86 protein-coding genes, 3 tRNA genes and 1 riboswitch (1 of these 90 only partly in view) are annotated in these 115343 nt (G+C 45.4%); of the genes, 46 read left to right on the top strand and 43 right to left on the bottom strand.

Translation table 11 applies throughout. The features are described from left to right. The first annotated feature begins 99 nt into the window (after positions 1-99). Both ABDW33_RS08835 and dinD read left to right on the top strand, forming a co-directional pair. Positions 100-173, top strand: a tRNA-Ile gene (locus ABDW33_RS08835). Positions 174-818: 645 nt separating this feature from the next. Beyond that, a complete protein-coding gene (gene dinD / locus ABDW33_RS08840) occupies positions 819-1508 on the top strand; it encodes a DNA damage-inducible protein D (protein WP_343689696.1) in 690 nt (229 codons plus the stop codon). A gap of 91 nt (positions 1509-1599) precedes the next feature. Here dinD and ABDW33_RS08845 read toward each other — a convergent pair whose 3' ends face one another. Further along, positions 1600-1896: a helix-turn-helix domain-containing protein gene (locus ABDW33_RS08845; protein ID WP_343689859.1), complete on the bottom strand. Its 297-nt coding sequence runs from the start codon at positions 1894-1896 to the stop codon at positions 1600-1602. Positions 1897-2041: 145 nt separating this feature from the next. On the opposite strand from ABDW33_RS08845, the gene ABDW33_RS08850 reads away from it, so the two are divergent. Further along, on the top strand, positions 2042-3382 hold the full coding sequence (locus ABDW33_RS08850; protein ID WP_343689697.1) for an MFS transporter: 1341 nt from the start codon (positions 2042-2044) through the stop codon (positions 3380-3382). 24 nt (positions 3383-3406) lie between these two features. Continuing rightward, positions 3407-3856: a phosphohydrolase gene (locus ABDW33_RS08855; protein WP_343689698.1), complete on the top strand. Its 450-nt coding sequence runs from the start codon at positions 3407-3409 to the stop codon at positions 3854-3856. Here ABDW33_RS08855 and ABDW33_RS08860 read toward each other — a convergent pair. Then, on the bottom strand, positions 3841-5058 hold the full coding sequence (locus ABDW33_RS08860) for a hypothetical protein (RefSeq protein WP_343689699.1): 1218 nt from the start codon (positions 5056-5058) through the stop codon (positions 3841-3843). The genes ABDW33_RS08855 and ABDW33_RS08860 overlap by 16 nt on opposite strands. Positions 5059-5344: 286 nt before the next feature. Here ABDW33_RS08860 and tmk point away from each other — a divergent pair, with 286 nt between their 5' ends. Together tmk and map are read left to right on the top strand one after the other, a co-directional pair. Then, positions 5345-6037, top strand: coding sequence for a dTMP kinase (gene tmk / locus ABDW33_RS08865; RefSeq protein ID WP_343689700.1), 693 nt, complete (start codon positions 5345-5347; stop codon positions 6035-6037). Positions 6038-6274: 237 nt separating this feature from the next. Further along, on the top strand, positions 6275-7033 hold the full coding sequence (gene map / locus ABDW33_RS08870; protein ID WP_343689701.1) for a type I methionyl aminopeptidase: 759 nt from the start codon (positions 6275-6277) through the stop codon (positions 7031-7033). 134 nt (positions 7034-7167) lie between these two features. On the opposite strand, the gene ABDW33_RS08875 is transcribed toward map, so the two are convergent. The 4 genes from ABDW33_RS08875 to ABDW33_RS08890 form a co-directional block, all read right to left on the bottom strand. Further along, positions 7168-8277 (bottom strand): esterase-like activity of phytase family protein, encoded by a 1110-nt coding sequence (locus ABDW33_RS08875; protein ID WP_343689702.1) that lies wholly within the window; start codon positions 8275-8277, stop codon positions 7168-7170. 93 nt (positions 8278-8370) lie between these two features. Further along, positions 8371-9183: a ferritin-like domain-containing protein gene (locus ABDW33_RS08880; protein WP_343689703.1), complete on the bottom strand. Its 813-nt coding sequence runs from the start codon at positions 9181-9183 to the stop codon at positions 8371-8373. Between the two features lie 16 nt (positions 9184-9199). Next, positions 9200-9907, bottom strand: a complete 708-nt coding sequence (locus tag ABDW33_RS08885; protein ID WP_343689704.1) for a ferritin-like domain-containing protein — start codon at positions 9905-9907, stop codon at positions 9200-9202. 214 nt (positions 9908-10121) lie between these two features. Beyond that, entirely contained in the window at positions 10122-10274 is a 153-nt protein-coding gene (locus ABDW33_RS08890) for a lmo0937 family membrane protein (RefSeq protein ID WP_143708779.1), read from the bottom strand. A 324-nt stretch (positions 10275-10598) separates the two neighbouring features. Between ABDW33_RS08890 and ABDW33_RS08895 the strand changes: the two genes are divergently transcribed. Beyond that, complete coding sequence (locus ABDW33_RS08895; RefSeq protein WP_343689705.1) at positions 10599-11060, top strand: PA2169 family four-helix-bundle protein; 462 nt, start codon at positions 10599-10601, stop codon at positions 11058-11060. A gap of 191 nt (positions 11061-11251) precedes the next feature. On the opposite strand, the gene thiH is transcribed toward ABDW33_RS08895, so the two are convergent. The 6 genes from thiH to thiS all read right to left on the bottom strand — a co-directional run bounded on the left by thiH (position 11252) and on the right by thiS (position 16310). Continuing rightward, a complete protein-coding gene (gene thiH / locus ABDW33_RS08900) occupies positions 11252-12361 on the bottom strand; it encodes a 2-iminoacetate synthase ThiH (RefSeq protein ID WP_343689706.1) in 1110 nt (369 codons plus the stop codon). A 1-nt stretch (position 12362) separates the two neighbouring features. Then, positions 12363-13130 (bottom strand): thiazole synthase, encoded by a 768-nt coding sequence (locus tag ABDW33_RS08905; protein WP_343689707.1) that lies wholly within the window; start codon positions 13128-13130, stop codon positions 12363-12365. Further along, on the bottom strand, positions 13108-13740 hold the full coding sequence (locus ABDW33_RS08910; RefSeq protein WP_343689708.1) for a thiamine phosphate synthase: 633 nt from the start codon (positions 13738-13740) through the stop codon (positions 13108-13110). Before ABDW33_RS08910 ends, ABDW33_RS08905 begins: the two co-directional genes overlap by 23 nt. Beyond that, positions 13737-14354: a thiamine phosphate synthase gene (locus ABDW33_RS08915; RefSeq protein ID WP_343689709.1), complete on the bottom strand. Its 618-nt coding sequence runs from the start codon at positions 14352-14354 to the stop codon at positions 13737-13739. Before ABDW33_RS08915 ends, ABDW33_RS08910 begins: the two co-directional genes overlap by 4 nt. A 59-nt stretch (positions 14355-14413) precedes the next feature. Next, positions 14414-16018 (bottom strand): phosphomethylpyrimidine synthase ThiC, encoded by a 1605-nt coding sequence (gene thiC, locus ABDW33_RS08920; protein WP_343689710.1) that lies wholly within the window; start codon positions 16016-16018, stop codon positions 14414-14416. A gap of 88 nt (positions 16019-16106) precedes the next feature. Next, the gene (gene thiS / locus ABDW33_RS08925) at positions 16107-16310 is read right to left on the bottom strand and encodes a sulfur carrier protein ThiS (protein ID WP_343689711.1); all 204 of its coding nucleotides are present in this window, start codon (positions 16308-16310) and stop codon (positions 16107-16109) included. A gap of 84 nt (positions 16311-16394) precedes the next feature. Then, positions 16395-16502, bottom strand: a riboswitch (TPP riboswitch). A gap of 36 nt (positions 16503-16538) precedes the next feature. On the opposite strand from thiS, the gene ABDW33_RS08930 reads away from it, so the two are divergent. Beyond that, positions 16539-17054, top strand: coding sequence for a lipocalin family protein (locus ABDW33_RS08930; protein WP_343689712.1), 516 nt, complete (start codon positions 16539-16541; stop codon positions 17052-17054). 26 nt (positions 17055-17080) lie between these two features. Here the strand turns inward: ABDW33_RS08930 and ABDW33_RS08935 are convergent, their stop codons facing one another. The 3 genes from ABDW33_RS08935 to dnaN form a co-directional block, all read right to left on the bottom strand. Continuing rightward, positions 17081-17341 (bottom strand): hypothetical protein, encoded by a 261-nt coding sequence (locus tag ABDW33_RS08935; RefSeq protein WP_343689713.1) that lies wholly within the window; start codon positions 17339-17341, stop codon positions 17081-17083. A gap of 4 nt (positions 17342-17345) precedes the next feature. Continuing rightward, complete coding sequence (locus ABDW33_RS08940) at positions 17346-18152, bottom strand: sterol desaturase family protein (protein ID WP_343689714.1); 807 nt, start codon at positions 18150-18152, stop codon at positions 17346-17348. Between the two features lie 224 nt (positions 18153-18376). Then, positions 18377-19495 (bottom strand): DNA polymerase III subunit beta, encoded by a 1119-nt coding sequence (gene dnaN / locus ABDW33_RS08945; protein WP_343689715.1) that lies wholly within the window; start codon positions 19493-19495, stop codon positions 18377-18379. A 388-nt stretch (positions 19496-19883) separates the two neighbouring features. Here dnaN and ABDW33_RS08950 point away from each other — a divergent pair, with 388 nt between their 5' ends. Next, complete coding sequence (locus ABDW33_RS08950; RefSeq protein ID WP_343689716.1) at positions 19884-21143, top strand: pyridoxal phosphate-dependent aminotransferase; 1260 nt, start codon at positions 19884-19886, stop codon at positions 21141-21143. Positions 21144-21261: 118 nt separating this feature from the next. Here ABDW33_RS08950 and ABDW33_RS08955 read toward each other — a convergent pair whose 3' ends face one another. Beyond that, positions 21262-21771, bottom strand: coding sequence for a hypothetical protein (locus ABDW33_RS08955; RefSeq protein ID WP_343689717.1), 510 nt, complete (start codon positions 21769-21771; stop codon positions 21262-21264). A 301-nt stretch (positions 21772-22072) separates the two neighbouring features. On the opposite strand from ABDW33_RS08955, the gene ABDW33_RS08960 reads away from it, so the two are divergent. The 5 genes from ABDW33_RS08960 to ABDW33_RS08980 are packed head-to-tail and all read left to right on the top strand — an operon-like array spanning position 22073 to position 29037. Further along, positions 22073-22675, top strand: a complete 603-nt coding sequence (locus ABDW33_RS08960) for a TetR/AcrR family transcriptional regulator (RefSeq protein ID WP_343689718.1) — start codon at positions 22073-22075, stop codon at positions 22673-22675. 10 nt (positions 22676-22685) lie between these two features. After that, positions 22686-23315: a TetR/AcrR family transcriptional regulator gene (locus ABDW33_RS08965; protein ID WP_343689719.1), complete on the top strand. Its 630-nt coding sequence runs from the start codon at positions 22686-22688 to the stop codon at positions 23313-23315. 44 nt (positions 23316-23359) lie between these two features. Continuing rightward, positions 23360-24715 carry a TolC family protein gene (locus ABDW33_RS08970; protein ID WP_343689720.1) on the top strand — a complete coding sequence of 452 codons (1356 nt, stop codon included), beginning with the start codon at positions 23360-23362 and terminating at the stop codon, positions 24713-24715. Between the two features lie 38 nt (positions 24716-24753). Then, on the top strand, positions 24754-25827 hold the full coding sequence (locus ABDW33_RS08975; protein WP_343689721.1) for an efflux RND transporter periplasmic adaptor subunit: 1074 nt from the start codon (positions 24754-24756) through the stop codon (positions 25825-25827). A 30-nt stretch (positions 25828-25857) separates the two neighbouring features. After that, positions 25858-29037 (top strand): efflux RND transporter permease subunit, encoded by a 3180-nt coding sequence (locus ABDW33_RS08980; RefSeq protein WP_343689722.1) that lies wholly within the window; start codon positions 25858-25860, stop codon positions 29035-29037. Between the two features lie 165 nt (positions 29038-29202). Here ABDW33_RS08980 and ABDW33_RS08985 read toward each other — a convergent pair whose 3' ends face one another. The 6 genes from ABDW33_RS08985 to ABDW33_RS09010 form a co-directional block, all read right to left on the bottom strand. Continuing rightward, entirely contained in the window at positions 29203-30786 is a 1584-nt protein-coding gene (locus tag ABDW33_RS08985; protein ID WP_343689723.1) for a transferase, read from the bottom strand. Positions 30787-31102: 316 nt separating this feature from the next. Then, positions 31103-32518 (bottom strand): nicotinate phosphoribosyltransferase, encoded by a 1416-nt coding sequence (locus tag ABDW33_RS08990; RefSeq protein ID WP_343689724.1) that lies wholly within the window; start codon positions 32516-32518, stop codon positions 31103-31105. Between the two features lie 11 nt (positions 32519-32529). Continuing rightward, the gene (locus tag ABDW33_RS08995; RefSeq protein ID WP_343689725.1) at positions 32530-33441 is read right to left on the bottom strand and encodes an NUDIX domain-containing protein; all 912 of its coding nucleotides are present in this window, start codon (positions 33439-33441) and stop codon (positions 32530-32532) included. Between the two features lie 229 nt (positions 33442-33670). Then, positions 33671-34357, bottom strand: coding sequence for an NUDIX domain-containing protein (locus tag ABDW33_RS09000; protein WP_343689726.1), 687 nt, complete (start codon positions 34355-34357; stop codon positions 33671-33673). A gap of 14 nt (positions 34358-34371) precedes the next feature. Continuing rightward, on the bottom strand, positions 34372-34773 hold the full coding sequence (locus tag ABDW33_RS09005) for a hypothetical protein (protein ID WP_343689727.1): 402 nt from the start codon (positions 34771-34773) through the stop codon (positions 34372-34374). Between the two features lie 113 nt (positions 34774-34886). Further along, entirely contained in the window at positions 34887-36500 is a 1614-nt protein-coding gene (locus ABDW33_RS09010) for a M20/M25/M40 family metallo-hydrolase (protein ID WP_343689728.1), read from the bottom strand. A 294-nt stretch (positions 36501-36794) separates the two neighbouring features. On the opposite strand from ABDW33_RS09010, the gene gcvT reads away from it, so the two are divergent. The 4 genes from gcvT (at position 36795) to ABDW33_RS09030 (ending at position 43091) form a co-directional block, all read left to right on the top strand. Continuing rightward, positions 36795-37883 (top strand): glycine cleavage system aminomethyltransferase GcvT, encoded by a 1089-nt coding sequence (gene gcvT / locus ABDW33_RS09015; RefSeq protein ID WP_343689729.1) that lies wholly within the window; start codon positions 36795-36797, stop codon positions 37881-37883. Between the two features lie 25 nt (positions 37884-37908). Continuing rightward, positions 37909-38382, top strand: coding sequence for an SRPBCC family protein (locus ABDW33_RS09020; protein WP_343689730.1), 474 nt, complete (start codon positions 37909-37911; stop codon positions 38380-38382). Positions 38383-38384: 2 nt separating this feature from the next. Next, complete coding sequence (locus ABDW33_RS09025; protein WP_343689731.1) at positions 38385-39116, top strand: 2-phosphosulfolactate phosphatase; 732 nt, start codon at positions 38385-38387, stop codon at positions 39114-39116. A gap of 231 nt (positions 39117-39347) precedes the next feature. Beyond that, positions 39348-43091 carry an SNF2-related protein gene (locus ABDW33_RS09030; protein WP_343689732.1) on the top strand — a complete coding sequence of 1248 codons (3744 nt, stop codon included), beginning with the start codon at positions 39348-39350 and terminating at the stop codon, positions 43089-43091. Here the strand turns inward: ABDW33_RS09030 and ABDW33_RS09035 are convergent. Further along, positions 43088-43633: a metalloprotease family protein gene (locus ABDW33_RS09035; RefSeq protein WP_343689733.1), complete on the bottom strand. Its 546-nt coding sequence runs from the start codon at positions 43631-43633 to the stop codon at positions 43088-43090. The two genes, ABDW33_RS09030 and ABDW33_RS09035, sit on opposite strands and share 4 nt — an antisense overlap. Beyond that, on the bottom strand, positions 43630-44586 hold the full coding sequence (locus ABDW33_RS09040; protein ID WP_343689734.1) for a tetratricopeptide repeat protein: 957 nt from the start codon (positions 44584-44586) through the stop codon (positions 43630-43632). The genes ABDW33_RS09035 and ABDW33_RS09040 overlap by 4 nt, the downstream gene beginning before the upstream one ends. A 171-nt stretch (positions 44587-44757) precedes the next feature. Between ABDW33_RS09040 and ABDW33_RS09045 the strand changes: the two genes are divergently transcribed. Further along, complete coding sequence (locus tag ABDW33_RS09045; RefSeq protein ID WP_343689735.1) at positions 44758-45459, top strand: porin family protein; 702 nt, start codon at positions 44758-44760, stop codon at positions 45457-45459. A gap of 58 nt (positions 45460-45517) precedes the next feature. Here ABDW33_RS09045 and ABDW33_RS09050 read toward each other — a convergent pair whose 3' ends face one another. Together ABDW33_RS09050 and ABDW33_RS09055 are read right to left on the bottom strand one after the other, a co-directional pair. Continuing rightward, a complete protein-coding gene (locus ABDW33_RS09050) occupies positions 45518-46294 on the bottom strand; it encodes an enoyl-CoA hydratase-related protein (RefSeq protein WP_343689736.1) in 777 nt (258 codons plus the stop codon). 53 nt (positions 46295-46347) lie between these two features. Further along, entirely contained in the window at positions 46348-48354 is a 2007-nt protein-coding gene (locus tag ABDW33_RS09055) for a S9 family peptidase (protein WP_343689737.1), read from the bottom strand. A 63-nt stretch (positions 48355-48417) separates the two neighbouring features. On the opposite strand from ABDW33_RS09055, the gene hflX reads away from it, so the two are divergent. The 4 genes from hflX (at position 48418) to ABDW33_RS09075 (ending at position 51753) form a co-directional block, all read left to right on the top strand. After that, a complete protein-coding gene (gene hflX, locus ABDW33_RS09060) occupies positions 48418-49632 on the top strand; it encodes a GTPase HflX (RefSeq protein ID WP_343689738.1) in 1215 nt (404 codons plus the stop codon). Positions 49633-49636: 4 nt separating this feature from the next. Then, entirely contained in the window at positions 49637-49975 is a 339-nt protein-coding gene (locus ABDW33_RS09065) for a Rieske 2Fe-2S domain-containing protein (protein WP_343689739.1), read from the top strand. Between the two features lie 59 nt (positions 49976-50034). Continuing rightward, entirely contained in the window at positions 50035-51612 is a 1578-nt protein-coding gene (locus ABDW33_RS09070) for a glycosyltransferase family 39 protein (protein WP_343689740.1), read from the top strand. Positions 51613-51679: 67 nt separating this feature from the next. Further along, a tRNA-Asn gene (locus ABDW33_RS09075) sits at positions 51680-51753 on the top strand. A 244-nt stretch (positions 51754-51997) separates the two neighbouring features. Here ABDW33_RS09075 and ABDW33_RS09080 read toward each other — a convergent pair. Further along, positions 51998-52714 carry a hypothetical protein gene (locus ABDW33_RS09080; protein ID WP_343689741.1) on the bottom strand — a complete coding sequence of 239 codons (717 nt, stop codon included), beginning with the start codon at positions 52712-52714 and terminating at the stop codon, positions 51998-52000. 303 nt (positions 52715-53017) lie between these two features. On the opposite strand from ABDW33_RS09080, the gene ABDW33_RS09085 reads away from it, so the two are divergent. The 3 genes from ABDW33_RS09085 to ABDW33_RS09095 all read left to right on the top strand — a co-directional run bounded on the left by ABDW33_RS09085 (position 53018) and on the right by ABDW33_RS09095 (position 55789). Then, positions 53018-53689 carry a dihydrofolate reductase family protein gene (locus ABDW33_RS09085; protein ID WP_343689742.1) on the top strand — a complete coding sequence of 224 codons (672 nt, stop codon included), beginning with the start codon at positions 53018-53020 and terminating at the stop codon, positions 53687-53689. 279 nt (positions 53690-53968) lie between these two features. After that, positions 53969-54793, top strand: coding sequence for an alpha/beta hydrolase (locus ABDW33_RS09090; protein WP_343689743.1), 825 nt, complete (start codon positions 53969-53971; stop codon positions 54791-54793). Between the two features lie 333 nt (positions 54794-55126). Continuing rightward, positions 55127-55789, top strand: a complete 663-nt coding sequence (locus ABDW33_RS09095; protein WP_343689744.1) for a hypothetical protein — start codon at positions 55127-55129, stop codon at positions 55787-55789. Positions 55790-55797: 8 nt separating this feature from the next. Here the strand turns inward: ABDW33_RS09095 and ABDW33_RS09100 are convergent, their stop codons facing one another. From ABDW33_RS09100 to ABDW33_RS09115, 4 genes are all read right to left on the bottom strand, one after another. After that, the gene (locus ABDW33_RS09100) at positions 55798-56547 is read right to left on the bottom strand and encodes a hypothetical protein (RefSeq protein WP_343689745.1); all 750 of its coding nucleotides are present in this window, start codon (positions 56545-56547) and stop codon (positions 55798-55800) included. 124 nt (positions 56548-56671) lie between these two features. Continuing rightward, positions 56672-58306, bottom strand: coding sequence for a carboxylesterase family protein (locus ABDW33_RS09105; protein ID WP_343689746.1), 1635 nt, complete (start codon positions 58304-58306; stop codon positions 56672-56674). A gap of 516 nt (positions 58307-58822) precedes the next feature. Continuing rightward, a complete protein-coding gene (locus tag ABDW33_RS09110; RefSeq protein WP_343689747.1) occupies positions 58823-59308 on the bottom strand; it encodes a ribonuclease H-like YkuK family protein in 486 nt (161 codons plus the stop codon). A 50-nt stretch (positions 59309-59358) separates the two neighbouring features. Next, positions 59359-59431 (bottom strand) — tRNA-Ile (locus tag ABDW33_RS09115). Between the two features lie 600 nt (positions 59432-60031). Between ABDW33_RS09115 and ABDW33_RS09120 the strand changes: the two genes are divergently transcribed. Genes ABDW33_RS09120 through ABDW33_RS09130 form a run of 3 tightly spaced genes read left to right on the top strand, consistent with a single transcriptional unit; the run spans position 60032 to position 62554 of the window. Then, positions 60032-60796, top strand: coding sequence for a nucleotidyltransferase domain-containing protein (locus ABDW33_RS09120; RefSeq protein ID WP_343689748.1), 765 nt, complete (start codon positions 60032-60034; stop codon positions 60794-60796). Continuing rightward, positions 60786-61841, top strand: coding sequence for a nucleotidyltransferase domain-containing protein (locus ABDW33_RS09125; protein WP_343689749.1), 1056 nt, complete (start codon positions 60786-60788; stop codon positions 61839-61841). The genes ABDW33_RS09120 and ABDW33_RS09125 overlap by 11 nt, the downstream gene beginning before the upstream one ends. Next, complete coding sequence (locus ABDW33_RS09130; RefSeq protein ID WP_343689750.1) at positions 61841-62554, top strand: phytanoyl-CoA dioxygenase family protein; 714 nt, start codon at positions 61841-61843, stop codon at positions 62552-62554. Before ABDW33_RS09125 ends, ABDW33_RS09130 begins: the two co-directional genes overlap by 1 nt. A gap of 131 nt (positions 62555-62685) precedes the next feature. Here the strand turns inward: ABDW33_RS09130 and ABDW33_RS09135 are convergent, their stop codons facing one another. Continuing rightward, positions 62686-63204 (bottom strand): hypothetical protein, encoded by a 519-nt coding sequence (locus ABDW33_RS09135; RefSeq protein WP_343689751.1) that lies wholly within the window; start codon positions 63202-63204, stop codon positions 62686-62688. A gap of 326 nt (positions 63205-63530) precedes the next feature. On the opposite strand from ABDW33_RS09135, the gene ABDW33_RS09140 reads away from it, so the two are divergent. The 5 genes from ABDW33_RS09140 to ABDW33_RS09160 all read left to right on the top strand — a co-directional run bounded on the left by ABDW33_RS09140 (position 63531) and on the right by ABDW33_RS09160 (position 73654). Further along, positions 63531-64571 carry a WYL domain-containing protein gene (locus ABDW33_RS09140; RefSeq protein ID WP_343689752.1) on the top strand — a complete coding sequence of 347 codons (1041 nt, stop codon included), beginning with the start codon at positions 63531-63533 and terminating at the stop codon, positions 64569-64571. Positions 64572-64626: 55 nt separating this feature from the next. Then, the gene (locus tag ABDW33_RS09145) at positions 64627-66231 is read left to right on the top strand and encodes a DUF6377 domain-containing protein (RefSeq protein WP_343689753.1); all 1605 of its coding nucleotides are present in this window, start codon (positions 64627-64629) and stop codon (positions 66229-66231) included. A gap of 383 nt (positions 66232-66614) precedes the next feature. After that, complete coding sequence (locus tag ABDW33_RS09150) at positions 66615-69572, top strand: SusC/RagA family TonB-linked outer membrane protein (protein ID WP_343689754.1); 2958 nt, start codon at positions 66615-66617, stop codon at positions 69570-69572. A 23-nt stretch (positions 69573-69595) separates the two neighbouring features. Continuing rightward, positions 69596-71146 carry a RagB/SusD family nutrient uptake outer membrane protein gene (locus ABDW33_RS09155; RefSeq protein ID WP_343689755.1) on the top strand — a complete coding sequence of 517 codons (1551 nt, stop codon included), beginning with the start codon at positions 69596-69598 and terminating at the stop codon, positions 71144-71146. Positions 71147-71203: 57 nt separating this feature from the next. Further along, positions 71204-73654 carry a TIM-barrel domain-containing protein gene (locus tag ABDW33_RS09160; RefSeq protein ID WP_343689756.1) on the top strand — a complete coding sequence of 817 codons (2451 nt, stop codon included), beginning with the start codon at positions 71204-71206 and terminating at the stop codon, positions 73652-73654. A gap of 1665 nt (positions 73655-75319) precedes the next feature. Here ABDW33_RS09160 and ABDW33_RS09165 read toward each other — a convergent pair. The 3 genes from ABDW33_RS09165 to ABDW33_RS09175 form a co-directional block, all read right to left on the bottom strand. Then, positions 75320-76408, bottom strand: coding sequence for a family 10 glycosylhydrolase (locus ABDW33_RS09165; RefSeq protein WP_343689757.1), 1089 nt, complete (start codon positions 76406-76408; stop codon positions 75320-75322). Between the two features lie 24 nt (positions 76409-76432). After that, positions 76433-77536 (bottom strand): carbohydrate-binding family 9-like protein, encoded by a 1104-nt coding sequence (locus tag ABDW33_RS09170; protein WP_343689758.1) that lies wholly within the window; start codon positions 77534-77536, stop codon positions 76433-76435. Positions 77537-77784: 248 nt separating this feature from the next. Beyond that, the gene (locus ABDW33_RS09175) at positions 77785-78672 is read right to left on the bottom strand and encodes a carbohydrate kinase (protein ID WP_343689759.1); all 888 of its coding nucleotides are present in this window, start codon (positions 78670-78672) and stop codon (positions 77785-77787) included. Between the two features lie 453 nt (positions 78673-79125). Here ABDW33_RS09175 and ABDW33_RS09180 point away from each other — a divergent pair, with 453 nt between their 5' ends. The 6 genes from ABDW33_RS09180 (at position 79126) to ABDW33_RS09205 (ending at position 84896) form a co-directional block, all read left to right on the top strand. Next, the gene (locus tag ABDW33_RS09180; protein ID WP_343689760.1) at positions 79126-79752 is read left to right on the top strand and encodes a TetR family transcriptional regulator; all 627 of its coding nucleotides are present in this window, start codon (positions 79126-79128) and stop codon (positions 79750-79752) included. Next, a complete protein-coding gene (locus tag ABDW33_RS09185; RefSeq protein ID WP_343689761.1) occupies positions 79742-81139 on the top strand; it encodes a TolC family protein in 1398 nt (465 codons plus the stop codon). Before ABDW33_RS09180 ends, ABDW33_RS09185 begins: the two co-directional genes overlap by 11 nt. A 43-nt stretch (positions 81140-81182) precedes the next feature. Beyond that, positions 81183-82280 (top strand): HlyD family secretion protein, encoded by a 1098-nt coding sequence (locus ABDW33_RS09190; protein ID WP_343689762.1) that lies wholly within the window; start codon positions 81183-81185, stop codon positions 82278-82280. A 137-nt stretch (positions 82281-82417) separates the two neighbouring features. Beyond that, positions 82418-83995 (top strand): DHA2 family efflux MFS transporter permease subunit, encoded by a 1578-nt coding sequence (locus ABDW33_RS09195; protein ID WP_343689763.1) that lies wholly within the window; start codon positions 82418-82420, stop codon positions 83993-83995. 169 nt (positions 83996-84164) lie between these two features. After that, a complete protein-coding gene (locus ABDW33_RS09200; RefSeq protein ID WP_343689764.1) occupies positions 84165-84584 on the top strand; it encodes a hypothetical protein in 420 nt (139 codons plus the stop codon). A 15-nt stretch (positions 84585-84599) separates the two neighbouring features. Continuing rightward, positions 84600-84896 (top strand): hypothetical protein, encoded by a 297-nt coding sequence (locus ABDW33_RS09205; protein ID WP_343689765.1) that lies wholly within the window; start codon positions 84600-84602, stop codon positions 84894-84896. On the opposite strand, the gene ABDW33_RS09210 is transcribed toward ABDW33_RS09205, so the two are convergent. The 5 genes from ABDW33_RS09210 to ABDW33_RS09230 form a co-directional block, all read right to left on the bottom strand. Further along, entirely contained in the window at positions 84897-86747 is a 1851-nt protein-coding gene (locus ABDW33_RS09210; protein ID WP_343689766.1) for a monovalent cation:proton antiporter-2 (CPA2) family protein, read from the bottom strand. It abuts the gene before it with no gap. 29 nt (positions 86748-86776) lie between these two features. Then, the gene (locus ABDW33_RS09215; RefSeq protein WP_343689767.1) at positions 86777-87310 is read right to left on the bottom strand and encodes an NAD(P)H-dependent oxidoreductase; all 534 of its coding nucleotides are present in this window, start codon (positions 87308-87310) and stop codon (positions 86777-86779) included. A gap of 73 nt (positions 87311-87383) precedes the next feature. After that, positions 87384-89117 (bottom strand): chloride channel protein, encoded by a 1734-nt coding sequence (locus ABDW33_RS09220; protein ID WP_343689768.1) that lies wholly within the window; start codon positions 89115-89117, stop codon positions 87384-87386. A 133-nt stretch (positions 89118-89250) separates the two neighbouring features. Continuing rightward, positions 89251-90159 carry a transglutaminase-like domain-containing protein gene (locus ABDW33_RS09225; RefSeq protein WP_343689769.1) on the bottom strand — a complete coding sequence of 303 codons (909 nt, stop codon included), beginning with the start codon at positions 90157-90159 and terminating at the stop codon, positions 89251-89253. A gap of 78 nt (positions 90160-90237) precedes the next feature. Then, a complete protein-coding gene (locus ABDW33_RS09230) occupies positions 90238-92802 on the bottom strand; it encodes a hypothetical protein (protein WP_343689770.1) in 2565 nt (854 codons plus the stop codon). Between the two features lie 742 nt (positions 92803-93544). On the opposite strand from ABDW33_RS09230, the gene ABDW33_RS09235 reads away from it, so the two are divergent. From ABDW33_RS09235 to ABDW33_RS09245, 3 genes are all read left to right on the top strand, one after another. Further along, the gene (locus tag ABDW33_RS09235) at positions 93545-106027 is read left to right on the top strand and encodes a gliding motility-associated C-terminal domain-containing protein (RefSeq protein ID WP_343689771.1); all 12483 of its coding nucleotides are present in this window, start codon (positions 93545-93547) and stop codon (positions 106025-106027) included. Between the two features lie 69 nt (positions 106028-106096). Beyond that, the gene (locus tag ABDW33_RS09240; protein ID WP_343689772.1) at positions 106097-107107 is read left to right on the top strand and encodes a PorP/SprF family type IX secretion system membrane protein; all 1011 of its coding nucleotides are present in this window, start codon (positions 106097-106099) and stop codon (positions 107105-107107) included. A gap of 16 nt (positions 107108-107123) precedes the next feature. Next, positions 107124-109133 (top strand): OmpA family protein, encoded by a 2010-nt coding sequence (locus ABDW33_RS09245; protein ID WP_343689773.1) that lies wholly within the window; start codon positions 107124-107126, stop codon positions 109131-109133. A gap of 310 nt (positions 109134-109443) precedes the next feature. Here ABDW33_RS09245 and ABDW33_RS09250 read toward each other — a convergent pair whose 3' ends face one another. Further along, on the bottom strand, positions 109444-109821 hold the full coding sequence (locus ABDW33_RS09250) for a hypothetical protein (RefSeq protein ID WP_343689774.1): 378 nt from the start codon (positions 109819-109821) through the stop codon (positions 109444-109446). Positions 109822-110023: 202 nt separating this feature from the next. Here ABDW33_RS09250 and ABDW33_RS09255 point away from each other — a divergent pair, with 202 nt between their 5' ends. Together ABDW33_RS09255 and ABDW33_RS09260 are read left to right on the top strand one after the other, a co-directional pair. After that, positions 110024-111433, top strand: a complete 1410-nt coding sequence (locus tag ABDW33_RS09255; RefSeq protein ID WP_343689775.1) for an MATE family efflux transporter — start codon at positions 110024-110026, stop codon at positions 111431-111433. Positions 111434-111488: 55 nt separating this feature from the next. Next, entirely contained in the window at positions 111489-112412 is a 924-nt protein-coding gene (locus tag ABDW33_RS09260; protein ID WP_343689776.1) for a PfkB family carbohydrate kinase, read from the top strand. A gap of 84 nt (positions 112413-112496) precedes the next feature. Here the strand turns inward: ABDW33_RS09260 and ABDW33_RS09265 are convergent, their stop codons facing one another. Then, complete coding sequence (locus ABDW33_RS09265; RefSeq protein WP_343689777.1) at positions 112497-113294, bottom strand: S1/P1 nuclease; 798 nt, start codon at positions 113292-113294, stop codon at positions 112497-112499. A gap of 26 nt (positions 113295-113320) precedes the next feature. Next, positions 113321-113488 carry a hypothetical protein gene (locus ABDW33_RS09270; protein WP_343689778.1) on the bottom strand — a complete coding sequence of 56 codons (168 nt, stop codon included), beginning with the start codon at positions 113486-113488 and terminating at the stop codon, positions 113321-113323. Between the two features lie 18 nt (positions 113489-113506). On the opposite strand from ABDW33_RS09270, the gene uvrB reads away from it, so the two are divergent. Next, positions 113507-115343: the 5' portion of an excinuclease ABC subunit UvrB gene (gene uvrB / locus ABDW33_RS09275; protein ID WP_343689860.1), read on the top strand. 218 nt of this gene lie beyond the right edge of the window; the window shows 1837 of its 2055 coding nt (coding positions 1-1837); it begins with the start codon at positions 113507-113509; the stop codon falls past the right edge of the window.

The following is a 115343-nucleotide window of genomic DNA, read 5'->3' on the forward strand; positions in this document are numbered from 1 at the left end:
GGATTGGTTTGGTTAAATTGAATAAATTTTAAGTAATTTCGCCGTCCCGCAAAGGGACCCGAGAAAGTTTACATATATTATTTCGTTCTGAAAAGAACAGCTCCTATAGCTCAGTTGGTTAGAGCACCTGACTCATAATCAGGGGGTCACAGGATCATGCCCTGTTGGGAGCACGGAGATGAAGCCTTACTAGTTTAATACTGGTAAGGCTTTTTTATATTGGCTTATTCTCATAATAGCGATAATTACAGTACTTTATTTAGAGCAAAAAAATTTAATTAATATTTTATGTATTATTAAATAATTCAATTGTTGAGAGTTTAATTGGTTCTCACTCGATTCTTTGCCTAATCTTTTTATTGTATCAGGGTCAATTTTGTCACCACTTAGGTAATTATTAATCGTTAATAGTGCTATGAACCGCCCATTCGAAAATACCTTTGGAGGAGTTGATGAAAACTATTTTCCAATTTGCTACCAAAGGGGAAATATAAACATTGGAATAGCCAATATTTACATAATTATTAAGGAAGAGGGATATAGTATCGATTTATTAATAAGCAGATTCTATCAACACCTTTTGACTCATAATCAGGTCACAGGATCACGTCCCGTTGGGAGCACGAAGATTACAGGCTTTTAGTATTCAATTGCTAGAAGCCTGTAATTTTTTATAGGACTTGCAATAACTTAGTTGCATTGTGCAATTACAGTGCTTAATCAGATTCTCCACTCAACATACATCTTTGTTCATTAACTCCTTCTTAACCGAATTCAAACAGAAACGATATATACTGCATCCATTAATCCATAGAATTATGAAAAGCGAACAAATAATTGAGCTATTTGAAAAATTTGAGCTCATATGTTATGAACAAGAAGGTGTAGAATGTTGGAGCGCCAGAGAACTACAGCATCTGTTAGGCTATAGTAAATGGGAAAATTTTGAGAAAGTAATTACTAAGGCAAAAGATGCTTGTAATAATGCAGGAGGGAAGATAGAGGATCACTTTCCTGACGTCAGGAAGGTGATCGAGGGTGGGAAAGGTGCTCAACAGCAAATAGCAGATATTATGCTCACGCGTTATGCTTGCTACCTGATAGCACAAAACGGAGATTCCAGGAAGCCGGAAATTGCTTTTGCTCAGACTTATTTTGCTGTACAAACAAGAAGAGCAGAGATAATAGAGCAAAGACTGCTGGAATATGAAAGAGTGAAAGCTAGGGAGAAATTAAGCCAAACAGAACGACAGTTATCAGGAATATTGTATGAAAGAGGGGTGGATGATAAAGGTTTTGCAATAATCCGGTCAAAAGGAGATCAAGCGCTCTTTCGATTAACTACATCGTTGTTAAAGAAAAAAATGGGCATTCCTGAAGCAAGACCCATAGCCGATTTTCTGCCTACTATAAGTATTAAAGCAAAAGATCTGGCTGCAGAAATGACGAGTCTAAATGTTCAGAGTAATGATTTAAAGGACAACTTCCTATTGAAAATAAGCATATAGATAATAGCTCGGCTGTAAGGAACATGCTCCTGGGGCGTGGAATTCAACCAGAGAATTTATCACCGGCAGAGATGTGAAGAAACTGCAGAAATTACCTCCCCTTCCTCCCATACTCCTCCCCCCACATACACAACGCATCCATCACCGGTATCAACTTTTTCCCCAACTCCGTCAACCTATACTCCACCCGCGGCGGCACCTCTGCAAACACCTCCCGCTCCAGGATCCCATCGCGCTCCAACTCCCTCAACTGCGCCGTCAATGTCGAATGCGTAATATACTCCAACTCCTTCCTCAACTCCCCAAACCGCTTCGGACACTCCTTCCTGATACTATCCAACAATAACAACTTCCACTTCCCTCCTATCGCCTGCAACGCATGCATCATTGGATTGTCAAAATCAACATTTTTCGCGAGGATAACCGATTGACGCTGACCAATAGTATCTTTTTTCATACTTAATACCTTCTTCAAAACTACTTGATTTACAATCAGGCCCAGCCCAATTTTGTCATCCTAAATTTAACGCTTTATGTCGTACCGACAGGTCGCCCTCTTCGTCGTCTGCTCCGCCAGTTTCTTGTCAGTACTGGATTTATTTATTGTTAACGTTGCCCTGCCATCCATCAAAGAAGGGATTCATGGCACAAACGGCGATAGCCAGATGATAATGGCACTGTACTTATTAGGCCATGCGATCTTCCTCGTCACCGGTGGACGAATGGGTGATTACTACGGACATAAAAAGATCTTCATCTGGTCCATGTTATTGTTTACACTGGCATCCGGTTGTTGTGCTGCTGCTGCAAATGCAACACAACTAAATATATCAAGATTCTTCCAGGGGGCTTTTGCCGCTTTTATGGTGCCGCAAAGCATCGCGTTTATTCAACTCTTATTCCCGGAACAGAAAGAACGATCAAAAGCATTAAGTACCTACGGCGCCATTGGCGGCATTGCTTCTGTAGCAGGACAGGCACTAGGAGGAATACTACCGGAAATAGCAAACTGGAGATGGCTCTTTATCGTGAATCTGCCAATAGGATTGCTCGCCGCTATTATTGCATATTATTGGTTGAAAGAACCGACACCAACTATCAAAGGTAAACCCGATCACATAGGTATATTATTACTCAGCACTGGACTAATGACATTGATCTATCCGCTTATCAGAGGACGAGAAACAGGGTGGCCGCTGTGGAGTATCCTATCAATTGCTGTATCATTTTTATTGTTGATAATATTCATTTTTAGTCAGCAGAAAAAGGATGGATTAATAGATCTTAACTTATTCCGTAACAAAGAATTTAATATCGGTCTCGCGGCCGTTGTTGCGTATTTCATCGTACAGGATTCTTATTTTTTCATCAACACCATGATGCTGCAATCGGGTATGGGATTGACTACCGGCAGGACAGGTTTTTATTTTGTTGCGCAAGGAATAGGCTTTGTCGTCGCTGCGCTATACGCTATAAAATTAGTTGCAGTGTATGGAAAAAGAGTATTGCAGGCAGGCGTGTTGTTGATGATTGTAATGTTGCTGATGCATATATTGTTCATCAAAGAAAAAAGATATTTACTTACAGGAATTTTATTTTTATATGGCGTAGGATGTGGAGCTGTATTACCTTCTCTATTAACATTGGCATTGTCAAAAATTCCTTTATCACTGGCAGGTACAGCCGCTGGTACATACGTTACTTTTCAGCAAATCTCAATTGCATTAGGAGTATGCATCACTGGGGGTTTGTTCTTACAGCTGTTAGGTGATGTCCCCCTCTGGCAGCAATGGGTACAAGCTTACAGATGTGCTACCGGCGTCAATATTTTCTTTCTCTTACTGGTGTGTTATTTGTTATACAAATTGCCATAACCATTTTATTCATTAACTTGAAGTATGATGACATTAGAAAGAGCTATAGAGATTGCTGTCGCCGCCCATCATGGACAGAAAGATAAATATGGAGCTCCCTACATTGCTCATGTATTGAGGGTGATGAACATGGGAATTACACCGGAAGAAAAAATTGTCGGCGTACTACATGATGTGGTTGAAGATACAGACTGGACTTTTGAACAACTGGCTGCTGAGGGGCTGGCTCCTGCGTTGCTGGAAGCATTAAAGGGGGTGACTAAATTATCTGAAGATGAAGATTATGATCACTTTGTAAACCGGACATTGCAGAACCCGTTGTCATGTGCTGTGAAAATGAATGATCTGACTGATAACATGGACGTGAAACGTATACCAGAGGTTACAGAAAAAGATGTAGCCAGGCTGAATAAATACCTGCGCGCGTACAGGAAAATTGCAGCGAAGAGAATAGGGAATCATTCCAACAATTGATTCAACCCCTCCTTCTCAAAAATAAGCCTCCCAAACTTAAGTTCAGACCACCCTCTATCCAACAGGTAATAATTTACCGGTACCCCATCCTCTATGCCCGCCCGTAACTGGTAAGGTTCATACAACTCCGGTGGTAACTGACTCTTCAACTGGTACAAATGTGTTGAAATAATAAAATGACACTGCCGGAACTGACTCAACCCCTTTATCGTGGTAAAAGTCACCTCCATCGCGTCGTCTATATTGGTCCCCCTGAAAATCTCATCAAATATGGCAAAGCACCGCTGCCCGCTCTTCGCCTGCAATGCGGTGGTTTTAAGGAGCACGATCTCCTGCATAAAGTGACTAAATCCATTCTTTAAATCATCCGTTACATTGATTGCCACAAGTACCTGGTCATAGAACGGGATCCTGCAATTCTCCGCCGGTACCGCCAGCCCCAGATGTGCCAGCGCCACACACAATCCAATCGCCTTCAGTGTAGTCGACTTCCCCGACATATTAGGACCTGTCAGTACAATCATATTCCCCGTCGTTTGCAGGTTGTTTTTAACCGGATTTTCCACCATTGGATGCCAGAATCCCTCTATCACAAAATGATCCGCAGAAAAGGCCGGAATTGAGAATCCGTGCTTCCTGGTTCCCATTGCCAATGACCACCATGCCTCATATTCAAACAAAGCTTCCCAGAACCTACCAGTCATGTTGCGTTCCCTGCACAATACCAGTTTGCGGGCAAATGCGAAAATCTGCTGAAATGTCAACTCCTTTGGTAATTTGTGGATCTCCAATGCCTCATAAAGCGCCTTTGCGGGCCTCGCGAAATCTTCCAGCAAGGGTATGCCAAGCAATGGAACCAGGTACTTGCCGTAGATGTTCCGGAACAGGCGGATCGCCTGCATACACCTTCCCTGCAATTGGTACTTGTCTCTTCCAAAGTATTGAAAAATAGAACTTTCCGGGAGCTCGATATACGTTGTAAACTGGTATACCTCCTGCAAATCCGCTTTATGATATGTAAACCCCTGGATTCGCTCCCACTGAAATAGAAACGCCTGTAATAATTGCTGCCGCTCTAACGTCGCCGATAAGGATAACCGCGGTCCTGAAAAGATCTGGTATAACCGCTCGCTGGATGATGGATGTAAGGTATAGTCAAACAAACGGATGATCTCCTTTTCTATGTGTAAAGTTTCAGGCATACAGTAATCAGGATTATAGACATTAAAAGTAATGTATAAGTCCCTTAAGGGTATGTTAAAGCCAACCCCTGAAAGACCTGTTCCTTCTCTACGCCTTATCCATAGCGCTTCTTCGGAGATATTCCGCAGATAACCCGCAGATAACCCGCCTATAACCCGCATATAAGCCGCATCTATATAGAGGCGGGATATAGGCGGGTTATCTACGGAAAATATGCGTATCATCTCTCTAACCGCGAACTCTTTCCATTAAAGATGTAATATCTTTACCCCCTAAACCAGATCCATGCAGAAAAGCAGATTCATAGCCGTAGAAGGACTCGATGGGGCAGGAAAATCGACCCAGATTGACTTATTAACCAATTATTATCATCAACAGGGGATTGAAACCCGCTTCATTCACTTTCCAAGAAGTTCAAATGGCGGCGTATTTGGAGACCTGGTGGCGAAATTCCTCCGTGGAGAGTTCGGGGATGTAAAGAACGTACACCCGCAGCTGGTCGCCCTCATTTTTGCTGAAGACAGAAAAGACTTTGCCGCCACCATCAATGAATGGCTGGCTAATGGCTATACCGTGCTGGTGGACAGATATGTACTTTCCAATATTGCCTTTCAATGTGCTAAACTGACCACAGATGCCGAAAAGCAGGAACTGCGTGACTGGATCAATATGTTTGAATATCAATACAACCGTATTCCACAGCCTGACCTCTCCATTTACCTGGATGTACCCTTCTCCCACACGGAGCAGGCACTGACCAAAAGAAGGAAAAATGAAGACCGTAGCTACCTGAACGGAAAAGAAGACATCCATGAAAAGGACTTCTCCCTCCAGCGCGCTGTGAAGAAAGAATACGAAATACTGGCAGATACTGACCCTGCCATTACCAAAATTGTATGCTATGATGAAGCTGATGGAATGCTACCAATAGCAGATATCCATGCCAGCATTGTAGCCTGCCTGGAAAAACTGGCATAAAAGGGGATGCGTTAAGTAGCGGGTGAAATCAGATCCGGGAAGAAAAAGATAACTAGACAAAAACGGCCAACGGGAAAACCGAATTCATCAGAAAAGATGAATTCATCACCTGTGAGGTAAGCCTGATTCTATCAGCAAAGAAGAACGTCACCATCGTGACAATACGGCTTATGCCACCAGAGAAAATGAATTTCACCACCATGAGATAAAACTTATTTCAGCAAAAAGAAGTAACAGATGTCCATTACATCCACAGCAGAACTTACCGGCATGCAGGCCATCAGTGAAGTAGTTGGAAAAGTGTTGCAGCTGATGCGTCAATATGCCGCTGTCGGCATGTCCACCAAAGAACTGGATGAGTATGGCGGCGCTTTACTAACCCAAATGGGCGCCAGATCTGCACCAAAACTTACCTACAACTTCCCTGGCTTTACCTGCATCAGCGTGAACAATGAAGTTGCCCATGGCATACCCTCTGCACAAAAAATCCTGCAGCCCGGTGATCTTATCAATATCGACGTATCTGCAGAACTCGCAGGCTATTATGCTGACAACGGCGGCTCTTTTGTACTGGGTGCAGACATTCACCAGCATGCCCGTCTTATCAATGCCTCCATCGAAATCCTGCATAAAGCCATCAGCAATATCAGCGATGGTATCCGCCTGGCCCATATTGGCCAAATTGTGGAAACAGCCGCCAAAGAAAAGGGATACCGCGTGATCAGAAACCTGGTCGGCCACGGCATAGGCAGAAGCCTGCACGAAGCACCCCGGGAGATCCCTAATTTCTACGACCGGTTCAACAGAACCCGTTTTCGCAGCAATTCTGTAGTAGCCATCGAAACATTTATTTCTACCGGAGCAAATTATGCTGATACATCAGGGGATGGATGGACACTGGTGACTAAAGATGGAAGTTTGGTGGCTCAGCATGAACATACCGTGCTCGTTACGAGTGGAGAACCTATTATCCTGACTGCATCAAATGGAATATAGGGTTTTCACGGATAGCCTAAAAATTAGCATAGATTATACATTCAAGATCTCGAATGATTCCCGAATATAGTAGACAATGAGTTGATTTCCAACTATTCAGTTAGATGATACCACTCATTGCTAAAATAGTATTGTTATTCGATCCCGAAGATGTAAAATTGTGTTTCCTCTTTGTCTGAGAAATTATTGTCAGCAATACAAATAAGGCTGCTGTGGCCATTTGACAACTTCGGGCCTAAGGTCATCCCCTCTACATTATCCACGTAAGTATGCAAACTTTCAAAATTAAATAAAGGCTTTTTGGCGGCTGGTGTAAAGTGTGTATCTGCCTGCAACGACTGTATGGACGATACGTCAGTAGCATGGGAAAGATCTGCCTTGTACAGCCGGATCGTGCAATTCTTTACGCCCGTAGAAAAAGAACGTTCCATAATTACCAGCTGATTTTCTGATAATACCAGGATGTCAGGAATGCCATTTATGGCAAAGGCATCGGCAGGTACGGGGGCTGCTGCGATCGGTGATAGCCGGTAGGCAAACTGAGCAATGGGTTGCCTGGTTTGCAGGTTGTATTTGATAATGCGGATCCAGGCAGTTGTATCCTGCAAGCCCGCACGCGGACCGTCTTCATAGCGTGGTTCTTCCACACTTACGAACATATATTTGCCATCAGGTGTGAAACCCAATCCTTCAAAAGTGCCGTTCTTACGGGGGCCGTTGTTCGTTGCCCGCATGTGCATCTGGGCCGGTATCGGAAAGGTATCAAGAAAATGCCCCTCACGGGTTATTTCGTATATAGCCGGATCTTTCAGTATCGTGTCTTTGGCATTGACAATCCGCTCTCCTTCACTGCTCCATACGAGGTGATCGGTATGAGGGTTGTAGCGCATGGCTTCCGGATCGGGTGCCAGGTCTTTGGTCGCAGGAAACGGATGGCCATCGGGCATCGGGAGTGAATGAACCGCGGTAAAGGTCACCTTGTCTCCATTGACAGGTACCTGTGCCGTATAATAACGGGCAGCCTCATGCTCTGAGCGGTCATCGCAAATGAGATAATATACATTGCGGGCAGCATCGTAATCAATCCCTGATAGTCCCCCTACCGTGGTGCCATTGAAAGACGTATTGTAAGGAATGACGTGTTTATATAACAGCCGGAGTTGAGATACATCTGAAGTATTCACAGATTGACGGGATGTGCTGCAGGCTGCCAGGAGCAGGCTAAACAAAAGATATTTTCTCATACCCGCTAAGGTACGTCCTTTAAGAAAAAATGCTTCTGCCAGCGGCAAAAGCATTTTGAAAAAATATTTTTTTTGGCCGAAGGCCAAAGTATTTTATTGAACGATAAACAGATTGGCAATTGCCAGCACAGCTTCTTTGCTAAGCGGTTCATCAAATGATTCAGTCGCCGCGTTCTGTGTGACCTGTGTTGCAATACCGGTGATAGTAACATCTGCCTGGATCTCATTTTCTTCACCGTTGTACACAGGTTGGGTGGCAGGAATGTCAGTATATTTCCCGGTGATCCAGGGCTTTATTTTTGTATCGCCGGTAGATGCCCTGCGCATAGAACGGATATGGGCCGCATGCCTTGCTTCGATAGAGTGGATCTGCAGAGCGGCTGTGAGCACCGTCGGGTTTTCCATCAGTACCGCTGCCTGGCCTTTGTAGGCTCTTACACCGGTATCTTCAAATGCCTGTGCTACGGTCAGTAATGTAGCGTAATTGGTAAATACATCGCTGAATGCACCACCAGCCGTGAAATCGAAGGTAGGTTTATCGACCGGTGTACCACCTGAACTGGTAATGGCGCTTTTCAGGAAGGCTACGTGAGCAGTTTCGTGTGTACCAATAGTAGTAAAAGCAGTTAACGCAGCATTGGTCGGAAACAGCGAAGTATGTGTAATCGCCTCTGCATAAAAGGACGCTTCAAGATATTCCAGTGTCAGTGCAAAATTAAGTACTGCCAGTACATCGGCAGGTGTGCGGCCATAAGCTTTTTTAAGCAGGCTACCCAGTGCAAAAGGTACGGCTGACAAGGCAAGTACACGGCCAAACTGCTTCATCACATTTCTACGGGTATCGAGCCTGTCATATATTTCAGGATCTTTTTTTTCTATTTCAGAAAAGATATTTTGCAGGTCCATGATTGTAGGTTTTAAGTTATTTGGGGAGGGTGTTTGTATTGATCCTGGTTTTGATGTACACGCCAGCAGCAGCAAATACGTCTGCCGGTGTTTTAGCGCCATCCAAACCATTACTATCAGCATTCGATGAGAAGGATCCTGCACTCACCAGGTCACGGATATATGCTGCGTGACGTGCTTCTACAGATACAATTTTACCGGCAAGTCCCAGGTACGCAGGCGTGCTAATATACTTACCAGCACCATTATAAGCCGCCACCCCAAGGTCTTCAAATGTCTGTGCTGCTGCAAGCACTTTATCCCTGCTCGTGAAGTCAATGCTGCTAAAGTCAACCGCCAGATCAACAATCGCATTTGTGCTTAATGCTTTGCGGAAGAATTCACGATGTGCAATTTCATGATTGCGGATATCAGTCAGCAAAGACATTTCTTCATCGCTGATACCTGAATAGGGGGTTAAGATCACCTGTGTGTAAAAAGCAGCTTCCAGTTGTTCCAGTGCAAAGGCGTAATTTAATACAGATGTGTCTCCACTACCCAGGCTAACACCTGTACCATCTGTCGTATCATCTTCACCATTACAACTACTCAGTATGGAACCAGTAGAAAGTACTGCTGCACCCATACCTGCATATTTGAGAAATGTACGACGATGTACATTCGGCATGGCAATGCCATCCTCGTTACCATTACTGGTTACGGAGTGGGTTTTCCGTGTGAACATAAGATTGAGGTTTTAAAGATTTAGAGAATTAAAACAAACATTACATGACTATATTTTCTAATAATTGTCAGACGACTTTTCAAACGTGTATATGGATATACGAGCGTATAGAATGATTGGTTTTAGTATAAAAACTAAGACAGCCGACTCAGGGAGTGTAAACCCCTTAAGTCGGCTGCAGTCAGATGAAATTTCTTGATCCTGAGGTAGTCTGTTAAACAGCCCTACCGCGTATTATATTTACAAGGATAGCAATAATAGCCAATACCAGCAGTGTGTGAATCAAACTACCTGCGGAGTAAACAAACACGCCCAAAACCCATCCGATGATCAGAATAATTGCAATTAAATAAAGTAAGCCGTTCATATCAAAAAGATTTGGTTAACTTAAGGAATAGAAAATTTGTGCCAGTTAAACGGCTACTCCCTGAAATGTGTTGCTGATAGCTGTGTAAACCGTTTTAGCACCCCGAAATCCCTATATATACTGAGTTTGCGGCTAAAGCCCATGTAGAACATATTCCCCGTTGGGAGGTAAAATGTACGCTACTGATAAGGGCTTTCTACCGGCAGTATGTATATTCATTGCGGCCCGGCCGGAAAACGCTGGTATCTGAAAAGGCTGGTAAAATTTTTGAATTTCATATTTTAAAGGACACAACATTCTTCATTCATTTTTAAAACTATCATCATGCAATTGAACGAGAAATTGATAGAAGCCCTGAATGACCTGATCAGGATCAATAATGACCGTGTAGCGGGATATCTGAAGGCAATTGATCAGACAGATGATGCTGATCTGAAAGCACTGTTCCAAAGAATGAAAGAAGAAAGTATTACATATATAGATCAACTGAATGGTATATTGGAGGACGGTGGTTCAGAACCTACACACAATACTACTATTTATGGTAAATTATACAGGACCTGGATGGATGTAAAAGCTACTTTTTCAGGGCATGACAGGCATTCGATCCTGTCTGCATGCGAATACGGAGAAGATGCGACACAGCGTACCTACGAAGATGTATTGGGGTCCGATATTTCAATGCCATATAGTATACGTGAACTGGTAGCCAATCAGCGCAGGGCACTCAGAAGCGCACATGATACTGTAAGAACATATCGTGATCTGGAGAAAGTAGTTCACTGAACATCCTGTTCATTATAGACGTGGCTGTTCTTTTTGTTCAAAATGAAACGTAATGCCGTTGTTCATTATGTGCAACTTACATTTGAATACAAAGATTAAGCGGCTACTTATGTTTATAAGTAACAAATTTCAGTAATGGATTTAGGTAAAAAATGACAGTCCCGTCTACTGGCGGGACTGTTTTATGTTTATCAAAAGGCCTTATCCCAATCCTTCCAGACGGCTTCAAAGCCGCTTTGCTGCAACATCGCAGCGATTTCTCCCGGTGCACGTTCATCCGAAATCTCGAACTGCTCCAGTGAGTCATCTCCCATGGTATATCCTCCCGGATTAGTACGCGACCCTGCACTCATTGTAGTAATACCCAGCTGTATCACGTGATCCCTGAAGCGAGGAGATTCTCTTGTAGAAAGACTTAACTCCACTTCTGGCGACAGCAATCTATACGCACAGATCAGCTGTACCAGCTCCCTGTCACTCATCACCGCTTTCGGCATTACTCCACCTGCACATGGGCGTAAACGCGGGAATGAAAGACTGTACCGCGTTTGCCAGTAAGTTCTTTCCAGGTATTGCAGGTGTAATGCGGTAAAGCAACTATCCGTCCGCCAGTCTTCCAATCCAATCAATACACCCAATCCTATTTTATGTATGCCTGCTTTGCCCAGGCGGTCAGGGGTATCAAGGCGATAATTGAAATTAGATTTCCTTCCCCTGGGATGATGCAGTTTATAATCCGCTTCGTGGTATGTTTCCTGGTAAACCAGTACACTATGCAGCCCCAGTTGAATGAGTGCCTCATAATCCGGTTGATCCATGGGTTGTACCTCCATAGATATGTTGGAAAAATAAGGCCTGATCAGCTCCAGCACTTCCTTAAAATAAGCAAGCCCTACTGTCTGTTGCGCCTCACCTGTCACCAGCAACACATGGTCGTATCCCATGTTTTTGATCGCCTTCACTTCTGCCAGCACTTCTTCCCTGTTCAGCGTTTTTCGGGCAATTTTATTGTCAAGACTAAACCCACAATATGTGCAGATGTTCTGGCATTCATTACTCAGGTAAAGCGGGATATACAACTGCATAGTGTTGCCAAACCGTTGCCTGGTAAGCTGCTGGCTCAGGTAGGCCATAGATGGCAAATACGGGGCAGCAGCCGGGGATATCAGCGCTTTGAAATCTTCGATGGTACGCCGCCTGCTATGCAAGGCCTGTTCCACGTCCACAGCAGTTTTTGCATAAATACTTTCTTTTACCTGCTCCCAATCGTATTGGGAAAAGAGTGTTTTAAAGTCTGCCATACTATATTTCGTCTAAGAAACCAATAAGAGGACTGGAAGCAACAGCCTGTTTATACACAGGTGCCAGCCCTGCTTCATACGCCATTCTGCCTGCTGTTACAGCTGTAGCAAATGCCTGTGCCATCGCTACCGGATCGCGGGCCACTGCAATAGCGGTATTAACAAGTACGGCGTCAGCACCCATTTCCATGGCCTTAGCAGCATCTGAAGGGCTACCAATTCCTGCATCCACTACAACAGGGATATTACTCTGCTCAATAATGATTTCCAGGAAATCAGCTGTACGCAGACCTTTGTTGCTACCGATTGGTGAACCCAGTGGCATTACGGCTGCCACACCGGCCTCCTCTAATCGCTTGCACAATACCGGATCTGCATGTACATAAGGTAGTACCACAAACCCCAGTTTTACCAGTTCTTCCGCAGCTTTGAGCGTCTCTATAGGATCAGGCATCAGGTAGCGTGGATCCGGATGGATTTCCAGTTTTACCCAGTTCGTTTCCAGTGCTTCCCTGGCCAGTTGGGCAGCATATACCGCTTCGCTGGCTGTTCTTACACCAGATGTATTGGGCATTAATTGAAAGGATTGCAAATGGCGCAGCATGTTATCTCCGGTATCCTGTATGTCTACCCGCTTGAGTGCTACCGTCACCAGTTGTGTGGCAGACGCCAGGAGCGCCTGTTCCATCAATTGTAGAGAAGCAAACTTTCCTGTGCCGGTAAAGAGCCGGGAAGTAAATGTATGATCAGCTATTTGAAGTGATTGCATGTGGTATGGTTTGATAGAGTCTGGATAAAAGCTGGCGTTTGTCGGCCGCCTGTGTAATGATGCCGCTCACGGCAATGCCCTGGATACCTGTGGTGAACAGATCAGGTACATCATCAGGTGTAATACCGCCAATAGCGATAACAGGGATATTCACCTGTAACTGAGACATAATTTTCCGGATGCCTTCCAGTCCTAAAATGGGACTTAGTTTATCTTTGGTAGTAGTAAACCGGTAAGGCCCCAGGCCAACATAATCAGCACCGTCTGCAACATGTCGCAGAATGTCTTCGAGGGTATTCGCCGTGCCACCCACTATTTTATGTGGTCCGACAATGCTACGCGCCATCGCGACCGTCATGTCTTCCTTGCCCACATGTGTACCATGTGCACCTGCCAATGCTGCAATGTCAGGATGATCATTGATAATAAGCGTAGCGCCGTGCGCATCGCACACAGCCTTTGCAGCTATTGCTGCTGCAGTAATAGCTGCGCGATCCGCATTTTTCATGCGCAGCTGGATCCACTTACAGCCTGCTGCGCAAGCCATTCGGATATTGTCAAGATGTGAGAAGTTGTCAGTCTGCTGTGAAATGTACTGTATAGAAATCATGATGAGCTGAATGAATTGCCTGACCATGCATCGCGAATACTGATGAAAGTCCGTAATGCACGTTCCGGATGTTGCCAGATGGCGCCATGCAGGGCAATGCCATCAAAACGCATCTTCCGGGCTTTATCAGCAGTCTGCTGATTGATACCTCCCAATGCAATGACATTGCCCTTGTAACCATCTTTTTCCAACCGGAAGTTTTTGTCAAACGCGGCCATATATCCAGCTTTGGAAATACTGTCAAACACCGGGCTGAGTAGCAACTGATCCCAGATGTTGCTGACTACCGGCAACGTATGTATGCTATGGATACTTGTGCTGAGCATGTAGCCTGATTGCTGATACCGTTGCAGTTCTTCCTGTGATATAGATCCCCTGATGGCTTCCCCAAAATGTATCCCTAACAGCCCATAACGTTCACACAGAATGGGATGATTGGCAATGATGAGGTGAGGATAACAGGAGGGATTTGTATCGAGCAGCAACATTTCATAATCTGCTTCCTGCCAGCCTGGTTTGCGCACCAGGATACTATCAGCACCTGCCTGCAAAAGTTGGAGCCAGAGAGTTGGTTCGTGGTTGATTTTGCCTGTATGTGTGATGATCTGTATCAAAGTATTGGTGTTTATTTAAAAGTATTCCAAAACTGTACCGCGATTATATAACTGTCAGATTATGAATAAATAGTGCTGCCTTGTTCGCGAAATTCCATTGATTTTTCTGCCATGCCGGCTTCTCTTATTTCCTGCGTGATCTTCATGGAACAGAAGTGTGGTCCGCACATAGAACAGAAGTGAGCGACCTTCGCCCCTTCGGCAGGCAGGGTTTCGTCGTGATAAGAGCGGGCTGTGTCCGGATCCAGTGCCAGGTTAAACTGGTCTTCCCAGCGGAATTCAAAGCGGGCTTTACTAAGTGCGTTGTCCCTGTGTTGAGCACCAGGATGACCTTTGGCCAGGTCAGCAGCATGTGCGGCTATCTTGTACGTGATAACGCCCTGGCGTACATCTTCTTTGTTGGGTAAGCCCAGGTGTTCCTTCGGCGTTACGTAACACAACATAGCGGTACCAAACCAACCGATCATGGCGGCACCGATCGCAGATGTAATATGATCATAACCGGGCGCGATATCGGTAGTCAGCGGTCCAAGGGTATAGAAAGGCGCTTCGTGGCAATGTTGCAGCTGCTTGTCCATGTTTTCTTTGATCAGGTGCATAGGTACGTGGCCGGGGCCTTCGATCATGACCTGTACATCATGTTTCCATGCAATCTTAGTGAGTTCGCCTAATGTTTCCAGTTCTGCAAACTGGGCAGCATCATTGGCATCAGCAATACTACCGGGGCGCAAACCATCACCTAAAGAGAAAGACACATCGTAGGTGCGCATGATTTCGCAGATCTCTTCAAAGTGTGTATACAGGAAGTTTTCTTTGTGGTGTGCCAGGCACCATTTTGCCATGATGGAGCCTCCGCGTGATACGATGCCAGTAACGCGATTGGCGGTAAGTGGAATGTAACGGAGTAAAACCCCCGCGTGTATAGTGAAGTAGTCAACACCCTGTTCTGCCTGTTCGATAATGGTATCCCTGAATATTTCCCAGCTAAGGTCTTCTGCTTTTCCATTTACTTTTTCCAGTGCCTGATAGATAGGTACAGTGCCGATGGGTACGGGGGAGTTGCGGAGGATCCATTCCCGTGTTTCATGAATGTTCTTCCCGGTACTGAGATCCATAATGGTATCGGCGCCCCAGCGGCAGGCCCATACGGCTTTTTCTACCTCTTCTTCAATGCTGGAGGTAACAGCAGAATTACCGATGTTGGCGTTGATCTTTACGAGGAAGTTACGGCCTATGATCATTGGTTCACATTCCGGGTGATTGATATTGGCCGGAATGATAGCACGGCCTGCGGCCACTTCCTGTCTGACGAATTCTGGTGTAATGTGTTGTTGTGTGGCACCCTGGTTTTCGCGGATGGCGATGTATTCCATTTCAGGTGTGATGATACCTTTGCGGGCATAAGATAGCTGTGTTTCATTTTTCTTGTTAGTTGTCCATGCTGCACGCAGTTTGGGCAATCCTTTATGAACGTCTATCTCAATATTGGGATCAGTATAGGGACCGCTGGTATCATATACAATTACAGGATCATTAGGAGTGGTTTCTCCCTTACTGCCATGCAGTCGTGTAGGTGTTAAAGAGATTTCTCTCATGGCAACGCCATTGATGTAGATTTTCCTGGATGCAGGCAGTGGCTTGCGTGAAATGTTTTCAATTTTCATACAACAAATTAGATGGGTGAAGAAATGGGAAGTCCTGCTGCGAAGGGCATGCCTTGCAGTGCAATTATTTTTTTAATGAAGGAAAAAATTAACCTCCCTGGGTAGCGCGGATGATAGTAATACTATCTGCGGTTTGCAGCACGTGTTGTGGCCATGAAGGCCGGGGGATTACTTCCCTGTTGATTGCAACGGCCAGTCCTTTGTCTGATGGGAGCTGAATAAACTGTAAGAGTGCAGCGATGGTTGTCCCCTGCTGCACCGCATAAAGTTTATTGTTTACAGTCACTTCCATGAATACATGAATTAAGGTGAAACAATAAACTTTAAGGATGGTAGAAGATGTGAGGAGTCAGTAAGTTTTCCTTACAGCAAAGTGCGCTGTGAAGGTACTTTTCCCTACGGCAGTATGAGCTGCGTCAGGTCCTGAGGGTCTCATCTCAGCTTTCCGGATATATTATCCTGGAAAACACCCCTAAAGTGAGCGGTAAAGGTAGGGGAAAAAGTCCATATCTTTGAGCATATGAAAAATTGCATTCTGCTGGTGGGTTTTATCACCATCTTTTCATTTGCATGTCATCAGTCGCATACGCCTGCGAAGGAGGAAGCTGTGGTGGATACGCCGGCGGTAGCGCCTGTAGCGGATACAACGCCTGTGATAGTAGAGGACTCAACTGTAATGGTTGTAGCGGATACGATTGTGATAGACACAGCGAAACTGATAGGGAAATGGTTGCAGCCTGTAACGGGGATGGATAATGAGTGGCAGGGAATGGAGTTGCGAAAGAACAGGAAGGCGATAGCAATCAACATGTATTCCCTGGTTTATGAGAAATGGGCGTTACAACACGATACACTTTTGTTATGGAATCATGCAGAAGGTGTAAAATCATCGGATAGTACAAGAACTGTAGATACTGCAATTATCAGGGAACTAACGGATACTTCACTGGTATTGTTCCCTGTGAAAGCCGCTGAGGGGTACCTTGAAAAGTACAGGAAAGAGACAGGAGGGAAAAAAGTGAAGTCACGTAAGTAAGTTCTCTTCTCTCCCTCTGTTGTTAATCAGTTATACATCTGCCATAAGGTAACAGCGAGGGCTACAAAGGCCATGAATACACCGGCGGTAGCGACCTGCATGTCATCAATGTTCTTACGGGCTTTTATATCTGAGAGTCCACCCATGATGATGGCTGCAATAGCAAAGACAAGACCTGTTTCAGGGTTTCTTGCCACGAATGCATATACAGCGGAAGATATGCCTGCGAACAGGGAAATGTAGCAGGCAACTTTAGTGGAGGTGGAAGAAGTGGTGTGCTGTTGCATATGATTATTGATTTAAAGGTTTGTCAAATGGTGCTTTGAGTAATGCCCCTATCTGCTGATACCTTTCATCCTGGTATTCATCCAGGCCATACTTCAGGGAAGTTGTATCATTCACCTTCTTAAACGTGCCGAAGAGGCGGTCCCAAATCGAAAATATATTAGCGTAATTAGTGTCTGTTTCCGGCTGGAAATGGCTATGATGTACCTTGTGCATGTCCGGTGATACGATGATCCAGCTCAGGGCGTTATCCAGCCATTTAGGGAGGTGGATATTGGCGTGGTTGAACTGGGACATGAAGACAGAGATAGTTTGGTACAGGAAGACCATCCAGATGGGGATTCCCATGGTGATGACAGCGACAAAAAGTGCGATGACACGGAAGATGCTTTCTATGGGATGGTGCCGGAGGGCGGTAGTGGCATCTACAGCGGTATCGATGTGGTGGATCTTATGGAAGTGCCACATCCAGGCTATTTTGTGCTGAATGACGTGAATGAGGTAAGCGCCGATCAGGTCCATCATGAGGATGGCGAGAATGGTGTGGAGCCAGTTAGGCAGCGGTACAAGGTACAGCAGGCCAACCTGATTGACGGTGGTGTATGCGCAGGCCTTTACAATGAGGAAGGCAAGTGTAAAGTTTACAATCGCGGTAGTGAGTGTAAAAAAGAGGTTTGTACCGGCGTGGCGGTAGCGGTTAGATTTGAAGTAGAACCTGGGGAATGCGCCTTCGAAGATCCAGAGCAGGATCAAGCCGCCCACAAGGATTGCGGTGCGGTAAGAAGAAGGAATGTTATTGAAGAACGATTCCATAAACGGGAATTTAATGATGGGGTTCAATGGCTGTATTAAATTACGAAAAAATCAGGGAATAAAAAGGGCGAAAGTGGCTGTGGGACAATATTTTAAGCAGACTTATGTGGGTGATGGAATTATGTATAAGAGAAAAATAGTTAGTAAGTAAAAAAGTCACTTTCGCCGGAGCGGAAGTGACTTTTTTTAAGTTTTTTAGCATGGCGGAGGGCCATGCCGGAAAATTAGTTATTCAGCATCAGCGGCATTACCAGCATCAGCAGGTCTTCATTTTCTTCTTTTTCAGAAGGTTTCAGGATACCTGCTTTGGTAGGTGTAGACAGCTCGATAGTGATTTCATCGCCTTCTGCGGCGTTCAGCATTTCAATCAGGAATTTCGCATTGAAAGCGATCTGCATATCATCGCCGGTATAAGAGCAGCTCATGCGCTCGTTACCTTCGAAAGAGAAATCCACATCCTGTGCAGAGAGTTGCAACTCGCTACCAGTGATGCTCAGGGCTACCTGATTGGTACTTTTGTTTGCAAATACGCTCACACGTTTCAGTGCGTTCTGGAAATCGCTTTTCACCAGTGTGAGGCGATAAGGATTATCCTTTGGAATAACCACTTTGTAATCAGGGAAACGGGCATCGATCAGGCGACAGATCATCTGTGCACCGTCGTGTGTTACAAAGAAGTGATTCTGGCTATAAGCAATCTTGATTTCGCTATCGTTATCAGGCAATGCTGATTTCAGCAGGTTCAAAGGCTTCTTAGGCACGATGAAGGTTTCTGCTTTAGGGCATACAACACCGGTTCTAACGTATTTCACCAGGCGGTGTGCATCCGTTGCTACAAATGTGAGGCTGGTTGGTGTCAGTTCGAAGAACACGCCTGTCATAGCAGGGCGCAGGTCATCGTTACTTACGGCAAACAGGGTCTTGTTAATAGCGGTTACCAGTGCGGTAGAGGTCACTGTAAAGGAGGTGGTATCATCTGCAGTCGGCTCTTTCGGGAAGTTTTCCGGATTTTCACCCATTACCTTGTACTTACCATTGTCGGAAGTGATTTCAACCGCGTATGAGTTCAGGTCAATGTGGAAAGTCAGAGGCTGATCCGGCAGATTTTTCAGGGAGTCCATCAGGATTTTGGCCGGAATACAGATGCGGCCTGCTTCCTTGGCTTCTACCTCCAGCTTCACTTTCATAACAGTCTCCAGGTCTGTAGCTACTACTGTCAGTTCGTTCCTGTCAATGATGAAAAGGAAATCTTCCAATATAGGCAATACCGTATTGGAGTTGATAACCCCGCTGATCTGCTGCAATTGTTTTAACAAAGTAGAGGAAGAAACGATAAACTTCATGTTGATATGTTGTTATTATGCTTACTAAGGAATTCCCGCTGTAAAGGCGGTGAGGTTATACAACCTGAGCAAACAAAGATAGAAAGAATTGTCAATCTACGAACAGCGTTAGAATCAGGCATTCTATAGCTTTTTTCCACATGAAACCTGCATGGGTATGTGGAAAAGACCCATATCAATGTGTACTCTCCTTTGAAGCAAGCTACATTATAACAAAATGTTATGTTAGATGAGATGTCAAAAATGAGCGATTTTATTGAATTAAATTAAAAATATCGAATCTAATTTGGAATGTTGTGAAAAAATCCGGCATTTGTTTTAAATGAGTTGCATATCCGTTAGCTTTGCGGGCGCAAAAATCTATTAAACACTAAAAATCTTTTGGGTTATGAAACTGTCTCATTTAGCCGAAACGTTGATCGGGTCTGAAATTATTAAGCTGGCCGGTGAGATAAAGGAGAAGCAGGCCAAGGGTGAGAAAATCTACAATTTTACGATTGGGGATTTTGACCCCAAAGTATTCCCCATTCCGGCTGAGTTTGAGCAAGAAATTGTGACTGCCTACAAGGAAGGATTAACTAATTATCCACCAGCGGATGGTATCCTGGACCTGAGAAAGGCAGTGAGCGAATTCATTGCTGAACATGAGCAGCTGACCTACGATCCTACTAAGGAGATCGTGATTTCCTGTGGAGGTCGTCCTATCATTTATGCCACTTTCAGAACAATCCTGGACCGGGGTGAGAAGGTAGTTTATGCTACTCCGTCCTGGAATAATAATCACTATACTCACTTCCTGGAGGCTGAACACGTTGTACTGGAAACCAAGCCGGAAAACGACTTCATGCCGACTGCAGCTGAACTGAAGCCACTGCTGAAAGGTGCTACCCTGCTGGCGCTCTGCTCTCCGCAGAACCCAACCGGTACTGCCTTTGGCAAGCAACAGCTGGAAGAGATCTGCGACCTGGTAATTGCTGAAAACAAGAGCCGCGGTGCTGACGAAAAACCACTGTATGTACTGTTTGATCAGATGTACTGGGTACTTACCTTCGGTCAGACCGTACACCATACACCTGTAGGGCTGCGTCCTGAACTGAGAGATTACACCATTTTCATCGATGGTATGAGTAAGGCTTTTGCTGCTACCGGTGTGAGAGTAGGTTGGGCACTCGGTCCTGCACACGTAATCGGCAAGATGAAAGCCATCCTGTCTCACGTGGGTGCATGGAGCCCAATGGCAGAACAACATGCTGCCGCCCGCTACCTGCGTCGCAAAGGAGAAGTAAACACTTACCTTCAGCGTTTTAAAGCAGAAGTAGAAGAAAGACTGCAGAAGATCTATGAAGGTTTCGATTCACTGAAGAAAGCCGGTCACCCTGTAGAAGCGATTGCTCCTCAGGCTGCTATCTATCTGACCCTGAAGATCGACCTGAAAGGCAAGAAAACTGCTGATGGTACCGTACTGGAAGACCAGGCAGCTGTTACTTCTTACCTGCTGAACGAAGCAAAACTGGGCCTCGTACCTTTCTATGCTTTTGGTGCAAGCAAACAATCTCCATGGTATCGCCTGAGTGTAGGTACCTGCGTAAAAGAAGAAATCCCGGCTATGCTGGCTACACTGAAAGCAGCACTCGAAAAACTGAGCTAAGTTTTCAGCATCATATTTTGTATGGCAAGCATTACAAATTAGATGGCCGTCCTGCACCTCGCAGGACGGCCTTTCTTTTATAAAAAATTGCTTTCTTTTCAGTGGGTAAGATGCTTACCTAGTGCCGATCAGGACCTGGACGGTCATCTCTGTCGTTGTGTTTATTGTAGCCTTTCCTGCCTCCATTATTTGGATGGTCCTTTACCCACTGTGCATGCTGGGGATGACCCTTACTTTCAAAATACTTCTCTTCCCTGCTGTCACGAATAGGGGTTTGGTCGTGTTTACCCCTGAAACCACCATATTCCTGGCGGTATTTATCTGCATGCTGGTAAGGCCTGTTGTCACCATTGATCACTACCTTATGCACATTGTATAAGTCTACACTGCGATACTTTGCAGGCAATTGTTTAGCTCTTATCCAGCTGTTGCCACTAGGATATACATACACTTTGTTGGGTACATCATAATAACAGTCGATATCCGGCAGATAATAATAATCTACGTGGTCATAACCGGTAGGCCCCCATGCCGGCTGCGCGCCAATATTGATAGAAATATTTACCTGGGCCTGGCCCGCTACTGTGAAACCTATCACTGCTATAAAAAGGAACATTAGCTTTTTCATATAGATTCGATTTGCCGTTATAGAGACAAAAGGAATGCCCCTTCCACACAAATCTGATTTTTTGAGATGTATAGTCGAAATCTGTCGGCTAAACCTGAAATTATCCTGATCAATACCCCCTACCCCACCAATAAGGGTTTATAATAAGTATAATTAGTTGATAGACAATTGTATTATATGCACTCTAACTTTTTGACTTTTTAGTTCGAAAAGTTAATCAATTGTTAAATGACATCTTTTCTTCGCTATTTGCGCAAACTTTTCTACTTTTGACTTCGAAACTAAAAAAGTCAAAAAGTTAATGATCGCAGAAACCAAGGATGAAATGCGGGATAAGATCCTGGATGCAGCGTTAAGGAGATTCTCAATTTACACTGCTTCCAAGACTACCATGAATGAGATTGCGGATGATCTGCATTGTTCAAAGGCTTCGTTATATTATTATTTTTCCGACAAAAAGAGCCTGCACTTTGCCGTGCTCGAAAAGATCGGGGAGTATTTCATATCAGAGCAGGAAGCCGAAGCAGAGAAAGATTTGCCGGCTGCCAGCATTCTGATAAACCTTCTTGAGATAAAACGGCAGTTTGTTCTCAGGTACTGTCGCCTGGAAATGTTCAAGATCCTGAATGATAACAGTGCGGAAACACTCCGTGTCATGGCTATTATGAAGGAGCGGGAACTGAAAATGATGACACGCATCATGGAAAAAGGGGTGGCAGCAGGGGATTTTAAAATAGATAATATCAGTGAGGTTGCGGCCTTATACACACAAGCAATAGAGGGATTGCGCTTTTCAGTATTGGACTGCATCAATCCTAAATTCGAAACGGAACCGGAAGAAATAGAGAAGATCATAGATAAACAGCGGTTACTCACCGAGATTTTTGTAAAGGGCATAAAGTAATGAGTAAAACATGGGCGTAAAAGAAAGGATATTGGAAACTGCGCTAAGGATGTTCAGGTTATATGGAATCAAAAGCGTGACGATGTTTGATATTTCGAAAGAAACAGGCGTATCTAAGAAAACGGTATACGAGCATTTCGAAGACAAAGAAGACCTGGTGCTGGAGGCAATGAAATTTGTTCTCAACAGTCACATCGAGCATTTCCAGGAGTTCCGCCTTACCTCAGGCCATGCCATTGAAGAGCTGATCAGGGAACTGGAATATATGGAGATGATGGGAAAAACAATCAATCCCGTCATGCTATACGAGATACAGAAGTATCACCCGGCTATCTGGCAGCGAATCGAAGATTTTAAGAAGGATTGTGTACTACAGGGCATTACAGAGAATTTACGGCGTGGAATAGAACAGGGTGTGTACAGAAGTGATCTGAATCTGAATATTATCAGCCGTATGCGACAACTACAGCTTGAAACCGTGTTCGATCCTGTACAATACCCCGTCATGCAATTTGATATGCATGAGGTAATGGAGCAGCTGACAAGACATTTTATTCTGGGCATAGCTACCCTGGAAGGAAGAAAACTGGCAGCACAATATTTAAATATAGAAGAAGAATCTACAACCAGCATCACTTAAAAACCGAATCCGCCAACTAAAAAGCAATTCAAAGAAACATACGGATGAAAAAGATCATGTTTACACTTGTCCTCCTGGCGGGGATCAGGGCTTCCTACGCGCAATCCGCACTGACTTTACAGGACTGCCTGAAATATGCCCTCGCCAACAATCAGGCCCTGGCCCGCACCAGGCTTGAAGAAGATATGGGGAGGTTCAAGACCAGTGAAGTAAGAGGTCAGGCATTACCACAAGTCAATGCCAACGGAAGTTATACCAACAATATTAAGAAACAGGTATTGCCTGTTCCCGGAGAATTCATTGGTGAACCAGGCAAAACAGTACTGCTCACGGCAGGTGTAACACATAACCTGACGGCTTCCGGCTCCGTAACCCAGGAAGTATACAACCAGTCTGTTTTTACCGGCCTCAAAGCCGCTAAAGCCGGTGAAGAATATTACCGTATGCAAACAGCGCAGAGTGAAGAAACCGTGATCTATAATGTGACCAGTCTTTACTATGCAGCACTGGTAAGCCGTGAGAAAACGACGGTGCTGGATGCAAATATTGATAAGCTACAACAACTGGTCAACACGACCGCTACACAGGTTGAAAACGGCCTTGCCCGCAAAATAGACCTGGACAGAATGCGTGTGAACCTTACTAACTATAAAACACAGCGCATCAACGCGCAGAACCAATACCTGATACAGGTGAATCAGCTGAGAATGCAGATGGGTATGTCTATGGGCAATTCCCTGGAATTACCGGCAACGTCCTTTAAGGAAATTGAAAGCAAAACAGCGACTGCTGCCGATTTCGGAGGCGTGTCTCTGGATAACAGGATTGAATATAAAATCCTGACCAAACAGGAGGAACTGCAGAACTACCAGAAGAAAGCGTATATCGCACAATACTATCCTACTCTGCAACTGGGAGGTAACTATTCTTACAATGGTATCAGTAATAAGTTCGACTTCCTGAAGTCCAAGTCCGGCGGCTCTACGGCCAACTGGTACGACATGGCTGCTGTAAGTCTCACCCTGAAAGTACCCATCTTTGATGGTTTTGCACGCCGGTCCAGGGTTAGCCAGGCCAATGTGACACTGAAAGAACTGAGCAAGCAGAAAGAAGAAGTAGCGCTGGCCCTGAACACACAGTTTGAAAATGCCAAGTTGCAAGCCCAGAACAACCTGAGCACCATTCGTGCACAAAAAGAAAACGTAGAACTGGCCAATGAGGTGTATACCTCTACCCAGAATAACTACAACCTGGGTCTGGCCAGCCTGACCGATCTGCTGGATTCAGAAACATCCCTGACTGAAGCACAGAATAACTACAACGAAGCATTGTTGCAATATAAACTGGCAGAACTGGACATCATCAAATCCAACGGGAATCTTAAATCCCTGTTGAACTAACACAATCACCTTCTTAAAAAACCGTATACTGGAACTATATGAAAAAAATTATTATCTGGAGCTTAGTGACCATCGCCGCTGTGGTATTGATCATGTGGAAACTAGGAGCCAATAAAAAAGCTAACGAAGCCAAAACTAATTTTGTAAAAGAAAGTAATGCAGGTGAAATATCAGTGCTGACTGAGAAGGTGACAAAAGAAGATTTTTCACAGGGATTCCTGGCAAATGGAAATTTTGAACCAGTACGTGAACTGGACTACCTGGCGGAAACTTCCGGCCGTATTACCAAACTGTTGGTAGACGAAGGTAGCGTGGTGAAACAAGGCCAGGTGATTGCTTACGTGGATGGTGAAATTCTCGGTACTGACCTGCAATCAGCAAAAGTGAATCTTGAACAATTGCGTGTTGATAAAGAAAGATATGAAGCTGCGTTCAAAACAGGGGGGGTGACGAAGAAACAGGTGGACGATGCCACCCTGCAATATGAACTGGCGCAAACCCGCTATACCGCTGCTTCCCGTCGTGTGAGCGATACGTATATCAAAGCGCCGATCTCCGGTATCATCAATAAGAAATATGTAGAGCAGGGTGCTTACCTCTCCCCTGGTAACAAACTGTTCGACATCGTTGACGTAAGCCGTTTGAAGCTGTCGGTATCCGTTCCTGAAATTCAGGTGGTAACCCTGAAGGAAGGCGACAAAGTAAAGGTAACTACCAACGTATTCCCCGAAGTAAGCTATGAAGGTAAGATCACTTTCATTGCGGCTAAAGGTGATAATACCCTGAACTACCCTGTGGAAATGGAAGTAACCAATATCAGCGGCAAGCAGCTGCGTGCTGGTATGTTTGGTACGGCTCATTTCGATATCAAAAATGCGGCTCCAATGATACTGGTTCCCCGTACCTCTTTTGTAGGTGGTGTAAACAGTAACCAGGTATATGTATTCGAAAACAATACTGCCAAACTGCGCAAAGTAGTAGCAGGCCGAATTTTCGGTGAAAAAGTGGAAATCAGGGAAGGACTGAATGAAGGCGAAACGGTGATCACTGCCGGTCAGATCAACCTGACGGATGGTGCAAAAGTAACCGTGCAACAACAGGCGAAAGGATAATCAGGTCACTCCGGGTAAAAAAAGAAAACAATGAAGATTACAGAAATATCCATCAAGCGGCCTACCATCGTAGTCGTGATATTCACCATCCTTACCTTGCTGGGGGTGATGAGTTATCAGTCACTCAACTACGAGTTGCTGCCTAAGTTCAGCCAACCGGTGGTAACTATTGCTACCGTATATCCCGGTGCTTCGCCTAAAGAGGTGGAAAGTACCATCACCAAGAAGATTGAGGATGCGGTGGCCTCTATGGAAAAGATCAAAAAGATCATTTCTAAATCCAACGAAAGTTTATCTACTGTAACTGTACAGTTAAATAACGATGCGAATGTAGACGTTGCGCTGCAGGATGCTCAGCGAAAGGTGAATGCAGTATTGTCTGATCTGCCTTCTGATGCAAAAACGCCGTCACTGTCTAAGTTCTCTCTCGACGACTTACCTATCATGACGTTGTCTGCTACCGCTGATATGGATAGCAAGCAGTTTTATGACCTGGTAGATAAGAAGATCCAGCCATTGCTCTCCCGTCTGGGAGGTGTGGCACAGGTATCGCTGATCGGTGGCCAGGAAAGGGAAATACAGATCAACGTAGATCCTCATAAGCTGGAAGCTTATAAAATGTCTATCAATACCGTGCGTCAGGTGGTTACAAATGCGAACCTCGACTTCCCTACCGGTAAAGTAAAAACACTCGATCAGCAGATCCTGATCCGCCTGGCTGGTAAATATAAAGATGTAGATCAGCTGCGTAACCTGGTGCTCACTACGACTGATGATGGTACACAGGTGAGACTGAAAGACATTGCAGATGTACAGGATGCGCAAAAAGATGTAGACCGCATAGCCCGTGTAGATGGTGCAAGTGCGATCGCACTGATGGTGCAGAAACAGTCTGATGCCAATGCGGTAACTGTGAGTGAAGAAATGAAGAAGGCTATTGCTGAGATTGAGCGTGATTATGCTTCATTCCACCTGAAGATCTTTATTGCGAATGACTCTTCAGACTTTACACTGGAATCGGCAGATTCCGTGATCCATGACCTGATGATTGCTATCCTGCTGGTGGCCGCAGTGATGCTGTTGTTCCTGCACAGTATCCGTAGTGCGATCTTCGTAATGATCTCTATTCCTGCATCATTGATAGCAACCTTCATTGGTATGAAGCTGATGGGTTTCTCCCTGAACCTGATGTCTCTGCTTGGTTTGTCGCTGGTAGTAGGTATCCTCGTGGATGATGCGATCGTGGTACTTGAGAATATTTACCGTCACATGGAGATGGGTAAGAATAGGGTAAGAGCGGCATTTGACGGGGTGAAGGAAATCGGTTTTACGGTTACTTCCATTACACTTGTAATCGTGGTTGTGTTCCTGCCGATCTCTCTGACAAATGAAATGGTGTCACAGATTGTGCGCCAGTTCTGTGTGGTGGTAATGATCTCTACCATGTTGAGCTTACTGTCTTCGTTCATGATCGTACCGCTGTTGTCTTCCCGTTTTGGTAAGCTGGAGCATATCACAGGCAAGAACCTGTTTGAGAAGTTCATTTTGTGGTTTGAGCGTCAGCTGACGAAGTTTACAGAATGGATGACGGGGATCCTGAAATGGGCGCTGAACCATAAGCGTTGGGCGATCATCGCAGCGATTGTGTTGCTGATAGCTTCTTTCATGCTGGTGGGGAAAGGTTATATCGGTGGTGAGTTTATTCCGAAGGGTGACCGTGGACAATTCATCGTGGTGCTGGAAATGCCGAAAGATGCATCTGTAGAACAAAGTAACCAGGCTACACGTAAAGCAGAAGCTTTATTGTCTAAGCAGAAAGAAGTAACACGTTTGATCACGACAGTCGGTCAGACAAGTGAAGATGGTTTTGGTACCTCACAGTCTACTGCATATAAATCAGAGATCACCGTCATGATGGTGGATGCTGACAAGCGTAAAGTGAGTGCAGATATCTATGCTGCACAGATGAAGGTGGAGTTGCGTAAGATCCTGCCAGGGGTGAAAGTAAAGACCATGGATGTGAGCATTCTGGGTACTGCGGAGGCTGCACCTATCGAACTGGTGGTGATGGGATCTGAACTGGATAGTGCCATGGTATTTGCAAGAGAAGCGATGGCTGTATTGAAGAAAATAGATGGTACAAGTGATGTGAAACTCTCTGTAGAGGAAGGTAATCCGGAAATCAACGTAGTAGTGGATCGTGATAAGATGTCGGCACTGGGATTGACACTGGAGAATGTGGGTGGTACTATGCAGACGGCATTCAGTGGTACAGCGGATGATAGTAAGATTAAGTTCAGACAGGGGGATTATGAGTATGATATCAACATCCGTTTTGATGACTTTGACAGGAAAAATCTGACAGATGTATCTAATATCCAGTTTGTAAACAACAAGGGACAGCTGATCAAGTTATCCCAGTTTGCAACGATCACGGAGGGTTCAGGCCCAAGCCAGCTGGAGAGAAGAGACAAGAATACTTCTGTATCTGTTAAATCTCAGGTGATAGGGGTACCATCAGGTACAGTGCAGGCTGCATTTGCAAAACAGCTTGAGCCGCTGCGTAAGCCGGTGGGTGTGAGTTACCTGTGGGCCGGTGATGCTGAGAATCAGGGAGATTCATTTGGTACGATGGGGGCTGCATTGCTGATTTCTATTGTGCTGGTATACCTGATCATGGTGGCGCTGTATGACAACTACATCTATCCTTTTGTGGTATTGTTCTCTATTCCGCTGGCGATTATCGGGGCCTTGCTGGCACTGGCGCTGACGAACAATACGCTGAACATCTTTACCATCCTGGGTATGATTATGTTGATCGGTCTCGTAGCAAAGAATGCGATCATTCTTGTGGACTTTACGAATCAGATGAAGGAGCAGGGACAGAGTACAGATGAAGCGTTGATTCATGCGAACAATGCACGTCTGCGTCCGATCCTGATGACGACAATTGCGATGGTGATTGGTATGTTGCCGATTGCGTTGGCAACGGGTGGTGTATCTGCCACTAAAAATGGTCTGGCATGGGTGATCATTGGTGGGTTGATCAGTTCAATGTTCCTGACACTGATTGTGGTGCCGGTGGTGTATAAGATTGTGGATGGGTTTATGACGAGGTTTGGTATGAATAAGCCTTCGGCGAAGCGGTTGATCAGACAGCGTTTGGTAGCGCCTTATGCTGCGGAGATTGAAGAGGCATCCCTGAATTAGAAACAAAGAAATTTAAGATACGTTACAAACACAGTGTAACAGTTGTAGGTTTAAGAAGTGGCCGGAGTAGTCGTACTCCGGCCTTTTTATTTCACGCGAAAAGCTTTAGCCCATAGAGAAAGAGCTTTTTCGGCTTTCAGCCGGCTGAAGCAAAAGCCCAATGATTTATTTCCTTGCTAAGAGTAACATGTGTGATACCGGGAATGGAATTTCCTGCAGTCCATCTTCTTTTTCGCGGAACAACTTTGTTTTCCCTTCGAGCCTGTTCTCTACTATCCACTCATTCCTATATGGCTTCGACAATTTATCAACTCTAAAACCTGCTGTCTCCAATTCGCGTTTCCAATCAGCAAAGCTCCAAAAACAGAAGGTTTCGTGCATTTCACTCAGCCAGTTGTCCGTATAGTCTTTCGTGAACAGAAACTCACAGGCATCCTGCATGCGCAGCCGGCAATAAGTCTGCCCACCGGTGGTCACCCATTCATAAGGGAGTTTGTAGCCTTCCTGATGACGGAAATCCATTGCGAAGCGAATGAATTTTGCGCGTGTGGAGAGCTTGTCCAGTGCAGCCGCCAGTTCCTGGTTGTCAGTGATATCGGGTGACATCTGTTTATTTTCACCATCGGTATGATCTAACCATAGTAGCACGATCTCTTCCTTGTTCTCTGGTCCTACCACATCTCTATTGATCCAAACGCCGCCGGGAGCCAGTTCCTGGTAACGGTTGGCAATGAAATCGCGCAGGTCCTGTTCACTGCCATAGGAGGCTATTTCGTGGGTGAGTGAAGAAGTATGAATGGTGTTCATACTACTGGCATCAAATACCAGACTGGTCACCGCATTTTTCTGAGAGAAGAATACTGATGGATTGGCGAAGTCTCCATTGTGCTTACGCTGGTAACAGATTTCAAAAAGATGACGGGACACTTCGATGCCATAGAAGTCGCATTCATGCAAACGGTCGTCCTCGCATCCCATTTTAATCCAGGATCCTGCAGCACAGCCGATATCGCCAATATTGCCGGGTTGTATATAAGGCGCCGTCTCCTGGTACTTCAGGGCAGCGATGTCGTCCATTTGCCTGACGTAGGCATTGTAATCACGGGTAGAAGTCAGGTCACCATCCGCCCCGATGATGGGGTCTTTGAGAATATGTTGCACCTTCTCTCCTATCTTATATTGCTTCCAGATCTTAAAAGATGCAGGATGGATCAGATCCAGCACCGTCTTATCTTTTTGCCATTCCGGCGACTGGGCAATGAGGCGAACGATATCCCAGGGCAGCGGGTGTTTCAGCTGGCCGGTGGTGATATCTAATTCCGCTGGCAATACCCTGTAGCCAAGGGAGGTATACATATCCTTTACGGCAGTACTGCAAATGACTACGGTATTTTCCGGTGTGAGCTGGTGTAATCCTTCGCTGCTGTGACGAATGCTTTTGAGAGTATAGCCAGCAAAGTCATTGATCTCTCCTACATCATCTATTCCATATACAAACACGGGGATGTCCAGGTAACTGGAAAATTCCTGTATGATCATGGACCTGAGATAGAAAGGAACCGGGTTACGCTTTGTACCCAGGTGATTGGCAGAGGTAACTGCAAATATAACCGCCGTGATAGCGGAAGCTGGCATGGTTTGACCCTGAACATCCTGTTCTCCTTCCAGTTGATTTTGCAATAATCTATGGAGATATTTGAACTGAAAGTCTGACAATAGGTGATGTCTACCCGGTATTAGTAAAAACATGATGGGAAATTACAAAACAGTAAGTATTTGAACAAGGCGGGCCCAGGTCTGCTTGTTGCGATATAACCTGGTCACGTGAAGTCTGGACAAAAATCGCCTGTATCCTATGGAAGATACAGGCGATTGAATAAGATTGACAGCCGGCTTTTTTGCAGAAGCGCCTCCATGCTGGAGTAACAATGTGTAAAGCCGGCTCGGGTGTGATGTTGTACCAGCTCTGTATAGAAGCGTTTCTTTTTTGCTAAGGACGAGGCCTGCGGCGGGCATTTCAGGAATTGCCGCAGGCCGGATGAAGTAACAAACAATAGAAGAAAGGCTAGATCTGTGCGTTGGTTTTAATATCGTTAAATGTATATGAAGTTTTTATCTCTCCATTCTCAAACACGGTGACCAACTCATCTTTAAGGCCGTTAGCTTCACTTTCAGGGATGGTTATATATTTACCATCTTTTTTCACCAATACCTGTCTGCCACATTTTGATTTCTTGAAAGAAACGCGGGTGTGACCATTTGCATCCAGTTCCAAGGGATTTTTCTGGACGTTGATACCTTTCCCATTTACCACGGCATAAGCGCATTTCAATGCATATTCCTGTGTATCTCTGTTCACTCGCTGTAGCAGGGCACCACCCATACCTAATACCAGATTTTCGGCACTGATACCCGCATTTTTCAATGCTTCGTAGATAGTGGGGATGGAAGAATAACTGATACCATCACCCTGGATAACCCGTACTTGTGGAGGCAGTACTTTATAACCTTTTTCATTGACAGTATAACCGAATTTTTCAGTGAGTACTTCGAATACTTTCAACAAGGTTTGTACAGCATCACCGCTATCAGGGCGGATCACTAAGGTACCTTCTCTTTGCAGGATCTGTTCTTTCAATTCGGTACCCCAATATTCTTCACAGGCCCTGATAATGTTGTAGGAGTCAGACACGCAGGCAATTGTACCGGTAGGGAATGCATCTAACACATGCCTGAAAATCTCTTTCTCTCCTGGTTCGCCCAACAGTGTCATGATAGAGTGCTCGGTAGCAGGTATAGAGAGACCTGGTGCGGTAGGTGCCTGATAGTATCTTTTGGCAAAAGTTGATGCGATCAGGGTATCGCTACCTGCAAAGCTGATCAGGTGAGCACTACCGCCCCATCCTGCACTTTCTACAGAGCTGGCACCGCGGAAACCAAAGTCATTCAGTACAAAGTCAATACCTGAATAAGATGCAGCACTTGCTGTTTCTCCATAATATTTCTTTACAACTTTTTTGATCTCACGGCTCATGGTGGCTACTGTGGAAGGGTACCATACCTGCATGAGTAAAGTTTCGAGGAAGTTGGTCAGCCAGAAGCAGTTAGGATCGGTGTTTTCGATCGTCATCAGCACATTGTGTGTAGGCGTGACGGTACCTTCCGGAACGGCTTTGATTTTCACTGGCAGGCGGCCGCCGTGTTGCTCAATAATATATTCAAATTTGGTGCGGTCGAATACATCGCTGCGGCCAAATACTTCTTTCAATTCGCTTTCTGCTTCGTCAATTTTTTCTTTGGTGATCACTACACCCTGCAGGTATTCCATCAGCAGGTACTGGAGACCATAGAATACAGTTTCTTCAAACTTGCCGCCCCGGCTTTCAAGGTAGGAATAGATATATTCAGTGCCGGGGATATATAATTTATGGTGAGAGTATTTATAGGCGTCCGCTAAGAGTATGAGGTTTTCCTTTGTCATGATTCTTTGATTTAAGCGTTAGTAGAATATTTTTCAGCGAGTTTCTCTAATAATGGGATGTGTACAGGTACGATTTCTCCGTTAGCGATCAGGGTTTTAAGCTGATTGACAGGTACCCAGCGTAAGGCTGCAATGTCGTCAGCTGCTTTGGGTTCTCCGAACACCAGGTCCGTACTGAATAAGGTGGTAATGATCTTATCAACTTCGGAGCGGTACCGCCAGTCGTCCATTTGCATAGAAAGTTCATATTGCATCGGGCTGGTTTCCAGTTGACCACATTCTTCCTGCAATTCGCGGTGGGCTGCAACATCAAAGCTTTGATCTTCAGGATCGGTAAAGCCGCCTGGCAGGCGCCATGCATTTTCAGCAGGTTTACGCCCCAGCAGCACCTCGGTGCGATTATGCCTGAATACGGCGATATCTACGGTTGGGTATACTTTCGGGAACTGGTTGTATGTATTGTAGATGATGCCAGCCCGGAACTCTTCGGTATCAAAAACCTTGTCGGATACGGCTTCGCGCAGGGCGGTAGCATTGTAGTCCTTGACAGGAGGCAGGGCTTCAGTTCCATAACGACCGCTGTAGTAGGGGATGAAACTATCCCGGCTGCCGTACAGCACGAAGGATTCGTGTGGGAAGTTAGCGGACAGTAATTCATCCATTTTCATGGACCATACTTTATCATCTGCCTGATCGCTCAGCGGAAGAACAATCACTTCAGGGAAGAGTTGTTTGATCATTCTTTCCCGGGTGTAATAATCCAGTGGATTTTTGCGGCTACCTTTCACCGGGCTGACGCCGAGAACGATGATCAGGCGGTTATGTTTTTGCTTTACCTGCCGGATCAGTTCCAAATGACCTTCGTGAAGGCTGGGTGTCTGAAAGCGGGCGATGATTACTCCTGTCGGTTTTAGCGTTGTCATATGCCAGTGTTTTGTGTAATTTCTACACAAATATAGAAGGGTTATTTTATATACGCAAAATATTTTTGGTGATTTTTACACAAATACATCTTACGGATTGATTATCAATAATAAAAAAAATCCCCCTTCCTTTTTACAGGTAGGGGGAAATATGTTAGTGATCAGATCTGGCTTTTTGCTGTGAGATCGAATGGCTTTTGGGCTGGTGGCAGTTTGGACATGAGCGTCATTAGATTTCAAACATGATTCCTTCCTGTTTCAGCTGGAAATACCGCTCTTCGTTAAAGCTGTACAACTTGGCGGGTCTGCCGGCGGAGGGGTGTTTTAATTTTTCATTATGCTCCATTAAGATCCCGAAGTGGTTCATTTTCTTCTGGAAGTTACGCCTGTCTATAGGGCGGTCCAATACTGTTTCATACAGTTTTTCCAGGTCAGAAATAGGGAACTTCTTATCCAGTAGTTCGAAGCCGATGGGCTCATACCGGATTTTGTTTCTTAATCTTTTAACGGCGGTAGAGACGATTTCACCGTGGTCAAAAGCCAATGCAGGTAAATGTTTTATATCGAACCAGCGGGCATCTTCAGCATCTGAGCTGGCAGCCAGTTTAAAGTTAGTCGGGTTGACGAGACCGAAGTAGGCGATAGAGATGATCCTGCCCCGGGGATCGCGTTCCGGTCTGCCAAAGGTATATAGTTGTTCCAGGTAGTTGATGTGCACACCGGCTTCGGTAAGCAGTTCGCGGGTGACGGCGTCTTCGAGTGTTTCGCCGTTTAGTACGAAGCCTCCTGGCAGTGCCCAGTCATGTATAAAAGGTTCTATTGTACGCTTGATGAGCAATACGGATATGCTTTCTTTGGCTGTATAGCCAAATACTACAGCATCTACGCAGAGTCGTATGTCTTGTTTAGGTCCCAAATGATGTAAGCGGGTTATTTAATATAATTGGTCACCTGTGTGCTATCTTTCTTCAGGTTGATGAACAGCGGGCTTTTCTGTGGATCAAATGCGATGATCGTATTTGCCTGCCAGGCATCTTCGGGTGCCGGCAATTCCAGCATTACTTCAAGACCGTTGGCACGGCGAAAGAGCAGGCTGTCTTTGGTGACTATGTGTTTTTTGAATCCATGTCTTTCCAGGATACGTGACATTTCTTCCTGGCGTTGTAAGACGATATTGGTAAGGGAGTCACTACTCACAGGGTGGGTGTTGCGCAGGACATAGCTTTTCTCAGTCACTACGTCGTAAGCGGAGGCATCCCGGTTATCGTTACGTGACGGATTACACGAAAAGCAGCTGGCTGCTACCATTAATATCAACAAAACAGGCTTCATATCACGATATTGAAGCTGCAAGATACCGGTTTTAAAAAAACATCACAAAAAACGCTTTTGCCGTATGGCAAAAGCGTTTTTTGTAAGTGGGTAGCCTGCGGCCGGCTTATCATTCAGAATTGAATATCGAATTTCTTTTCCGCAGCCCCCCTTTTGACTAAGACTGTTGTTTTATCGCCTTTTTTGAAGCTGGCCAGGGCCTGCATGTAGTCTTCGAGATTGGTTACGGCATGGTTGCCTAGTTTAACGATGATATCATTCACCGCCAGACCTGCCTTATAAGCAGGTTTTCCTTCGGTAACAGCATCAACGTGCACACCATTTTTCTGCCAGGTATAATCAGGCATGATACCCAAAGTCACGGAAAACCGGGTACTGGTGCCCGTCTGCTTGTCCTTTGTTCTGGTAAAAGCCAGTTTGGTCATAGCATTAGTTTTCTCGACTATATCGTACACCATTTTCATCACTACCATTTCCCCATTATAGTTTATCCTGTCTGCATCATCTGATGGCTTATGATAATCCGCATGGGAACCGGTAAAAAAAAAGAGTACCGGTACATTTTTCAGGTAGAAGGAAGTGTGATCAGAGGGGCCTGTGCCGGAAGAATCGAAGGTCAGTTTCAAACCGGGGGGTGTCACCGCTTTGACAATGTCAGGCCATGCAGGGGAAGTGCCAATCCCTCCTATCTGTAATCCTTTTGAGGTGTCCAGCCGGCCGATCATGTCCATATTGATCATGTAGTCCACGGTCGCCAGATCCACCGGGCAATGGTCTGCCAGGTATTTGGAGCCAAAGAGACCCAGTTCTTCACCAGAGAAGGCGGTGAAAAGAAAATTGTATTTATTGAAATGTGCACCTTTCAGCAGGCGGGCCAGTTCAATGAGGGCGGCAGTACCACTTGCATTGTCATCAGCGCCATTGTGGATTGACTTTTCATTGGGAGTGAGGGAGTTATGATCCTCTCCTTTTCCCAGATGGTCAAAGTGGGCGCCTATTATGATGGTGGAAGCAGCTTTATTGTCCAGGAAACCAATCACATTGGTACCGGTACGTTTGCTGGTGCCAAAGGCAACATTCATGCTAACATGTACTTCCTCGGCATTTTCCATGGTCTTGCTGATGCCATCCGTTACCCACATGACGGGAATGGAGAGTGAGGTGGTTTCTTTTGATAACCATTTATGTACATCGGTGGCAGATTCAGGACCGTTGTAGAAAACGACACCGGTAGCTCCGGCTTTCGCAGCTTCGGCAGCCGCCTGGCGGTATACTTCCAGGGGATCGGTATGTGGGTCTGCTTCGATGTCTTTTACATTGAGCAGCCATATATTATCCGGTTCATTGACAGCAGGCATTACATCTCCCTTCGCGCTCTTTTCGGCACTGAAAGGCAATGGGATGTATTGTTCAACGGGGGTTAATGCATTATTATTAATAACCAGGGAGCTGGCGGCGCCGATAGTTTTACCTTCATTGACAGGAAAAGTCTGGAGGTAGCCATTATCTCCTTTAGGGGTCAGGCCGGCCTGCTTCATTTGTGCAGAGATATAACCTGCGGCCAGTTGTTCTCCGGGGCTGCCCGTGAGGCGTCCCTCCAATTTATCGCTGGCCAGGTAGGTAATGTGTGCCTGTAGGTTTCCCAGGGTTTTACGGTCGGCTTTCTTTTGGGCCGTCAGTTGCGCAGATGGCAAAGCGAGCGCCAGCAGCCAGATGGTGTGCTTCACAGTTGTATGCATTTAATATTAAAGAGGTCAAGAGACGATAGTCAGTTCAGCAAGCGATAACCCGGTATCTAAGTTGTTGGTTAGCAATTCATATACCGCGGGATAATAACATTCATATCCTATACGTTGTTTAGATTCCCGGTTCAAATTTATGACGCTGCAGCATAACTATTGTGACGGAAAAGGCAATTATTGGTCCAAAATCGCCGAATTTGGAAAATCAGCCTATTTTTGCGGGGCTTAAACAAAAACTAAACTATAAGCATACCCAAAACAAGTACCGATCATTAGATTATGAAGAACACACCATTTACAAACAAACACATAGCGCTGGGCGCTAAGATGGCACCGTTCGCAGGTTATAACATGCCTATCTCTTACACTGGTATCAATGATGAGCATCTTGCCGTGCGCAACAATGCGGGAGTTTTTGACGTCAGCCATATGGGTGAGTTCATGTTAAAAGGAGAGCATGCCCTGGACCTGATTCAAAGGGTCACCAGCAATGATGCTTCCAAACTGACGGCTGGAAAGGCACAATACAGCTGTCTGCCTAATGAAGAAGGTGGTATTGTGGACGACCTCCTGGTGTACTGCATCGAGGAGAACAAGGTATATATGTTGGTTGTAAACGCCAGCAATATTGAAAAGGACTGGAACTGGATCAGCAGGTTCAATACGAAGGGGGTGGAAATGCAGAACATTTCTGACCGTACGGCGCTGCTGGCACTCCAGGGGCCTAACGCGGCAAGCATGCTGCAACCGCTGACCAGTGTAGACCTGGTGAACCTGAAATACTACACCTTTGCGAAGGGTGACTTTGCCGGTGTTTCCAATGTGATCATCAGTGCTACAGGTTATACCGGTGCTGGCGGTATTGAGATTTATTTTGAAGACAAAGACGATAATGCAGATAAGATCTGGGATGCCATCTTCGCAGTTGGTGGTCCTAAAGGATTGAAACCCATCGGTCTGGGAGCGAGGGATACCCTGCGCCTGGAAATGGGCTTCTGTCTGTACGGCAATGATATCGATGATACCACCTCTCCGCTGGAAGCCGGGTTGGGCTGGATTACGAAATTTACAAAAGAATTTACTTCCCGTAGTATCTTTGAAGCGCAAAAGGCTGCCGGTGTGAAACAGAAACTGGTAGGTTTTGAAATGATCGATAAAGGCATTCCCCGTCATGATTATGAGATCAAGGATGCCAATGGTCAGGTAATAGGCCGCGTTACCTCCGGTACGCAATCGCCTTCTATGCAAAAAGCCATAGGCCTGGGTTATGTTCAGACTCCTTTTGCTGCGCTGGATTCCGAAATCTATATAGCCGTAAGGGATAAGTTATTGAAAGCCAAGGTGGTGAAAGCACCTTTTTTAAGCTAATACACCTTTTTAAAACCATATCGCTATGCCTACCATTCATCTGACTACTGTCATTCGTGCTCCATTGGACAGGGTTTTTGACCTGAGCCGGAGCATCACCCTGCACAAGCGCAGCATGGCGCACCTGCAGGAAGATGCGATAAAAGGCCGTGTAAACGGACTGATCGAAGCGAACGACACAGTAACCTGGCAAGCCAAACATCTGGGTAAGATCAGGCAACTGACCACCCGTATTACGGAAATGCGTCCAAAAGAGTATTTCTGTGACGAGATGGTGGAAGGAGATTTTACCTATATGAAGCATGAACATCATTTTAAGCAGATCGAAAATGCGGTAATTGCTATTGATGTCTTTGAATTTGGTACCCCTTACGGGCGTCTGGGAAGATGGTTTGAGAAGCTTTACCTGAATAAATACATGACGCAATTGCTCAAAATGCGCAATGATGTCATCAAGGATTATGCGGAGAGCGAAAAATGGAGAGTAATACTAGATTGATAATGAGCAAAGAAGAAACACAGTTACCATCTTTAGAAGTATGTTTATCACCTGCTTTATTGCACCTGCATGAGGTTAAAGGCAGTATAGTGGTGATTATTGATGTTTTGAGAGCCACTTCCACTATTTGTACAGCGCTGTACAATGGTGCCGACAGGGTGATACCGGTAGCGACTGTACCGGATTGTATCCGTATCGGTGCTGAACTGGGGGCTATTACCGCCGGTGAAAGAGATGGCAAAGTAGCCGAAGGACTGGAGCATGGCAACTCTCCTTTTGAGTACTCCCGCGATTTTATCGGAGGCAAAACGTTAGTACTGACCACGACCAACGGCACCAAGCTGTTGCATATGGCTAAAGATGCGGAACAGATCATTACAGGTTCATTCCCTAATCTGTCTGCAGTATGCGATTACCTGATCGCACAAAAGCGCCCTGTCATACTGGGTTGCGCTGCCTGGAAAGACAAAGTGAACCTGGAAGATACACTCTTTGCCGGTGCTGTGATCAGCCGTATTAAAGCACACTTTGCTATTAATGATGATGCTGCGCTCGCTGCAGAATTGTTGTATTCCTCCAAGCAGGATAATATCCAGGAAATGATGACGCAGGCATCGCACTATAAAAGGCTCGCGAAGTTCGGTTTACAAAAAGATATTCAATATTGCCTGACTCCGGATGGCGCTAATGTGCTTCCGATTTACCAGAATGGGGAGTTGGTAATTGCAAAATAATTCTTAAAGTCCCCGGCGAATCCTGTTGCCGGGGATTTCTTATTTTAATGAAACCCTCATCTGTTCAGGGATTTATCCGCAGGGATCATTTCAGCCCCTTCACTGCGTCCTTTCCGCTCATTTTTTTTACGATTTTTCTGTGTACTTTTGTGAATTGCCTTCTAGCCATCTGCTAAATATTTTAGTTTTTAACCCGCAAGTGGTCAGAATAAAATAAGGCAAACTGATACTATGTCGCTACCCCAGTTGCTCAAATATGTGTACAATAACGGAACCGATGAGGTGATCCGCAGGGGGAAACGCATATTTGCTACTGGTGGTGTGGAATTGATTGAAGCGGACCCTATCCTGAAATCGGCCACCTTTCGAGTGAAGAGCGATACCCATGCTAACTATTACCGCGTTTCCATCAATAAATATCATGAGACCAGCAACATGTCTGTGCGCTGTCAATGTCCCTACAACCTGGGCGACATATGCCGTCACGAGGCTGCTGCCATGTTTCAGTTACAGGAAATGCTGGATAAGAATCAGTTTGAAAATTTCGATACTTCCTATAACCAGCAGCATACACTGGTAAAAATAAAATCTATCGACCTGAAGGCCCTGAAGTTACTCACCTCCAATGATATTTTCATGGAAGCTGAGAAACTGGCCAAACAGAGCAAAGCCATTAAAATACAGTCAGCAAAGGACGAAAAGGTTGAAGCAATTGTGAAGGAGAACGGTACCGAATACCCTGTCATCCTGCAGCGGAATGAGGAACGCTTTTTTGATACCAGCTGTACCTGCGATGAGTCGGAGCATGCTATTTGTAAGCATAAAACGGCCCTCTTCCTGAACCTGCTGAATAATAACGGCCCTTATTACTTCGATAGCCTGCGCAATTGGGATAAGGAAAAGAATAAACTGCTTGCCCTCTATGGTTATTCGCTCAGCGATGACCTGGATGGTAAGTTTACTTTCGCTTATATGGAAGGCAAGCCTTTCCTGCGGGTACTGGACCCCAGTATCAAGAGAGTGGATGGCCTGACTGCCGGCCGGCAGCCTGCACCGCCCCCTCCTACGGAAACTGCGGCTGTAATCACCCATAGAGTTGGGGTTGTCTTCAATGCCAACGAGCCCTTGTATCCTTTCTTCAAGATAGACCTGGTAAGCGGGGAAGTGAACGATGAGCAGGATGCTTTCGTATCGCTGGTGAATAAGCTGGATCTGACCAAGTACGTTGATTTTTATCAATATAAAGAGCAGGATCGCGACCTCATTACACCTGTCCGCAAGGTACAGGGTACGGAAGTGAGCAAATTCCTGAGCAAGAATTCTCCTTTTGCGGGCATCTGGGAAAATATTACCCACGACAATAACGAATCGGCACTGCCTACAGAAACAAAAGAACTGATGCTGGAGTACCTGCATCCCAAACTTGCCAAACTGTTTCCGCAGATAGCCGCCCATGGCTTATTGTTCCTGCTTCCTAACCGTCAGCAATTCAAAACCAGGAATCTCCAGGTTGTGCAGCTGGCTGGTGAAAGATTGCAACCCATCTTCAAGACGCATGCAGGCAATGATGCTATTGAGATTACCTGCCATGTGTCTATACAGGGTGAACTGATGAGTGTATCGGACAATGAATGGGATAGCCCTATCCTGTTCCTGAAGAATAAAGTGCTGTACCTGTTCGAGAATCCACAGGATGCGCTGCATGTAGAACTGTTCCGCGAGCAGGGCCGCCTGCGCATTCCGGCAGGGGAATGGAGTACTTACCTGAAAGATTACCTGTTGCCGCTGAGCAAACAGTATAGTATACAATTCGATAATACCCTGCTGGCAGAAGTTGATGATGTGGTGCCTGAGACGAGGGTATTTCTTCGTGAAGTGGGTGAAACCTTCATTATCCAGCCGGGCTTTGCCTATCATGGGCAGGAAGTGGAATGGAATGATGATGCAAAGATCACGGTGCAGGAAGGCAACAAGGTGCTGATCATCCACCGTAACAAAGAGGCAGAACAGCAATTTGTAGAAAAGCTTTCCAGCCTGCATACCAGCTTTGCGACACCAACGAGCAACAACTATTTCTTCCTGAGAGCAAAAGAAGCGCTGAAGAATAACTGGTTTTTCCTCTTCTTCGATGCGCTGAAGGAAATGAATGTACGTGTGTTCGGGTTTGAGAACCTGAAAAATTTTAAGTTCAGTGCCTATAAACCGGTTACTAATTTACAGATCAGCTCTGGCATCGACTGGTTCGATGCGCAGATCGAAGTGCTGTATGGTGACCAGAAAGTAAGCATCCGCGACATCAAGCACGCGTTAAACAACAAGCAGAACTACGTACAGCTGGCAGATGGCTCTCTGGGCCTGTTGCCGGAAGAATGGCTGAAAAAGTATTCCCTGCTCTTCAAGATCGGGGAAGAAAAAGATAAGGGTGCGCTGAAGCTGAGTAAGTATAACTTCAGCGTGATTGATGAACTCTATGAGTTCATTGATGACGAAGCAATCCTGATGGAACTGGAAAGCAAGCGTAAAAAGCTGCTGCAGTTCGACGAGATCCGTAACATTGACCTGCCATATAACCTGGAAGCGACCCTGCGCCCATACCAGGAAAGTGGTTTCCAATGGCTCAACTACCTCGACGAAGTGAAGTGGGGTGGTATTCTGGCAGATGACATGGGTCTTGGTAAGACTATCCAGGCGCTGACCTTTATACAGCACTACAAAAACAAGAACGAAGGTAAATGTATGGCGCTGGTAGTATGTCCTACCACGCTGATCTATAACTGGGAGAATGAGATCAGGAAGTTTACCCCTTCCATGAAGTATCACATTCACCATGGCCCTGCCCGACTGAAGGATGCAGAAGCGTTACAACAATTTGATATCCTGATCACAACTTATGGTACCCTGCGCAGTGACATCACTTTGCTGATGAAGCTGGCGCTGGATTACGTAGTGCTGGATGAATCGCAGGCTATCAAGAACCCGCAGAGTAAGGTTACAAAGGCGGCACAGTTGCTCAATACCCGCAACAAGCTGGCATTGAGTGGTACACCAATGCAGAACAACACCTTTGATATCTATGCCCAGATGAACTTCCTGAACCCGGGAATGCTGGGTAGTGTGGACTTCTTCCGCAATGAATTTGCCACTCCGATTGACAAATTCCAGGACGAAGAACGCAAAGATCACCTGCGTAAACTGATTTATCCTTTCATACTGCGCCGTACCAAGGAGCAGGTAGCGAAGGATCTGCCAGAGAAGATTGAGACGGTGATCTTCTGTGAAATGGATGCGGAACAAAGGCATATTTATGATGCTTACCGTAACTCCTATCGCAGCAAGATCCTGGGTGTGATAGAAGATCAGGGTATGGAGCGCTCACAGCTCACGATCCTGCAGGGGCTTATGAAGCTGCGGCAGATCTGTGACTCCCCTGCTATTCTGAATGAGGCTGAGCAGTATCCTAATCACTCAGTGAAGCTGCATGAGCTGACCCGCGAGATGTCGGAGAACATCAGTAACCACAAGGTGCTGATCTTCTCGCAGTTCCTGGGTATGCTGGGACTGATCAGGGAGAAGCTGCAGCACATGAAAGTACAGTTTGAGTACTTTGATGGCAGCACCTCTACCAGCGAGCGGGAAAGGGCGATCCAGAATTTCCAGAACAACGAAGAATGCCGTGTATTCCTCATCTCTCTCAAAGCGGGTGGTGTGGGTCTTAACCTCACAGCGGCAGACTATGTATATATTGTAGACCCGTGGTGGAACCCGGCTGTAGAGCAACAGGCGATCGACCGTACGCACCGTATCGGGCAAACGAAAAATATCTTTGCTTACCGCATGATCTGTAAGGATACTGTAGAAGAAAAGATCCTTCAGTTGCAGGAGCGGAAGAAATCACTGGTAAAAGAGATCATTGCTGACGACAGTGGCTTTATCAAGAAGCTCACAAAAGAGGATGTATTGTACCTCTTTAGTTAGTAGTAATTGGCCAGGAATTTCACCATCAGCACAGGTACTCCAAACGCTATTCCCATTCCATACAGGAAATTCAGCCAGAACATAGAGCCGGCTGCACCCAGGTAGATTAATCCTACGATGGGAACGGTCAGGACTTTGAGCCATGTGGCGGTATTCTCACCATGCCAGATGGTTTCCCACATTATCCGGGCATCTGTGATGCTGGGGAATGCGTGCATGGCGATCGAGAAACCGAAGTATAGCAAGACAAAATCCGGGAAGTTGCCTTCGCCAAGAATGAAAACCGGGACAGCGGCGGGAAAGGCGATAGCCAGGCCTAATAAGGTATTGATAATAAAAGGTCCGATACAGATGAACAGCTGGTGAACCGGGTTACGTACAGGTTCATGTCTGACATAACCGGCAGGGTCAGCCATCTGGAAGTATTTTACATCAAATACAGCCACGCCGAAGATCCGGCAGAATAACTGGTGTGCGAATTCGTGAACGATAATGCCAGGAAAAGTGATAAGGGCGATATATATACCGGGTACGAAGATCATAAGTTTCTGAAATTAATGTGTTGGGTGATGATGCGTAAGAGGGAATCGGCAGGATGATAGGTATCTACGGTAAGACCTTTCATTTTGTGATAGGCCTCCATGGCGCCCTCTATATCATTATTACAGTATCTGGCCACGCCAAGGGTAAACCATCCGGTGTTATAAAACGGGTTTGATTGGCTCGTTTGTTCTGCAAGGGCCAGTGCTTCTTTGTCTTTTTTCAGCATGAGCAGTATGACTGCTTTTTCAGCGAGTGCCTGCGGTAGCTGGTGATTATAGGATAGTACGCGATTTACTTCGGTGAGTGCTTCTTTGTATTTTTTTTCTTGCCTCAAACCAATACAGTATAGACTGGAAGCCCTAAAGTTGGTAGGATTGTCGCGGATTATTTTTTTGAACAAGCTATCTGCTTCATGGAACCGGTTATCAGAGAAATATCCTGAAGCGGTGTTAAATAGCTGCTCCTGGCCTTTATCTTTAAGCCACATTTCCCGTACAGTTTCAACTTCATCTTCAAGTTCAGGATTGATTTTATAAGCAGGGTTTTTATCCAGTTGTGCTAATAATTGCAGGGCCTCTCCTGTTTTATTATTGTAATAGTAGGCCGTGAGCAGGTGTACTTTGGATTTTTCATGAGCAGGGTGAACGCGAAGTACAGCTATAAATGCATTTTCAGCGGACATAAATTCCCGGTTATCAGCGAAGGCGATTCCTTTTTCGTAAGTGATAGCTGCTTTGTACTGGCTTGGGAATTTATATAATGAAAGGGCGAAAAGGATGCCTAACCCGATAGCGCCCAGCAAGATATTCTTCTTTAACGGGTAGCGGCTAAATCGTTTTCGGCAGGTTTTGCACAATTTTACCTGGTAGCCAGGTTCATAATCCGGGCTATTGCATTGAAAACAGGCATCTGGAACCTCGTGTTCCTGTTCGTGAGGTGCATTCTCGGTCATAGGTGGCTAAACAGATTAAGCTGCAAAAGTTATATATTAAAATTCATTTCACAAAAGGGTGAAGTGTAGATGTGGAGAGTGGAATGGGATTTTGGGAATATTTTAACCCTTGGTTTTATTCCTATTCCATTAAATTTGCCTAATATTCTTTTTCAAGACTTTAACTTAAACATGAAGAAAATATTCTTTACGCTTGGATTACTGGGGATTGCTTATGGTATTTTTGCCCAGGACAACCCTGCCAGCACGGAGGTTTCGACAAAAGCAAAGAGTGCTGCCCGGCATTCCAAGGATTTTCTGGTGATAGAACTGGGTTATGTAGGTCTGTCCGGCACTGGTGCCGGTAACCTGGATACCAAGTTTAACCGGACTTTCAATATAGCCCTGATGTACGATATCCCGTTGACGGGAAGTAATTTCAGCCTGGCTCCCGGTTTAGGTATAGGGTCTGATAACTATATCTTCAATAACATGGTGTTGGATATCACGAACACAAGTGCTCCTACCAAGACATCCACAGATGCATATAAAAAATCCAAACTGGCTACCACTTACCTGGAAATTCCATTGGAACTGCGTTTCCGCCAGGTACCAGATAATGCCAATAAAGGTTTCAAAGCTGCGATTGGTCTGAAAGCAGGTTATCTGATAAATGCCCATACCCGCACAGTAGGTAATCTGACAGGTTTTAAAGTAATTGAAAAAGAAAGTAGTAAGTATTGGTTCAACACCTTCCGTTTTGCGGGTACTGCGAGAATTGGTTATGGTAACTTTGCGCTGTTTGGTACTTATGCGTTGAACAGCTTATTTAAGGATAACAATACCTATGCTGTAAATGCTTATTCCTTTGGGATTAGCGTGAGCGGTCTTTAGTATTCAATATATAAATAACTGTAGCGGTCTGGCCTTTGTAGGTCAGACCGCTGTATTTTTATGCGCCAGTGAAGACGGGTTTTCTTTTCTCAATGAAAGCTTTGATTCCTTCCTTGTTATCGGCAGTGTTACCGGCGATCTCCTGGCAATATGCTTCGTAATCAAGAACGGTATCCAGGTCTTCGGTCATACCTTTGGTAAGCATTTTCTTCAATAGGGCAATGGCTTTGGTAGGAGCATTCGCATAAAACAGTGCTTCTTCCTGCACTACCTGATCCAGCTCCTCTCCTTTTACGACTTTATTGACGAGCCCCAGTTCCTTTGCTTCGGCGGCGGAGAGCTTCGTGGCTTTAGTAGCAAGTTCAAAGGCCCTGTGATAGCCTACAGTACGGGGCAGGAAATATGATGAACCTGAATCCAGCACCAGTGCGATATTGATAAAGATCTCGATCAGTGAAGCGGCTTCGCTGGCAATGATCAGGTCGCAGGCCAGTGCCAGCGAGCATCCCGCGCCGGCGGCTACGCCGTTGAGTTTGCAGATAACTGGTTTAGGCGTGTTGCGGATAGCCCGGATAATGGGGTTATACCGTTTGTGAAGGGAGTCGCTCAGCTTGCGGTCTCCGGCTTCCATGGCTGCTTTCAGGTCTTGTCCGCTGCAAAAGGCTTTTCCTGCGCCGGTGAGGATTACCGCTCTTACCTGTGGGTCTTTTTCCACCTGTTTGAGTGCGTCCTGTAGTTCATAGCTTTGCTCATCATTAAATGCATTGTAAACGTCGGGGCGATTGAGTGTGATAGTTGCAATATTGTCTTGCACGTGGAGATTGATCGTATTCATTGGGGAAGTTTTAATAAAAAGCCCTCCCCTTTCTGAAGGGAGGGCTTTAGGTATTATAAGGTGTTGGAGAGCCAGCTGAAGAATTCACGCTGCCAAACCAGGGCATTTTGTGGTTTCAGTACCCAGTGGTTTTCTTCAGGGAAGTAGAGCAGTTTGCTCCTGATACCTTTCAGCTGTGCGAGCTGGAAGGCCTGTAGACCTTGTTCGATAGGCACGCGGAAGTCAATACCACCCTGGATAATGAGGATAGGCGTATTCCACTTGTTCGCATACTCACTTGGATTGAATTGTTTGTAAGCATTTGCGTTAGCAGGATCGAAATAGGCGCCGATATCCCAGTTCGCGAAGAACAGTTCTTCGGTGGTACCATACCAGCTTTTCAGGTCGAAGAGACCATCGTGGGCGATGAATGTTTTGAAGCGGTTTTCGTGTACGCCTGCCAGCATGTATACTGAGTAGCCGCCGTAGCTGGCGCCTACAGCACCCAGCCTGTTCTTGTCTACATATGCTTCTTTGCTGACATCGTCGATAGCGCTCAGGTAGTCACGGATTGGCTGACCGCCCCAGTCTTTGCTGATGCTGGCATTCCATTCCACACCATGCCCTGGCATACCGCGGCGGTTAGGAGCCACAACGATATAGCCCTGAGAGGCCATGAGCTGGAAGTTCCAGCGATAGGAATAGAACTGGGAAACGGCTGATTGCGGGCCCCCCTGGCAATACAGCAGGGTGGGATATTTCTTGTTAGGATCGAAGTCTGGCGGATAAATTACCCAGCTCAACATGTCTTTGTTGTCGGTGGTCTTTGTCCAGCGTTTTTCTATTTTACACATTGCGGTGTTGTCATAGATGGATTTGTTTACGCTGGTAAGTGGTGTGATTGTACCTTTTGGCAGGGCTACGGTAAAGAGTTCTGCTGCATGGTTCATATCGGTACGGGTTACCACCAGCGTATTGCCGGACTGGCCGACGATACCGGAGATATCGAAGTCGCCTGAGGTCACCTGCCGGATGGCTTTGGAGCTCAGGGTGAGTTCGTGCAGTTGTTCAGTACCCTTGATCACGGCAAGGAAGAAGAGCTGTTTGCCATCTTTACTCCAATGGAAGGATGCGACAGTGTTATCCCATTCTTTGGTAAGATTGGTTTTGGTACCTGTGCTGCGATCCAGTATAATGAGGTCATTTTTATCGGATTCGTATCCATCATGGGCCATGCTGAGCCATGCAAGGGATTTGCCATCAGGGCTGAACTGAGGGCCCACATCGTACCCTTTGTTACCTTCAGAGAGGTTCCTGGTGGTTTTGTCAGCGAGGTTGTATTCGTAGATGTCGGTATTGGTGCTGAGGGCATATTCCTTGCCTGCCTTTTTCTTGCTTACATAGATAATGCTTTTGCTATCGGGGCTCCAGATCATATCTTCAGCGCCGCCAAAAGGCATGGTAGGGCAGTCGTAAGGTTCGCCCTGCATGAGATCTACAGGCGTACCGATCTTACCATCTTCGTAGGTGGCGTAGAATACGTGCTGGTAATTACCATCTTCCCAGGTATCCCAGTGGCGGTAGTTGAGGTTATCATAGATCTGTACATTGGATTTAGGCAGGTCTGGATAGTGGTCTGCGCCGCTTACTTTCTGGAGCTTAACTTCTTTGGAGAAGAGGATGTATTTACCATCCGGAGAGATGCGGATATTGGACAGGGCTTCTTCGCCGTGAGTTTTCTGAGTAGCGTTGCTGCCATCGGCGTTCATTTCCCACCATTGTCCTTTGAGGGAGTAGCCGATCTTGTTGCCTGGCAGGTTGCATACATCTCCTTCTCCGCCCGGGGAGGTCGTGAGTTGTTTGGCGGTGCCACCAGCCACAGGTATTGACCAGAGATTTTTTTCTCCTTTGTTGTCAGCGACGTTGTAGTTCGTCACCCCAAAAATTACAGATTTCCCATCTGCTGTAACCGATTCCCCGCTCACTCTGCCCAGTTGCCAGAGCCGTTCAGGTGTCATTTTCTCCTGGGCCATTGCCATAGTTGTGATGAATAGTGTTGTTAACAAAAAAGGTTTATGCATGTTCAGATTTTGTTTGGACGCTAAAAGTATGGAAAAATGTTAGTCTGAGGGCTTTTCTTACCTTTGTCAAAATTATTATACACATTGATTGAGAAAAAACAAATTGTTGAGCAGGAAGAGCGGGTGGTAATTGTGGGGTTGATACACAAGGAGCAAAACAACGAGCGTCAGGTACAGGAGTACCTGGACGAGCTGGTGTTCCTGGCGGAGACGGCCGGCGCTGTGACTGTGAAAAGGTTTACCCAAAAACTGCAGCATCCTGACAGGGCCACTTTCGTAGGAAAGGGAAAGCTGGAAGAAATAAGAGATTTTGTACAAGGTAGAAATATCAATCTGGTCATCTTCGATGATGAACTGACTGGTTCGCAGATATCTAATATCCAGGACGTATTGAAGATCAAGGTGATAGACCGTAGTGACCTGATCCTGGATATATTTGCCCGCAGGGCACGTACGGCACAGGCAAAGGTGCAGGTAGAACTAGCTCAGTATCAATATATTCTGCCCAGACTGAGGGGTATGTGGAGTCACCTGGAAAGACAGGGAGGTGGTATTGGTAGCAGGGGGCCGGGTGAAACGGAAATTGAGACGGACCGTCGTATTGTAAAGGATAAGATCTCTTTGCTGCGGAAGCGGTTGGCAGAGATTGATAAACAGTCGCTTACGCAGCGTAAGGACCGTGGAGAGTTTATTCGTGTGGCACTGGTGGGGTATACCAACGTAGGTAAGAGCACCATTATGAATACGCTGAGTAAGAGTGAGGTATTTGCGGAGAATAAACTGTTTGCGACGCTGGATACAACGACCCGTAAGGTCGTGTTTGAGCAGACGCCATTCCTGCTGAGTGATACGGTTGGGTTTATCCGTAAACTCCCCCATCACCTGGTAGAAAGCTTTAAGTCGACGCTGGATGAGGTAAGGGAGAGCGATATCCTGTTGCATGTGGTGGATATTTCTCACCCGCAGTATGAAGATCAGGTAGAGGTGGTGAACCGTACCCTGCATGAGCTGAAAGCGTTTGACAAGCCGACGATCATGATCTTTAACAAGATGGATCTGTATGAGAAGAATACCTTCGATAAGTGGCTGGCGGATGATGTGAAGCAGGATATACTGACTCAGCTGAAGACGGATTGGGAAACCAGGACACAGGGAAATTGTGTGTTTATATCGGCATTGGAGCGCAGGAACCTTGAGGAGTTGCGTAAAACGATTATGGAGAAGGTGGTGGAACTGTATCGGGTACGTTATCCTTACAAATCAGAATTTTTCTATTAATTATATGGGGAAAACGTATACATGGCATCGGTTTGCTGATCCGGGGATTGGTGAAAAGGATATAACGATACTGGAGGTAGAGGGGAAAAAGATCTCTTTTACGCGGTATGAGGGTGCTTTGTATGCGTTTGCCTATAAATGTCCGCATGCGAGCGGGATTATGGCGGATGGTTGGGTAGATGAGGATGGGAATGTGGTATGTCCGTTGCACAGGTATCGGTTTAGTGTGAAGAACGGGCGGAATACGAGTGGAGAGGGATACTTTTTGAAGACCTACCCGATTGAGCACCGGGAGGATGGATTGTACCTGGGGCTGGAAAAGACCGGGTTGTTTGGATGGTAGCGGTGTTAAATTTCTATTAAAGACCTTGCTATTTAGCTTCAGCAATGTAATATTTGCGCATGTCTGATAACTTCTCTGAGAAGAAGATAAGCTGGTGGATAACAGGCCTGCTTATCTTTATGCACATTACAGGATTGTCCGTTACGATCATGGAGCCCGATGGCGCATTGTATGCTGGTATAGCGAAGTATATGGTGCAGCATCATGATTATCTGAATTTGTTTGCAGATGGTCAGGAGTGGCTGGATAAACCTCATTTCCCTTTCTGGATGATGGCATTTAGCTATCAGATTTTCGGTATTAACACATTTGCGTATAAGTTGCCTGCCTTTCTCTTTTTGATGATGGGGGTATACTTTACATATCGGTTTGCCCTGGACCTGTATGGGGATCGGGTGGCGCGATGGTCGGTATGTATCCTGCTGACGGCGGAGCATCTGGTAATATCCAGTACAGACGTACGGGCGGAGCCTTATCTGACAGGTCTGATCATTGGAGCGGTTTACTTTTTATATAAGCGGCGGTTGTTGTTGGGAGCGTTGTTTACGGCGTGTGCGGTGATGACGAAGGGGCCGTTTGCGTTAGTGCCGGTGGGGTGTGCAATAGCTGGGCAGTATATATTTACGAAGCAGTGGCGGGAGCTGTTCCACTATAGGTGGTTGATAGTGGGGGTGTTGGTGCTGGTGTTTATAACGCCGGAGTTGTATGCGTTGTATACACAGTTTGATGCACATCCAGAGAAGGTGGTATTTGGGAGAACGGGAGTATCGGGTATCCGTTTTTTCTTTTGGGATAGTCAGTTTGGTCGGTTTATGAATACGGGGCCGATCAAGGGGTCGGGGGATCCTACCTTCTTTTTCCATACGGTATTGTGGGCATTTTTGCCGTGGTCGGTGATGTTATATGCGGCGGTGGTGCAGTTTATAAGGAAGCGTAAGGTAGCGGTGGAGTTTTATTGTATAAGTGGGGCGATGAGTACGTTTTTGCTGTTTAGTTTATCGAAGTTTCAGTTGCCGCATTATCTGAATATCATTTTCCCATTTTTTGCGATTCTTACGGCACAGTATATACTAACGCTAAATAAGCCCCGATTTTTTAATATTACGCAGCAGGTGATTATGGGGCTTATGGCGGTAGCGATAGTGGGATTATGGGCTTTATATCAGCCAAAGATCAATTATGTTTATGTAGGGTTAATAGCGGGGGTTGTAGTATTATGGTTTACGGTGAAGGTGGAGAAGGTATTTTTTCGGACGTGTTTGATGTCGGTGATATTGAATTTGTTTTTGAACGGGTTGTTTTATCCGGATGTGTTGGGGTATCAGAGTGGGAGTTCGGCGGCGTTTTATGCGAATGAGCATTTGCGGGGCGGGGCGGTGTGTATGTACAAGGATAATTCGTATGCGTTTAATTTTTATCTGGATGCGCCGGTGTTGAGGTCGGATACGTTGTTGCAGCCGCCGGTATTGTTGTATACGACGCGGGAGGCGATGGATAGTTTGGTGATTATGGGGAGGAATTGTGAGGTGTTGAAGTCGTTTCCGAGATTTCCGGTGACGAAGCTGGATGGGGAGTTTGTAAATTTTTCGACGCGGAAAGCGGCTGTGGGTGAGCGATTTTTGGTTTTAGTGAAATAATTTTTGAAAAATATTTTGCAGAAATAAAAGATTTTCTATCTTTGCAATCCCGAAACGGGAAACACACTCCTCCTTAGCTCAGTTGGTTAGAGCATCTGACTGTTAATCAGAGGGTCGCTGGTTCAAGTCCAGCAGGGGGAGCGAAAAAAAGGGAAGGCTTGCAGTGATGCAAGCCTTTTTTGTTTTTGGGAAAATATTTTTGAGGGGGGGTATTTTCTTATTGAACCAGTGCTATAATTCCTAATCTTTCAAGAAAAGTAAATCCCTGAGTAAAGATTGAGATGATGGCAGTTCGGGGCATAAATAAAGAAAGATAATTGGTCACAGCCACCTTTTTGTTGCTTCCATCCATGAAGAATTATATTAGGCTCCCAATCAAAAGCTATTATAATGTGCCTCCTTCAGGCCAATTTCTCCAATGAGTGTTTGCGATCCTGACAGGTTTATATAATGAAATGTCTCCAGTTGAAATAACGGAAGCCAATTGTCGGAATGTTTCATTTTTACCTGGTTTTTCTTCCATTGCCAGGTCTGGATGATGCCACTCCCTTAATTCCATTAGCATAGGCAGATCAAGAGGGATTTTATTGGCCATCTCTGAACGTGTCAACCAGAATAGATCTGAATAATCCGGAATCAGCCCTCTCATAAATTCATAGTTAACAATTTTATCGGGACACTCCAGCAGGATACCTTTATTATGATAATGCTGACGATCGTGCATGACGGGTACTAGCTGATCTCTAACCTTTATATATTTTACGTCCGGATTTAAATAGGAACTGTAGGTTCTCTCTTCTTTTATCAATGCAGGCATCCCTTCATCTTCCGGGAAAGAGAAAAAACCATCATTATCATTATGCTTTTTAGTCAAAATGCAATTCCCAAAATAGCTAATGTGCGTCGTTATTCCGCCGATGTCCAGCTGATGATTATGATATGCTATTACCTCAATTGTCATCGCCCATCTTTCCGAATCCCTGTAGATCGTTAGTTTTTGATCGCCATGATAATAATACCCGTTATCTAACATGGGGAATATATAATTTTCAGCTTCTCTATCAAGTTGCCTTAGAATAGCCTTAATGTCAAATTGCATCATTTTATTTTTGTACAGCGTGAGCGAAGCATGCTTATGCTATATGCACCTGCATACTTCTGAAGTTAAACAATTCATTACTGGTAAACAAACTCATGCTAACAGATGTACTATTGTTATCATATTCCCCTTCACATTACATTGATAAGAAGAACCTCTCAAATTTCAATAAACCCCGGTTTGGAATTGACCCACTCATGCAATGACCAGAAAAATTTTGTCGCAAGTTGCCAGTATAGTTGTCGCACTCCTACCCCATTTCTCTTTTATAAGAGATTTACTTTTATATCAATAAAATTATAAGCTATGCGCAATATCATTGTAACCACGTTTCTGACCATGGACGGCGTACTACAGTCCCCAGGAGGTCCACAGGAAGACACTACCAATGGATTCATATGGGGTGGCTGGCAATTTGGATATTCAGATGAGCCTTCCAGAGAGGCGCTGGGAAAGATCATGGCAAAGCCATTTGACCTGTTGCTGGGGCGTAAAACCTATGAAATATTTGCTGCCTACTGGCCTTATAATGGAGATAATCCAATTGGTGAAAAGTTCAACCGTATCAATAAGTATGTAGTCGCCACAACGCCTGTTGATACCTCCTGGGCGCATACTACGTTGATTAACGAAGATGTGGTGAATGAACTAAAGAAGTTAAAAGCACAGGATGGACCTGATTTACTGGTAAATGGCAGCGGCCGGTTGATACAGACTTTGCTGGAAAACCGGCTAGTGGATATATTGTATACGTGGATCTACCCGATTACTTTGGGTAAAGGAAAGAAGTTATTTGCAGAAGGAACGGTTGCACAGCAATGGAAGTTGACAGAATCACTGATTTCAACAACCGGGATGATTCTGGCAAAGTATGAACCGGATGGAGAAGTAAGGATAGGCTCATATGTATCTAATGAGGTGAGTGACGCTGAAATTGAGAGAAGAGAGAAATGGAAGAAGGAAGAAGATAAAGCGTGAATTATCAGACCGAATGAATAAATGCTGCTTTGAAATTTGTTCTTCACCAGGCATTCTTATTACAGCCTTTTATGCTGCCAATTTTAACGCCATATTTCACAAGAAGGTTAAGCTTTAATTATCATATTATAATAATGTAACAGTAGGTACTCCTGGTCATTCCCCTGGAAGCTATGAATCGGACAATAAAACCGATAAAATGGCATGCTACTTGGGCTTTCCCCAATCTAATATCGAAGTAACTTTAATTATTACAAAAACTCTAAACAAAACTGGAATATGGGTAAAATTATAGTTAAAGACGGCACAGAGATTTTTTACAAAGATTGGGGAACCGGACAGCCTATTGTATTTCATCATGGCTGGCCTTTGTCCTCTGATGATTGGGATGCACAGATGATCTTCTTCCTGGAGCAAGGTTACAGGGTAATTGCACATGACCGCAGAGGCCATGGTCGTTCTACACAGACCGCGACTGGCAATGAAATGGAAACTTATGTTGCAGACGTAGCAGAACTGACCAAAGCACTTGATCTGAAAGATGCAATTCACATCGGTCACTCTACCGGTGGCGGTGAAGTTATCCGCTATGTGGCAAAACATGGTGGTAATGGTCGTGTTGCGAAAGCCGTACTGATCAGTGCTGTGACACCTATCATGGTAAAAAACGAAAATAATCCTGATGGTGTTCCAATCGAAGTGTTCGATGAAATCCGTGAAAATACGGGTACTAACAGAGCTCAATATTTCCATGATTTTCCAGATGCATTCTTTGGTTACAACCGCGCAGGTGCAAACGTAAAACAAGGTGTAAAGGATAATTGGTGGCGTCAGGGCATGATGGGTGGTATCAAAGCTCATTATGACTGTGTAAAGGCGTTCTCAGAGACTGATTTTACTGAAGATCTGAAATCCGTAGATGTGCCTGTACTTGTATTGCATGGTGAAGACGATCAGATCGTTCCTTACAAGACGACTGCCCTGGCGGCAGCGAAACTGCTGAAGAATGGTAAGCTGATCACATATCCGGGTTTCCCACATGGTATGCCTACTACAGAAGCAGCTACTATTAATAAAGATATATTAGCATTTATCAAGGGATAACAGGCGAATCAAATCCAATAAGAAAAAAGGCAATCAGTGATGGTTGCCTTTTTGTTTTTAAATATTTTCTCAATAAGCCATTAGCGCTTGAAATATTCTAAGTAGGCCACTTCATAATTGGAATACAGACCGTATGCGAGGCTGATATAATTAGTGCATTATCATGTAAAGACCGATAGATTAGCCGAAAAACAGACAGAAATGTAATATGGAAGTATATGTTGTTCTTTAAACGAATGAAAATACAAACAGCACGATTGCTACCACTGGAAACAGGTAATAGACAGGGCAGGTAATTTTTTGAACAAAGGGTTAATTGATGTAATATACAGCATGGAATATACAGTAGAAAAGTTCATTTGGACAGAGGCCGATTTTGAACAGATGGGTTGGCATGATGTGACGATTTATCAGATGGCTATGACTGGTGATCTTGAATTTGACATCGACTATATTTTCAAGTGGAATGAACCGGAGGTAAAAGGATTCAGGTATACTTTCTGGATAGCTCCATGCACAATGGCTTTTAAGCAGATTCGGGAATTGAGATTCGATATAGATGTGGTGAGGAGCGATGGGTATCAGATTGACTATATTGAGAGAAAGGATGATGACCGTTGGACGATAGTTACCCAAAATGGAGAGATTTCATTTATCAGTGAAGGGTATGAGATGTTTGTACGGCAACAACCTACTTTTCAATATAACAAGTTTATCGGACCAACAAGGGACGGGTATACACTGGAGAGAATCACAAATCAACCCAATCACTATCTGAATCATGAAACCTATATTGAAAAAAGAAGGCAGGAAGCAGAGTTGTTTGGATATGCACAAAAGCGCAAGCAAAAAAAACTGGATCTGGAAGCGTTGGAAGAGAGTCGGCTAAATGGGGAAATAGACACAAAAGAATTCTTACGTCTAAAAAAAGAATTGTGGACGGCAATAGAAGGATATGGTTATTGGCTGAAAGGAACTCAGTTTGAAGACGCCTGAGTTTAATTTCAATTCACCAGTTTACGGATATCATTGATCACAATTTCTTCCACGGATGTCAGCGCCTCCTCCGGTGTCATCCCGTTCATGCCTGTATCTCCTATCCTGGCTCCGAACACTGTAACCGCCCATTCCGCGACTTCCGGCTGTGTGTCTGTATGTTTCAGCGTGGTTTTACAGTTTTCCAGTTCCTGTACGACCCTTTCCTTCCCATATCGTTCTACGCATAATCTGATGTACATTTCATGGATTCTCGAGCTCCAGGACTGGACATTATCCAGTTGTGGCTTCAGCATGTTGATAGCAGCATCAATATCGTGGAGTTGTTCATTGGCATAAGCTCCCAGCATGGCGGTATTCACTGAGATCTGGCAATAATCATTCATGTCTGAGGTTTCATAAAGGCGTTCTTCCAGTTCTGCAGGATAGGCTGCTGCTATTTCCTTAAATGCATCTGTAGCGTCTTTTCCCTTGCTTTTAAGGGACTGGGCCCTTCTGGTGAGGATGATCAACCTGGGCGGTGCGTAGATCTCAAAATCGTGCTGCATATAGGCAAAAATGCCTGTCTGAATAGCGATAGTATCTAACGCATAGCTGATAGTCTCTACGGTATCACCGTGTACAATGACAGAATCACTCTGATGGTACAGGTTTTCCAGCAGTTCATAATCGAATGAGAACACCTCTTCCGGAGGATTGGAAGTATGTCCACAGGCTATGAGGATTCCAAAGAAAGGCAGCAGGTATAGGAATTTCATGGCGCGAAGATAAAAGAGGCCGTATCAAAAATAAATTTTCTCTGGTTTAATTCGATTACCTGATGGCGGGAGTGGTCATTTGTTTGATACTCAATGCCTTTTACTTTTGATACGCCCTCCTTTTTTATTTCATGTAAATCTTATCGAGGAAGAGATACCTTGCTCTGTCGGTTTCTTCTTTTTGTTCACTCTTCACATTGATATCCATATAATTGATTCGCTTGCTGTCTTTTGTAATGGGGTCCCATTGAGGTAATCCATTGCCATTGGGGTTGCCGGTTTTAATAAAGTTAGCAAAGTAATCCAGCATGGTAGCTGATACTTTGTAGTCATCAGCGGTCCAGGCGTATACTTTGTTACTATACAGGTTACCCAGGGCATATTCAATTTCAGAGGCGTGAGCTGCACCAACGGCGGGATACTTAGGCGGTGCAGGTTTTTCTTTATCGCCTTTCTGTACGCCTCCGGCCAGGCCAGGGGTTGCGTTACCCATTTTAGGTGTCATGGCCGGACGTATGCGGGAGAATACATACCGGTATACAGGTTGACCACTGGTTTTGGCTTGCAGGTCGGCCCATTTCCAGGTGCTGTATACAATAAAGCGGTCACTGGCTAGTGCTGTGGCCGCGCGAACTGTTTCTTCTTCATTGTTGGCCGGGTAAAGTTCAAGGATGCCTGCGGCCTTATCACCAAAAGTTCCGTTAACTATCTTTTTATAGTTTTCAGGTGTCGGGGCTTCTGCCCTCATAATGGCCTGAAAAGGTACTTCGGCAGAATTCCAGCCAACCAGCAGGGGGACCTTTGCCTGCTCTCCTGCTTCAAAGATTTCAGGCAGTGAGCGGGGAATGAGGTAGCCATCGATCGTGGCAGAGGAGTAAGGAGTGGCGACAGAGAATACTGAATCCAACAGTTTTTCTGCAGGAATCGCTCTTAGTGCTTCCAGGGTGTTGGCGTTCATTTTTTCAGAGAATGCTATACCATGTGTTTCTGCTTCTTTCAGTGGAACAGGATACAAGGTTGGGTTGATGGCAGCACCACTCTCTCCTATTGCACCTGCGATGAGTCCTTTGGACAATGGGGAGGCCATTTGTACCGAAACCGAGATAGAACCTGCAGACTCGCCTGCAATAGTAACTCTGGAAGGGTCACCACCAAAAGCAGCAATATTGTCGCGAACCCATTCGAGGGCGGCATGTTGATCAAGGTAACCGTAGTTGCCGGAAGTATGATGAGGAGATTCCTTAGTAAGGTCAGGATGTGAGAAGAAGCCAAAGATACCAAGACGGTAATTGATGGTAACGGCTACAATGCCTTTTTTCGCCATACTGGCGCCATCATAACGTGGTTCTGACCCGTCGCCGGCAGCGAGGCCACCGCCATAAAAGTAGACTAGTACCGGTAATTTTTCCTTCCCTGTCCTGGACGGTGTCCAAACGTTCAGGTAGAGACAGTCTTCGCTCATGCCGGAAGAGCGGAAGGACATGTCGCCAAAGATGTTTTTCTGCATAGCATTGTGACCGAAGTGATCAGCTTTGCGAATGCCTTTCCAGTTTTTGGCAGGTTGTGGCTCTTTCCATCTGAGCGGGCCAACAGGAGGTTCGGCATATGGTATGCCTTTAAAAATTAAAATAGCGGATCCCGGTTCCCGTACTCCCTGAACTACACCATTTTTGGTGGTAATCTGATCTTTTATCTGACTAAATGAATTCAGAGAGGCCAATTGTACCAGTACGCCTAGTGTCAAAAGAACTCTTTTCATATTGCTCGGGTTAAATGTAGACTTAAAGTACGCAATAAATGAACGCGATTTTAAGAAACTTTCTTACCGGGCGTGTATGCTTTTTATAAGACAAAAAAAATTACCACTCCAACAGTATGTATTGGCAGTAGCATCAGGATTATAATCGGAAGCAATCATTTCTCTTGGCAAAGGCCCTGAATTCTGGCCCAATATCTTACGGGATATTGGTGCCGGAATTCAGACCATACACCATATAAGTGAGACTTATTTTAAAGGTGAAGTGAAATTACTTGCCTGATAAATTTCTATCCAGACCACTTGGGGATAGGTAGAGTCCTATACCCTGAAGGTATTGGTACTCCACCGTTATCAACAAGGCTTGCACCCCAGTGCATGCTTGTTGGCGCCAGCTTGGATCCATCAGTTGATCTGGGGTCAGATCCGTTCCTGGCAGTAAGTTTATCAACTGTTTCGTTTTCGAAACTTAGGTCTACATAAATAAAGTTAGTTAGGTAGATCATTATAGTGAATTGATTAATGAACAATTTTATTCGCACAACTTGTACTTGCAAAAGCATGTGGTTTAGCCCGGAAGCTGAATCCCATTCCCGTGATATAACCCATTGCTTCTTTCAGCGCATCGTTACTTTTGAAAGCTGGATTCGTATTGATGTCAGCGTGTATCTCCATATCTACACTGTACTTAGTAAAGAGATGACACAGTGAATAAGCAATCTCTATACTCTTGCCTACCTCTGCCAGCATCCTTTCTTTTATACTCATTTTGCGGGTTGAAATATCATTTAATATATACATAAACCCTCCTTTCCCTTTCCGCAGGAAAACGATTACAGTAGCGAATTCCACGATTTTTCCTTTCTTCTGACTATCTGTGCCTATGCACACTTTCAGTGCATTGCCATCGCTATTCCCGGCTGCCAGCACTCTTTCAATTTCATCTTCGATAGGGCCTGTGATTTCCATCCCATTGAGCCTTCTCCAGCTTCTTACAGTTTCCATTGCTATGTCATGTTTGTTGTTTGCGTTTTCTTTTTAAAGTTCGTTGTTTGTTGGCCTGACTGGATTTGAACCAGTAACCGTTTGCGTATAAGGCAACCGCGCTAACCATTGCGCCACAAGCCAGTAAAAGGCATAAAAAAACCCGATCGCTTGATAACGACCGGGTTCTTTTTACTGAGCACATAATGTTTCATTATGTCCAGATATAACTAGGTCGTTGATATATTTCCGGCTCGCGCTCGCTATCATTGTTGTATTTACGATCGTCACCAACTGGCGCATCAAATCCAATACTTCCACGTTTGCTAACTGTTGATATGTATGCACACATCTCCCCTGCGCCTGGTCTGTGTAGACCCGCGAGCATAGTGAATTGTATGGATATCAACTGCATCTGCATGCGCATTTGTTTTTCGGTTTATAAATGAAAAAAGCCCCGCAATTTCTTGCAGGGCTCTCGTTATATTGAATTAGTTAATTATACTACTTCGTTACATAACACACCCCGCGCACGGCGTCGATCTCCAAACCGACTGTGTCTATATTTTTTATTACGAGGTACTGCATCTGTGAATTGTTTAAATAATTTTGTCGATGCAAAGATGAAATAAATTTTTCATTCTACACAAATATTTCGAAATATTTTTTTAGCTTGAATTGCTTTCCTGTAGCTAATTAACGGAAATTTAAATTGTTGTTGACCTGAAAATGCAAGAAAAAATTATGAGAAATATCATCACAGAGAAATTGTCAATGATTGAAAAAAGTCAGGGTGTAAAAATCATATATGCCTGTGAGTCAGGAAGTAGAGCATGGGGCTTTGCTTCGCCTGATAGTGACTATGATGTCCGATTCATCTACATTCGCCCATTAAATGACTACCTGAGTATTGCTGAAAGACGAGATGTAATAGAACTACCCGTGAATGAAGTGCTCGACATCGGGGGCTGGGATTTACGCAAGGCTTTACAACTGTTTTTAAAATCGAATGCACCGTTATATGAATGGATACAATCACCTATACATTATATACCTAACAACGAGCTCAAAGGAGCGTTACTAACGCTGGCAAATAAATACTTTTCTGCGAGAGCAGGTTGTCATCACTATATTTCTATGGCGAAAAATACTTTTGAAAACGACTTACAGGGCGAACAGGTCAGGATCAAAAAATATTTCTATGCATTGCGTCCTTTACTGGCAGCAAAATGGATCATAGAGAAAAGTGAGGTGCCTCCCATGGAGTTTCATATCCTTAGAACTTTGATCAATGACCTGAAATGGCAGGAATCTATCAATGCATTACTGTTACAAAAGCAGGCCGCTGATGAAAAGACCACGATCTCTCCTGTTATGTCCCTTCAACAATGGATAGCTGATACAATTCAGTATTGTAATGAGAAGGCCGCGACATTGCTGCCCTTGAAAAATGATACAAATGAACTGGATGCACTGTTCAGAAAATATATCCGTCACTATGACCTTTGAACAATTAATGAACGAGCCGCAACACCTTTTAATGAAGGCTATTAGCGGAAGTCGTTCCCAACAGCTACATACCGCTACTTCTGATACAGACCTGAAAGGTATTTATGTATTACCCCAAACTGAGTTGTATGGATTTACTTTTACACCTCAGGTATACAATGCCACAAATGATGAAGTGTATTTTGAAATAGGCAGGTTCCTGGAGCTATTACAGAAGAATAATCCTAATATACTGGAGTTGCTGGGCACACCGGAAAACTGTGTGCTATTCCGGCACCCGCTCATGGAACTGATCAAACCAGAACATTTCCTTTCTAAATTATGCAAAGATACTTTTGCGGGTTATGCTGCTTCACAGATCAAAAAGGCCAAAGGACTGAATAAAATGATCAACCGCCCAGCGGAGAAGTCAAGGAAGAGTGTGTCTGAATTCTGTTATGTTATTGACGATAATGGAAGCATTCCTCTCGCCGAATGGTTAGAAAAGTATCACTTTCAACAGGCGGATTGTGGACTTACCAGTGTTCCGCACTTTAGGGATGTGTACCTGATCTATCATCAGCCAGGGGGCTCCCTGAAGGGAATTGTGTCAGGCGAAGATGCCAATGACGTTCGTCTCAGCAGCATTCCCAGGAACCTCTCTCCTGTTGCCGTGATGCAGTTCAATAAAGATGGTTACTCCGTTTATTGCCGTGAATACAAGGAATACCAGGAATGGATTGAGAACCGGAACGACATTCGTTTTCAGAATACTCTCTCCCACGGTAAAAACTATGATGCAAAGAATATGATGCATACCTTCCGCCTGCTAAATATGGCAGAAGAAATTGCGGTTCATAAAAAGGTAATTGTAGAAAGGCCAGATAGGGAGTTCCTGCTTAGAATAAAAAGTGGTGGCTTTGAATACAATGATCTTTTGAATATGGTAGATGAAAAACTGGAACGTATAGAAGAACTTTTCCAGCAGTCCGATCTGCCGGATATGCCAGATGAAGTAAAAACCAATGAATTATTGATTACAATCAGAACAAAGTTCTATAAATAATGGACCACCGCACAGCCATTGCAGAAAAAGGATTTACTGTTGTCAATGACGTTTTCAATACTGCCGCGGTAGAAGCATTGATTACGTGTATAGAAAATACAGATACGGCGAAGGCTACTTTTCGCCGGACGAAAGATCTTTTTGCCATCAGGCAATTCTTTAAAGAAGTCCCAGTTTCCCTACCATTGGTATTCATTCCTGCGTTACACCAGGTTATTGATACGCTGTTTGGACATGGATATCATGTTGTAAAGTCAATCTACTTTGATAAACCCGCAGGATCCAACTGGTTTGTATCTTACCATCAGGACCTGACTATTTCAGTAAAGGAAAAAGCGGTAATGGAAGGTTACGGACCCTGGACTGTAAAACAGGACCAGTATGCCGTGCAGCCACCACTACAAATACTTGAAGACAATTTCACAATCAGGATTCACCTGGATGATACCGACGAAAATAATGGTGCATTGCGGGTGATACCAGGCTCCCATCGGAAAGGAATTTACAGACCGGAAGCAATTGACTGGCAAAATGAAGTGGAGGAAACCTGTACTGTACAGAAAGGCGGCTTGATGATCATGCGGCCGTTATTATTACATGCTTCCAGCCGTACTAACAATCAGCAGCCCCGCAGGGTTATTCATATTGAATGCAGCAGGACGGAGTTACCGCTGCCTTTGCGCTGGTCGGAAAAAGTAAACTTACCAGGCTGATCGGCGCCCTGGCAGGTCAGGCCGCCGATCAGATATTGAAGGAAAAGTAGAGAATACCTGCGTAGTTGTCATAGGATAGATTGGAATAATCTAAAAATCGGGTTTTTTATAGGGATAGGAATCATTCATATTTAATACATCCAACTTCTTTCCCGTAACACCGTTTCCTTCTCGATACTGATCTCCTTTGCAAACGGAGTTACCGCATTGCTGCCATCAGTATTAATGTCACCCCGTATCCTGACGAGATAAGCATTTCGGCGTACAGTATTCGCATCAAATGCGAATGTGAAAGATTTGGTTGTAGAAGAATACCCGGGCTGTAGTAGCTTACAGTTTTCTGATAGGTCAGTGAATTTGGTAGCCCCTTTACCAGGATTACAATCGCTGACTGTAACAGAAAGTAGCGGTATGGTTTTCGATGTGTCTCCCGCTGGTGTAAGACTTACTTCCAGGTTTTTCAGCAAGGCGGATTCGTGTACATCTTCGAAGTTGATATTCACCCGCACTTCCTGGTTGGCATTGATCATAAATTCAGGCTGTACTGACAGGTGTCGGCCAACAGTGGTGTATGCTGCTTCCCTGTCATATACAATGATAGTATCGAATTTGTAAGCAAGTAAAACATAGCCTCCGATGGCCAGGGCCAAGATTACTAGTGCTATACTTCCGTACCTGATCATGATGTAAAAGTAGGGTGGTTTATGCTCTCTGAGAATCCCTGAAAACAGGGGTTTTGTTTTTTATAGATGTAAGTGGTTGATTATGAGTGTGGTTTTAAGGTCAAGACAGAGCGGCTTAAAAAAGCCGCTCCTCAATCAATGACACAAATTTGAAAAGGTGTCTTAAACGGACGAAAAGCGGTAAAATTCGTATTGTCGTTATTGTTAAATCGACAGTATAAAAGTCTACGGCAACTGCGCAGTTTTTTTGCGCAATTAATTATTTTTCCTACTTTTTGAAAAATATCCCGGAAATGCCTGCTAATAAGAACGCTTTAATCCGATATAAAACCATTGACGCCTGCTTAAGGAACCGACGCAGGAAGTGGACGCTGGAGAATCTGATAGACGCGGTATCCGATGCGCTGTACGATTACGAAGGTATTGACAAAGGTATCAGCCGCCGTTCCGTGCAGGCAGATATTCAAACTATGCGCAGTGATAAGCTGGGTTATAACGCACCGATCATTGTAGTCAATAAGAAATTTTATACTTACGAAGACCCGGATTATAGCATTACCAATATTCCGTTGAGTGAACAGGATCTGGGAAGAATGAATGAAGCCGTCGAAATCCTGAAACAGTTTAAAGGTTTTTCCCACTTCACCAACCTGAATGAAGTAGTACAAAAACTGGAAGACCACGTTTATTCTGCCGCAAACCATACAGCATCTGTAATTGATTTTGAAAAAAACGAACGACTGAAAGGGTTGGAACACCTGGAGATTATTTACCAGTCAATTATCCAGCAGAAAGCAGTCACCATTACCTACCAGTCATTCAAAGCCAGGTCAGAGAGCACGTTTGAATTTCATGTGTGGTGGTTGAAAGAGTTTAAAAACAGGTGGTTTGCCGTAGGGGTGAAAAACAAAAACGCACAAATCCAGAATCTTGCCCTGGACAGAATAGCATCCATCTGCTTTTGTCCGGAAGCTTTGTATGTGGAAAACGGCCGCATCACTCCTGCGGAGTTTTACCAGGACGTAGTTGGTGTCACAGTTTCCAATGAAAAAAGCGCAAAGAATGTAAAACTATTTGTTAGCCAGGAACATGCGCCTTATATTGCCACTAAACCCATGCACCATTCCCAGGAAATTATTGAACAAAGAGCGGATGGAATAGTTATAAAGATCAAGGTACAGCTGAACCTGGAACTTGAAAGAGAAATACTGGGTTATGGAGATGGAATGAGGGTGTTAGCACCTGAAGGCCTTAGAAAGCGCATATATTGGAAGTTTAAAAATGGAATATCCGGTTATGAAGAGGAAGGAAAGGAAGCCGGCGCAGCTTCATAATTAATTATAGTGCTCAGGAGTACCATACTCTACCCAATTCCACAAAATTGAACGAATGAAGTGTAAGATCATCTCGCTGTTTTTTCTCATGCATTATGGGCTACTCCATGCTTTCCCAAAAAATGACAGCCTCCTTAAACAGTTAAATCATACGATTGAACAAGCATCCACATATGACGAAAGTAAGCTCAGACAGATCAATGCACTGAGAGCTGAACTGGTGAGCACCCACTCCCTCTCCCTTAGGGAACAATTCGATATCTGCCAGCAGCTATACGAGCAGTTCATGGTCTTTAAATTTGATTCTGCATTTGCCTACGCCCAGCAACTAAAACTACTGGCGGAAAAAATGAAGGATTCCGGGCGTATTAATTATGCCGGCGTCAAATTGGGATTTGTGCTCCTGTCGTCGGGAATGTTTAAAGAAACGGGGGACTACCTTGCTGTTATTGATGTCCGCAAACTGCCTGACAGCGTCAAAGCCGAATACTATGCCTTAAAGAGCCGTTATTACTATGATCTATCCGATTACAGCAGCGACCAGTACTTTGCGCCCGGATACACTCAGCAGGGCGGGGCTTGTATCGACTCTGCACTGGTACTTTTTAAACCCCATAGCTTTAATTATGATTATAATTATGGATTGAAGTATCAGAAAGCAGGAAATCTGGACAGTGCAGCATACTATTATCGCTTAGCAGTTGCTCATAAAGATCTCACTGTGCATCAAACGGCAATTGCGACATCTTCCCTGGGAAATATTTTCATTCGCACCGGCAAAAAAGATAGTGCCATCATTATGATGACCATCGCTGCCATGGCAGATATTCAATCCAGTACCAAGGAAACTACTGCCATGTTTATCCTGGCAAGTCTTCTATTTAAGGAGCAGGATGTAAAAAATGCCTCGCGATACATAGAATATGCCGTTGCCGATGCTTCATTTTATGGCGCGAGACTCAGAAAAGTGCAGCTAAGTGCCATTGTCCCTATCATAGAAGGTGAAAAGATCAATACTGTAGAAGGACAGAAAAAAATGCTGTTCGTATACGCCACCATTGTCACCCTGCTCCTGCTGGCCCTGGTATGGCTGGCCATCATCATTCTCAAACAATATAGAAAATTACAATCCGCACAGCAGACTATCACAGCAGCCCATGCTATCCAGCAGGAAATTAACGAGAAACTGATGGAAGCGAATAAAATCAAAGAAGAATATATCGGTTACTGCTTCCAAATCAATTCTGCCTACCTGGACAAAATCAAAAAATTCAAGAAGTTGGCCGACCAGAAATTGTCGGACAATAAATATAGCGAAGTCAAATACCTGGTTAATAATATAGATCTGAAAGATGAAAGAGAACAGCTGTTCAAAAATTTTGACAGGATCTTCCTCCGGATCTTCCCCAACTTTGTTACAGTATTCAATTCTTTCTTCAAAGAAGAGGATCAGATCAAACTGAAAGAAGATGAACTGCTGAATACAGATCTTCGTATTTTTGCCTTGATAAGAATTGGTATTAGTGACAATGTAAAAATTGCCCAGATCCTGGAGTACTCAGTTAATACAATTTACACCTATAAAACCAAGATCAAGAACAAGGCAATCATTCCAAAAGAGGAGTTCGAAGAGCGGCTAATGGACATAAAAGCACTATAATAACCATTATATATATAAATTTTTAATTCGTCATTAAGTATTTGACTATTAATTTATTAGTTATGAAAAAGACCCTGTTCTGAGTTTTATTTTCTATATAATGGCCATATAAATTGTCGGCCTCTTTTTTCCGTTTTATTATTGAACCATCAACCAAATTTATTGACAGACTGTGTTGTAGGTAATAGTAACCTGTAGTGACCGGACGCGCAGTATTTTAAAAATTCCAGTTATGAAAGAACCAGTTGTGATGACAGTCTGATAAAGACGCAAAACTTTTCTTTCTCTTTTTTCAATGGACTATCGTACGTCAGCATGCCTGACCGTACCCTTCATTCATTACATATGGCATCAATATTCCACAAACCAATAAAAACTGAACTATGACCAATCTCCTGTTTTGTAAGGTGCGGCTATTATGCTCGTTATTACTGCTAGTAGCAGGCATAGCCAGCGCCCAGAACCGGCCCGTCACCGGTAAGATAACAGACGAAAATGGCAACCCCGTTCCAGGTGCTACCGTCCAGGTAAAAGGTACAAGCACCGGTACCGCTGCCACAGCAGATGGTACTTTTAAATTGAGTGTTCCTCCGAATGGTACTACGCTCGTTATTTCTTTCATCGGTTATAATCAGCAGGAAGTTGCTATAGCCGGTAAATCTGAATTCGCTATTTCACTGGTCCCTTCCAGCACTACCCTCACCGATGTGGTGGTAGTCGGTTATGGTACTACCCGCAAAAAAGACCTGACAGGCTCTGTTGTCTCTATCAAGTCTGCCGATTTTAATAAGGGGATTGTCACTGCGCCCGATCAGCTGATTCAGGGTAAAGTGGCCGGCCTCATGGTTATGAATAACAGTGGCGCTCCGGGTGGTGCGACTACTGTAAGGATCCGCGGTAACTCTTCCGTAAGAACCGGTAACCAACCTTTATATGTAGTGGATGGAATGCCGCTTGACGGTCGTACGGCCAAGCCCTCTGTAAACGCAAATGGTCTGGGTCAGACCCCAGATGCCAACCCCCTGAATTTTATCAACTCCTTCGATATCCAATCCATGGATGTATTGAAAGATGCATCCGCTACTGCTATTTATGGTGCCAGGGGCGCCAATGGCGTAGTGATCATTACGACTAAGAAAGGCCAGCCAGGACCAACCCGGTTGGATGTGAACTATTCTGCTGGTTCCAGTAGTATCCTCAAAAAACTGGATGTACTGGATGCCGCAGGTTACAGGTCAGCGCTGAAACAATACAACCTGACTTCAGGAGATGATGGAAGCAGTGTGGATGCGATGAACAGCATTCTCCGTACGGGTATCACACACAATGTGAATGTGGCCCTCAGTGGCGGCAACGAAAACAGCGGTGTATACCGTGCTTCATTTGGCATGCTCGATCAACAGGGGATCGTCAAGAAAACCGGTTTGAAAAAGTATACCGCTAATCTAAATGGCCAGTTCAAATTGCTGGATAACCAAAGGATAGGTATCGACTACTCTATTCAGGCAGCACATACTACTGAGCAGATAGCGCCAATTACAAACGATGCCGGTTTTACAGGTAGCCTCATCGGGCAGGCCCTGCAATGGAATCCAACACTTGCTCTTCGCAAGCCAGATGGCTCCTTTAATATATTAGGTGCCGGTTCTGCCATCAACCCGGAGGCTATGTCTGCCGCGTATGACGATGGCGTAAATGTCAATAGTATTCTGGCGAACCTCTCCCCTTATATTAAGATCACGGATGACCTGGAATACCGTTTCGTATACAGCATCAATCACCAGGTAGGTGAAAGGGAAACACAAATTGCTTCCTTTATTAATATTACCGGTGTACAGGATAACGGACAAGCCTATTATGGTGTAAATACGCTGACCTCCCAGTTATTTACCCATACCCTGAACTATAATAAGCAGGTGACCAAGGCCCTCTTCCTAAGTGCGGTAGTAGGTTACGAAAGCCAGCAGTTCAATTATAAAGGACGTAGTATGGGCGGCCTGGGCTTCACTACCGACGCACTGAAGTATGTAGATATCCTGCAGAACCCGACCCAGACCAATACATTCATCTCTTCATTTAAGAACCCAAAGTCAGAACTACAATCTTTCTTTGGCAGGGTGAACCTGAACTTCTTTGACAAGTACCTGCTGACTGCTACCCTGAGAGCAGATGGTTCCAGCAAGTTTGGAGAAAACAATAAGTATGGTTACTTCCCATCTTTCGCCGCTAAATGGAATATCGCCAATGAACCATTCCTGAAAGATAATAAGACTGTCACCCAGCTGGCATTGCGCGTAGGTTGGGGTATCACCGGTAACCAGGAATTCCCTGCCGGAGCAGCACAGGAACAATATACCCTCAATTCAAACGGAGGAGCCAGTTTAAGTAACGTGGCAAATCCTAATCTGAAATGGGAGAGTTCTAAACAGTTGAATGCAGGTATTGACTATGCATTTTTCAATGGCAGACTATATGGTAGTGTCGACTATTTCAATAAGAATACCACTAACCTGCTCTTCAACTTCCCTGCTATTCAACCCGCACCAGCATCCAACTACTGGATCAACCTGCCAGCAAACGTGATCAACAAAGGTTTTGAAGTTGTACTGCGTGGCGATGTAGTAGCTACTAAAGACTTCACCTGGGATCTGGGAGTGAATGCGACCTTCCTGACCAACGAACTGAAGAACTACGACGGACCTCCGGTACTGACAGGCTCCATCAGTGGACAGGGGGTATCTAATGCTTATGCACAGCGCCTCGTGAACAACATGCCTTTGAACTCTTTCTATGTAAGACAGTTTGAGGGCTTTGACGACAATGGTCAGGGCGTATACAAAGATAATGGCAACAGTATGTACTTCCTGGGACAACCTAACCCAAAGACCATGATGGGGATCATTACCTCCGTGAATTACAAGAGCTGGACCCTGGGCGTTAATATGCACGGTGCTTTCGGATTCGATATCTATAATAATACCGCCAATACGGTATTGCCAATCGGTAACCTGGGTTCCAGGAATATCGCTGCCAAACTGGTGGGTACCAAAGAAGCACTTTCTAATCCCATTACAGTATCCAGCCGCTATCTGGAAAAAGGCAATTTCATGAAAATGGACAACGTGACACTCAGTTATAAGATCGGGAACATCGGAAAGGTGATTAAAGGAGCTTCTGTATACTTAACGGGTCAGAACCTCTTTATCATAACGAAATACACCGGATTTGACCCTGAAGTAAATACTGATAAGAATATTAATGGGGTTACATCTCTGGGTATTGAATACTCACCTTATCCAACAGCCAGGAGCATTCTCGCTGGTATCAATTTCTCGTTATAAATCACTGACCAAAAATTACTGACATGCGATCCAAAATAGCATATATCATATTAGTACTGGTTATAGGTGGAATGGCGTCCTGTACAAAACTGGACGAGAAACTCGGTTCTACCTTAACCAAGACACAGGCTGATTCCGTGATTAAAGTAGCTGCACTGCTGGTGACTGCCTACGATGGACTTCAGTTACCTTTTCAGGACCAATCCAACTATTGGGCTTTATGTGAAATGACATCTGACGAAGCAGTTGCTCCTACCCGTGGGGGTGACTGGGACGATAATGGTGTGTGGCGTGCACTGAAGCTGCACAACTGGAATTCAGATCATACATTCATTGGTAACTCATTTACCAATATCCTGCAATTACAGTTCCTGGCTACGAACGTATTAAACTTTCATCCCAGTGATGCACAGGCAGCAGAAGCCCGTTTCCTCCGGGCATTCTCTATGTTCGCTACCCTGGACGGCTGGGGACAGGTACCTTTCCGTAATCCGGGAGATACCCTGCTGAATGCACCTAAGGTGTTAAAGGCAGGTGAAGCAGCAGATTTCATTATTAGCGAGTTGGAAGCAATTATTCCGATATTGTCTGATAGTGCAAAAGCTTATACAGCTAATAAAAATGCAGCCCGGGCACTGTTGATGAAAGTATATCTGAACAGAGGGGCTTTCCTGAACAGGCAATCACCCACCTTTGATGCGGCTGATATGCAAAAAGTGATTTCACTGGCAGATCAGATTATCAGCTCAGGGAAGTATAGTATCAACAATAACTTCTTCGCGAATTTCGCCTACAATAATGATGTAGTAGGTACAGAGAATATCTTCACCCAACGTAACGGGCCAGGTATTAGTACTGCCGGTTCCCGGGGTGGAAACAACGCATTCTGCCGTTGGGCACCCACCCTTCACTACAACCAGGACCCCAGTGGATGGAATGGTTTTACGACTATTTCTGACTTTTATGACAAGTTCGAAGCTACCGATACCCGCAGAGGCGGTAGTTATGCTGGTGTAACAGACGTAACAGGTCTGAAAGTTGGCTTCCTGCTGGGCCAGCAATATGGTGCCGGTGGTGTAGCATTGCAAGATAGAAAGGGACATCCCCTCAGCTTTACAAGGGAGTTAAAGTTGCAGGAAACTGATCCCGCGACCCTTGAAGTAACAGGTATTCGTGTGGTGAAATATCCGCCTGATCTGACTTCTAAAGAATCCAGGAATAGTAACAATGCGAGTAATGACTATGTATTCCTGCGTTATGCAGATGTATTGCTCATGAAAGCGGAAGCAATGCTTCGTACAGGAGATGCAGCCGGCGGGTTGATAATAGTAAATGACCTGCGTGTAAAACGCGGGGCGACCGCCTTCACTTCGCTGACCCTGGATAATCTGATCGACGAAAGAGGCCGTGAGATGTACTGGGAAGGTTGGCGCAGAGAGGACCTGATCCGCTTTGGCAAGTTCCTTGAAACATGGCAGCTGAAACCATCTGATGATCCTAAATATCTATTATTCCCAATTCCCACCAGCGACCTTTCGGTTAATAAGAACCTGGTTCAGAACCCGGGTTATTAGTCACAAACATCAGCTGACGGAACTGTACCCGTCAGCTGATGTTGTTAAAGTCATCATATGAACAGATTAGTTTGGATTGCTATAGTAGTGTTGACGACACTATGTAGCAACAGGGTTCTCTATGCCCAGAATGGTGTCGTGAATGCAGGCGATATTAAGCAGGTGCATATTGGCAAAGGTCAGGTGAATCTTACTACAACACATGCTTATGCACAGATAAGCGTATATAATGATAGTGTGATCAGGGTAAGAATGGATAGAAAGCCACTGGGAGATGATTTCTCCTATGCAGTGATTGCACATCCATCTCCTGTTACTGCTACAATTAAAGAAGCTGGTGATCAGATCACCATACAAACAGCGCTCATACAAGCCCGTATTCAAAAACGGCCTTTCTCCATTTCGTTCTATACCCCGGATGGAAAAGTTATTAACGAAGAAGAACGCGGATTAACAACTTCATGGGTGGATAATACAGTGACGGCCTACCGGAAAATGCAGGTGGAAGAACGCTTTATTGGATTGGGAGAAAAGAACGGGCCACTGGACAGAACAGGCGCCGGATATACTAACTGGAACTCCGATGTATTTGGATATAGAGCAGATCAGGATCCGCTGTATAGTACCATCCCTTTTTATATCGGCATTCATGACGGGTTAAGTTATGGGATGTTTTTAGATAATACTTACCAATCTGATTTCAATTTTGGTGCGAGTAACAATCGATTTTCATCGTTTGCAGCGCGAGGGGGTGAAATGAATTATTACTTTATACATACGCCTTCCGTAGCGGGTATCATTCAGGCTTATACAGGTTTAACCGGCCGGATTCATATGCCGCCGTTATGGAGTTTAGGGTACCAGCAAAACAGGTATAGCTATTATCCTGATCAGGAAGTGCTACGAATAGCACAGACACTGAGAGAAAAGAAAATTCCGGCAGATGGAATTACACTGGATATCCACTATATGGATGCGTATAAACTTTTTACCTGGGACAAGAATCGTTTTCCTGATCCTGCCGGGTTAATTAGTCAACTGAAACAGCAGGGTTTTCAATTGACAGTTATTAATGACCCCGGAATAAAGGTAGAGAAAGGATATGCCGCGTATGAAAGCGGGGTGAAGGAGAATGTGTTTATCAAATATGCAGATGGAGAACTATATACCGGTCAGGTATGGCCGGGTTGGTGTCACTTCTCAGATTTCACGAGTGAGAAAGGGCGGAACTGGTGGAAACAGCAATTGAAATCCTATATAGATGTAGGCGTAGCTGGTTTCTGGAATGATATGAATGAGATTGCAACCTGGGGACAAAAGATGCCGGATAATGTGTTGTTTGATTTTGATGGACATGGTACGACTCACAGGCAGGCCCATAATGTGTATGGACTGGAAATGGCAAGGGCTAGTTATGAGGGTGCCCGGGCTGCAATGAATAAGCGGCCGTTTATATTGACCCGGGCTGGTTATGCAGGTTTACAACGTTATACGGCTATATGGACAGGTGATAACAGAGCGGAAGATGACCATATGATGGCTGGAATACGGATCATGAATAGTCTGGGAATCAGTGGGGTACCATTTACAGGGATGGATATCGGAGGTTTTACAGGCAATGCATCGGTAGGATTATATACAAGGTGGATGCAGGTAGGTGCATTTCTGCCCTACTATCGTAATCATACAGCCGTTAATACGAAATCGGCAGAGCCATGGACATTTGGCGAAGAAGCATTGGAGGTATCGAGGAATTATATCAACCTGCGCTATAGGTTATTGCCTTATATCTATAGTGTGTTTTATGAAGCGATGGAGAAGGGATTGCCAGTGATGCGTTCATTGGCGATCAATTATACGCAGGATGCACATGTGTATGATCCCCTGTTCCAGCAGCAGTTTCAATTAGGTGATGCTTTTATGGTTGCACCGTTTGAAAGTGATCAACCGTATGGAGCTATTTATTTTCCTCCAGGAGGTTGGTATGATCTGTATACAGATGAGCAGATAGCAGGTGGGCAAATAAAGATGAATACATTGGGTATGCATGAGCTTCCGGTATACATAAAAGCGGGTAGTATCGTACCTATGCAGTCGCTGGTACAATCAACAGCGGAGCAACCGAATGATACGTTGTACCTGCATATATATAAAGGTGATACAGCCAATGCAATTGTTTATTATGAAGATGATGGACAGACATATGATTATGAAAAAGGGAGTTATTATAAGCGCACTATACACTATGAACATCAACTGGTCCTCGACAAAGTAGAGGGCAGCTACAAATCGAAGTTTAGTAATATCAGTTTGATATTACACGGATTTGGGGCATTGCAGCAGATAAAGGTGAATGGTGCAATACAATCTTTACAATCTTCCGGCATCAGTTTCCTCGATCCTATTTCCCGTTTCGATCCACAGGGTGGGTATGCCACAGCAGCTGTTTGCCAGGTGCAGGCGCTAAGCATAAAAAATAGTGCGGATAGGATAGTGGTGGAATTTTGATGCAGCCTGTTACCCGGTTGGGGGTAGGAATTGGTTGCCTCCACCGGGATCAGGCAAGATTAACGGCTGGCCAGTTTGAACTGGCCGGTCTTTTTTTATTTGTTAGTGAACAGAGTGAACAGTAACGTGAAGGAATGAATGAAATGGTATGAGGAAATGCGAAATATGAGATGTAAATTCGTAGAGTAAGAATGATAATTGTTAACCAAAACCTATGTAAAGATGACACCACAACAACATATATGTACACCTACGTTTCCTGTTTCATATCATTTGTCCAATCGGCGTTTCAAGAAGGAACTTTCATCATGGTTATTTAGTTCAGATTTGGTGAATTCAAAATAGGGTATAGCATTTAAATATCCCGGGAATTATTCCTGATGCCTGGTCTTTAACTCATTTTGAAGTTGAGGAATGGAGTGGCATTGCTCTTCCGAAAATGAAGAGAGGGTGCCTGTTACCAAGTGTATTGACAGAACCATTGATAGCAATTCCTGCTGTCTTAAATAAAGCTTTTTATTTTGGGTTAATACATAGATGTTTTCATGCGAGTTAATCATAACTATTAACAACAGCATAATGCATGCTAATCCGGGCTTCAATCCTGGAGCCTGGTATCTTATCAGCATGAATAGACTTTGTCGGGTTATTTAGTTCGGTAATGGTTAATTCACGCTGCTCTGTTTAATGCAATTGGATCCAAATCAATTGAATTGAATTGAATACTACTCGATACAATACATTGTAATGCAATGCAAATAAAATGCAATACAATATAATGTAAAACAAGTGTAGTGCAATGTAATACAATGCAGGTAGAGCCAAGTAGAGGTCGATATCATACCATTCAATTCAATACGTCAAACCAGTTGTATTGATCAAACTGGATGATCTAATGATATAATCATTTTTAATTTTTGATTGTGATTCTCTTTCCAAATAGGGGATAAATAAAGTATGCTTAACCGGATACTATTCATGGTAGCCGGCAATTTTTAAACTAACACCATTCAAAAAAAAATTCTAAATGAAAAAAAATGTTCATACAAGCATATTAGCGTAATCCTTGTACTATTCATAGTATGAGGTCCCTGTTCAACAAAAAGTGTCTATATAATAAGTAACAAAATCGAGGACCAAATAAACGGGGACCATTCATGGTTCCTGATTTAATCTATCCCTTACCTATACAATGGGAAAATATTTCGTATTTGTCATAATGATTTAAGTTGTTACAAAGGCTCAAATTTAATACAGCAAAGACTAGTCCTGGTTTTTGAATCGGCAGTTGATTTAGACTGGTAATAAAAAACCGGGGATTTTCGCAGATCCCCGGTCTTATTACCAAACGCAAAAAAAAACTCCAAAATGCCGTTTAAATGCCGATTCATACAATCGGATTTATTAAATCAAATGGGTACAATCTATAGCCAGAATCAGATTATAGAACCAGACCCATTTGTCGTAATGTATTCCGTCAGGTTTTTTGAACCAGATTTATAGAATCTAATTCATTCAGTTATATGTTTAATCAATTAACAGTATCAGATTCAAAGAATTAGCAGCCTTCATTCCAATACCTATAATCAACTACATGCTATCAGATGCATTCAAATTCATTTTACAAACCTGCTCTTTAATGATGCCATTTGCCCAAAGTAATTGCTATACACTCGCCTTTTGCAATGCCTGCAATACCTCCGGTGTCACCCCGCCAAACAACGATACACCAGACGCTCCATTCTTAATCGCCAATCTCACACCCTTCTCCAGATCATCCATGTTATCATGAAAATCCGGTAAATACAACCCTGCATACAATGGGAAACGACCATCCAGCCCTCTGATGCCCTCAGCCACTGCATCTCCAATCCAGTTCACGTCTTCCTGATAAAATCCATGATAGATCATCGGACAGACCGCATTCAATGGCCAATTCGTCCAATCCTGCCTGACAATACGTTTTGCAATTTCTGGTGTTGGAAACACAGCCGCCGAAATAGGTTTCTTATATTTCTTCGCTACCCCCGCCAGATTTGTTACAACATTTGTTATACGGTCATACCTGAACTTACGCCAGGAAGGGATCTGATCCGGATGTTGCAGTTCCAGCGGATCTTTACCATGCAACTCTTTATATTTATTTCGACAAGTGTCGCAATAACAGAAATCATAATCTGCCAGCTCTTTACTCTGATCAATACCGTAATTACTCCAAAGATTCACCGGCAGTATAACGTCACAATATCTGACATAATCAAGATGTAATCCATCTACATAATCTTTCGACAATACTGCTTCCGCCTGCTCCTTCAGGTAATTGATCGTCTCTGGCTTACTTGGACATAACCAACGATAGTAATCTACATAAGGAGGATGTGTCGCACAGCTTTCTCCTTTGCGATTCTGTGCATACCATTCCGGATGGCTCCCCAGCAACTCCTTCTCTCCCCTGTTCATTGTCCAGATCCAGCGGTGTGCTTTAATACCATTCTCCTTTGCAATTTTAAAATGTCGTTCGCTGTCTGCTTCAAACATAATGTCGCCGATACCTGCTTTTTTATAAGCAGCATATCGCTGACGAATTTCTGCATCCGTATCCTTTTGGTCAGGATTGATCCAGACACGATGCTTGATTTTTGCTGGCGCAGTGCCTTTGTCTGCCCTTTCCGCCTTCACGATAGCGGGAAGTCCGGCGCCCATCATGGCTACGCTGCCGAGACCTACTGACTTAAGAAAATTACGTTTGTTCATAATGTTGGACCTGTAATAATGTTGTTAGTGTTTTTTGGTTGTTACTCTTCCTTCCTGATCGATACTGGCTTTGTGCACGCCCGTTTTATCGCTGATTGTCGCAGTATACTGTCCTGAAATAGCTTCCATAGACAATGTATAAGCAATACCATTTACTGTAAATGTCGTATCACTGATGCCGAGTTCACTAAGTGACACTGCATAACGGCCGTGTGACTGACGATAGGCATTTTGCTGATGATATATCTCCCAAAGCTTTTCCTTTGCTTCCTCAATAGCAGGGATCGATAATTTAACTGGTGTGCTGCCAACAGGACGTTGTACAAAGAAAAGGTAACCCCATTTCTCCGGTGCATGCATATTAATGATACCCTGTGGAGACCATACCCAGTTATGTTCCGGCAATGGTTTGCCAGTAGCTTTGTCCGTTCGCTTTACATATTTTCCATTCACGATATCAGTGTCCCATTCTACTCTTGAGAAATTGATACGCCACATGGTGCTGTCTTTTATTCTTATATGCTGGTTGAAGAAACCAAATGCGCTAAAGGGAATAGACATTTCTACTGTCCATTTTTTGTCTTTGTCGCCCGGTTTATTCAGTGTACCATCAATATGGGTGGCTGTGCGCATGCCTTGTGCATCCCAGTTCATAAGCGCATCACCGTTTTCACGATAAGGTTTAGGCATGAACAAATCCATTACAGTATTAAATGGATTGATCTCTAATTCAAAATATTGATGCGTGTCGCCATCAGGGTCTACGAACACTTCGAAATCATTGTCGTGGTAGATAATGGTATCATGTTGGTGTAAAGTAGCCCAGATATTTTGATCTTCCAGTTCAGCGAAAATGTATAAATGATCCTGGTCCCACAGCATTTTCAACCTGGTACGCATCGCGGGAGCCGGTTGTTTGTCCCCTTCTATGTCTGTAAAATCCTGACTCCATTCCGCCTTTTGCCAGGCGGCTTCGTCTGGTTTTCCATCCAGTTTAATGGGTGTGGTGGTCTGATAAACATGATATTGTCTTGGCGCCAGGTAGGCAGCTTTCTTTTGTGCATAGGAAGGGAGGCTCAGACACGCCAATCCCAATCCTGTAATCACATGACGGATAAGTTGAGACATGAGTTAAATATAATAAAAGTCGATTTTGGTTTTATAGGTTTCTCAATGGATGGTAGGAATTATTGATGAATTAATAATATTCTATCACTTTGGGTGATTATCAAATGGACTGATTTAACAGCAGCAGGGTTTACTCCTTTGGTGAAATGTGATACGTAGCAATTATCCACCCATCAGGCCAGTTACCTGTCCATTGAGACAACTTCCCTACAGGGAGAATACTTGTGCCTCCCTGGCAAAAAAGCAACCTATTGTTGATTCATCAACGCAATTACCTCATTCGGATCATAGGCCGGACACCCACCATGGTACGACGCTACCGTTGCCCCTAATGCACAGGCATAAGCCAACGTAACCGCCGGAGGCGTATTGAGTATCCTGTTATAAAGGAACCCCGCCAGAAAGGCATCTCCGCTACCAATCGTATCCGCTACCGTTACTTTATAACCTGAATGAATATAAAACTCATTATCTACCAATAATGCAGCCCCTTTATCTCCCAATGTTACAATGATAGTTGGAATATTAAATTTCAGGCTGAATGCCCGGGCCCTCTCCTCCATACTTACCGGCAAATCGTACCAATTCCCAACCAGTTCCAGCTCTGCCTCATTGATTTTCAATATCTGGCAATGCTGCAACAACAATTCTACCAGATCCTGTTTAAAATGCGGTGGGCGCAGGTTAATGTCCAGCACCAAGGTTCGGCCGCCATCTAACAATGAAAGCAGCGTACCTTTACTCACCTCATTTCTCGAGGCTAAACTCCCGAATACCAGGTAACCCGGCGTTCCCGCAATTTCCTGCAATCCCGGGGAAGGTTGTATATAATCCCAGGCAACTGGTTGTACAATCTCATATTGCATTTCATTGGTGGCAGCCAGACGGGCATACACCTTTCCCGTTTTATGATCCGGATCTCTCTGTACAAACGTAGTATCCAATTGTAATTGCTGCATAACCTGCCGGAGACCATCTCCATCAGCGTCATTCCCTGTCGCTGATATCATTGCTACAGACACTCCCAGTTTCTGTAGGTGATAAGCCACATTCATAGGGGCCCCTCCCGGCAATTTCTTATCCGGAAGTATATCCCATAATACCTCTCCAAAGCAGGCAACTTGATACGGTTTCATAATTAATCTGTTAAGCTGGCGCATATTAATGATTTTCAGTTAAAAAGCCAGAGCATTGGACAATGCTCCGGAGTTGGCATGTTCAATCTTGGATGTTCTAAGAAAGAATGGTATTCACAATGGATGAAACTTTCATGGATACGATCAAAAATTCCTTTTCCTTTTGAAACATAAACTATCAGTTGAACTCTTCTATCATACATGCTATGAAAACAATCTGATCCCAAAATTTTCCTATTCTCCAATTTAGCCAGCCTCATCTAAACCATTTCATTCATTTTAATTTCCCCATAATCAGTTTGTTCACGCACGCGCCAATCATATTATATTAACCCACAGTGACGCGGAAGACCTTAAAATTAGCTTAAAAACATATTTTTCTCCAAAAAATTTAAACGATCGTTTGATTAAATTAAATGTTTGTTTAACTTTGTACCCACAATTCGGTAGAAGATGGAATACAATCACAAGCAATTAGCAATCCTGGACGCTGCAGAACAACTGTTCGCTTCCCAGGGGTTCCACGGAACCTCTGTAAGGGATATTGCTCATGCCGCTGATGTGAACATCGCAATGATCTCCTACTACTTCGGTTCAAAAGAGAAATTGATTGAAGCAATTTTCCTGAAAAGAATCGTTGGCTGGAAATCAGTTTTGGAAACTGTCCTCACAGATGAGTCACTTACGTTCGAAACCCGCTTCGACAAGCTGGTGGAAACATACGTTGGAAGGATCTTCAATAACCCCTGTTTTAACCTGATGATGATGCGCGCGCAAATTCAGGCTGACCTCGGGGTAAACGACCTGATCCACCAGAATAAACTGGAAGTGTACGGCATTATTAGCGCCTTTATCAAATCAGGACAGGAAAAAGGGGTGTTCAATGAGGGAATCGACATACTGATGATGGTAAATACGCTGGTTGGTACCACCAACCACATCATGTCAACCAGGCATCACTTTGCGAGAATTTCAGGGCTTGAGCATCTTACAGATGATCAATTACAGCAGCACCTTATTACGCATATCAGTAATCATTTAAAAAATTTGTTAAAAGCCATTCTTATCCATGAAGCTTAATAGCACATACAGGCGGTTATGGTCTCTGGCAGTGGGAGTATTGTTGACATTGCCATACCTTGGCAGTCAGGCGCAGGAAAAGAGAACCCTGTCATTGAAGGAAGCCATATCGCTTAGTATTCAGAACAGTAAAGAGTTGAAGCTTAGCCAGACAAAGATAGATGCGGCTATGTCTTCAGTTAAAGAAGCTAAAAATGCGCAATTACCGGAAGCCAGTGTATCCGGTTCCTACATGAGAATCAACGAACCAAATATATATGGTCCGCTCTTAGGTGGCAGCAGCTCAGGTAGCGGCGGAAGTTCTTTCCCTAAAATCAACTCCGTTTCCTACGCTTTGGCCAATGTATCTATTCCGGTTTTCGCCGGCTTTATGATCCAGAGCCAGAAAGAATCTGCCAGATATCTGGCAGAAGCAGCAAGACTGGATGCTGTGAAAGATCGGGAAGCTGTTATTCAAAACACCGTTAATGCTTACAGCAACCTGTACAAAGCTCAGCAGGCTGTTGCACTGGTAAAAGAGAACCTGAGACAACAGGAACAACGTGTTACAGACTTTACCAACCTTGAAAAGAACGGACTGGTAGCCAGAAACGACCTGCTGAAAGTACAACTGCAACAATCTAATGTAGATGTATCTCTCCTGGAAGCTGAAAGTAACCTGAAAATCGCAAGCATCACCATGGATCTGCTGCTGGGCCTCCCGGAAAGCACTGAACTGGAAGCGGTAGCCGATACCTACGATCAGGGCGTGGCAGCAAATAGTAAAGGTGTTGCAGAATGGGAACAGGTAGCAATGACCAACCGCACCGATGCCGCAGCACTGCAGGCCCGTGAAAAAGCTGCTAACGCTGGTGTGAAAGCTGCAAAAGGGAACTACTATCCTTCCGTAGCTATCACCGGTGGTTATGTAGCACTGGATATTCCAAAGGCTTTCGGTGTAACAAATGCAGTAAACGCAGGTGTAGGTGTTAAATATAATGTTGCTTCCCTCTGGAAAAACAGCGCGAAAGTTGATGATGCTAAAATCCAGCTCGCACAGGTACGTGTAAATGAAGAGATGCTGCAGGATAACATTCATATCAGCATCAACAAAGCCTATCAGGATTACCTCGTCAACCAGAAGAAAATCGACATGTACCAGAAAGCAATCGATCAGGCTGAAGAGAATTACAAGATCGTTAAGAACAAACAGGAAAATAACCTGGCTACAACAACCGATCTCCTCGAAGCTGACGTCGCTAACGTACAGGCAAAACTGAACTACGCTTTCGCAAAAGCAGATGCTATGGTGGCTTACTCCAAATTATTGGAAACAGCAGGCGTGCTGAACGAGACTGGTTCAGAAGGAACTACAACTACCGGCACCACAACCACTACCGGTAAATAATTATCACTCAGTAACAACTTATTAATATCATATATCGCATTATATGGAAACGCAATCAAATCAAGCGCCTAAGAAAAAGAACTCCACCTTCATCATCGTTTTAGCCGTGTTGGTAATAGGTGGCGGTGCATTTGGTATCACTAAATATATACACGCCCAACACCACGAAGAAACAGATAACGCTCAGATCGAAGCAAACGTGAGCCCTGTAATTCCCCGTGTTACCGGTTATGTGAAAGAAGTGCGTGTAAAAGATAACCAGAGAGTAAAGAAAGGTGATACCCTCGTTATCCTTGATGACAGGGATCTGCAAATAAAATTAGAACAAGCTGAAGCTGCACTTGCCGCGTCTGAAGTACAGGTATCTGTAGCTGCTGCCAACACAACTGCTGCACGTTCAAACATCGCTTCTTCCTCAGCTAACATCGGTGCTGTAGATGCACAGATCAAAGCCGCTGAAGTAAACGTATGGCGCGCAAATCAGGACTACGAACGTTACAATAACCTGATTAAAGATCACTCTATCACACAGCAACAATACGAACAGGCACTTGCTACAAAGCAAACTGCTGAACGTCAGTTGAAAGTGCTGCAGGAACAGAAAGAAGTTGCTGCCCGTCAGACCAGCGCCGTTGGTTCTCAGGCAAATGCGACCGCTGAATCTATCAACGCCGCCAAAGCCGTTATTAAAGAACGTCAGGCAGAAGTTGACAACGCAAAACTGCAACTGAGCTATACCATCATCCTCGCTCCTGAAGATGGTGAACTGTCTAAAATCTATGTACAGCCAGGTCAACTGGTACAGGCTGGTCAATCTCTGTTCAGCGTTGTATTGTCCAACGATGTGTGGGTTGTCGCTAACTTCAAAGAAACACAGCTGAATAAAATGAAACTGGGCCAGGAAGTAGAAGTACATGTAGACGCTTTCCCAGGTAAATCGCTGAAAGCAAAAGTAACCAGCTTCTCCCCTGCTACCGGTGCCCGTTTTGCACTGCTGCCTCCGGATAATGCTTCTGGTAACTTCGTGAAAGTGGTACAACGTCTCCCTGTAAAGATCGAATTCGAAAATCCATCTTCACAGCAAGAAGTTAAACAACTCCGCCCCGGTATGAACGTGGTGGTAGATGTTCACCTCGACTAATAATTTTCAATCGCCGGTGATCAATTACGAATTACGGGAAATGGACTCACAACAATTACTTCAGACTGGATATAAATACCGCTTGGCTGTAATTCGTAATTGAACATCTGCGCATTGATCACCATAAAATAATTAACATGCAACAAGAGAATCTGGTAGAATATGGTGCCCGTAGGGTCATCATTACAATCACTGCCATTTTTTGCGCCTTGCTGGAGATCGTGGATACCACCATCGTGAACGTGGCTCTGAATGACATGCGCGGAAATATGGGTGCTACCTTGAGTGAAATTGGTTGGGTGATCACAGCATATGCAATTGGTAACGTAATCGTGGTTCCGATGACCAGCTGGTTGTCTCAACAATTCGGTAGACGTAACTACTTCGCAGTTTCTATTATAATCTTTACCATTTCCTCTTTCCTATGCGGTAACGCAGGCACACTGTGGGAACTGGTACTGTTCCGCTTCATACAAGGTGTTGGTGGTGGTGCACTGCTGGTAACTTCTCAAACAATCATCACTGAAAGCTACCCTCCTGAAAAACGTGGTATGGCACAGGCCATCTACGGTTTAGGTGTGATCATCGGCCCTACCCTCGGACCTCCTTTAGGTGGTTATATCGTGGACAACTTCGCATGGCCTTACATTTTCTACATTAATATTCCAATCGGCGTTATCGCTACATTGCTGACCCTTCAGTTCGTACGTAGCCCGAAATATGCAGAGAAGAAGTCAGCAAACGAAATCGACTGGTTCGGTATCGGATTCCTGGCAATGGCCGTTGGTTCTCTCCAATATGTACTGGAACGCGGACAGGAAGATGACTGGTTCAACGATACTACCATCCTCGTTCTGGGTATTACAGCAGTATTAGGGTTCTTCTTCTTTATCTGGAGAGAACTGGTGTATAAAAATCCGATTGTAGAACTGCGCGTACTAAAGAATCCCAACCTCCGGGTAGGTACTTTACTCTCGTTCCTCTTAGGTTTCGGCCTCTACGGATCTACTTTCATCATTCCTTTGTACACACAGGGATTGCTCGGATGGACCGCTACCCAGTCGGGTATGCTCATGATCCCCGCTGCATTGATGACCGCTGTAATGATGCCGCTGATCGGTAAGCTCCTTGAAAAAGGTATACCTAATCAATACCTGGTAGCCGGCGGTATGGTGGTGTTCTTCGTGTACAGCTTCTGGGGATACAAGATCATTACACCCGATACAGGCGCAGATGACTTCTTCTGGATGTTGATGGCACGTGGTATCGGTATGGGGATGCTCTTTATCCCGATCACAGCACTGTCCCTTTCTACACTGAAAGGACAACAGATTGGGCAGGGAGCAGCGTTTACAGGTATGATGCGCCAGCTGGGAGGCTCTTTCGGGGTGGCACTGATCACTACCTTCGTATCAAGACGCAATGAACTGCACCGCATGGACCTGGTAAGTAAACTGGATACCAACAATCCTGATGTGATGAACAGAGTACATTCCGCTACCGCCATGTGGGCAAGCAAAGGAATGGATTCAAAAGCTGCCTTGGGCAGCGCTTATCAGGGACTGGAGTACAGCATCATCAAACAGGCTACAGTACTCTCCTACATGGACGTGTTCCTGTACCTGGGTATCCTGTTCCTCATCTGTGTACCATTCGTACTCATGGTGAAAGGAAACAAACAACAAGGTAAACTAGACGCAAGTGCTATGCACTAAAAGATATTAAAGATATGTTACTAACAGTGTAACAGTTGTAGGTTTAGGTAATGAGCCGGAGTATTCCTACTCCGGCTTTTTTTATAAACTATCAGACATATTAATTTCTATATGCATGTGTGTATAAACTACCAATAATAGTTATTCACATTTTCCATAATTGCCACAAATGTGGAAAAATATACTCGAAGAAATGAGTCTGGATAGTACCTTTGTGCTATCTAATGCCGTGGCATTGGGTTTGCCCCAGATATTATCATCAGAATTGTCATTGTTGAAAAGCAGAAGGACAGTATTGTATAACCAAAGGAAAAAGAACAAAAAAGGAATCCCAAAATTTACCTTTATGAAGAGAATTGCATTTGCGTTTGCTACAATAGGTACAGTATTCGCCGTTTTAGCACAGTATGCTATCACTAACGATTGGGCCTGGTTCCGGGTATTTCATACCCTGGGCTTCATAGGCTACATCCTGATCATTAGTGCAGCCGCCTTCTTCTCCCTGATGTTCATACATCAGCTGTCAAGAGATGAGAAAGTAAGAATGCGCAACCGTTCTATCGATATAGACGGAAGCATTGACGTGTAAACCGGCTGCCGCGCCTTGTTAACCGATGCCATTATTAAAACACAGGGAAATAGTCCGATGGAGGATTTAAATTTTATACTAAAGTTCGAATACAACGGAAAGCCGCACATCCTTGAAGTACGGCCTTGGGTTCAACGTTATAAGATCGCTTTTAAAGTTACAGTAGAAGAACACGAAGTCACATATGAACAGGATGAAGAAGGGAAATTACGTGCTATTAGCGACGAACCCCACTCCTCCAGAGACATTGACAATGGACTGGTTGCCTTTATCGCCGAAAAGATTGAAGCTGCCGTAGCCGGAGAAGAATAGTTATTCCTCCTCCTGCCGCGCTTCTTCTATCAGCGATTGCTCGTCCCACCCTAACCCTGATGGATTAAAACGGGTCGTTCTTTCTCCAGACATCAGCTTTTCCAACTCCTCAATACGTTCCTTCACAGTATTGATATACAGCTTTTTATCATCGCGTATAGCAGATAGACCTTTCATGGCCTTTTCATCCTGCTTACGGAAAGTACCCGCATTTCTATATGCATGATATGCCCTGACTCCCAACATCTGTAGTGCGTCAGCCCCCATACGTAGTGAAGTATCCAGCGTCTCCCTGTAAATATGCAATACCCCCAGGTCCATCAACTCAAAGGTATCCGGTATATTCTCCGCCTTCACCAGCATCTGCAGGTGAGGAAAATGTTTTCGTACTACCCGAACCACTTCCAGCGTCTGCTCTACCGTATCCATCGCTACAATAATGACCTTCGCATCCGCCGCCCCTGCTGATTCCAGCATATCCCTGCGGGCCGCATCTCCATAATATACCTTCACCCCCAGGTTATGCAGCGCATCTACCCTGTCAGAATCCAGGTCCAGGATAGTCGCCTTCACCCCGTTCACCCTGAGAAAGCGCCCTACTATATTCCCAAAACGGCCAAAACCTGCTATGATAATGGGATGCTTCTCCTGGATCTCGTCAGCCTCACGGGTATTATCGGAAGACTTCACACTGAACCTCGGCTGTATCAGCTTTTCATAAACAAGTAACAGCAAAGGCGTCAATGCCATACTGATAGCGACCACCGCCGTGAGGATACTCACCGTAGCCTGCGGCAAAATATTATTCTGGTTGGAAAATGATAACAATACAAAAGCAAACTCCCCTACCTGCGATAAAGCCATCGCAAACAATAGATTCTGCTCTATGCTGATCTTGAAGATCTTCCCTAATCCTAACAATATCAGTGCTTTTAATGCCATTAAACCCACTACAAGACCTAGAATGACCCAGGGTATACTCAATATCAGCCTGAAGTCGATCGACGCACCCACGGCCATAAAAAATAATCCCAGCAGTAATCCTTTGAAAGGCTCTATATCACTCTCCAGTTCATGACGGTATTCGCTATTGGCCAATACCACCCCGCCTAAGAAAGCGCCCAGTGCAGGGCTTAATCCTACCAGTGACATCAATACCGAAATAGATACTACCAGCAGCAGCGAAAAGGCCGTAAATAACTCCCTCACCCTCGTCGCCGCAATAATGCGCAATAATGGCCTTAACAGGTAACGTCCTGCTACCACAATCACTACCACGGCCCCCAGCACCACCATCGTTTGGCCCCATGCAGGTAAATTATCTCTCAGTGAAGATGCACTATGACTACTCCCCTGCGGGCTACCCGCCAGCAATGGAAATACTGCCAGCATGGGAATGACTGCAATATCCTGAAACAGTAATACTGAAAATGCACTTTGCCCCGCCGCTGAAGATAGCTGCCCCTTCTCTTTCAAACTTTGTAGCACAATAGCCGTGGATGAAAGTGATAAGATCATCCCCAGTGCAAGTGCCGCATTCAGCGGCTGCCCCAGCAGCAAGGCTAAGCCTGCCACTGCCGCAGTGGTAAGCAATACCTGCAAGCCCCCCAGCCCCAGTATCGGTGCCCGCAGATTCCAGAGCAATGCCGGTTCCAGCTCTATCCCGATCAGGAACAACATCATCACTACACCGAACTCGGCAAAGTGCATGAGGTCCTGGCCTTCACTACCAATAAAACCCATGAGAGAAGGTCCAATCACTACCCCCGCCAGCAGGTAACCCAGCACAGAGCCCAGGCCCAGCTTCTTGGCAATAGGAATAAACACCACCGCCGCCGCGAGATAGATCATGGTTATAAAAAAGTATGAATGCTCCATAGTTAACGGTCCCTTAAGTTTTCCAAAAATTCTTTGTAACTGATCGCATGTTCACTGATCGCTGTAGCCCCCAATTGGTGAGTACCATACACAACAAACGGATCCAGATATTGCATATTACAAAGCGTAGCCGTCTGCTTGAATGGTAACAGGAAATCTGTCAATGGATGCTGATGCCATCCATCAGCCTGGTAAGCTTCCTCCTTCGTGCCGGCGGAGATCACATTTGTGATCCGTTTACCACGAAGTGCTGTTCCGGTACGGCCATAAGCCCAGCCATGCTCCAATACAAGATCCTGCCATTGCTTGATGATGGCAGGAGCACTATACCAGTAAAAAGGGTGTTGAAATAAAATAATATCGTGTTGCAGTAATAGGCCCTGCTCCTGTCTTACATCGATGTTCAGATCAGGGTATGTTTCGTACAGATCGTGCACAGTCACACCCTGCATACCACGAATAGTGGTCAGCAGCTGATGATGAACCCTTGATTTCTCAAAGGCGGGGTGCGCGAATAGGATCAGAATTCTTGACATAGAAAATGAAAATTACGAATTACGTTTTACAATTCAGGTACATCGATGATTTGTAAAACATAATTCGTAAAATCTATATCTCGTCGCCGGAGTATTCCTGCAACAATAACCTGTATTGATTCAGGATGTTTGATTTAGAGATAAACCCTATCAGTTTATTATTTTCTACCACTGGCAGATTCCATTCTTTTACTTCATCAAATTTCGCAATTACATCCACCACATTGTCATGTAGGCCTATCAGCGCTGGTGGCGCCTGCATCACTTCTTTTACGGAAACGGTATCGTACAGCTGTTGGTTGAACATAATCGGGCGGATACGATCCAGTGTCACAATACCATCCAACATACCTTCCGGAGAAACAACTGCAATGATATTCTGTGTGCTGTTTTTCACCAGCTCAATTAGCTGGCGTAAACTTGCATTCATGTCTATATGTTGAATCGTATTTTCCACCAGTTCTTCAGTACGCAGCAGGGAGAGAATATTCCGGTCATGTTCCCTCGTGAAGATCTTTCCTTCATCAACCAGATGCTTCAACTCCGGCGAGATCGGAGAAAACCATTTTGCCACCAGGAAAGAGGTCGATGATACAATCATCAGCGGTATGAACAGATCATATCCGGAACTGGCTTCCGCAATCAGGAAAATTGCTGTAAGCGGAGCATACATCACACCACTCATTACGCCCGCCATACCTACAATTACGAGATTCGTAACAGGTACATCCCGGAAGCCCAGTTGTGTACACAGCATAGCAAAGAAGAAGCCCAGCACACCACCGGCAAATAGTGAGGGCGCAAAGTTACCGCCGTTTCCACCACTCTGAATGGTAATGGAAGATGCAAATACTTTCAGCAGACACGTACATCCCAGAAATGCCAGTAACACCCAGTTCTTAGCAGGAATATACCGGAAGAAACTATTCCGGATAATCTCATCTGCCTGCCCATTGGCCATCTGCTTAACGCTGGAATAGCCTTCACCAAACAGGGGTGGCATCAGTACGCAAAGGATCGAAATGATCACACCTCCCAATACAGCTTTTTGCAGTGCACTCCATTTAAGCGCATGGAAGAAATGCTCTACTTTCTGTGAAATAACAATATAGTAACGGGCATATAATGCACTTAATAACCCCAGCATGATATAGAAAGGCACATTGTGGTAATTAAATGCCTGCCTGGATTCGAAGTGAAATAATACCTCCTCCTGCAAAATAATTTTGGATAAGAGGCTACCACAGATCGCTGCCAGTATCAACGGCAAAAAATCAGAAAATACCACACCTGTCAACAGAATCTCAAAGGCAAACATCACTCCCGCAATCGGAGCATTAAAAGAAGCAGCAATACCCGCAGTCGCACCGGCAGCCAGTAAAAGCGTCCTTTCTTTATATCCCAGATGATAATTGCGTGCATAGTTACTACCAATGGCGGCCCCTGTTACCGCAATAGGACTTTCCAGACCGGCAGAACCACCTAATCCTACCGTGAGAGCACTCTGCAGGATCTGTGAATACATTTTAACCGGTGGTATCAGGCTGGAGTTTTGTGCAATTTCGTATAGGATCAGTCCTATCCCTTTGCGGGACTGCCCCTTAAAAAATATGATAACAACAAGTGTGGTCAATACGATGCCAAGGAAAGGGAATATAGCGTAGAAGAAGATCTGTGTATTAAAGTGAACTTTGTAGGTAATAAAGTAGTGGATATAGTGAACCAGTGTTTTGAGTATTACCCCTGCCAACCCGGCAACCAGGCCAACCAGGATGCCCGACAGCACAAGGAATTGGTTTCTGTTCATTTTACTGTGCAGCCAGTGGATAATAATCTCATAACTTCTGACCCTACGCATGCTGTACTGCTCAAAATCGCGCTTAAAGCGCAAAAACGAGTGAAACTTCTTTATGTTTTTAAATTGACTCATCGGTTTATTATCATATTTCAATCAACGCATATACCTTATCATTCAAATACGGCCCGCCAGGATGACGTGCAGAATAGTCAAGGTTTATCCAATATTCGCCCTTCATCTCGTGGTAATGGATCTCTTTAATGGGTGGTTGGGGAAACAAAGTTATGATTGCCTGCTTGATTACTTCGAAATCCTCCTTATTGCCGCAGTATAACTCCGGATAAGCATGGCCCTGGATCAATACAATACGACAACGGGCACCAATTGATTGCAGGCAGGAGACCATCAAAATACTATGGTCATCACAATCTCCTCCCAACCCATTCTGAATGGTTTCTTGTGGAGTGGCAAAATATTCGTCTCGTCGGGTATCAGGTACCCAGCGGAAATGTTTGTTAATATATTTAAACAGTGCAAGATAACGGGCAACTTTCCCATACTTGGGGAAATATTCATCAAAATCTTCTACAGAATGGTAAATGGAGAAATTGCGTACCAGGGAATCTTTATAATTCACCTTGTCCCGGATGCCCCTCACAGTTTTATCCCGGTAAGTTTCTACCCGGTGAGGATATAAACTCAGGATATCCAGTTGTTTGTAATTTTTAGCCCCCCAGTTACCTTGTACCATCCCCTTATAGTCGTTCAGCACATTACTGAAGGAGTAATTGTCCGAGAAGTAATTGAAGGATAATACCCCCACCACCAGCACAAAGGCAGGAATGATCAGCGGTTTGAAGATCCAGAGTAACAGGCGTGTAAAGAGGAATGCCGCCAATACAGCCAGGAACATATCCAGGTGCCATCCATCTTCAACCAGCGGAGGTATGTACCGGTTCAGATATGGTGCCAGCGGTATGATTGTCAGTAGGCTCAGCAGGTTGAGCAGAAATTGCTGGAAAGAGGAATATTTACTTTCATCTATGGCCATTACGGTATGCAATAACGCAAAATTATGCCAGATAACGAAAATCAGATGTGAACGGCGGTCAGAAAGCCGCCAGCCCCTTTATTGCCCCCACAGCTTATCAAGCTGCTTAAATGATGTACTGGTCCCGATTAACAGCAGTTGCTGCCGGGTCATGTGTAATTGCTTTTCGGCTTTAAGCGCGGCATATATTTTTTGTAATAATTGCAAAGCCATCAGCATCAGCAATTTCAAATCCATTTTCTGCGCTATCTCCATGGCCGTTTCCGTCAGGCGTATGGCTTTATTTAGCTCATTTTCAATCATATATGCATATCCTTGTATCAGTTTATGCAGGACTTCCAGGTGTCTGCCATTCGTATGATCAAAAGAGTAATTCTTTAGTAAGAGATCAGCATGCCGGCTGATCCTTACAGCTGTCTGTAAATCGCCCTGCCCCATACCGGCATACGACTGCCAGCTCAGCAGGGAGAGCCGTACAGTATCCAGTTTCTGGTATACCAGGGCCGGATAACATTCAAAGATCCGCCGCGAATAATTAGCCATATGGCTATAGTCATTCAGCAACGCAAATGCAAATCCTGAAAACCGGAACACCAGTTCATGCGACACAGTCGGTGCCTGCCGGGTACTGCCATTCAGATAACGCCCGTAATTATAAAGCTTATCCTTAATGCCTTCGTTAACGATACCAAATTTCAGGTATTCATATATAAAGAGGAAGAGATCATAAGGGGTAACCCACAGCTCTTCTTCCGTCATTTCACGTTGTACGATCTTTTTAATAAGATGCAGTTCCTGCTCACACTGTTCAGCATCCAGTTGCAGGAGCGACATGATGAACAAGATACTTCTGATCTTCAGTTTATCCTCCGGCAACTCGGCCAGTTCCAATAACGCTACCAGCACTTTGCGCTTACCGAAATGAATAAAGTTGTCATTCAGAATTTTACTCAGCGGATATTTCTTAAAATAACCATGAGGGAAGATAGATTTCAGCGACATCTCCCTGTTCCCCTCCTGCTGATAATGTACCGCCAGATATTCCAGCAACTGGGATTTTTCAATATCAGACAAAGAGAGATGAAACATCTGCCTGATGCTTTCCTGCTGCCCGTTGTTGATCGCATAGCGCAACATCCATTTGAAAATGCCGGTACGGAAGGGAGAGGAAGGCAGATGTTGAATCACATTATTAAATACAGCTTCTCCCGTCTGATGATGACCCTGAGACACAAAGTGCATGGCCATAAAATACTCCATCAGGAATTGGTGGGCAAAGCGCACCTTTACGTAGAACATGATGTCCTGGCTCAGGTTCTCTTCTACCAGTATATTATCGGAAAGCAGTTCTTTGTAAGCGGAAAATAATTCAGCATTCTTATTCAGCAGTGCACTCTTTTCGGCGTATTGCCCCTTCTTTCCATAGTCCAGCAGCTCCAGCAACTTATTGATAATATTGATCTTAAAGTTGTTGTTGTTTGTGCTGAACACTTTCATCTGCACGAATCGCGAGACCATTTCAAAAAGACTAAGGTGCTCATTAATAAAGGTATTTTCACCGGTATTGAGCTGACAAAAGAGCTGTAAATAAAAAGGGTATCGCAGTTTTTGCAGGAAACTTTCACTGAAAGTACGTACCACAGCTGGATCCATGCGATGGTTGTAGAGTACGGATTTCACTTCCTGCTCCGTCATGCGGGGTATGTTGATATTCGTTTCCTCATCCATTTCCGGCCCCAGGTACCAGTAACGGCCAAAGGGCGGCATGCGCTGATCATTGTGAAAGATCTCTGACCAGGTATTGCTGCGAACGGAAAGGATCACCTTTACCCAAGGGAATTCATCGTTGGAATAGACAAACTCTTCCAGCTTAGTATACATGAGTTTTAGCTTATCACTACTCATAGTGATCTCATCAAATCCATCAATGATGAGGATGAGCCTACCACCAATTTTATCGAAATGTGCTTTGAAATATTCTCTGAAATTTTCGCGCTGTCCCAGATTTAGCTGGTCATCCAGCCAGTTGCTGAGATTAAGTCCGCGAAGAAATAAACTTCCGGCAGCATGTGCATGAATGAACCAGCAAATGTCGTTAGGATACCGGGCTTCTTTGCTGTACCAGAAGTGTTCTACCAGGTGCACAAGTGAAGTGGATTTACCCCATCCGCTTGGCGCAATAAGGGCTGTCGCAGGATACTTTCCTTCCAGGAATCGCTCTATATGTGCAATACTGAACGCCCTTGAAACAGTATTTTGAAAAGGAATGCCCGAGCGATTCTTCAAGGTGACCAAAGTATAATGAGAAACAGCAGCCCCCTTGGTCTTCAGCTCTGCCCATTTACCATCTTTGACCACTTCCCCCGGAGTAGATTGCGTAAAATGCCTTGTCTGGAAATCTTCCCAGTCCTTATAACTGCAATATTGCGCCAGTGTATTTAAAGTATAACGCGAAAAACTATGCTGTGTAACAGCAAACCCAAAAACTCTCTTAAGCGTCGTCTCACTAACCAGTTTGCCGGTTTCATCGGATATAGCAAGCGACAATCGTTTGCAATCACTTGCTGTTACAGAGTCAACGCCAAAACGTCTTGAAACTTCTTTCTGTAGAGTTATGATAAAGTCATAGGAGAGATCTATCATACGGGGACAAGAAATGGATTTTTTGTAAACGGATTTTGGTAATTCAAGGGTAAACTTACGTAGCCAATTTTAGTTTAGATTTTTTGACAAGAAAATGAACAAAATGAACAAATCATATATTAATGAATGTAATTTGAAAAGGGTTGTAAAACATGGTTATAGAATAATCAGCCGGACTTCTGTTTAAAAATATTTTTTATTTGATGCTCAGTTGATTATTAGTACTGCCAACTAAATCAACTGTTAATCACACCTCTACAGTTATGGCTTGATTGAGTTAAAAGGAATGGATAAAAAGATTTTCAAATTGTGCTAATGAATAAAATGAATATCGTTCAAATACTGAACGAAAAGAACAGCTGGTTTACCGCCCTATCAACATAAATTCGTACCGTATTCTGACCGATGGGTTTTAAAATTGTGTGTTCTTAATGTATCAACCGAATCAGATTACCCCTTTTTTGACCATATCATCTTTATTGCTGCCTCCCCTTCATGACCGTGCCAATGCATAGACTCATACATACATGCGCTGTGCTCCCCGTTGAATGGTCGCTCCCTGGCCGCCATCTTCAATGTGATGCATCGCTCACCTGAAATCCTGGAAAAACGAGAATGGAAACAATAACTGTGAAAAACATACACGCTTTATAACCCGAACCAATTGATTTCTATGCATTTTAACGCTACCCTTAAAAGCTCCCTAAGAGCTTTTATCCTTATTATTTTTTCATGTCTTTGCATGGTTGGGTTGCCGGCAGGAGTCTCCTTTGCAGAGAAGACTTCAGTCCCTGTCGCTGCCAACTACAGCAACGACATAATAAATAACTATGCCCTGTCTTGGTTGCAGGCATATACCGCGCAACATCCCTACGCGCCCGTATCGCGAAAGCAGCTGCCATGGCAGCACTGGCTTACTTCCAGCGCCTACTTCGCCGATGGCCCCCTGTGGAGCAGTGCTACCAATCCAACCGTAGTCACGTTCGGACTCGCCTGCGCCGCCTGCAATGTGAGTGATGCTGCCAACGCAGTGGATGGAAACACCAACACCGCCGCTACCATGAATCTGCCCGTCGGCGCTATCGGCGGCGTGGGACTTCAACTCACTTTTCCAGGTACCTATCAGGCAGGCGATGCAATCGCCCTCGACCTCGAAATCCCTGACAAAAACGTTTCCCTTTCCCTGCTCTCCGCAATATCTGTTAACACCTTCAATGCCGGCGTGAGCAATAATGACGCCATATCACTGAACAACAGCATTGTAAGAGTAGACCTCCTGGGACTCGGTATCGGAAGCACACCCAAATTCCGCGTAGTCATCCCTGTCTCTCATACCTTCGATGAAGTGCAACTGAACTTTTCAGCTGTTGTCACAGCTTTCAGCGCCCTTCGCGTGTATGAAGCAACCGCATTTCAACCCGTAACTGTGTCCCCCGCCACCCCGGCAGTGATCACAGGCGGCACTGTTGCCCTATCCGCTGCACTACCACGTATCCCCAATGCGACCTTCCAATGGTATACCGAACCAGACGGCGGTACCGCTATCGGCAGCGGCGCTAACTTTACTACACCTGTTTTAAATCGGACTACCACCTTTTATGTAGCAGCAACCAATCCGGCAGATGGACTGGTAAGCCCCGTTCGTACGCCTGTCCAGGTACTGGTAGGGGGCGGCGCAGGTCTGCTCTGGATGTATGGCGACAGACAGGCAAGCGCACTATCTAACGGTGTCGCCTGTGCACTATGTACTGTCGACAATCCGGAAAATGCCGTTGACGGTGATACTACTACCGCTTCTACACTCTCCATGCCCGTAGGCGCCCTGTCCAGCATTGGACAGTTTATCGCATTCCCCGGCAACTACAAAGCCGGTGATGCAATCGTGATGGACCTGGATGTACCGGGTCAGTTACTTTCCGTTGCTGCACTATCAGCCATCCAGGTTACTACCTACGCTGGTACCACTTCTAATAATGATCCCGTATTTTTAAATAATAGCCTGGTCCACCTGCAGGTGGCTGGTCTGGGATTGGGCAACACGCCCAAAGTGCGCGTAACAATCCCCGCGACCAAAAATTTCAATGGTGTAAGAATTGATCTTGGCACCGCGTTCACCGCCTTCGGTGCATTGCGGATTTATGAGGCAGCTGCCGTCATTCCGGTATCAGTTGCTCCCGCGGCCCCTGCTACCACTGCAGGCAATTCACAAACTTTGACCACCAGCGTTGATACCAGGGTAAGTACGCCTACCTTCAAATGGTATACTACCCCAACCGGTGGATCTCCTGTAGCTACCGGCAATCCGTTTACTACGCCCGCACTGTCCAGGACAACTACATACTACGCGGAAGCATATGATCCTGTCAATAACCTGAGTAGCTATGTCAGAACTCCTGTTACCATCAAGGTGGCCGGTGGCCCCGGTACAATCTGGAGCTATGGCCAGGATCAGGAAAGCCCCATCACAGGCGGGGTTGCATGTGCCGCCTGTACAGTTACTGATTCTGCCTTCGCCGCTGATGGTGATACGACTACTGCCGCTACATTGACAGTACCATTAGGTGTCTTGTCTACTGTCGGACAACTGGTTAAACTCCCCGGCGTATACCAGGCCGGCGATAGCATCGTCCTGTTCCTCGAAGCCCCTACTGAAAACCTGGCGGCTGTTGTACTGCCCAAAGTTTCAGTTACCACTTACCAGAACAGCATCGCAGGTCCTGCAATATCTAATAATGATACCCGCTCCCTGGATAACCCGGTTGTTAAATTGCAGTTGCTGGGTGCTGGATTGAACAATGCCCGCAAATTCAAAGTCACTATTCCCGCTACCAAAACTTTCGATGGCGTGAAGGTAGACTTTGGCGGATTACTGGGCGTATCCGGCTCTCTCAAATTATACGAAGTAGCTGCCATGATCCCCGTATCAGTGACGCCCAATCCGGCAAAAACTGCGTACAACACCGGCATTACTTTAACACCTGCTATCCGGATATCCAATCCTACTTACAACTGGTACACCTCCCCTACCGGTGGTACGCCCGTATTCACCGGCACCGGTGCATACTCCACACCTGCACTCATCCGCAATACGACCTATTATGTCGAAGCGAAAGATCCTGCAGGTAATTCCAGTTTTACCCGCACCGCCGTTCCTGTTACTATAGGTGGTGGCAACGGTCCATTATGGACATACGGTACCGACCAGACCTCCCCTATTACTACCGGCGTGGCCTGTGCACTGTGTAGTGTACAACAACCCCTGCTGGCAATAGATGGAGATACGACTACGGCTTCCCGTTTATCACTGCCTTTGGGCGTTGCTACTGCTGTGGCGCAGAAAATCACCTTCCCGGGTGTTTATCATGCAGGCGACAGCATCATCCTGACGCTGGGCGTAAAAGGTGATCCGATTGCCAATGCTTCTCTGCTGGGCAGTATAGGAGTAACTACTTCCCTGAATAACGTGAGCAATAATGACCGCACACCATTGAATGCCTCAGCTTTAACACTGGAGCTTTTAGCTCGCGATACCATCAGCAAAGTGCGCATTGCCATTCCTGTTACAAAGAGTTTTGACGCAGCCACCATAGATCTCAGCAGCCTTGTTGCTGTAGATAACGCACTATATATTTATGAAGCAGCGGCGATGATCCCGGTTACGGTAACACCAAGCCCCGCTACCATCAATGCCGGTGAAACTGCTACTCTTAACGCAAATATCCCAGGTATTCCAAATGCCATATTCAACTGGTATGAGGTGCCTGCAGGCGGATCTCCTGTGCATACCGGTAGCTCCTTCACAACACCACCACAGTATGCTGACAAGACTTACTATGTAGAAGCATTATCTCCTACCGATGGATTGATCAGCATTGTACGTACCGCTGTAACTGTAGATGTAACGGATACTACCGGCAATGGTCCCCTGAGTTGTAGCGGAGCTACTACTCAAAACAATGGCATCACTGGCTTACTCTGCCTCTTATGTGGTGTGTCAGATGCAAACAATGCCGTGGATGCTTCTCCGGCTACTGCATCCAACCTGCGTATCAACGTAGGCCTGGCCGCAACAATCTACCAGGATATGATATTCCCTAAATCAGGGAAAGCTGGCGACTCTATCCGTATTGGCCTCGGTACATCCACTGGCCTGCTCGATGCAACGCTGCTCGCTGGTTTAAGCGTGGGTACCGGTAACGGCGCACGTCCCGCTGATGCAGATATGATAGCATTGAATCCTGCTCTGCTCTCTGTCCGCCTGTTAAATGGAGTACAACAATCTGCTTATACATTCGTCGCTACCAAAGATTTCGATCGTGTCGAAATTCGCATCAATGGTTTACTGGCGGCACTCGCCTCGTACAATGTTTATTATGCACAGGTAGTGACCCCAATCGCCCAGGTGTCTGCACCAACTGTATATGCATGTACGGGTACTGCTGCTACTTTAACTGCCGTTAGCCAGAATGGCTATAACTATCGTTGGTATACCACCTTTACAGGAGGTGCACCCGTTGGCTATGGTACTACCTTCACTACCCCGGTAGTGACCAAAGACACTACTTACTTCGTTGCAGCCGTAGGGGCTGATAGTTGTGGAAGTGAAAAACGCACTCCTGTACAGGTAAAAGTGGGTTTACCTGGTGTGAATGTAACTCCATCTACTGCTACTGTGGCAGAAAGCGCCACCCCAACATTCAATGTTGTATCGCCAAATGCTGCTTATCAGTATAACTGGTATACTGTACCCGCTGGCGGTACCCCTGTATATGTAGGCGCTCAGTTTACCACACCTCCGGTATCTGCTAATGTTACTTATTATGTTGAAGCGGTGGCCCTGGGCAATCCAAATTGTAAGAGCCTGCGTACGCCGGTAGCTATCACACTGAATGGCACAGGTGGCCCTGCACCTGTAGGAGATATAGATTGTGGTGGAGCTACTTCGCAACTTTCTACCACCAGTGGTATCTGCGTCGGTTGCTATGTAGAAAAACAGGATTCCGCAGTTGACAATAGTACGGCCACTGCATCTGTGATCCATACCATACTGGGCATAGGTTCCTATGTACAGCAATCCCTGATCTTCCCTGCACCAGGTGTAAAGGGGGATAGCGTAAGGATCAAGCTGGGCTTCACGACAGGTCTGGCAGATCTTAGCGTGTTAGCCGGTATCCAGGTATCATCTTCTAATAATGCGACTGCTAATAATGACGCCGTGTCCCTGAACAGTGGCCTCCTGAACCTGCAATTGCTGAATGGTAACCGCGACCTGATTTATACATTCGCTCCGGGAGCGGCTTATGACCGGGTGAATATCAGGCTGAATGGCCTGGCTACCGCCCTCACCGCGCTGAAGGTATATTCTGCACAGATCTTTGCAGGCACACCTACCGTTGAAAAAGATACGGTTTATGCATGTGCCGGTGCGCCCGCCACACTCCGCGCAACGGGCCCTGGTACTACCTTCCGCTGGTATAGCCAGCCCACAGGCGGTACAGCATTGTCTACCGGCGCTACCTATACAGTCACACCAACTACCAATGCCATCTACTATGTAGAAGGCGTATCCAGCAGCGGTTGTGCAAACCCTGTGCGTAAAGCTGTATATGTAATAGTAGGTTTGCCTCAGCCATTGGTAAACCCGGCTACTCAAACGATCAATTCCGGTCAGACGGCTACTTTCTCTGTACTGAGTCCTAATCCTGCATATCAATATAATTGGTACGATGCACCGGCAGGTGGCAACTTACTGCGATCAAATTCCACCACTTTCACAACAGGTGCACTCACTGCAGCTGCTATCTATTACGTGGAAGTAAAAGATCCGGTGAATGGTTGTACCAGCGCTACCCGCACTGCTGTGAGGGTAGATATTAACCTGCCTACAGAGCCAACACCATGTAGCTATGCTACTTCACAGCAAAGTCCTATTATCAGTGGAGTGTGTCTGTTGTGCGCTGTAAGCAATCCTGCCCTGGCAGTAGATCAGAATGCAAACTCTGCATCTACTATCAACGCTACCTTAAATGCTGCGGGCTATGTCGGTCAGCTGTTAAGGTATAACAATACGTACCCTGCCGGTGATAGCATTACGCTGGACCTGGAAGTGCCTGGTAAAGTAGCAGACGTTACATTGCTGGGTGGTATCAGGGTAGAAACATATAATGGCGCTACTGCTAACGGTGATGCACGTTATCTCTCTGATAACCTGGTCCGCCTCACCCTCCTTACCACAGGCAACAAATTCAGAGTGACCATACCTTCCACCAAAGCCTTCAATGGGGTAATGGTAAGTATCAATGGTCTGTTGACGGCTGTTACTTCTGTAAATGTATATTTCGCGGCCGTGGTGACGCCAGGACCTGACGTATCTGCATCTGCAGTAAATGTATGTAGTGGTAATTCCGCTACCCTCATCGCCAAATCTGCCAACAATGCTGACATTGCCTGGTTTACCAGTGCAGTGGGTGGTACTGCTGTAGCTACCGGCGATACATTTAGAACTGCTGCGCTCAATGCATCCGTTACTTATTATGCAGCAGCCAGTCGCTTCGGTTGTTCAAACCCAACCAGGGTACCAGTGTTGGTGAGCGTAGGTAATACACCAGCAGCACCAACTGCTGCTGCTAAGAATATCTGTGCCGGCGACAAGGTCACCCTGCTGGCAACTGCACCTTCGGGAGCCACCTTCCGCTGGTATACTGCTCCTACAGGTGGTACCCTGCTGGCATCTACTCCAGACTATACAACAAATGCACTGACAGCCGATACTGCTTTCTATGTGGAAGCAGATAATAATGGTTGTATCAGCACAACAAGGACCCGTGTAGCTGTGACGGTGAATGCAGTACCGACAGGACTCACTGTAACTCCGATGGGTACCTCCATCAGCAGTGGTCAGAGCGCTACTTTCACCGCTCATGCTACCGGAACGAACCTGATCTATAAATGGTATAACGCTGCCGGTGATTCTATCTTTACCGGAGCCGTGTTCAATACAGGGGCCCTTACTGCTACATCTACCTATACGGTGGAAGCCGTAAATGCTGCCGGTTGTAAGAGCGCATCCCGCGTATCAGTCACCGCTACTGTACTTCCGGGCAATAATGATGTGCCTTGTGATGCAGCTACCGCAGAAACCAACAATGCGAATGGTATCTGCATAGGTTGCTATGTAGAAAATCCTGCGTTGTCTGTAGATAACAGTACCAGCAGCAGCTCTACGCTGCATGTGATCCTGGGCCTGACTGGTGGTTATGTACAGCAAACCCTGATTTTCCCGCAGGTGAGCGAACTGAATGACAGCGTACAGGTACGCCTGTCCTTCTCCAGCTCCCTTGCTGATGTAAGTCTGTTAGGCACCATACAGATAGGCTCATACAATGGAGCTACTTCAAATAACGACTTTGTAGCACTGAATGCGGCAGGCGTAAATGTGAGCCTGCTCAGCGGTAACGCACAGGCACTGGTCGGCTTCAAACCTAAAGGCCTGTTCGACAGGATCGTCGTTCGCCTCAACTCCGGCCTGGCTACTGCACTGAGTGCGGTGAACATTCACTACGCCAGCCGGCTGGTAGGAGCACCTGTTGTAACCGGAGACACTGTTTGCGCTGGTAACCGTGCAACGCTTCTGGCAACAGGTCCTTCCAATGTAAGCTTCCGCTGGTATACAACTGCTGTAGGTGGTACATCCATCTTCACAGGTACCAGCTATCAGACACCCGCGCTGAACACCACCACTACCTATTATGTAGAGGCTGTTAAAACAAGCCTGACCTGTCCAAATCCAGTAAGAGTACCTGTTACCGCTGTGGTAGATCCGGTACCTGATGCACCTGTACTCGATACGACCAGCATCACCATTTGCAGTAGTAGTAAAGCTACCTTCAATGTGAAACCGGCAACTGGTGTAACCTATCGCTGGTACACCGCATTGTCCGGTGGTACAGCTATCTTCACCGGTAATTCATTTACAACACCTGCTTTAAATACTACTACCGTATACTATGTAGAAGCGTCAAATGCATCCGGTTGTTCAAACACGACCCGCACGATGGTGACTGCGAATGTCATTACACAACCTGCAGTCGTGACCGTAACACCCGGTACTGCTGAAGTATGTGCTGGTAGCAGTGTACAATTGGTAGCTTCCAGTCCAACCAATGGCGTGGTATTCCGCTGGTATACTACACCTACTGGTGGTACCGCTATATTTGAAGGGGCTATCTATAATACGCCGGTACTGAATACCACTACTACCTATTACGTAGAAGCGGCAGCAGGTATCTGCGCAAGCGCCACCAGAACTGCTGTCACTGTCAAGGTGAATGCTATTCCGGCAGCACCAACGGTAAATGTGTCACCTGCCGGTGGCCAGGTAGTATCCGGGCAGACTGCTACGCTGACCGTATCTCCTGCTGCTACGGGTGTTACTTATAACTGGTATACTGATGCTGCAGGCAGTACTCCTGTCTTCACAGGTAACGTATTTACTACACCGGCACTGACCAGCGATATCACTTATTACGTGGAAGCTGTAGCCGATTCAGCTACCTGTGGTAGTCAGCGTACCGCTATACCGCTCACTGTAACTGTAGTGCCCAATACTGCGTGCGACTTCGCAAATGCTCAAACCAACAGCACTACAGCTATCTGTGTATTGTGTTCTGTACAGGACGCTGCGAATACAACAGATGCAAATACAGATAACTACTCCCTGCTGTCAGTACCACTGGCTGCAGGCAGCGGCAGCGTACAGCAATCCCTCATCTTCCCGAACGCTGCCACCGCAGGTGATAGCGTAAGACTGGTGCTGGAATTGCCTGCACAGGTGCTGGATGCCGCACTGTTGGGCGCGATAGAAATATCCAGCGCCAATGGTGCTACTGCAAATAATGATGCTCTCCTGCTCAATAGCAGCAACCTCCGTGTGTCATTACTGAGTGGTAGCAATAAATTCATGGTCGCATTTGCCCCCGGTAGTACTTACGACCGTGTACAGGTGAAGGTCAGGGGTGGTGTGATCTCTGCGCTGGTAAACCTCCGCGTATACTACGCTTCCCGCCAGGTATCAGCACCGGTGGTAGCTGTGAGAAGCATCACCATCTGTAGTGGTTCAACCGCTACCCTCACTGCAACAGCAAGCGCTATAGCATCTATAGAATGGTACAATGCCGCTGGTACAAAGGTGGGCGATGGCCCTTCCTTTACCACACCGGTATTGACTGCGAATACTACCTATTATGCACAGGCAGTACGTACGTCTAATGGTTGTGCGAACCCGAACAGGGTTTCTGTAGCTGTGAATGTAGTGCCGGCTCTTACCGCACCTACAGTCACCAATGCAAACATCTGTTCAGGCAAAACGGCTACCCTTACCGCTACCGTAACCGGTTCCAATATCACCACCAGGTGGTATAGTGCACCAGTAGGTGGCATCCTGTTGTTCACCGGTACTACATATGTAACCAATGCGCTTACCGCAGATACTGCATTTTATGTAGAAACCAGCAACAACAGCTGCACACTCGCTACAAGAGTGAAAGCTACTGTCACTGTTGGCGCAGGTGCTCCAACGCCAACCCTGCAGGCGAACAATGTTGATATTTGTGCTGGCCGGCAGGCAACCTTCACTGTTACATCCGGTACAACCGGTATCACTTATAACTGGTATACCACGCTTACCGGTGGTACTCCAGTGTTCTCCGGACCTACCTATACAACAGGTGCACTCACTACATCTACCGTTTACTATGTAGAAGCAGTGAATACCGCATCAGGTTGTACAGCTGGTACTGCAAGAGTAACTGCTACTGCAAACGTAGCGCTGAATCCGGATCAACCGGTCGTAACCGCAGGTAGCATAAATGTATGTACCGGTCAGGATGCAATACTGTCTGTATCCGCACCGCAAAGTGGCGTTACCTACCAATGGTATGATGCTGCTACAGCAGGTACCCTGATTGGTTCAGGTCCGACCATTACTATCAGGAATGTAACAACCAGCGCAGACTACTATGTAGAAGCGGTGAACACCAGCGGTTGTGTGAACACTGGTGGCCGCACGAAAGCCAGCGTAGTAGCCCTCGCGTCTCCAGGTACACCAGCAGTGACCGCTGCTGCTGTAAGCGTATGTCAGGGTAACACTGCTTCTCTCGCTGTACAGAATCCAAATGCCTCATTCACCTATCGTTGGTATAGCACCGCAACCGGTGGTACATCGCTCGGATCAGGTACTACATTCACTACACCTGTCATCAACACGGATACAGACTTCTATGTAGAGGCTACCAATGGCAACTGTACAAGTGCTGTAAGAGCAAGAGTTAGCGTGCTCGTAGCAACGCCTGCCCCTACTCCTACGCTCGAATCAAATAATGTATCTACCTGCTCCGGTACCACCGCTACCCTGCGTGTAACATCTGCAACTACCGGCGTAGATTATAAATGGTATACTACAGCAACCGGTGGTACACCAGTATCAACCGGACCTACCTTCACAACGCCGGTGCTGACTGCAACAACTACCTACTACGTAGAAGCTGTAACAACTGCAGGTTGTGGCAGCGGTAGTGCAAGGGTAAGCGCTACTGTAACTGTCGGCGCTTCTCCTGATGCACCAACACTGGTATCCGGTAGTGTAAGAGTATGTAGAGGTAGCGATGCTACATTGTCTGTACTGAATCCACAGACAGGTGTTACTTACCAGTGGTACGATGCTGCAAATGGCGGTACGCTGGTATTCACCGGTCCTGTATATACAGTAGCAGCACCTGCAGCAAACGTTACTTATTATGTACAAACGCTGATCGGTACAAGCTGTGTAAGCACAACCCGTACAGCCGGCAGTATTATAGTTGACAATGTGCCAGGAGCACCAACAGTCGCCGCAGCTGCTGTAAGCGTATGCCAGGGTAGCACTGCCACGCTCTCCGTACAAAATCCTGATGCGTCATTCACGTATCGTTGGTATGCTACAGCCACTGGTGGTACTGTACTATCTACCGGGTCCAGCTTTACAACACCTGCTATCAATGCCGATGTTACCTACTATGTAGAAGCTACCAATGGTAACTGTAACAGTGCAACAAGAAAAAGCGTAAGTGTAACTGTATCCAACACAGCTCCAACACCAACACTGGAATCAAATAATATCACCACCTGCTCCGGTACAACGGCCACCTTGCGTGTGACATCTGCCACTTCCGGTATAGATTATAACTGGTATACAACTGCTACCGGTGGTACACCTGTGTTCACAGGAGCTACGTTCACCACACCGGTATTAACTGCAACAACTACTTATTATGTAGAAGCTGTAAGTACAATATCAGGTTGTGGTAGCAGCAGCGCAAGAGTGAGTGCAACGGTGACAGTCGGCACTTCGCCCGATGCACCAACCCTGGTGTCTGGCAGTGTAAAAGTATGTGCTGGCAATGATGGCACTTTGTCCGTACTGAATCCACAGGCAGGTGCAACTTACCAATGGTACGATGCTGCCAGCGGTGGTACACTTGTATTCACCGGTCCTGTATACACAGTAACTGCTGTTACGGCAAATGCAACCTATTATGTACAGACGATGATCGGTACAAGTTGCATAAGTACTACACGCACAGCAGGTAGCTTTGTAGTAGATAACTCTGCAACAACGCCTGATGTGGTGTCTGCAAACGTAACAACATGTGTAGGCGGTACTGCTACCCTCTCCGTACTGAATCCTGATGCATCACTCACTTATCGCTGGTACGATGCGCCGGCTGGTGGTAACCTGCTCTCTACCGGGCCTGATTATACAACTGCCGCCCTCAGCACGAATACTACCTTCTATGTAGAAGCACTGAACGGTTCCGGTTGTAGCAGTCTTGCACGCAGAGGTGTGATGGTGACGATCACCAATACAATTGACGCGCCGGTAGCAACAAGCGGTGCAACAGTTTGCTCAGGCAATACAGTTGTACTCGCGGTAACCAATCCGGTTTCAGGGTTTGCTTATAAATGGTATACAACCGCTACCGGTGGTACACCGGTATTCACAGGTGCTAACTTCACCACTCCTGCCCTCACCGCTAATACAGTTTACTATGTAGAAGCAGCGACCGGTGGTTGTGTAAGTGTAAGCCGCACCTCAGTGCCCGTAACAGTCAATGCAACTCCAGCTGCGCCAGTTGTGGCCAATGCAGCAGTTGTAACCTGCGCAGGTACTTCAGCAACGCTGCAGGTACAGAATCCAAATGCGTCGCTCACTTACCAGTGGTTTACAACAAACACCGGAGGTACAGCAGTAGGCACCGGATCTACCTTTATAACTCCTGCTATTACCGGTACTACCATGTACTATGTAGAAGCACAAAATCCAAATGGTTGTGCAAGCAATACACGCACTGCTGTAACAGTATCTATAGGTGCACCTGGCAACAATGCAGTCGTATCCGGCAATGAAGCGGGCATCTGTCCGAACAGTTCAGCAACGCTGACTGCCACTTCAACAACAACGGGTGCAACCTTCAGCTGGTATACCGCAGCCACCGGTGGTACAGCCGTAGCAACGGGTGCAACCTTCACCACACCTGCGCTCACAGCAACAACTACATACTACGTAGAAGTAGCGTCTGCAGGCGGTTGTACAAGTGGTACACGCGTAGCTGCTACAGTAACCGTACTGCAACCGCTGGACGCACCAGTCGTAAGTGTGGATACCGCGCTCACAACTACCAATGCTGTGACCTTCACATGGGATCCTGTAGCAGGGGCAACCGGCTATGAAGTGACGACCAGCAATGGCGCAAACTTCACCGCTCCTAGCTCCGGCAGCACAGGTACAACACATACAGTATATGGCCTCACCCCTGGTCAGCCAGTGACCATACAGGTACGGGCACTGGGTAGCGAAAGCTGCGAAACAAGTGCACTGTCCAATGCAGTAACTGGTGAAGCGAAGAACCCGCAGGGTAACAAGGTCTTTGTACCAAACGTGTTCACACCAAATGGCGATGGCTTCAATGATATCCACTATGTATATGGCAATACCATCAAATCCATTATCATGACCTACTACAACCAGTATGGTCAGCTGGTCTTCGAAACCCGTGATCAGGGAAGAGGATGGGATGGTACGATGAGTGGCACACAACAGCCGGTGGGTGTGTATATCTATGTCCTGAAAGCTACCCTGCAGGATGGTACTGTTGTGAACAGGAAGGGTACTGTAACCATTGTACGATAACTAACACAGATACCGGGATAGTGACAGACACTATCCCGGTTAATAATATCAAAAGATAAACCTCTTCCCATGAAGAATAAGAATATACTCGCTATTGTATTAATGGCGGCTGCAGCGTTCCTGCCGGGAGTAACCAGGGCGCAGGTTGATCCCCATTTTTCTCAGTACTATGCCTATCCGTTGTGGCTGAACCCTGCACTGACAGGTGTGATCGACGGAGATTACCGGGCCAGCGCCAATTACCGCAACCAATGGGTAAATATTGGCAAACCTTTCGCTACAATGGGCTTCTCATTCGATGCTGCCGCTGCAAACAATGTAGGGATTGGTATCAATGTTACGAACATGAAAGCAGGTGACGCCGGTTACAATTACTTCAATGGGATGGCCAGCTTCTCTTACAGAGGGGTGCGTTTCGGTGCTACTGGTACCAGCCAGCTGGTATTTGGGGTACAGGCCGGGATGATCAACCGTCGTATTGATCCTTCAAAATGGCAGCTGGGTAGCCAGTACGATCCTGTGATCGGCTTTGACCCATCCAAATCAAGTGGGGAGAATATAAATACCACTTCGTCAAATGTATTTGATGCGGCAGCAGGTGCCATGTTCTTTGATGGTAATCCCAATCATCAGTTCAATCCATTTGTAGGTGTATCCGCCGGTCACCTCACACAGCCCGTAGATCCATTCGTGACTGGGGCCAACAGAAAACTGCCTGTTCGTTATCTGGCACATGGTGGTACCCGCATCAAGGTGAATGATCTGCTGAGTTTTACACCAAATGGTATGTATATGAGACAGGGAAATGCAGAAGAAATAGTGGCAGGTGTATATGGGTCTTTCCTGGTAAATGAGGACTTCGACTTCCTCATCGGTGGCAACTATCGCTGGAATGATTCAGCCATTCCATTTGCCGGTTTTCACTTTAAAAATTTTGTACTGGGCCTCAGTTATGATGTGAACGCTTCTAACCTGAGAAGACTGGTTAATGGCAGCAACAGTTTCGAAATCTCCCTGTCTTTCATCAGCCGTAAGAAAAAAGTATATGGAGAGGAATACTTCATATGCCCACGGTTGTAAAACAAAAAAATAACGGATGAAAAAAATTTCACACTATTGGCTGGCCATCATTTGCTGCTTATTTGTGGTTAACTCTTTGAAGGCACAGTACGTTTACGATTATAAGCGGACAGGCGATGTGTATTATGAAGCAAAAGACTATTATTCTGCTGCACAGTATTACAACAGAGCACTGGGCACCTTCAAGATAAATGCAAATGAAATTCTGCCCTATCAGCCAGGATCCAAAGACAAAAAAACAGGTAAGATCAAAGACTATGAAACCGTAAAATACCGATTGGCAGAATCTTACCGCATGTACAACGACTTCGGAAATGCCGAAAAGTATTATGAAGAAGTTGTGAGCTACAATAACACCGAGTTATTCCCGTTGGCCCGCTTCTGGTATGGCGTTTGTCTCCGTGCAAATGGAAAGTATCCTGACGCGATCGATCAGCTTAAAAAGTTTAAGGAAAGTTATGCCAGGACAGATGATATCAGTACACGGGCAGCACTGGAAATTGCAAGCTGCGAATTTGCCATCTCCGAAGCCAGCCGTACACCAGGTTATATCGTTACCAAACTGAATGGTGATGTAAATGTAGGTGGTGCAAATTATGCACCTGCACTGCTGAGTAAAAATATACTGTTGTATACCTCATCCCGTCCTGATACTACTTTACTGGAGAAAAAGAAAAAAGAAAATCCTTATATCAACAGCTTATTCCAGGCCGATGGAAAGGACGCTTCTTTCAGTAACAGTCGCCCCTTGGTAATACCAGAAGTAAAAGGTGTAGATCAGGGCGTATCTGCTATCACACCAGATGGTAATAGCATCTTCCTGACCCGCTGGACGAATAAAAATGGGGTAAAGGCAGCGGCTATCTATGTAAGTACGCGCAATGGTGATAGCTGGTCTGAACCAAAGTCATTAGGACCAAATGTAAACGTAGACGGCTATAGCGCTATGCAGCCCTTTGTGACTGCAGATGGTAAATATCTCTTGTTTGCTTCCAACAGACCTGGAGGTATGGGAAAGAATGACCTTTGGTATAGTATGCTTGATAAGAATAACCCCGGTCCTGCCAGGAATATGGGCACAGGAATTAACACGCGCGATGAGGAGCAGGCTCCTTTCTACGATGGAGACAAGCATATGCTCATCTTCAGCTCTGATGGTCGTGTAGGACTGGGTGGCCTGGATTTCTACTCCAGCCAGGGTGATTTTAGTAGCTGGGCAGTGCCTAAGAACTTAGGGGCTCCCCTGAACTCCCCCAAGGACGATATATACTATGCAGCATCAGATTGGGCACACCCTATGAACGGCGGCTATATCAGCTCTGACAGAGAATCAGTATGCTGCCTGGAGCTGTTCCACATCAAGAGGATTTCCAGGTCCATACATGGTATGGTAATGGATTGTGACAATAACCTGCCATTATCAGGCGCAAAGATCACCCTGATCGATACAGTTCAGCAGAAAGTACTACAACAGGTAACACTGGACGAAACCGGTCGTTACCGTTTTGAAGTAGAGCCGAAAATGAATTACAAGATCATGGCGGAAAAGGAAAACTACTTCTCCAAAGCGATCTATGTCAATACAGATCAGCTGGAAAAGGTAGATTCCATGGAAAGCCGCACCATTTGCCTGAAACGTTATGAAATAGGTAAACCCATTATCCTGAAAGATATCTATTACGATTTTGATAAAGCGACCCTGCGTCCGCAATCACTGATTGTACTAGATACAGTAGTGGCTATAATGCAGGATAATCCGAATATTATCATTGAAATGAGTGCCCATACAGATAGTAAGGGTAAAGATGAATATAACATGAAGTTGTCTCAGCGCAGGGCACAATCCTGTGTAGATTACCTGATCAGCAGAGGTATTCCGTCATCCCGTATGATTGCGAAAGGGTATGGTGAATCCAGGCCTATAGCACCGAATACACTACCAAATGGTAAGGATAATCCTGAAGGACGGCAACTGAACAGAAGAACAGAATTCAAGGTGTTGCGCGTAACCCAGTTATCGCAATAAGCTATAAAGAAGGTTAAACCCGCCAAAAGGTGGGAGCCATATCCTATCGTATAGAGGACCATCATAATAATGGCCGGTTGCAAGACCGGCCATTATTTTTTATAGGAAGTGTAAAGCATGATTCCCGTAGTCTTATGTCAGGGCTAAAACTAAAATATAGGTTAAATGGTTCCGTAAAGTGTTAGTAAAACGGACACAGTAATAAAAAAGTTACAGCGCCCCACTTATTTTCTGGTATTGGTCAGGCCTGACTACTGCTGGCCTGACCAATCATTCACTACTATTCAACCCGGTCACCATCCATGAAATTTTAATGTTTTCTGCTCATTCTCCTTGTTGCCATAGTATCGACAGGTGGTACACCAGTTGAGTCGCCAATTCCTGTTGAATCATGAGGATAGTGCGGGTAATGGGGAAAGGTGTCAGTAGGCAGATGGGTACTGTCGCCCGGGAAATGATGTGTACTATCCCCTGGCAGGTGAGTACTGTCGCCCGGCAGGTGCGTGCTGTCTCCCGGTAAATGTGTACTGTCACCAGGAAGATGGGTGCTGTCGCCTTTACGATGTTCATCCGAATTGGCCACACTTTCTGTGTTCTTCAGCGCCTGTTGATTTTCCTTTGAACAGGCAATAACGGTTGCTACAATTACAGCTAATAAAAGAATACCGGTTTTCATTTTGACTAACATAATTACATGTTTTTTTTATTAGACAGTAACCGTATGCCCCTCCCCTTATCTTTCCAATAAAAAAACTATCTTCGTGGTCTTCAATCATCACACCATGAAAATGTAATACCCGATCCGGTACGTCCGTGATCCTTCTTTCAACCTCCAAATTTACGGTACAGCCGTACCATCTTTCATTGCTAACTTTTATAACAATCTGACAATGCAGCAGGCAGCTGAAAATCGTCTGCGCAGGGTATTCCGGTTATTTATATCCGCAGTATCCGGCAAAGAGACTGAATTTACAACCGGTAGTATTGACCGGGCTATTTTTTTGTTATCAGTACCCATGATCCTGGAAATGGTGATGGAATCACTACTGGCAGTAGTAGATATATTCTTCGTAAGCAAACTGGGTACACATGCGATTACGACTGTAGGATTAACTGAATCTATACTAACTATTGTATATACCGTTGCATTCGGAATGAGTATGGCAGCCACTGCTGTGGTAGCAAGACGCACAGGCGAAAAGGACCCTGATGCTGCTGCACACAGTGCGGTCCAGTCATTGTATATCGCGCTGGTTTTTTCATTACTGATCAGTATTGCAGGCGTTGTATTTGCCCGGGAACTGCTCTCCCTGATGGGGGCTCCTGCTGATGTAGTAGAGCATGGCAATATCTACACGCGTATGATCATGGGCAGCAACCTGGTAGTCGTATTATTATTTCTTATCAACGGTATTTTCAGAGGTGTGGGCGACGCAGCAATGGCCATGCGTTCGCTCTGGATTGCCAATATCGTGAACATCATTTTATGTCCCTTATTCATCAATGGACTGGGACCAATACCCGCCATGGGATTGATGGGAGCTGCACTCGCCATTTGCATTGGCCGTGGCGTAGGCGTATGTTATCAGTTGTATAATCTTATAGGTGGCAAAGGATTGATTAAGATCTCTGCCCATCATTTAAAAGTGGATTTTCCTGTCATTGGTAAATTACTGAAAATAGCAGCTGGCAGTACCGCACAGTTACTGATTAATACCACAAGCTGGATCTTCCTGGTACGCGTGATTGCGCGGTTTGGCGAAGAAGCGGTGGCCGGGTATACAGTGGCCATCAGGGTCGTGATCTTTACCATATTGCCGGCAAGTGGTATGGCCAATGCTGCTGCCGCACTGGTAGGTCAGAACCTCGGTGCAGGACAACCAGAAAGGGCAGAACGTTCTGTGTGGAGAGCCGCATTCTTCAATATGATCTTCCTGGGTTGCGTGTCGCTGTTCTTTATCCTGCTGGCCAGGCCCGTCATCCTGCTGTTCACACAGGATGAGGCTGTGGTGACCTATGGTGCACAGGCCTTGCAGTTGGTAAGCTTAGGATATATATTCTATGCATATGGCATGGTATTATCCCAGTCTTTCAATGGCGCCGGCGATACGCGTACCCCCACAATCATCAATCTGATCGGGTTCTGGATGTTTCAGATGCCGCTTGCATGGGCCCTGGCAGTGCATTACGAATGGGGGCCAGCCGGGGTTTTTACAGCCATAGCGGCCGCAGAATCTGCGATGGCAATAGCCAGTATCATCATATTCAGGAAAGGATGGTGGAAGCGGGTAAAAGTTTAATTACCTTTGCGCGTGTTCAAAATATCTAACTAATCTTAACTAAAACGAATTACACATGTCGCTCACAGTTGTAGGCACTATGGCATTTGACGATATAGAAACCCCATTTGGTAAGTCCGGAAGAATCGTAGGTGGCTCTGCTACTTATATTGCATGGGCTGCATCCAACTTCGTTCAACCTATTAACCAGGTATCTGTAATAGGCGGGGATTTTCCGCAGTCTGAACTGGAAGCACTGAAAGCCAAAGGCGTAGCGCTGGAAGGCATACAGGTGAAAAAGGATGAAAAATCCTTCTACTGGTCCGGTAAGTACCATATGGATATGAATACCCGTGACACCCTGGTTACAGAGCTGAATGTACTGGGCGACTTCAATCCTGTAATTCCCGAAAGCTACCAGGGTAGCGAATTCCTGATCTTAGGTAACCTTACCCCCCAGGTACAGCTGTCTGTGATCAAACAGATGAAGACCAGGCCTAAACTCATTGTAATGGATACAATGAACTTCTGGATGGAAGTAGCACTGGAAGACCTGAAGATAACGCTGAAAGAAGTAGATGTACTGTTGGTAAATGATGGAGAAGCACGTCAGTTGTCTGGTGAATACTCCCTGGTGAAGGCGGCTCGTAAGATCCTGACCATGGGGCCACGTTACCTGATCATCAAGAAAGGAGAACACGGTGCGCTGCTGTTCCATGAGAACCACGTATTCTTTGCACCTGCATTGCCGCTGGAAGATGTATACGATCCAACCGGGGCTGGCGATACATTTGCGGGTGGTTTCATTGGTCACCTGGCTAAAACGAAGGATATCTCTTTTGAAAACATGAAGACGGCAATCATCGTAGCTTCTGCAATGGCTTCATTCTGTGTAGAGAAGTTTGGTGCTGATCGCCTGAAGAGCATCACACAGGAAGATATCTCTGCAAGGCTGGACCAGTTCGTAGAGTTGGTAAACTTTGATATCGACCTCGTTTAGTAGATACGTAACGCCCCTGGCGCTTCAAAATCATATTAAAAAAGCCGATCAGTATCTGATCGGCTTTTTTAATATGATTGCACCCTATTTATAAATCTCATTTAAAATAGCCGCCAGTCTCAACCCTCCCTTCAGTAACTGGCTATTCAAATCCTTCACAAAAAGATAATTATACTTGTAACTCAGCTTCTCATTCGCCGGTGTTTTATCATACACCTTATCCGCCAGCTGATTCGATTCAAACAACCAATCCTTCACAGTCCCACGCTGTATCACCTTTATCTGTGCCGCATCCGCCGTATCCAGTGCCGCGGTATACTCTGTATAGCTCAACTGCTGAAAATCTATCAGCTGCTCATCCCACACCCTATGCAAATTAGATTGAACCCCGAACCACATCACCGGGATCTTATTTCCTCCCTGGTCTTCATCACGACCCACATGCAAAGGCTGGTGCATATCCCCTATCATGTGAATCAAATACGTCATCGCCAGCCACTGCTCCTCTTTCGTTCCCTTACCGGATTTCAGTTCCCCGATCAACGCCTCCGTTTCATCATACAAATTCTCCTTCTTCACCGTCTTCAAAGTCGCGTCCATCCCTGCTCTGTCTACATGCGCAGGAAAATCTACGAAATGCCAGCTATACCGGCTATCGAACCGATGCGTGGTATCACTCTTAATGTAATCTGGCCATGTAGACACCATGGCCATACTCTCTTTCCCAAGTATCGCCTGTACAGCTTTTAATGCCTTCGGTGTCAGGTGTCGGTAAGCAATTTCAGCAACAATGCGGTGTCCCGTCACGCCCCATGCAGAAACAGACAACGGTATGAGCGGCAATATCAGGCCCAGACCAAGCAGGTATAACTTCTTAAGCATAAAAAATAAATGAGCTGGTTAAGTCACTAAAAAGTAAAGGTAATGACTTCTAGGGTATGCTGCCGACCAGTCATCCAAATCTCACCCGCTATCCCGAAGGATATAACCGGCCTGTATGCTTCTATTTCCATCTGCCAGATACCCGCTGTTAACAGTGGAACAACTACCGAAGGCAGCAGTAATCGTTTGTCCATTTTCACGTAAATTTGATGATGCCATTTAAAATTCATTCACCTTACGCTCCCTCCGGCGATCAGCCAGGAGCAATCAAACAACTGGTGGAAGGCGTGCAGGATGGAGCTCCTTACCAAACCCTGCTGGGTGTGACCGGTTCAGGGAAAACTTTCACCATCGCCAATGTAATCCAACAGGTACAGCGCCCTACCCTGGTGCTCACTCACAATAAGACACTGGTAGCCCAGCTTTACGGCGAATTCCGCCAATTCTTCCCCGACAATGCTGTCGAATACTTCGTTTCTTACTACGATTACTACCAGCCTGAAGCATACATGCCGGTCAGTGATACTTATATAGAAAAGGACCTCGCTATCAATGAAGAGCTGGATAAGCTGCGCCTCAAGGCCACGACCAACCTGCTGTCAGGTCGCCGCGATATCATCGTGGTAGCAAGCGTATCCTGTATATATGGTATGGGGAACCCTACCGATTATGAAAACGGTATCATTCGCCTGCACAAAGGCCAGACCATCAGTCGTAATACCGTCTTACATGGCCTGGTGAACTCCTTATACACCCGTACCACAGGTGATTTTAACCGGGGTAACTTTCGTGTAAAAGGAGATACAGTCGATATCAACCTGCCTTATGTAGACTATGCCTACCGCATCACCTTCTTCGGCGACGAGATTGAAGAAATAGAAAGCTTCGATGTACAGAACGGAAAGCGCATCGGTACCATGGACAATGCGGCCATCTTCCCGGCCAACCTGTACCTGGCTCCTAAGGATATGATGCAGCAGATCATCTACGAAATACAGGATGAACTGAAAGCACAGGTCGATTACTTCAGGGCAGAAGGGAAACATATAGAAGCTCAGCGCCTCTCAGAAAGGGTCAATTACGACATCGAAATGATCAGGGAACTGGGTTATTGCAGCGGTATTGAGAACTACTCCCGCTTCCTGGACAGGCGTACCCCAGGTACCCGGCCATTCTGCCTGCTCGATTACTTCCCGAAAGATTTTCTCTTAGTCATAGACGAGAGCCACGTCACCATTCCCCAGATCGGTGGTATGTATGGCGGTGACCGTTCCCGTAAGCTCACCCTCGTAGATTTCGGCTTCCGCCTCCCCTCTGCACTGGACAACCGCCCGCTGAACTTCTTCGAATTTGAAAACCTGGTAAACCAGGCCATCTTTGTCAGTGCAACTCCAGGGGATTATGAACTGCGCCAGACAGAAGGTGTGGTGGTAGAACAGGTAGTACGACCTACCGGGTTGCTGGAACCACCTATAGAGGTAAGGCCAAGTATCAACCAGGTAGATGACCTGCTGGAAGAAATAGATAAACGGGTACAAAGTGGTGGTCGTGTACTGGTAACTACCCTCACCAAGCGTATGGCAGAGGAAATGGATAAGTACCTGCAGCGTATTAATATTAAGTCCCGGTATATTCACTCTGAAGTAGATACCCTGGAAAGAATAGAGATACTCCGCGATCTGCGTTTAGGTAATATTAATGTACTGGTAGGTGTGAACCTGCTCCGTGAGGGGCTTGACCTGCCTGAAGTAACGTTGGTGGCGATCCTGGATGCTGACAAAGAAGGTTTCCTCCGCGATGAGCGTTCCCTGACCCAGACAGCCGGTAGGGCCGCACGTAACGTAGACGGATTGGTGATCTTCTATGCAGATAAGATTACAGATAGCATGCAGCGTACCATAGACGAAACCGACCGTCGTCGCGAAAAGCAGATTGCCTATAACCGCCTCCATGGTATTACGCCGCGGACGGTACTGAAAAGCAAGGAACAGATCATGGGGCAAACATCCGTGCTGGAAATCAAGAACTTCGATGAGAACTCCCCGATTG

Origin of the sequence: Chitinophaga sp. (assembly GCF_039596155.1) — a bacterium.
Lineage (GTDB): Bacteria > Bacteroidota > Bacteroidia > Chitinophagales > Chitinophagaceae > Chitinophaga.

Coding starts and splice junctions, on each gene's coding strand:
- dinD (WP_343689696.1), top strand. CDS start 819: ATGAAAAGCGAACAAATAATTGAGCTATTTGAAAAATTTGAGCTCATA.
- ABDW33_RS08845 (WP_343689859.1), bottom strand. CDS start 1,896: ATGATGCATGCGTTGCAGGCGATAGGAGGGAAGTGGAAGTTGTTATTG.
- ABDW33_RS08850 (WP_343689697.1), top strand. CDS start 2,042: ATGTCGTACCGACAGGTCGCCCTCTTCGTCGTCTGCTCCGCCAGTTTC.
- ABDW33_RS08855 (WP_343689698.1), top strand. CDS start 3,407: ATGATGACATTAGAAAGAGCTATAGAGATTGCTGTCGCCGCCCATCAT.
- ABDW33_RS08860 (WP_343689699.1), bottom strand. CDS start 5,058: ATGCCTGAAACTTTACACATAGAAAAGGAGATCATCCGTTTGTTTGAC.
- tmk (WP_343689700.1), top strand. CDS start 5,345: ATGCAGAAAAGCAGATTCATAGCCGTAGAAGGACTCGATGGGGCAGGA.
- map (WP_343689701.1), top strand. CDS start 6,275: ATGTCCATTACATCCACAGCAGAACTTACCGGCATGCAGGCCATCAGT.
- ABDW33_RS08875 (WP_343689702.1), bottom strand. CDS start 8,277: ATGAGAAAATATCTTTTGTTTAGCCTGCTCCTGGCAGCCTGCAGCACA.
- ABDW33_RS08880 (WP_343689703.1), bottom strand. CDS start 9,183: ATGGACCTGCAAAATATCTTTTCTGAAATAGAAAAAAAAGATCCTGAA.
- ABDW33_RS08885 (WP_343689704.1), bottom strand. CDS start 9,907: ATGTTCACACGGAAAACCCACTCCGTAACCAGTAATGGTAACGAGGAT.
- ABDW33_RS08890 (WP_143708779.1), bottom strand. CDS start 10,274: ATGAACGGCTTACTTTATTTAATTGCAATTATTCTGATCATCGGATGG.
- ABDW33_RS08895 (WP_343689705.1), top strand. CDS start 10,599: ATGCAATTGAACGAGAAATTGATAGAAGCCCTGAATGACCTGATCAGG.
- thiH (WP_343689706.1), bottom strand. CDS start 12,361: ATGGCAGACTTTAAAACACTCTTTTCCCAATACGATTGGGAGCAGGTA.
- ABDW33_RS08905 (WP_343689707.1), bottom strand. CDS start 13,130: ATGCAATCACTTCAAATAGCTGATCATACATTTACTTCCCGGCTCTTT.
- ABDW33_RS08910 (WP_343689708.1), bottom strand. CDS start 13,740: ATGATTTCTATACAGTACATTTCACAGCAGACTGACAACTTCTCACAT.
- thiC (WP_343689710.1), bottom strand. CDS start 16,018: ATGAAAATTGAAAACATTTCACGCAAGCCACTGCCTGCATCCAGGAAA.
- thiS (WP_343689711.1), bottom strand. CDS start 16,310: ATGGAAGTGACTGTAAACAATAAACTTTATGCGGTGCAGCAGGGGACA.
- ABDW33_RS08930 (WP_343689712.1), top strand. CDS start 16,539: ATGAAAAATTGCATTCTGCTGGTGGGTTTTATCACCATCTTTTCATTT.
- ABDW33_RS08935 (WP_343689713.1), bottom strand. CDS start 17,341: ATGCAACAGCACACCACTTCTTCCACCTCCACTAAAGTTGCCTGCTAC.
- ABDW33_RS08940 (WP_343689714.1), bottom strand. CDS start 18,152: ATGGAATCGTTCTTCAATAACATTCCTTCTTCTTACCGCACCGCAATC.
- dnaN (WP_343689715.1), bottom strand. CDS start 19,495: ATGAAGTTTATCGTTTCTTCCTCTACTTTGTTAAAACAATTGCAGCAG.
- ABDW33_RS08950 (WP_343689716.1), top strand. CDS start 19,884: ATGAAACTGTCTCATTTAGCCGAAACGTTGATCGGGTCTGAAATTATT.
- ABDW33_RS08955 (WP_343689717.1), bottom strand. CDS start 21,771: ATGAAAAAGCTAATGTTCCTTTTTATAGCAGTGATAGGTTTCACAGTA.
- ABDW33_RS08960 (WP_343689718.1), top strand. CDS start 22,073: ATGATCGCAGAAACCAAGGATGAAATGCGGGATAAGATCCTGGATGCA.
- ABDW33_RS08965 (WP_343689719.1), top strand. CDS start 22,686: ATGGGCGTAAAAGAAAGGATATTGGAAACTGCGCTAAGGATGTTCAGG.
- ABDW33_RS08970 (WP_343689720.1), top strand. CDS start 23,360: ATGAAAAAGATCATGTTTACACTTGTCCTCCTGGCGGGGATCAGGGCT.
- ABDW33_RS08975 (WP_343689721.1), top strand. CDS start 24,754: ATGAAAAAAATTATTATCTGGAGCTTAGTGACCATCGCCGCTGTGGTA.
- ABDW33_RS08980 (WP_343689722.1), top strand. CDS start 25,858: ATGAAGATTACAGAAATATCCATCAAGCGGCCTACCATCGTAGTCGTG.
- ABDW33_RS08985 (WP_343689723.1), bottom strand. CDS start 30,786: ATGTTTTTACTAATACCGGGTAGACATCACCTATTGTCAGACTTTCAG.
- ABDW33_RS08990 (WP_343689724.1), bottom strand. CDS start 32,518: ATGACAAAGGAAAACCTCATACTCTTAGCGGACGCCTATAAATACTCT.
- ABDW33_RS08995 (WP_343689725.1), bottom strand. CDS start 33,441: ATGACAACGCTAAAACCGACAGGAGTAATCATCGCCCGCTTTCAGACA.
- ABDW33_RS09005 (WP_343689727.1), bottom strand. CDS start 34,773: ATGAAGCCTGTTTTGTTGATATTAATGGTAGCAGCCAGCTGCTTTTCG.
- gcvT (WP_343689729.1), top strand. CDS start 36,795: ATGAAGAACACACCATTTACAAACAAACACATAGCGCTGGGCGCTAAG.
- ABDW33_RS09020 (WP_343689730.1), top strand. CDS start 37,909: ATGCCTACCATTCATCTGACTACTGTCATTCGTGCTCCATTGGACAGG.
- ABDW33_RS09025 (WP_343689731.1), top strand. CDS start 38,385: ATGAGCAAAGAAGAAACACAGTTACCATCTTTAGAAGTATGTTTATCA.
- ABDW33_RS09030 (WP_343689732.1), top strand. CDS start 39,348: ATGTCGCTACCCCAGTTGCTCAAATATGTGTACAATAACGGAACCGAT.
- ABDW33_RS09035 (WP_343689733.1), bottom strand. CDS start 43,633: ATGATCTTCGTACCCGGTATATATATCGCCCTTATCACTTTTCCTGGC.
- ABDW33_RS09040 (WP_343689734.1), bottom strand. CDS start 44,586: ATGACCGAGAATGCACCTCACGAACAGGAACACGAGGTTCCAGATGCC.
- ABDW33_RS09045 (WP_343689735.1), top strand. CDS start 44,758: ATGAAGAAAATATTCTTTACGCTTGGATTACTGGGGATTGCTTATGGT.
- ABDW33_RS09050 (WP_343689736.1), bottom strand. CDS start 46,294: ATGAATACGATCAATCTCCACGTGCAAGACAATATTGCAACTATCACA.
- ABDW33_RS09055 (WP_343689737.1), bottom strand. CDS start 48,354: ATGCATAAACCTTTTTTGTTAACAACACTATTCATCACAACTATGGCA.
- ABDW33_RS09065 (WP_343689739.1), top strand. CDS start 49,637: ATGGGGAAAACGTATACATGGCATCGGTTTGCTGATCCGGGGATTGGT.
- ABDW33_RS09070 (WP_343689740.1), top strand. CDS start 50,035: ATGTCTGATAACTTCTCTGAGAAGAAGATAAGCTGGTGGATAACAGGC.
- ABDW33_RS09080 (WP_343689741.1), bottom strand. CDS start 52,714: ATGATGCAATTTGACATTAAGGCTATTCTAAGGCAACTTGATAGAGAA.
- ABDW33_RS09085 (WP_343689742.1), top strand. CDS start 53,018: ATGCGCAATATCATTGTAACCACGTTTCTGACCATGGACGGCGTACTA.
- ABDW33_RS09090 (WP_343689743.1), top strand. CDS start 53,969: ATGGGTAAAATTATAGTTAAAGACGGCACAGAGATTTTTTACAAAGAT.
- ABDW33_RS09095 (WP_343689744.1), top strand. CDS start 55,127: ATGGAATATACAGTAGAAAAGTTCATTTGGACAGAGGCCGATTTTGAA.
- ABDW33_RS09100 (WP_343689745.1), bottom strand. CDS start 56,547: ATGAAATTCCTATACCTGCTGCCTTTCTTTGGAATCCTCATAGCCTGT.
- ABDW33_RS09105 (WP_343689746.1), bottom strand. CDS start 58,306: ATGAAAAGAGTTCTTTTGACACTAGGCGTACTGGTACAATTGGCCTCT.
- ABDW33_RS09110 (WP_343689747.1), bottom strand. CDS start 59,308: ATGGAAACTGTAAGAAGCTGGAGAAGGCTCAATGGGATGGAAATCACA.
- ABDW33_RS09120 (WP_343689748.1), top strand. CDS start 60,032: ATGAGAAATATCATCACAGAGAAATTGTCAATGATTGAAAAAAGTCAG.
- ABDW33_RS09125 (WP_343689749.1), top strand. CDS start 60,786: ATGACCTTTGAACAATTAATGAACGAGCCGCAACACCTTTTAATGAAG.
- ABDW33_RS09130 (WP_343689750.1), top strand. CDS start 61,841: ATGGACCACCGCACAGCCATTGCAGAAAAAGGATTTACTGTTGTCAAT.
- ABDW33_RS09140 (WP_343689752.1), top strand. CDS start 63,531: ATGCCTGCTAATAAGAACGCTTTAATCCGATATAAAACCATTGACGCC.
- ABDW33_RS09145 (WP_343689753.1), top strand. CDS start 64,627: ATGAAGTGTAAGATCATCTCGCTGTTTTTTCTCATGCATTATGGGCTA.
- ABDW33_RS09150 (WP_343689754.1), top strand. CDS start 66,615: ATGACCAATCTCCTGTTTTGTAAGGTGCGGCTATTATGCTCGTTATTA.
- ABDW33_RS09155 (WP_343689755.1), top strand. CDS start 69,596: ATGCGATCCAAAATAGCATATATCATATTAGTACTGGTTATAGGTGGA.
- ABDW33_RS09160 (WP_343689756.1), top strand. CDS start 71,204: ATGAACAGATTAGTTTGGATTGCTATAGTAGTGTTGACGACACTATGT.
- ABDW33_RS09165 (WP_343689757.1), bottom strand. CDS start 76,408: ATGAACAAACGTAATTTTCTTAAGTCAGTAGGTCTCGGCAGCGTAGCC.
- ABDW33_RS09170 (WP_343689758.1), bottom strand. CDS start 77,536: ATGTCTCAACTTATCCGTCATGTGATTACAGGATTGGGATTGGCGTGT.
- ABDW33_RS09175 (WP_343689759.1), bottom strand. CDS start 78,672: ATGAAACCGTATCAAGTTGCCTGCTTTGGAGAGGTATTATGGGATATA.
- ABDW33_RS09180 (WP_343689760.1), top strand. CDS start 79,126: ATGGAATACAATCACAAGCAATTAGCAATCCTGGACGCTGCAGAACAA.
- ABDW33_RS09185 (WP_343689761.1), top strand. CDS start 79,742: ATGAAGCTTAATAGCACATACAGGCGGTTATGGTCTCTGGCAGTGGGA.
- ABDW33_RS09190 (WP_343689762.1), top strand. CDS start 81,183: ATGGAAACGCAATCAAATCAAGCGCCTAAGAAAAAGAACTCCACCTTC.
- ABDW33_RS09195 (WP_343689763.1), top strand. CDS start 82,418: ATGCAACAAGAGAATCTGGTAGAATATGGTGCCCGTAGGGTCATCATT.
- ABDW33_RS09200 (WP_343689764.1), top strand. CDS start 84,165: ATGTGGAAAAATATACTCGAAGAAATGAGTCTGGATAGTACCTTTGTG.
- ABDW33_RS09210 (WP_343689766.1), bottom strand. CDS start 86,747: ATGATCTATCTCGCGGCGGCGGTGGTGTTTATTCCTATTGCCAAGAAG.
- ABDW33_RS09215 (WP_343689767.1), bottom strand. CDS start 87,310: ATGTCAAGAATTCTGATCCTATTCGCGCACCCCGCCTTTGAGAAATCA.
- ABDW33_RS09220 (WP_343689768.1), bottom strand. CDS start 89,117: ATGAACAGAAACCAATTCCTTGTGCTGTCGGGCATCCTGGTTGGCCTG.
- ABDW33_RS09225 (WP_343689769.1), bottom strand. CDS start 90,159: ATGGCCATAGATGAAAGTAAATATTCCTCTTTCCAGCAATTTCTGCTC.
- ABDW33_RS09230 (WP_343689770.1), bottom strand. CDS start 92,802: ATGATAGATCTCTCCTATGACTTTATCATAACTCTACAGAAAGAAGTT.
- ABDW33_RS09235 (WP_343689771.1), top strand. CDS start 93,545: ATGGTTGGGTTGCCGGCAGGAGTCTCCTTTGCAGAGAAGACTTCAGTC.
- ABDW33_RS09240 (WP_343689772.1), top strand. CDS start 106,097: ATGAAGAATAAGAATATACTCGCTATTGTATTAATGGCGGCTGCAGCG.
- ABDW33_RS09245 (WP_343689773.1), top strand. CDS start 107,124: ATGAAAAAAATTTCACACTATTGGCTGGCCATCATTTGCTGCTTATTT.
- ABDW33_RS09250 (WP_343689774.1), bottom strand. CDS start 109,821: ATGTTAGTCAAAATGAAAACCGGTATTCTTTTATTAGCTGTAATTGTA.
- ABDW33_RS09255 (WP_343689775.1), top strand. CDS start 110,024: ATGCAGCAGGCAGCTGAAAATCGTCTGCGCAGGGTATTCCGGTTATTT.
- ABDW33_RS09260 (WP_343689776.1), top strand. CDS start 111,489: ATGTCGCTCACAGTTGTAGGCACTATGGCATTTGACGATATAGAAACC.
- ABDW33_RS09265 (WP_343689777.1), bottom strand. CDS start 113,294: ATGCTTAAGAAGTTATACCTGCTTGGTCTGGGCCTGATATTGCCGCTC.
- ABDW33_RS09270 (WP_343689778.1), bottom strand. CDS start 113,488: ATGGACAAACGATTACTGCTGCCTTCGGTAGTTGTTCCACTGTTAACA.